This window comes from Thalassobacillus sp. CUG 92003, from assembly GCF_013618635.1.
Taxonomy (GTDB): Bacteria; Bacillota; Bacilli; order Bacillales; family Halobacillaceae; genus CUG-92003.
In genome coordinates, this window is the sequence record NZ_JABLSJ010000011.1 from 1 (window position 1) to 114267 (window position 114267).

124 protein-coding genes, 1 tRNA gene, 2 riboswitches and 2 other annotated features (1 of these 129 only partly in view) are annotated in these 114267 nt (G+C 44.3%); of the genes, 38 read left to right on the forward strand and 87 right to left on the reverse strand.

Annotation, left to right across the window (positions count from 1 at the left end; all coding sequences use genetic code 11):
- Positions 1-126: 126 nt before the first annotated feature.
- The gene (locus HOP45_RS15545) at positions 127-552 is read right to left on the reverse strand and encodes an ester cyclase (protein ID WP_255437698.1); all 426 of its coding nucleotides are present in this window, start codon (positions 550-552) and stop codon (positions 127-129) included.
- Positions 553-651: 99 nt separating this feature from the next.
- On the reverse strand, positions 652-1629 hold the full coding sequence (locus tag HOP45_RS15550; RefSeq protein WP_181350302.1) for a quinone oxidoreductase family protein: 978 nt from the start codon (positions 1627-1629) through the stop codon (positions 652-654).
- A gap of 528 nt (positions 1630-2157) precedes the next feature.
- Here HOP45_RS15550 and HOP45_RS15555 point away from each other — a divergent pair.
- Together HOP45_RS15555 and HOP45_RS15560 are read left to right on the forward strand one after the other, a co-directional pair.
- On the forward strand, positions 2158-2577 hold the full coding sequence (locus HOP45_RS15555) for a hypothetical protein (RefSeq protein WP_181350303.1): 420 nt from the start codon (positions 2158-2160) through the stop codon (positions 2575-2577).
- A 54-nt stretch (positions 2578-2631) separates the two neighbouring features.
- Positions 2632-3240: a class I SAM-dependent methyltransferase gene (locus HOP45_RS15560; RefSeq protein ID WP_370458052.1), complete on the forward strand. Its 609-nt coding sequence runs from the start codon at positions 2632-2634 to the stop codon at positions 3238-3240.
- A gap of 6 nt (positions 3241-3246) precedes the next feature.
- On the opposite strand, the gene HOP45_RS15565 is transcribed toward HOP45_RS15560, so the two are convergent.
- A complete protein-coding gene (locus HOP45_RS15565; protein ID WP_181350305.1) occupies positions 3247-3726 on the reverse strand; it encodes a YobA family protein in 480 nt (159 codons plus the stop codon).
- Between the two features lie 83 nt (positions 3727-3809).
- Positions 3810-4718, reverse strand: coding sequence for a DUF1002 domain-containing protein (locus HOP45_RS15570; RefSeq protein WP_181350306.1), 909 nt, complete (start codon positions 4716-4718; stop codon positions 3810-3812).
- A 240-nt stretch (positions 4719-4958) separates the two neighbouring features.
- Between HOP45_RS15570 and HOP45_RS15575 the strand changes: the two genes are divergently transcribed.
- Positions 4959-5483, forward strand: coding sequence for a type 1 glutamine amidotransferase domain-containing protein (locus HOP45_RS15575; protein WP_181350307.1), 525 nt, complete (start codon positions 4959-4961; stop codon positions 5481-5483).
- Between the two features lie 138 nt (positions 5484-5621).
- On the opposite strand, the gene HOP45_RS15580 is transcribed toward HOP45_RS15575, so the two are convergent.
- Positions 5622-6782, reverse strand: coding sequence for an acyl-CoA dehydrogenase family protein (locus HOP45_RS15580; protein WP_181350308.1), 1161 nt, complete (start codon positions 6780-6782; stop codon positions 5622-5624).
- A 156-nt stretch (positions 6783-6938) separates the two neighbouring features.
- On the opposite strand from HOP45_RS15580, the gene HOP45_RS15585 reads away from it, so the two are divergent.
- The 3 genes from HOP45_RS15585 (at position 6939) to HOP45_RS15595 (ending at position 8674) form a co-directional block, all read left to right on the forward strand.
- Positions 6939-7463, forward strand: coding sequence for a sigma-70 family RNA polymerase sigma factor (locus tag HOP45_RS15585; RefSeq protein WP_181350309.1), 525 nt, complete (start codon positions 6939-6941; stop codon positions 7461-7463).
- Positions 7460-8449, forward strand: a complete 990-nt coding sequence (locus tag HOP45_RS15590) for an anti-sigma factor (protein WP_181350310.1) — start codon at positions 7460-7462, stop codon at positions 8447-8449. The genes HOP45_RS15585 and HOP45_RS15590 overlap by 4 nt, the downstream gene beginning before the upstream one ends.
- A gap of 150 nt (positions 8450-8599) precedes the next feature.
- Positions 8600-8674, forward strand: a complete 75-nt coding sequence (locus HOP45_RS15595; protein ID WP_255437711.1) for a putative holin-like toxin — start codon at positions 8600-8602, stop codon at positions 8672-8674.
- A gap of 176 nt (positions 8675-8850) precedes the next feature.
- On the opposite strand, the gene HOP45_RS15600 is transcribed toward HOP45_RS15595, so the two are convergent.
- The 6 genes from HOP45_RS15600 to HOP45_RS15620 form a co-directional block, all read right to left on the reverse strand.
- Positions 8851-9273 carry an NUDIX hydrolase gene (locus HOP45_RS15600; protein WP_181350312.1) on the reverse strand — a complete coding sequence of 141 codons (423 nt, stop codon included), beginning with the start codon at positions 9271-9273 and terminating at the stop codon, positions 8851-8853.
- Between the two features lie 21 nt (positions 9274-9294).
- Positions 9295-9675, reverse strand: coding sequence for an STAS domain-containing protein (locus tag HOP45_RS20780; RefSeq protein ID WP_255437699.1), 381 nt, complete (start codon positions 9673-9675; stop codon positions 9295-9297).
- Positions 9618-10088, reverse strand: coding sequence for a PAS domain-containing protein (locus tag HOP45_RS20785; protein ID WP_255437700.1), 471 nt, complete (start codon positions 10086-10088; stop codon positions 9618-9620). Before HOP45_RS20785 ends, HOP45_RS20780 begins: the two co-directional genes overlap by 58 nt.
- Before the next feature lie 75 nt (positions 10089-10163).
- Positions 10164-11021 carry a LysR family transcriptional regulator gene (locus HOP45_RS15610; protein WP_181350313.1) on the reverse strand — a complete coding sequence of 286 codons (858 nt, stop codon included), beginning with the start codon at positions 11019-11021 and terminating at the stop codon, positions 10164-10166.
- Positions 11022-11882: 861 nt separating this feature from the next.
- Positions 11883-12350: a GNAT family N-acetyltransferase gene (locus HOP45_RS15615; RefSeq protein ID WP_181350314.1), complete on the reverse strand. Its 468-nt coding sequence runs from the start codon at positions 12348-12350 to the stop codon at positions 11883-11885.
- 119 nt (positions 12351-12469) lie between these two features.
- A complete protein-coding gene (locus HOP45_RS15620) occupies positions 12470-13366 on the reverse strand; it encodes a LysR family transcriptional regulator (protein WP_181350315.1) in 897 nt (298 codons plus the stop codon).
- A gap of 117 nt (positions 13367-13483) precedes the next feature.
- Between HOP45_RS15620 and HOP45_RS15625 the strand changes: the two genes are divergently transcribed.
- Complete coding sequence (locus HOP45_RS15625; protein WP_181350316.1) at positions 13484-14482, forward strand: YeiH family protein; 999 nt, start codon at positions 13484-13486, stop codon at positions 14480-14482.
- A 207-nt stretch (positions 14483-14689) separates the two neighbouring features.
- Here HOP45_RS15625 and HOP45_RS15630 read toward each other — a convergent pair whose 3' ends face one another.
- The 4 genes from HOP45_RS15630 to HOP45_RS15645 form a co-directional block, all read right to left on the reverse strand.
- Positions 14690-15163 (reverse strand): DUF1648 domain-containing protein, encoded by a 474-nt coding sequence (locus tag HOP45_RS15630; protein ID WP_181350317.1) that lies wholly within the window; start codon positions 15161-15163, stop codon positions 14690-14692.
- A gap of 42 nt (positions 15164-15205) precedes the next feature.
- The gene (locus tag HOP45_RS15635) at positions 15206-16360 is read right to left on the reverse strand and encodes an AI-2E family transporter (RefSeq protein ID WP_181350318.1); all 1155 of its coding nucleotides are present in this window, start codon (positions 16358-16360) and stop codon (positions 15206-15208) included.
- Positions 16361-16691: 331 nt separating this feature from the next.
- The gene (gene ileS / locus HOP45_RS15640; protein WP_181350319.1) at positions 16692-19787 is read right to left on the reverse strand and encodes an isoleucine--tRNA ligase; all 3096 of its coding nucleotides are present in this window, start codon (positions 19785-19787) and stop codon (positions 16692-16694) included.
- Positions 19788-19846: 59 nt separating this feature from the next.
- Positions 19847-20073, reverse strand: a binding site (T-box leader).
- 72 nt (positions 20074-20145) lie between these two features.
- Entirely contained in the window at positions 20146-20613 is a 468-nt protein-coding gene (locus HOP45_RS15645; protein ID WP_181350320.1) for a hypothetical protein, read from the reverse strand.
- A gap of 186 nt (positions 20614-20799) precedes the next feature.
- Here HOP45_RS15645 and HOP45_RS15650 point away from each other — a divergent pair, with 186 nt between their 5' ends.
- Complete coding sequence (locus HOP45_RS15650; protein WP_181350321.1) at positions 20800-22068, forward strand: MFS transporter; 1269 nt, start codon at positions 20800-20802, stop codon at positions 22066-22068.
- 38 nt (positions 22069-22106) lie between these two features.
- Here the strand turns inward: HOP45_RS15650 and HOP45_RS15655 are convergent, their stop codons facing one another.
- The 6 genes from HOP45_RS15655 to HOP45_RS15680 form a co-directional block, all read right to left on the reverse strand.
- Positions 22107-22439, reverse strand: a complete 333-nt coding sequence (locus tag HOP45_RS15655; protein ID WP_181350322.1) for a hypothetical protein — start codon at positions 22437-22439, stop codon at positions 22107-22109.
- An 82-nt stretch (positions 22440-22521) separates the two neighbouring features.
- Complete coding sequence (locus HOP45_RS15660) at positions 22522-23535, reverse strand: MoeB/ThiF family adenylyltransferase (RefSeq protein ID WP_181350323.1); 1014 nt, start codon at positions 23533-23535, stop codon at positions 22522-22524.
- Between the two features lie 5 nt (positions 23536-23540).
- Entirely contained in the window at positions 23541-23744 is a 204-nt protein-coding gene (gene thiS / locus HOP45_RS15665) for a sulfur carrier protein ThiS (RefSeq protein WP_181350324.1), read from the reverse strand.
- Positions 23741-24340 carry a thiazole tautomerase TenI gene (tenI, locus tag HOP45_RS15670; protein WP_181350325.1) on the reverse strand — a complete coding sequence of 200 codons (600 nt, stop codon included), beginning with the start codon at positions 24338-24340 and terminating at the stop codon, positions 23741-23743. The genes thiS and tenI overlap by 4 nt, the downstream gene beginning before the upstream one ends.
- Positions 24337-25446 (reverse strand): 2-iminoacetate synthase ThiH, encoded by a 1110-nt coding sequence (gene thiH, locus HOP45_RS15675; RefSeq protein WP_255437701.1) that lies wholly within the window; start codon positions 25444-25446, stop codon positions 24337-24339. Before thiH ends, tenI begins: the two co-directional genes overlap by 4 nt.
- The gene (locus HOP45_RS15680; protein WP_181350326.1) at positions 25443-26228 is read right to left on the reverse strand and encodes a thiazole synthase; all 786 of its coding nucleotides are present in this window, start codon (positions 26226-26228) and stop codon (positions 25443-25445) included. The genes thiH and HOP45_RS15680 overlap by 4 nt, the downstream gene beginning before the upstream one ends.
- Before the next feature lie 79 nt (positions 26229-26307).
- Positions 26308-26416, reverse strand: a riboswitch (TPP riboswitch).
- 623 nt (positions 26417-27039) lie between these two features.
- On the opposite strand from HOP45_RS15680, the gene HOP45_RS15685 reads away from it, so the two are divergent.
- The 5 genes from HOP45_RS15685 (at position 27040) to HOP45_RS15705 (ending at position 30079) form a co-directional block, all read left to right on the forward strand.
- Complete coding sequence (locus tag HOP45_RS15685; RefSeq protein ID WP_181350327.1) at positions 27040-27474, forward strand: RDD family protein; 435 nt, start codon at positions 27040-27042, stop codon at positions 27472-27474.
- Between the two features lie 181 nt (positions 27475-27655).
- Positions 27656-27976: a DUF3243 domain-containing protein gene (locus HOP45_RS15690; RefSeq protein WP_181350328.1), complete on the forward strand. Its 321-nt coding sequence runs from the start codon at positions 27656-27658 to the stop codon at positions 27974-27976.
- Positions 27977-28106: 130 nt separating this feature from the next.
- Positions 28107-29000, forward strand: a complete 894-nt coding sequence (cidR, locus tag HOP45_RS15695) for a cidABC operon transcriptional activator CidR (protein WP_181350329.1) — start codon at positions 28107-28109, stop codon at positions 28998-29000.
- A 168-nt stretch (positions 29001-29168) separates the two neighbouring features.
- Positions 29169-29702: an acyl-CoA thioesterase gene (locus HOP45_RS15700; RefSeq protein WP_181350330.1), complete on the forward strand. Its 534-nt coding sequence runs from the start codon at positions 29169-29171 to the stop codon at positions 29700-29702.
- Complete coding sequence (locus HOP45_RS15705; RefSeq protein WP_181350331.1) at positions 29702-30079, forward strand: hypothetical protein; 378 nt, start codon at positions 29702-29704, stop codon at positions 30077-30079. The genes HOP45_RS15700 and HOP45_RS15705 overlap by 1 nt, the downstream gene beginning before the upstream one ends.
- A gap of 186 nt (positions 30080-30265) precedes the next feature.
- Here HOP45_RS15705 and HOP45_RS15710 read toward each other — a convergent pair whose 3' ends face one another.
- The 6 genes from HOP45_RS15710 to dcuS all read right to left on the reverse strand — a co-directional run bounded on the left by HOP45_RS15710 (position 30266) and on the right by dcuS (position 37256).
- A complete protein-coding gene (locus tag HOP45_RS15710) occupies positions 30266-30844 on the reverse strand; it encodes a hypothetical protein (RefSeq protein WP_181350332.1) in 579 nt (192 codons plus the stop codon).
- A 174-nt stretch (positions 30845-31018) separates the two neighbouring features.
- A complete protein-coding gene (locus tag HOP45_RS15715) occupies positions 31019-31444 on the reverse strand; it encodes a hypothetical protein (RefSeq protein WP_181350333.1) in 426 nt (141 codons plus the stop codon).
- 758 nt (positions 31445-32202) lie between these two features.
- A complete protein-coding gene (locus tag HOP45_RS15720) occupies positions 32203-33117 on the reverse strand; it encodes an AEC family transporter (protein WP_181350334.1) in 915 nt (304 codons plus the stop codon).
- Between the two features lie 295 nt (positions 33118-33412).
- Positions 33413-34741, reverse strand: a complete 1329-nt coding sequence (locus HOP45_RS15725; protein ID WP_181350335.1) for a 2-hydroxycarboxylate transporter family protein — start codon at positions 34739-34741, stop codon at positions 33413-33415.
- 198 nt (positions 34742-34939) lie between these two features.
- Entirely contained in the window at positions 34940-35653 is a 714-nt protein-coding gene (locus HOP45_RS15730; protein ID WP_181350336.1) for a response regulator, read from the reverse strand.
- Positions 35646-37256, reverse strand: coding sequence for a DcuS/MalK family sensor histidine kinase (dcuS, locus tag HOP45_RS15735; RefSeq protein ID WP_181350337.1), 1611 nt, complete (start codon positions 37254-37256; stop codon positions 35646-35648). Before dcuS ends, HOP45_RS15730 begins: the two co-directional genes overlap by 8 nt.
- Positions 37257-37442: 186 nt before the next feature.
- On the opposite strand from dcuS, the gene HOP45_RS15740 reads away from it, so the two are divergent.
- The gene (locus tag HOP45_RS15740; RefSeq protein ID WP_181350338.1) at positions 37443-37898 is read left to right on the forward strand and encodes a GNAT family N-acetyltransferase; all 456 of its coding nucleotides are present in this window, start codon (positions 37443-37445) and stop codon (positions 37896-37898) included.
- A gap of 27 nt (positions 37899-37925) precedes the next feature.
- The gene (locus tag HOP45_RS15745; protein ID WP_181350339.1) at positions 37926-38375 is read left to right on the forward strand and encodes an SgcJ/EcaC family oxidoreductase; all 450 of its coding nucleotides are present in this window, start codon (positions 37926-37928) and stop codon (positions 38373-38375) included.
- A gap of 39 nt (positions 38376-38414) precedes the next feature.
- On the opposite strand, the gene HOP45_RS15750 is transcribed toward HOP45_RS15745, so the two are convergent.
- The 5 genes from HOP45_RS15750 to HOP45_RS15770 form a co-directional block, all read right to left on the reverse strand.
- Positions 38415-39023 (reverse strand): SGNH/GDSL hydrolase family protein, encoded by a 609-nt coding sequence (locus tag HOP45_RS15750; RefSeq protein ID WP_181350340.1) that lies wholly within the window; start codon positions 39021-39023, stop codon positions 38415-38417.
- Between the two features lie 199 nt (positions 39024-39222).
- Positions 39223-40521, reverse strand: a complete 1299-nt coding sequence (locus tag HOP45_RS15755; RefSeq protein WP_181350341.1) for a (Fe-S)-binding protein — start codon at positions 40519-40521, stop codon at positions 39223-39225.
- Positions 40514-41953 (reverse strand): FAD-binding oxidoreductase, encoded by a 1440-nt coding sequence (locus HOP45_RS15760; protein WP_181350342.1) that lies wholly within the window; start codon positions 41951-41953, stop codon positions 40514-40516. The genes HOP45_RS15755 and HOP45_RS15760 overlap by 8 nt, the downstream gene beginning before the upstream one ends.
- A 133-nt stretch (positions 41954-42086) precedes the next feature.
- Complete coding sequence (locus HOP45_RS15765; protein ID WP_219914655.1) at positions 42087-42716, reverse strand: flavodoxin family protein; 630 nt, start codon at positions 42714-42716, stop codon at positions 42087-42089.
- A gap of 94 nt (positions 42717-42810) precedes the next feature.
- Entirely contained in the window at positions 42811-43224 is a 414-nt protein-coding gene (locus HOP45_RS15770) for an immunoglobulin-like domain-containing protein (protein WP_181350343.1), read from the reverse strand.
- Between the two features lie 198 nt (positions 43225-43422).
- Here HOP45_RS15770 and HOP45_RS15775 point away from each other — a divergent pair, with 198 nt between their 5' ends.
- On the forward strand, positions 43423-44478 hold the full coding sequence (locus HOP45_RS15775; RefSeq protein WP_255437703.1) for a class I SAM-dependent methyltransferase: 1056 nt from the start codon (positions 43423-43425) through the stop codon (positions 44476-44478).
- 83 nt (positions 44479-44561) lie between these two features.
- Here HOP45_RS15775 and HOP45_RS15780 read toward each other — a convergent pair whose 3' ends face one another.
- Positions 44562-45737, reverse strand: coding sequence for an MFS transporter (locus HOP45_RS15780; RefSeq protein WP_181350344.1), 1176 nt, complete (start codon positions 45735-45737; stop codon positions 44562-44564).
- A 360-nt stretch (positions 45738-46097) separates the two neighbouring features.
- Positions 46098-46658 carry an NADPH-dependent FMN reductase gene (locus tag HOP45_RS15785; protein ID WP_181350345.1) on the reverse strand — a complete coding sequence of 187 codons (561 nt, stop codon included), beginning with the start codon at positions 46656-46658 and terminating at the stop codon, positions 46098-46100.
- 273 nt (positions 46659-46931) lie between these two features.
- Here HOP45_RS15785 and HOP45_RS15790 point away from each other — a divergent pair, with 273 nt between their 5' ends.
- Complete coding sequence (locus HOP45_RS15790; RefSeq protein ID WP_181350346.1) at positions 46932-48353, forward strand: sodium/glutamate symporter; 1422 nt, start codon at positions 46932-46934, stop codon at positions 48351-48353.
- Between the two features lie 256 nt (positions 48354-48609).
- On the forward strand, positions 48610-49614 hold the full coding sequence (locus HOP45_RS15795) for an NAD(P)/FAD-dependent oxidoreductase (RefSeq protein WP_181350347.1): 1005 nt from the start codon (positions 48610-48612) through the stop codon (positions 49612-49614).
- A gap of 129 nt (positions 49615-49743) precedes the next feature.
- On the opposite strand, the gene HOP45_RS15800 is transcribed toward HOP45_RS15795, so the two are convergent.
- Positions 49744-50160, reverse strand: a complete 417-nt coding sequence (locus tag HOP45_RS15800; protein ID WP_181350348.1) for a hypothetical protein — start codon at positions 50158-50160, stop codon at positions 49744-49746.
- A 246-nt stretch (positions 50161-50406) separates the two neighbouring features.
- Between HOP45_RS15800 and HOP45_RS15805 the strand changes: the two genes are divergently transcribed.
- Positions 50407-50574, forward strand: coding sequence for a hypothetical protein (locus tag HOP45_RS15805; protein ID WP_181350349.1), 168 nt, complete (start codon positions 50407-50409; stop codon positions 50572-50574).
- 135 nt (positions 50575-50709) lie between these two features.
- Positions 50710-51645, forward strand: a complete 936-nt coding sequence (gene coaA, locus HOP45_RS15810) for a type I pantothenate kinase (protein ID WP_181350350.1) — start codon at positions 50710-50712, stop codon at positions 51643-51645.
- Positions 51646-51695: 50 nt separating this feature from the next.
- Here the strand turns inward: coaA and HOP45_RS15815 are convergent, their stop codons facing one another.
- On the reverse strand, positions 51696-52604 hold the full coding sequence (locus HOP45_RS15815; protein WP_370458053.1) for a formate/nitrite transporter family protein: 909 nt from the start codon (positions 52602-52604) through the stop codon (positions 51696-51698).
- A gap of 280 nt (positions 52605-52884) precedes the next feature.
- Entirely contained in the window at positions 52885-54036 is a 1152-nt protein-coding gene (locus HOP45_RS15820; protein ID WP_181350351.1) for a lactate 2-monooxygenase, read from the reverse strand.
- Between the two features lie 210 nt (positions 54037-54246).
- On the opposite strand from HOP45_RS15820, the gene HOP45_RS15825 reads away from it, so the two are divergent.
- Positions 54247-54579: a hypothetical protein gene (locus HOP45_RS15825; RefSeq protein ID WP_181350352.1), complete on the forward strand. Its 333-nt coding sequence runs from the start codon at positions 54247-54249 to the stop codon at positions 54577-54579.
- A 62-nt stretch (positions 54580-54641) separates the two neighbouring features.
- Here the strand turns inward: HOP45_RS15825 and HOP45_RS15830 are convergent, their stop codons facing one another.
- The 9 genes from HOP45_RS15830 to mscL form a co-directional block, all read right to left on the reverse strand.
- Positions 54642-55088, reverse strand: coding sequence for a DUF4064 domain-containing protein (locus tag HOP45_RS15830; protein WP_181350353.1), 447 nt, complete (start codon positions 55086-55088; stop codon positions 54642-54644).
- A 21-nt stretch (positions 55089-55109) separates the two neighbouring features.
- Positions 55110-56069: an ABC transporter permease gene (locus HOP45_RS15835; protein WP_181350354.1), complete on the reverse strand. Its 960-nt coding sequence runs from the start codon at positions 56067-56069 to the stop codon at positions 55110-55112.
- Positions 56062-56982, reverse strand: a complete 921-nt coding sequence (locus HOP45_RS15840; RefSeq protein ID WP_181350355.1) for an ABC transporter ATP-binding protein — start codon at positions 56980-56982, stop codon at positions 56062-56064. Before HOP45_RS15840 ends, HOP45_RS15835 begins: the two co-directional genes overlap by 8 nt.
- Before the next feature lie 322 nt (positions 56983-57304).
- Positions 57305-57466 carry a hypothetical protein gene (locus HOP45_RS15845; protein WP_181350356.1) on the reverse strand — a complete coding sequence of 54 codons (162 nt, stop codon included), beginning with the start codon at positions 57464-57466 and terminating at the stop codon, positions 57305-57307.
- On the reverse strand, positions 57463-58689 hold the full coding sequence (locus HOP45_RS15850) for a tetratricopeptide repeat protein (protein ID WP_181350357.1): 1227 nt from the start codon (positions 58687-58689) through the stop codon (positions 57463-57465). Before HOP45_RS15850 ends, HOP45_RS15845 begins: the two co-directional genes overlap by 4 nt.
- Positions 58690-58829: 140 nt before the next feature.
- Entirely contained in the window at positions 58830-59456 is a 627-nt protein-coding gene (locus tag HOP45_RS15855; protein ID WP_181350358.1) for an ATP-binding cassette domain-containing protein, read from the reverse strand.
- Between the two features lie 23 nt (positions 59457-59479).
- Complete coding sequence (gene modB / locus HOP45_RS15860) at positions 59480-60145, reverse strand: molybdate ABC transporter permease subunit (protein WP_181350359.1); 666 nt, start codon at positions 60143-60145, stop codon at positions 59480-59482.
- A gap of 17 nt (positions 60146-60162) precedes the next feature.
- Entirely contained in the window at positions 60163-60963 is an 801-nt protein-coding gene (modA, locus tag HOP45_RS15865) for a molybdate ABC transporter substrate-binding protein (protein ID WP_255437708.1), read from the reverse strand.
- Positions 60964-61104: 141 nt separating this feature from the next.
- Positions 61105-61605, reverse strand: coding sequence for a large conductance mechanosensitive channel protein MscL (gene mscL, locus HOP45_RS15870; protein WP_181350429.1), 501 nt, complete (start codon positions 61603-61605; stop codon positions 61105-61107).
- Between the two features lie 167 nt (positions 61606-61772).
- On the opposite strand from mscL, the gene HOP45_RS20545 reads away from it, so the two are divergent.
- From HOP45_RS20545 to HOP45_RS15880, 3 genes are all read left to right on the forward strand, one after another.
- Positions 61773-62066 carry a phospholipase gene (locus HOP45_RS20545; RefSeq protein WP_219914656.1) on the forward strand — a complete coding sequence of 98 codons (294 nt, stop codon included), beginning with the start codon at positions 61773-61775 and terminating at the stop codon, positions 62064-62066.
- A gap of 109 nt (positions 62067-62175) precedes the next feature.
- Positions 62176-62289 carry a YjcZ family sporulation protein gene (locus HOP45_RS15875; RefSeq protein ID WP_181350361.1) on the forward strand — a complete coding sequence of 38 codons (114 nt, stop codon included), beginning with the start codon at positions 62176-62178 and terminating at the stop codon, positions 62287-62289.
- Positions 62290-62665: 376 nt separating this feature from the next.
- A complete protein-coding gene (locus HOP45_RS15880; protein WP_181350362.1) occupies positions 62666-63259 on the forward strand; it encodes an SCO family protein in 594 nt (197 codons plus the stop codon).
- Positions 63260-63334: 75 nt separating this feature from the next.
- Here the strand turns inward: HOP45_RS15880 and HOP45_RS15885 are convergent, their stop codons facing one another.
- From HOP45_RS15885 to HOP45_RS15905, 5 genes are all read right to left on the reverse strand, one after another.
- Complete coding sequence (locus HOP45_RS15885) at positions 63335-63997, reverse strand: class D sortase (RefSeq protein ID WP_181350363.1); 663 nt, start codon at positions 63995-63997, stop codon at positions 63335-63337.
- Between the two features lie 13 nt (positions 63998-64010).
- Positions 64011-64592 carry a hypothetical protein gene (locus HOP45_RS15890; RefSeq protein WP_181350364.1) on the reverse strand — a complete coding sequence of 194 codons (582 nt, stop codon included), beginning with the start codon at positions 64590-64592 and terminating at the stop codon, positions 64011-64013.
- A 101-nt stretch (positions 64593-64693) separates the two neighbouring features.
- A complete protein-coding gene (locus HOP45_RS15895) occupies positions 64694-66175 on the reverse strand; it encodes a flavin monoamine oxidase family protein (protein WP_181350365.1) in 1482 nt (493 codons plus the stop codon).
- Between the two features lie 94 nt (positions 66176-66269).
- Positions 66270-66737: a hypothetical protein gene (locus HOP45_RS15900; RefSeq protein ID WP_181350366.1), complete on the reverse strand. Its 468-nt coding sequence runs from the start codon at positions 66735-66737 to the stop codon at positions 66270-66272.
- Positions 66721-66948 (reverse strand): helix-turn-helix transcriptional regulator, encoded by a 228-nt coding sequence (locus HOP45_RS15905; protein ID WP_181350367.1) that lies wholly within the window; start codon positions 66946-66948, stop codon positions 66721-66723. Before HOP45_RS15905 ends, HOP45_RS15900 begins: the two co-directional genes overlap by 17 nt.
- A gap of 229 nt (positions 66949-67177) precedes the next feature.
- On the opposite strand from HOP45_RS15905, the gene HOP45_RS15910 reads away from it, so the two are divergent.
- Positions 67178-69094 (forward strand): LTA synthase family protein, encoded by a 1917-nt coding sequence (locus HOP45_RS15910; RefSeq protein WP_181350368.1) that lies wholly within the window; start codon positions 67178-67180, stop codon positions 69092-69094.
- Positions 69095-69363: 269 nt separating this feature from the next.
- On the opposite strand, the gene HOP45_RS15915 is transcribed toward HOP45_RS15910, so the two are convergent.
- The 15 genes from HOP45_RS15915 to HOP45_RS15985 all read right to left on the reverse strand — a co-directional run bounded on the left by HOP45_RS15915 (position 69364) and on the right by HOP45_RS15985 (position 85503).
- Entirely contained in the window at positions 69364-70743 is a 1380-nt protein-coding gene (locus HOP45_RS15915; protein WP_181350369.1) for a Glu/Leu/Phe/Val family dehydrogenase, read from the reverse strand.
- 108 nt (positions 70744-70851) lie between these two features.
- On the reverse strand, positions 70852-71457 hold the full coding sequence (locus tag HOP45_RS15920; protein WP_181350370.1) for a flavin reductase family protein: 606 nt from the start codon (positions 71455-71457) through the stop codon (positions 70852-70854).
- 2 nt (positions 71458-71459) lie between these two features.
- The gene (locus tag HOP45_RS15925; RefSeq protein WP_181350371.1) at positions 71460-71963 is read right to left on the reverse strand and encodes a DinB family protein; all 504 of its coding nucleotides are present in this window, start codon (positions 71961-71963) and stop codon (positions 71460-71462) included.
- 62 nt (positions 71964-72025) lie between these two features.
- Positions 72026-72760, reverse strand: a complete 735-nt coding sequence (locus tag HOP45_RS15930) for an MFS transporter (RefSeq protein ID WP_181350372.1) — start codon at positions 72758-72760, stop codon at positions 72026-72028.
- A 26-nt stretch (positions 72761-72786) separates the two neighbouring features.
- Positions 72787-73173 carry an MFS transporter gene (locus HOP45_RS15935; protein ID WP_181350373.1) on the reverse strand — a complete coding sequence of 129 codons (387 nt, stop codon included), beginning with the start codon at positions 73171-73173 and terminating at the stop codon, positions 72787-72789.
- Positions 73174-73458: 285 nt separating this feature from the next.
- Positions 73459-73626, reverse strand: coding sequence for a hypothetical protein (locus HOP45_RS15940; RefSeq protein WP_181350374.1), 168 nt, complete (start codon positions 73624-73626; stop codon positions 73459-73461).
- A gap of 3 nt (positions 73627-73629) precedes the next feature.
- Complete coding sequence (locus HOP45_RS15945) at positions 73630-74481, reverse strand: class F sortase (RefSeq protein WP_181350375.1); 852 nt, start codon at positions 74479-74481, stop codon at positions 73630-73632.
- A gap of 146 nt (positions 74482-74627) precedes the next feature.
- Positions 74628-75872, reverse strand: coding sequence for a copper amine oxidase (locus HOP45_RS15950; RefSeq protein ID WP_255437709.1), 1245 nt, complete (start codon positions 75870-75872; stop codon positions 74628-74630).
- Positions 75873-76156: 284 nt separating this feature from the next.
- Complete coding sequence (locus HOP45_RS15955) at positions 76157-78754, reverse strand: YfhO family protein (RefSeq protein ID WP_181350376.1); 2598 nt, start codon at positions 78752-78754, stop codon at positions 76157-76159.
- An 11-nt stretch (positions 78755-78765) separates the two neighbouring features.
- Complete coding sequence (locus HOP45_RS15960; protein ID WP_181350377.1) at positions 78766-79140, reverse strand: GtrA family protein; 375 nt, start codon at positions 79138-79140, stop codon at positions 78766-78768.
- Entirely contained in the window at positions 79137-80078 is a 942-nt protein-coding gene (locus tag HOP45_RS15965; protein ID WP_181350378.1) for a glycosyltransferase family 2 protein, read from the reverse strand. The genes HOP45_RS15960 and HOP45_RS15965 overlap by 4 nt, the downstream gene beginning before the upstream one ends.
- Positions 80079-80196: 118 nt before the next feature.
- Positions 80197-81342 carry a mannitol-1-phosphate 5-dehydrogenase gene (locus HOP45_RS15970; protein ID WP_181350379.1) on the reverse strand — a complete coding sequence of 382 codons (1146 nt, stop codon included), beginning with the start codon at positions 81340-81342 and terminating at the stop codon, positions 80197-80199.
- Positions 81343-81780, reverse strand: a complete 438-nt coding sequence (locus tag HOP45_RS15975; protein WP_181350380.1) for a PTS mannitol transporter subunit IIA — start codon at positions 81778-81780, stop codon at positions 81343-81345. It abuts the gene before it with no gap.
- A 15-nt stretch (positions 81781-81795) separates the two neighbouring features.
- Positions 81796-83898 (reverse strand): BglG family transcription antiterminator, encoded by a 2103-nt coding sequence (locus HOP45_RS15980; protein ID WP_181350381.1) that lies wholly within the window; start codon positions 83896-83898, stop codon positions 81796-81798.
- 183 nt (positions 83899-84081) lie between these two features.
- A complete protein-coding gene (locus HOP45_RS15985) occupies positions 84082-85503 on the reverse strand; it encodes a PTS mannitol transporter subunit IIBC (RefSeq protein WP_370458055.1) in 1422 nt (473 codons plus the stop codon).
- A 382-nt stretch (positions 85504-85885) separates the two neighbouring features.
- Here HOP45_RS15985 and HOP45_RS15990 point away from each other — a divergent pair, with 382 nt between their 5' ends.
- Together HOP45_RS15990 and HOP45_RS15995 are read left to right on the forward strand one after the other, a co-directional pair.
- Positions 85886-86425 (forward strand): DUF4269 domain-containing protein, encoded by a 540-nt coding sequence (locus tag HOP45_RS15990; RefSeq protein ID WP_370458054.1) that lies wholly within the window; start codon positions 85886-85888, stop codon positions 86423-86425.
- A gap of 16 nt (positions 86426-86441) precedes the next feature.
- Positions 86442-87311 carry an alpha/beta fold hydrolase gene (locus HOP45_RS15995; protein ID WP_181350383.1) on the forward strand — a complete coding sequence of 290 codons (870 nt, stop codon included), beginning with the start codon at positions 86442-86444 and terminating at the stop codon, positions 87309-87311.
- Between the two features lie 82 nt (positions 87312-87393).
- On the opposite strand, the gene HOP45_RS16000 is transcribed toward HOP45_RS15995, so the two are convergent.
- From HOP45_RS16000 to queC, 4 genes are all read right to left on the reverse strand, one after another.
- Complete coding sequence (locus HOP45_RS16000) at positions 87394-88290, reverse strand: AEC family transporter (RefSeq protein WP_181350384.1); 897 nt, start codon at positions 88288-88290, stop codon at positions 87394-87396.
- 279 nt (positions 88291-88569) lie between these two features.
- Complete coding sequence (gene queE, locus HOP45_RS16005) at positions 88570-89298, reverse strand: 7-carboxy-7-deazaguanine synthase QueE (protein WP_181350385.1); 729 nt, start codon at positions 89296-89298, stop codon at positions 88570-88572.
- The gene (gene queD, locus HOP45_RS16010) at positions 89291-89767 is read right to left on the reverse strand and encodes a 6-carboxytetrahydropterin synthase QueD (protein ID WP_181350386.1); all 477 of its coding nucleotides are present in this window, start codon (positions 89765-89767) and stop codon (positions 89291-89293) included. The genes queE and queD overlap by 8 nt, the downstream gene beginning before the upstream one ends.
- Entirely contained in the window at positions 89767-90432 is a 666-nt protein-coding gene (gene queC / locus HOP45_RS16015) for a 7-cyano-7-deazaguanine synthase QueC (protein WP_181350387.1), read from the reverse strand. The genes queD and queC overlap by 1 nt, the downstream gene beginning before the upstream one ends.
- An 87-nt stretch (positions 90433-90519) precedes the next feature.
- Positions 90520-90564: riboswitch (PreQ1 riboswitch) on the reverse strand.
- A gap of 138 nt (positions 90565-90702) precedes the next feature.
- Here queC and HOP45_RS16020 point away from each other — a divergent pair.
- Entirely contained in the window at positions 90703-90897 is a 195-nt protein-coding gene (locus HOP45_RS16020; RefSeq protein ID WP_181350388.1) for a CsbD family protein, read from the forward strand.
- Positions 90898-91053: 156 nt separating this feature from the next.
- Here HOP45_RS16020 and HOP45_RS16025 read toward each other — a convergent pair whose 3' ends face one another.
- The 4 genes from HOP45_RS16025 to HOP45_RS16040 all read right to left on the reverse strand — a co-directional run bounded on the left by HOP45_RS16025 (position 91054) and on the right by HOP45_RS16040 (position 95035).
- A complete protein-coding gene (locus HOP45_RS16025; RefSeq protein WP_181350389.1) occupies positions 91054-91701 on the reverse strand; it encodes a peroxiredoxin in 648 nt (215 codons plus the stop codon).
- A 144-nt stretch (positions 91702-91845) separates the two neighbouring features.
- On the reverse strand, positions 91846-92397 hold the full coding sequence (locus tag HOP45_RS16030) for a GNAT family N-acetyltransferase (protein WP_181350390.1): 552 nt from the start codon (positions 92395-92397) through the stop codon (positions 91846-91848).
- Positions 92398-92430: 33 nt separating this feature from the next.
- Positions 92431-94155 carry a nitrilase-related carbon-nitrogen hydrolase gene (locus HOP45_RS16035; RefSeq protein ID WP_181350391.1) on the reverse strand — a complete coding sequence of 575 codons (1725 nt, stop codon included), beginning with the start codon at positions 94153-94155 and terminating at the stop codon, positions 92431-92433.
- 55 nt (positions 94156-94210) lie between these two features.
- The gene (locus tag HOP45_RS16040; protein WP_181350392.1) at positions 94211-95035 is read right to left on the reverse strand and encodes an aldo/keto reductase; all 825 of its coding nucleotides are present in this window, start codon (positions 95033-95035) and stop codon (positions 94211-94213) included.
- A gap of 168 nt (positions 95036-95203) precedes the next feature.
- On the opposite strand from HOP45_RS16040, the gene HOP45_RS16045 reads away from it, so the two are divergent.
- Positions 95204-95293 (forward strand) — tRNA-Ser (locus HOP45_RS16045).
- Positions 95294-95443: 150 nt separating this feature from the next.
- Here the strand turns inward: HOP45_RS16045 and HOP45_RS16050 are convergent.
- From HOP45_RS16050 to HOP45_RS16085, 8 genes are all read right to left on the reverse strand, one after another.
- Complete coding sequence (locus HOP45_RS16050; protein ID WP_181350393.1) at positions 95444-96487, reverse strand: galactitol-1-phosphate 5-dehydrogenase; 1044 nt, start codon at positions 96485-96487, stop codon at positions 95444-95446.
- 12 nt (positions 96488-96499) lie between these two features.
- Positions 96500-96652, reverse strand: a complete 153-nt coding sequence (locus tag HOP45_RS16055) for a hypothetical protein (RefSeq protein ID WP_181350394.1) — start codon at positions 96650-96652, stop codon at positions 96500-96502.
- 29 nt (positions 96653-96681) lie between these two features.
- Positions 96682-97713 carry a zinc-binding dehydrogenase gene (locus HOP45_RS16060; protein ID WP_181350395.1) on the reverse strand — a complete coding sequence of 344 codons (1032 nt, stop codon included), beginning with the start codon at positions 97711-97713 and terminating at the stop codon, positions 96682-96684.
- A gap of 36 nt (positions 97714-97749) precedes the next feature.
- A complete protein-coding gene (locus tag HOP45_RS16065; RefSeq protein WP_181350396.1) occupies positions 97750-99012 on the reverse strand; it encodes a PTS galactitol transporter subunit IIC in 1263 nt (420 codons plus the stop codon).
- Positions 99013-99130: 118 nt separating this feature from the next.
- Positions 99131-99412, reverse strand: coding sequence for a PTS sugar transporter subunit IIB (locus tag HOP45_RS16070; protein ID WP_181350397.1), 282 nt, complete (start codon positions 99410-99412; stop codon positions 99131-99133).
- On the reverse strand, positions 99412-99885 hold the full coding sequence (locus HOP45_RS16075; protein ID WP_219914658.1) for a PTS sugar transporter subunit IIA: 474 nt from the start codon (positions 99883-99885) through the stop codon (positions 99412-99414). The genes HOP45_RS16070 and HOP45_RS16075 overlap by 1 nt, the downstream gene beginning before the upstream one ends.
- A gap of 42 nt (positions 99886-99927) precedes the next feature.
- Positions 99928-101973 carry a BglG family transcription antiterminator gene (locus tag HOP45_RS16080; RefSeq protein WP_181350398.1) on the reverse strand — a complete coding sequence of 682 codons (2046 nt, stop codon included), beginning with the start codon at positions 101971-101973 and terminating at the stop codon, positions 99928-99930.
- A 378-nt stretch (positions 101974-102351) separates the two neighbouring features.
- Positions 102352-102801 carry an NUDIX hydrolase gene (locus HOP45_RS16085; protein WP_181350399.1) on the reverse strand — a complete coding sequence of 150 codons (450 nt, stop codon included), beginning with the start codon at positions 102799-102801 and terminating at the stop codon, positions 102352-102354.
- Between the two features lie 181 nt (positions 102802-102982).
- Here HOP45_RS16085 and HOP45_RS16090 point away from each other — a divergent pair, with 181 nt between their 5' ends.
- Together HOP45_RS16090 and HOP45_RS16095 are read left to right on the forward strand one after the other, a co-directional pair.
- Positions 102983-103300, forward strand: a complete 318-nt coding sequence (locus HOP45_RS16090; protein WP_181350400.1) for an ArsR/SmtB family transcription factor — start codon at positions 102983-102985, stop codon at positions 103298-103300.
- A 486-nt stretch (positions 103301-103786) separates the two neighbouring features.
- Positions 103787-104653, forward strand: a complete 867-nt coding sequence (locus tag HOP45_RS16095) for a permease (protein ID WP_181350401.1) — start codon at positions 103787-103789, stop codon at positions 104651-104653.
- Positions 104654-104816: 163 nt separating this feature from the next.
- Here the strand turns inward: HOP45_RS16095 and HOP45_RS16100 are convergent, their stop codons facing one another.
- Both HOP45_RS16100 and HOP45_RS16105 read right to left on the reverse strand, forming a co-directional pair.
- Positions 104817-105353: a DNA topology modulation protein gene (locus HOP45_RS16100; protein ID WP_181350402.1), complete on the reverse strand. Its 537-nt coding sequence runs from the start codon at positions 105351-105353 to the stop codon at positions 104817-104819.
- 16 nt (positions 105354-105369) lie between these two features.
- Positions 105370-106224: an MBL fold metallo-hydrolase gene (locus tag HOP45_RS16105; RefSeq protein ID WP_181350403.1), complete on the reverse strand. Its 855-nt coding sequence runs from the start codon at positions 106222-106224 to the stop codon at positions 105370-105372.
- An 85-nt stretch (positions 106225-106309) separates the two neighbouring features.
- Here HOP45_RS16105 and HOP45_RS16110 point away from each other — a divergent pair, with 85 nt between their 5' ends.
- The 7 genes from HOP45_RS16110 to HOP45_RS16140 all read left to right on the forward strand — a co-directional run bounded on the left by HOP45_RS16110 (position 106310) and on the right by HOP45_RS16140 (position 111633).
- Positions 106310-106777: a hypothetical protein gene (locus HOP45_RS16110; protein ID WP_181350404.1), complete on the forward strand. Its 468-nt coding sequence runs from the start codon at positions 106310-106312 to the stop codon at positions 106775-106777.
- Positions 106778-106784: 7 nt separating this feature from the next.
- Positions 106785-106958: a hypothetical protein gene (locus HOP45_RS16115; RefSeq protein WP_181350405.1), complete on the forward strand. Its 174-nt coding sequence runs from the start codon at positions 106785-106787 to the stop codon at positions 106956-106958.
- Positions 106959-107235: 277 nt separating this feature from the next.
- A complete protein-coding gene (locus tag HOP45_RS16120) occupies positions 107236-107973 on the forward strand; it encodes a MerR family transcriptional regulator (protein ID WP_181350406.1) in 738 nt (245 codons plus the stop codon).
- Between the two features lie 387 nt (positions 107974-108360).
- Positions 108361-109812 (forward strand): MDR family MFS transporter, encoded by a 1452-nt coding sequence (locus HOP45_RS16125; RefSeq protein ID WP_181350407.1) that lies wholly within the window; start codon positions 108361-108363, stop codon positions 109810-109812.
- A gap of 116 nt (positions 109813-109928) precedes the next feature.
- The gene (locus HOP45_RS16130) at positions 109929-110264 is read left to right on the forward strand and encodes a DUF3889 domain-containing protein (RefSeq protein WP_181350408.1); all 336 of its coding nucleotides are present in this window, start codon (positions 109929-109931) and stop codon (positions 110262-110264) included.
- Positions 110265-110334: 70 nt separating this feature from the next.
- Positions 110335-111327, forward strand: a complete 993-nt coding sequence (locus tag HOP45_RS16135) for a DUF4003 family protein (protein ID WP_181350409.1) — start codon at positions 110335-110337, stop codon at positions 111325-111327.
- An 84-nt stretch (positions 111328-111411) separates the two neighbouring features.
- Complete coding sequence (locus HOP45_RS16140; RefSeq protein ID WP_181350410.1) at positions 111412-111633, forward strand: DUF3892 domain-containing protein; 222 nt, start codon at positions 111412-111414, stop codon at positions 111631-111633.
- A 57-nt stretch (positions 111634-111690) separates the two neighbouring features.
- On the opposite strand, the gene HOP45_RS16145 is transcribed toward HOP45_RS16140, so the two are convergent.
- The 3 genes from HOP45_RS16145 to HOP45_RS16155 all read right to left on the reverse strand — a co-directional run bounded on the left by HOP45_RS16145 (position 111691) and on the right by HOP45_RS16155 (position 113972).
- Entirely contained in the window at positions 111691-112560 is an 870-nt protein-coding gene (locus HOP45_RS16145) for an NAD(P)-dependent oxidoreductase (protein WP_181350411.1), read from the reverse strand.
- An 85-nt stretch (positions 112561-112645) separates the two neighbouring features.
- Positions 112646-113011, reverse strand: coding sequence for a VOC family protein (locus HOP45_RS16150; protein WP_181350412.1), 366 nt, complete (start codon positions 113009-113011; stop codon positions 112646-112648).
- A 118-nt stretch (positions 113012-113129) separates the two neighbouring features.
- A complete protein-coding gene (locus HOP45_RS16155) occupies positions 113130-113972 on the reverse strand; it encodes an SAM hydrolase/SAM-dependent halogenase family protein (protein ID WP_181350413.1) in 843 nt (280 codons plus the stop codon).
- Between the two features lie 55 nt (positions 113973-114027).
- Positions 114028-114267, reverse strand: a binding site (T-box leader); it runs 27 nt beyond the window's last position.

The following is a 114267-nucleotide window of genomic DNA, read 5'->3' on the forward strand; positions in this document are numbered from 1 at the left end:
GACGTTCAATCATCCGAATCCCTCACTTTTATGTATTGGGTTCAGTGTACAAGAACACCGCAAACTTTTCTCGGGTTAGAGAAAAATTCGCGATTTTAGAATAAGAGGGACTTTTTCAGTGGCCTCTTAAAACATCCGTAGTTGCTCCATTAGATATATGCCATCTGAGGAAACCCAATAGTCCATAATTTTTCCGTCCTTCACAAAGAAAATATCCATTCCATTAAAACTCATTTTTTCTCCAATATCTGCCTGAGCTCCCTCAATACCACCTATATAAAAACCTGTAAATATCCAACGTGCTGAAACATATGGTCCATCTACAATAGGCCCTACCTCGATTGCCATGTTTACATGATCAAAAAACTTGCACCCCTCTGCAATGATTCCATTTAAAGCTGCTGGCCCTTTCCTTTCATTCGAAGATTTCCCATCCATCCTTGCCTGATGAACCACACAATCAGAGGATGTTATTTCCTCAAGAACAGAAATATCCTCATTCCAAGCTTTAACCCACATATTATAAATTTGTGCCCCATGAGTAAACGGCAAGTTAATCGCCCTCCAAACTTTGGATGATTTATGTTATATAGTTCAGTTTGACGAGAATCGGTCTTTTTCCTGCTTCTATTACACAAGAATAGTCTTCACTCATGGCGTGATGATTATTTTTCCTATGTTATGTCGATCAGCCATCAATTGAAACCCTGTATTGACTTCAACCATACTTAGTTTGCGGCTAATTTTAGTAGAAAGATCTTCGGTTGATAATAAATCCAGAACCTTTTCAGCGCTCGCTCTGAGTGATGAAGGACATTCATGTTGTCGTTGACCAGAACTATAACCGACGATCGATCTCGATGTAGAATGAAGATCAGTTGATAATAGTCTCCCGGGTTGTCCGGAAGCGTGGCCATACGTAATTAATTTACCGTAAGGGGCTAAACACTTTAAACTCTTTTCAAATACTTGACCACCGACAGAGTCAAAGACAATATCGACGCCGGTGCCGCCGGTCGAATGAACGATCTCTGTCTCAAAGTCTTCACTTCGATACAATATAGCTTTAGTGGCTCCATACTGCTCAATCAACCTTTTTTTCTGTTCGTTCCCTACAGTCCCAAAGATTTTGGCTTGTTTTCTTTTAAGCAGTTGCAGCAATGTTAAACCCACTCCCCCAGCAGCAGCATGAACTAAGACGCGCTCTGATTCTTTCACACCTGCTGCCTTGTGAGCTAATTCGTAAGCAGTCACACCAATACTTAATATGGAGGCAGCGGAATCAAAGGAAACATTTTCAGGAAGACGATAAGTAAGATGGGAATTTACACTTACATACTCTGCCAGGGCTCCTCCATTGGGAAATCCAGCAACTCTGTCCCCTTGTGAAAACCCTTCGACATTCTCTCCTACGTCCATTACAACGCCAGCACAATCAAAGCCCGGTATAAAGACCTCTTCTCTCAAAGCATGATAGTCTCCTTTAATGGCAGACACATCTGCAAAATTCAAACTGGCCGTTACAACTTTAATTAATACTTCTTTTTGCCCTAGAGAAGGGCGCGACACCTCATCTAGACGTACATACTGGTTATTTTTTTTACAGTAATCACTTATGACAGCTTTCATCATCCACCCCCCCTAAACGTAAGGCAAGTTTTCAATGTGGTCATTCAACGTTGCGCAATATTTCGTCTTGTAAGCATTATTGTATCATTTCACGGTCGTAGCGGCTTGAACCAGGGGTGAATAGGACTATATTAGTTTCTGCCTGGATCATAAATCTGGGGTGGCATATAGGAAGCGCAATTTGGCCTAAAACATTTAAGATACAGCATGGTGGAGCACGGATTTGGAACGGTGCGGAGCTGATCTGGAACGAATTGGTTTGAAATCAGCATATAAGCTGTGGTGCTGAGGTGGCCAGGCATGAATTAATATCTTCCAGGCTTGTAACGCTATCGTTTTGGATCGCAATTTATATTTTTTGGCTTGCAAGCATGCTTCATCCAAGTGGAATATCATTTTGTTACTAATATTGAAATTATTAATGAATATCCCTTATCGTAAATACAAGAGCAATAGTGAAAAGATGAAAAACAATAGCGAATGTGGAGATGGAGACAAAGTACGTCTAACAACGGGAGCAGTTTATAATTGAGAAAGAAAGTTATCATATTTATTTCATTGGCTTTATTTATCATCGTATTAGCAGCCTTCACGTTAGCCGGTAAATTCCCCCTTCGTTCAGGGCCAGGCAACCCAACAGCACACGAGATATTAAATAATAATCCAAATGCGGACATTCTCAAATTAGACGGAGTTGTCTATTCCAATGTTTCCGATCGAGACTGGGTTGAACGTCATGACTACAATAAGAATGAGCTTATTGGTGAAGTCAAAAAACAAACAAATAACACGTGGTGGTTTCGGAATTATTATGCTTCAAAACTTCCAAAAGGGACAAAAATTTATTCGACGAATGAGGGAACATACACGAAAGGTGATGCTCCAGCATTCATCATCATCGAATATGATAACGCGTTGCTCATTTATCAATCCTTAGTTGAAGGGTAATTCCTTTTTATGAACCATCAAAAACTGCTGAACAACAAAAAAGGAGGGCGTAAGGTGGACATTCAGAAACAGCGGCAATTATTTGATCGACAGGCAGACAAATACGAAGTGCGCGCTACTAAGCAAGGTCCTGACCATAAATGGCGGAAGCACCTGCTAGCATCAGCAAAAGGAAACGTGTTGGAAGTCTCCGTCGGGGCAGGGACCAACTTTCCGTATTATCCCAAGGATGCAGCGATTACGGCGGTTGATTTCAGCCCCGCTATGCTGGACAAAGCTAAAGAGCGTGCCCACGCGGAGCAAAGGCAGGTCGAGTTCATGTTAGGCAATGTAGAAGCACTGGAACTTCCCGAGCATTCATTCGATACCGTTGTTTCCACTTTGTCCATTTGTGCGTATCCGAATCCCGATGAAGTGCTTCGACGTTTAGCCAAATGGTGCAGAAAAGATGGTCAGATTTTGCTTCTTGAACATGGGTTGAGTTCAAATCGTTTTTTGGCCGCCCTTCAGAACGTTTTCGATCCACTCGTTAAGAGGAGAGTGGGGTGTCATATGAACAGGGATTTTATGGGACTGGTCGATGATGCTCCATTAGTGGTGCAACGGCAGGAAGATGCTGTTTTTGGCGCGGTTCATCTCATCTGGGCTGAACCGAAACGTTAAATTAAGCTACTGCTTATCGTTTACTCGAACCATGTACTCATCATCATGAATCGTGTTTTTCAGCTTTATAGACCATTCGTCTTGGTCAGCCTCATATGAAATGGATCGGACCGTTAAAGTTCCATTTTCGGGACGTTGTTGCGTTAAGGCTTTATTTAAGGCTTCAGCGTCAGATAGTGTTGCACCTTCTAGAATAGAACTCGGTATAACGTCTACTCTTCCAGCAGATGTTTGACCTGGATAGGATTCAGCTATAGGTCCGTCATACCAAACATCTACTTGTTCCCCGATTTTAACATCACCAGGAGCATCCCTAGCCCAGACAGCGTCGTAAAATTCTTTTGTTTCCCCTGTATCTTCAGATTCGGTAGCGACAACCAATATTTCATTATTTTTCTTATCCATAATATAACCTGTGATATCTGGGCTGGTGCATCCAACTAAAATGAGTAGAATGCCAATAGAAAAAACAAACTTCTTAGTCATTCTGTGGCTCCTTTCAATAAACGTTCGAGCTTCCGCTACGTAAAAAAAGACACAAAGCCAACCACAGCCTTGTGTCTTTTCTATTAACTGAACAAAGAACGGATAAAATTAGTTAACGACGTGAAGAAGCTTTCAATTGCTGAAGATACTTTGTTCCAAAAACCCTCGTCACCCACTAAATCCTGGATGGTATTGGTTAAATCGTCCAATTGGTTGCGAACCTGGTCAAAATCGATATTCAAATCTTTCATTTGATTAAACAAGTCCGTCAATCGTTTGCGGTCTTCTTCACTCAACTCAATATTAAGGGCTTGGAGCTGCTCCTGCACAATTTGTTCAACTTCTTCGCGTGTAGCCGGGTCCTGGTCAGCAATCGCTTTTTTAATTTCTGTCATCAGCTCACTGACTTGGTCGCGATCCAATCCTTCTTTCTCAGCCAACGATGTCGATACATTCAACTCTTCATTGGCAACTTCCATACGGCCTTCATCTAGTTTCGCGCCTTTTTGATCGTACGCTTTATATATGCCTGTCAGCGCGGAATGCCCTGATACTTTTACAGACGACGCCACTTTCACATCAGCATCCTCGACGCCTGCAGTCAATAACGCGTTCGCATACATTTCTTTTGTTACGTCGGTAATATTGTCAGGTGATACGATTTCTATATTCAGCCCTTCTCCTTGGTCCTTTTGAATAATCTTTACGGATGAGAACATTCTGGAGTTAGGGTTTCCGCCGATATAGCTCGCTATATCCTGTCCGTCTACTGTAAACACATCCACTTCGTTGTGTTGATCGACTTCCAGCAGTTCCTGGACATCTGACTTTTGCTGCTCTGTTAACGATCCGCCATAGACAACGATAGGCAGCCCTAATTTTTCGTTGATTGATTCGCTTTGATCCGTTGATGCAAATACTTTACTATTCTGTTGGCTGATACCGACGATCAGGCAGAGGGCAATTAACATAAGACTTAAACGTTTAAGCATACATTCTACTCCTTATCAATTTAATGGAAATCGCTGGCTAATGACTGAGCACGTCCATCCCTATTTATTATACCTTATTCTTTCCTTTGGATAATAGATAATGTGCTCGTTGTTTATTGACGTTTCTCGACCCGAAAACGTTTCACTTCAGCTGACATTCAATCGTCAACAGTCGATAAACTGTGATGCGTTTGATACACTGAGCATGTTTCAGGATATAAAAGAAGGAGGCATTACGACATGCGTTTACATCATAAGAAAGTCATTGCACTCGTCAGTAAAGATTTTGAAGATTTAGAGCTTTGGTATCCTTTACTGAGATTACAGGAAGAAGGCGCCACTGTGCACCTGGTCGGGGAAAAAGCCAATGCGGAATACCCTGGTAAATACGGAGTTCCAGCCACGTCTGATTATACTTTCTCCGATATTGATCCTGCTGATTACGATGGAATCCTCGTGCCGGGAGGATGGTCTCCTGATAAGCTGAGACGCTATCCGGAAGTCCTGCACATGGTGCAGCATATGGATCAGAATAATAAGCCAATCGGTGAAATTTGTCATGCCGGCTGGGTCCTCATTTCAGCAGACATCCTTAAAGGCCGCAATGTGACCAGTACGCCTGGCATCAAGGACGATATGACAAACGCCGGCGCTAATTGGGTCGATGAAGCTGTGGTCGTGGACAACCATATCGTGTCTGCGCGCAGACCGCCTGACCTGCCGCCTTATGCAAAGGCCTTTGCTGATTTACTGGCAGATAATTAAAAAAACGAGGTAAAACTAAATGATACAATACACATGCCGAACTGATTTCGCTGAATTCAGTTCGGCATGTGTATTGCTAAGGAACAACGCAGATTCGTAGTAACACTTCTGATTTACTTAGTATTCCAGTCTCGACTTTTATCCATCCAGCGCGTTCCCGGCCAATATTTGCAGAACGGCATCATCCATAGGGGGGTTATGAAGTCCTGCCCGTACATCACGGTAATATTTTTCAAATTGATACTGTTTCGACAATCCGCGGCCGCCCGCTACTCTCATCGCTAAATCGACTATTTCTTGTGCTTTGTTCGTGACAGATACTTTGACCGCAGCTAAATCACCGGCCATTTCAGTCCGTTTCACTGGTTGTTCGTCCCATTTTTGTGCTACGGAATAAAGAAAGTGATGAGCCTCAATCAACTTGAGATCCATCTCTCCTATTTTCTCACGAATGTGAGATACTTCTGAAATCGTTGTGTTTAAACTGTTCGGCTGAAAATTTTGGGCAAACGTAATGGCTTTATTGCGTGCTGCTAGGGCGATTCCAAGATAGCAAGCGGGTATGTGAAGCAGCCAACCTTTGGGAGAGGGTTTTTGACTGCCTTTCATTTCGACCAAGTCACGCTCGGGGAGCTTCACATTCTCTAACACGAGATCATCACTTCCTGTTCCACGCATTCCAAGCGTGTCCCACGTTTTTTCAACTTTAACGCCAGACAAATCACGATGTATTAAAAACCACCCTACTGTGTCGAGTTCTTCTACATAAGCCGATACAATAAAATAGTCTAACTGCTCAGCCATAGACGTAAAGGTTTTTCGTCCATTCAACACGTAACCTTCCCCCTGGCGCACAGCTTTAGTTTCGGGTATGCCGCCGCGGGTGGGGCTTCCGGTTGCAGGTTCTGAAGCAGCTCGATTAACAATCACTTGATTAGCTTTTATTTCATTGGCTAATCGTACAAAGTCAGTATCCTCCCAAGGCTGGTCATCCTTCAGTTCCATGACTACACCTAAATGCCAGCCGATGGAAAGTGCTGCTGAACCATCACCTTCAGCCAGCTTTTCTTGCAGTAACAAAAACGTATATAAGGATATATTCTCTCCACCATAGTTCGCTGGTAACGTGAGTGAAGGGTATTTTTCCTTCTTCATTTCATGCAGCAATTCAAACGAAAAGGAAGCTTCCTTATCAGATTGAGCCGCGACCTCTCCTGCCTTTTCTGCTAATCGTTCGGCTTTGCTGAACAGTCGCTGCTGGTCTTCGGTCTTCACCCATTTCTTAAGTAGGTCTGTCACCCTTACACCTCCGATTTTCTATCCATCTTTCCTTAAATCATACAAAAACAGTCAGGATTATGCCAATTGTGAGTTTGAATTTTTCTGTATAATAGGTGTAACATTCCTTACTCCCACACGTTGTAAGTGTGAAGTTAATAGTGATGGAGGTCCATTGTGAATGAACAACAAAAGCAGCGTTTAGAAGATGTTTACGCTCACCACGCCAAATCACTCTATTTCTATTTATTAAAGATGACAGGATCCCCTCAGATTGCAGAGGATTTAGTCCAGGAAACCTTCGTACGCGCTACTGTGTCTTTGTCATTTTATAAACAAGAGCAAGTCAAAGCCTGGTTGTTCAAAGTTGCTCGCCATGCTTACCTTGATCTGTGGCGTAAACGTCAAAAATGGAAATGGGTCCCGTTTTATGACGTGCTGAATCAGCACCCGATCACCAACCCTAACGGTGAACCCGAAGCCGCGTTATTGAAACAGGAAGCGAGAATCGAGATTGATCAATTAATGGATGCTCTCCCCGAAACGTATCGCACAGCCCTGTATTTACGTGAAACCTTAGAACTCTCCTACAAGGAGATTGGTGAAACAATGGACCAGAATGAAAACCAAGTGAAAGTTACGCTCCACCGGGCCCGGCAACGAATGAAACAGCTCAATGATGAAAGGAATGTAGAACGATGACCGAATGGACTGAAGCAAAAGAAAAAAGAATCCTGTGGAAGTATCGCTTTTCACTTACGTTTCGGGTAATCCGGATTTTACTTGGGATTTTCCTCTTATATGTCCTCTACAATGCCAGCATCCACCTGTTTTATGATTACAGCAACTCAGGGGAGAAAAATGCGTATTACGCTAAACTCGCTATTGAATGGAAATATCCTGCTTTGCAAACCGATTTTCACAATCCGCCTGCTGATATAACGCCTTTATTGACTCAGTCGTTGGAAATCCCTGTTTCGCGTAAAGTTGGAGCCGAAGCTGAAAACGTCGGGATGGCTGACATTCATAAAACAATCTTCCCTTGGTTCTCGAGCCAGTCAATGGAATTTTTTGAACATAATCAACAGGGACCATTCACTTTTTATTTACCTGAAAACCCACGTAACGGGGAACCCGCAACATTCATTGACTCCGACCAGGTTTGGGAACGCCTGGATAAAGTTCATGAAGGTACTGTAGCCGACTTGGCCTTCTCCACCAAATCGTTCCACACGCCGGAAGAAATGAGTGAGTTGTTAGCGGGATACGATGTGGATATTGAATGGATGGCCCTTTATACAGGGGAATTATCCGACTTTGAGATCGGGTACAGCCAGAGCGGAGGAGCACTGATGGTGAATGGAATTGGGTTAAGTGCAGGTAGGGAAATCGATAAACAAACCTATCAATCCGGCGCCACCTATCCGCTATCCCAAAAAAATATCGGGCAAAGCAAAGACCTCATGTTAGCTAACATGAAAAATATACTAGACAAAGGAATGCCTTACTATAAACATTTCCTTGAGCTACCGCATCTGCAAGAAAGGTATACCTATATGAATGAACACGGGTTTGACGTGTATGGCGCTGTCGTAACTGGGCCTGTCGAGGAATTATTAAAGCTCCGAGAGGAAAGTCAACTTCACGGGGTGAGCCTGGGCGAATTGGAATATTGGAATTGGGATTGAGTGAGAGAATTCTCATAAAAACTACGACGTATGATTCAATACGCCCACCTGTTCCTGTGATATAATCGGAAAAGATAAGCATTCTTTTAGGGTGGTCGGCTAACCCCACTACGAGAGGGGGTGATGCCTATCTGCATGCACGAAATCCTGATGGTGTTATTTGCATTTGGAACTTTCTTGACTGCATTGCTTACGTTGGTCTTAAATATGATCAATAAAAAATAGACCTCCCTATTAACTCAGCCAAAAGTTGAATCGGGAGAGGTCTATTCTTCAAAGGATAGCTGATCCCCTGAGGGATGCTTATCACGAGGGGACTCAGTAGCTGCTGGGTCCCTTTTTTTATTCTACGTCTACCTATGTATGATGATACCATGAATCTGTAAAAAATGCCAACCGGACTAAACAGATTTGAGGCCTTCGTTATAATAGACCGCGGAAGCATTGGACATTTTTTGCAAGCCGTAGGGATAATGGGGCAATAATTCTTCCGCTTCTTGCCGCGGCGCCCATTTCACTTCGGAAATCTCTTCAGGATACTGAATGGAGACTTCACCGCTTACAACCCGCCCTCTAAACGTAATAAACAGGGCATGATGTTGAGAGAACGACATAAACGCTTCGTTTATGGATAAAATATCTTCCGGTTGAATCGTGACACCCGCTTCTTCATAAGTCTCGCGGATCACCGCTTCATCTAATGTCTCTCCATTTTCCACAGCCCCTCCCGGAAGTGACCATGTATTTCTCCCAACATTCTTCACAATCAGAACGTCGTCCCTTTCATTCGTAATGAAAGCATAAACAACATCGATCCTCTTCATCAACTCATCTCTCCTTCTTCCCTATTGAATAAACTGCAGGGCTTGCTTGACAGACGTATAACTCTGTAACGATAACTCGTTAAAATCAACATGTGGGGCGCTTTCCATCGCAAAGTGAGGTTTCACGCCCGTGAGGATAAGTGTAGTCCCCATCAAATCAAGCAGCTGGTTCAATTGATAAATCCCTCTGTGCAAATCAGTACTGTAGGAATGGATGCCAGATAAATCCACGATTAAATAGTCTTCTTTAGCTTCATTAACATGAAGGCTCACGACATCCAGTATCTTATGTAGGCGCTCTTCGTCCACCGTGCCGACTAAGGGTAAAACCGAGATGTTTTCGGCTACTGGTACGATCGGAGTGGACAATCGATTGACTTCGCTAAAGTAATGATCGACCATTTCCTCGTCCGCTTTCTTTTTGAGACATCCCTTTGGACACCAACAAAATAAGTTTGCTCCATCGTCTCCATGTACACAGGATAAATTTGCAGCTCATTCCAAAATGACGACCCGTCTTTTCGATAATTCTTCAATTCTACATTGACCTGTTCCTGCTTTTCCAACGCATTACGCAATGTGGTCACAGCAGCAGACTCTGTTTCCTCACCTTGCAAAAAACGGCAGTTTCGACCAAGCACTTCCTGAGCTTGATAACCTGTCATTTCTTCAAATCCCCGATTCACGTAAATAATCGGGTTGTCTTCTTTGCTAGGATCTGTAATCACCACACCTGCACCCACGTAATCAATGGACGCTTTAATGAATTCGTTCCGTTTGATTTGTTCCAGTTTAGTTTGAGATGCCTCGCTCATATGTAATATCCCCTTTAAAACAAATCTTCCTGTTCTATGGTACCACAAACGTTCAATACGGATGAATGCCTTAAATTAACCTGTGAAAAACTGCTGATCTTCAATTAGTTCAAGAAAAGCCCGTACTTGAGGAAGTTGTTGAAATGGCTCTTGATAACACGCCCACGTTTCCCTCGCCAAAGGGCGATTGTTCATCTCCAACGCGAGGTGAGGATATTCGCGAAGGGACGAGTCAGCCATACTTTCCGGGAGCACCGTCATCCCCAGCCCTTTCTTCATAAATTGTTTGCCTGTTTCAAACTGGTCGACTTTTATGGTCGTCCGGGGGCGAATGTTTGCCTGATTATAAAACCATTCCTCCACCAAACTGCCAAAATCAGGATCGCTCTTGAACTCAATAAAGGGCCGATCAACCACGCCCTCAAAGGGTTGGGTATCAAATAAATACAAAGCGTCGCTAAACAGATGCCTGGCTTCCATCCGTTCCATTTTATCACCGCGGATGATGCGGATATGGAACGGGTGGTTGGCAATTTTTATTTCCTCACTGACTCCTGTTACGAGGTCGATGCTCACATGAGGGTATGCTTGCGTATAAGCTTGCAGTATAGCCGGCAGATAACGTTGACTGACGAGTGAAGAGGCACCGATCGACAATGTGCCCGCAACCCCCTCCCTCGTTTGATCGAGCCTGTCGTTAAGCTCTCGTTCATGCTCAAGCACCTGTTTCGCATGGGCAATAATCATTTCACCTGGTGGTGTCGCGAGCAATTGCTTAGAAGTGCGAATGAAAATGTGCTGATTAAAATAATCTTCGATGTATTTCAGCCGTTGCGTGACTGCAGGCTGCGAAATTAATATTTTCTTTGCCGTCATTCGGATGGTTCCATATTGATCTAATGCTTCTAACAGACGGTAATCCTCTATTTTCATGCCACCCTTCCTTTCCTGTTTGCTCTGTAAAACCTCTCTGATGAATGTTCATAAAGTCTTGTCGAGATTGCGTTTGCAGCGATTTTTAGCTCCTACTGCGACCATCTCACGATTGTTTACCATCAAGAGACTGAATGAATAACAGTCCCGAAAAGGCCGTAAGAAGAATTTGCGTTTCTGGTAATAGAAACATTTCGATAAAGAACGGAATGTCCCGACTAAACCAGACCAACCAATAAACTCTAGGAATAAAACTTATTATCGCTAAGATAACCGCTGGCACCAGTAGCCAATTAACTTTAATTCGCTTATCAAAAATTATAGTGTATAACGATTTCCACCCCATCAAAACACCAAATAAAAACGCCCATAAAGACATTGTCATTAGAAGCCTAAATTGATTTTCTGTTGATCGCTGCATAGCTATTTGAACGTCATGATAGTTGCCCACCATCAAATAAAGCAAAACCATCATACCTAATATTACTGCGATGCTTTTATCATTTTTTTAAGAATAGTAAATCCCCCATTACCTCGAAATCGACCACCAGCGTTAACAGTGTAATCATTAAAAAGGTACGCTCAGGGTCTTTAACCCGAACGTACCTTCCGTGATGCAGAATCATGAATGTTGGCTTGGTTCAGCGAGCTTCTTCTTTTGGTGATTTATACACCTTTTCCACTTTTACTCCCAGGCTGCGCAGATAATGGACAATCTGGTCAAGGCTTTTCATGATTTCACCTCAATATAATATAAAAAGATAGTTAACTAAAAACAGGCGTCACAACTGCCTACTCTATATACGATCATAGGCTGGGAACGTTTCATCATTTAATAATTATCTTTTCCCTGATTCACACTCAATTATTCACGTTTTTTTTCATTACATAATTGGTGAATTCGGTATCCTTGATAATGACATTCTTCTTCTCAATCTCTTCGTAGCCACGAGCTGCAAAGAAATCTTTGGCTGTAATACTGGCTTCTGTGGAAATCATGGTAATGCCATACTCACTCGCTTCTTCTTCCATATGCTGCAATAACGTTGAGGCAACGCCTTGATTTTGGAAATCTTTTTGCGTAAACAACAAATCGAGATGACCATCCTTCGTCATGCTGCCAAAACCAATTAAGAAGCTGTCTTGTTCAGCCACCCATGTTAACTGCTGGTTCAAACGCGGTTCCCATTCTTCTACTGCATGAGCGCTGGAAGCCCACGTTTCCACCTGCTTGGAGGTATAATCCTTACGATTGACCTTCAAAACAGTACCTTGAAATAAAGCCAATATATTCTGGAGATCTTGGGATCGGAATTTACGTATATACATAAAACTCTCCTTAACCTTTATTATTTAAAATAATTGCTCTGTTAAAACTATGTATTGTTTAACAAAGCAAACATAAAAGGAATACGCTTTCTTAAATCATCATCAATCTTAACACTAGTTTATGTTAAATTATCAAAATGGTAAAGCGTTCGGATAATTTCTACGAAAACATCTGCATTTTTGGAGTGATTACCATCCGCTGTCAAAACATAAGAAAAAAAACGCTTTGCCGGATTCATGAACGTCACATCCCTGATCAAGTAGTCAGCAAAGGTGTTTTCCACGACCGTTTTTGAAATGAATGAGAGACCCAGCCCTTGCTTGACCCCCTGCACAACGCCGTGGTTACTTCCAATCGTCATCGTTCGGGATGGCCTGATGTTATACGCTTCAAACATACTGTCCATTAAAGCACGCGTACCTGACCCTGACTCGCGGCTTATCCATGTCTGGTCCTGCACATCTTTGAATTCCAATGTTTGCTTAGCATAAAGCGGATGATCCTCTGGAACAATCACCACCAATTCATCCTGCAAAAACGGAACAGTCTGCAATTCCTTGAAATTAACCTGCCCTTCCACGAGACCAATATCAACGTCATGAAGCAACACCCCACGGTTAACTTGCTCAGTGTTATCGATGGTGACTTCCATATGAATATCAGGGTGTAGCGAGCTGAACGCTTTCATAATCCCTGGTAGAACATACTCTCCTACGGTATAACTTGCACCGATATGTAAGCTCCCGCGCAGCTGTTGATGATAGTCCGCAATATCTGATTTGGCTCTTTCAATGATGCCGTGTATCTGTTTTGCCCGTTCATAGACCATCTCACCTGTATGAGTCAGATGGAATCGTTTCGGCGATCGATCAATTAAATTAGTGTGAAAAAATGTTTCCAAACTCTTAATATGAAAGCTGACTGTCGGCTGAGACAGCATAAGCTTCTGGGAAGCCCTAGTGAAACTTTTTTCTTCTACTACCGTGACGAACGTGTTCAATGCTTCTAGATCCATTGGCAGCTCCAATCATTAATATTATTAATCATAACGATCACAAAGTTTTATTTTACTAATCATTATACGGGACATATAGTGAACTTAACAACATTTTTGTGTAATGAGGGAAAACACATGACTCAACCTATCACGTCTAACCGTTTCTTCTTTTACGGAATCGGCCTTACCTCCCTATTTGCTGCCGCAGGATTTCTATTAGCCTATGTACCTTATCTGGCCACAATCGGCCCATTAGCTATAGCGATCCTGCTCGCTGTCGGGTACAGACAATTCAAAGGGTACCCGACTCAGCTGAACGCAGGGATTATTTTTTCCAGCAAAAAACTGCTGCGTCTTGCTATCATCCTATTCGGTTTAAAATTGAACATAAACGTCATTTTTGCAGAAGGGCTTCCTTTAATTGGGAGAGATGCGGCTGTGGTCGTATTCGCCATTGGGTTGACTATGTTATTTGCGAAGTGGTTTAAAGCCGATCGCTCGTTGTCCTTATTACTTGGAATCGGAACGGGGGTATGCGGAGCATCTGCCATCGCAGCAGTATCCCCCATCCTGAAAGCCAAAGAAGAAGATACAGCGATCAGCGCGGGGATTATTTCGATCATAGGAACCTTGTTCGCCGTCAGTTATACAGTCATACGTCCGTTTCTTCCCATTGAAATGGAGGCTTACGGCATGTGGGCGGGGCTAAGCCTGCATGAAGTGGCCCATGTCGCCCTGGCCGGTGCTCCAGCAGGAGAATCTGGTTTGGCCATGGCCTTGTTGGCTAAATTAGGGCGCGTATTTTTACTCGTCCCGCTCACATTTTTTCTCATATGGCTCATGCAGCGTAAAAATGCTGGGCATCAAGAAGCTAAGCCCGCCTTTCCATGGTTCCTGCTCGGATTTATTGGGATGAGCCTATTCGGAAGCTATATTCTCGGAATTTATGTGCCAGCTCCACAAGCAGTAATGGACGCAGTCTCCTTCGTCACCACCTTTATATTGACGATGGCCATGGTCGGTTTAGGTTTGAGTGTGAGCCTAACTGATTTAAAAGCACGCGCCATAAAACCCTTACTAGCAATGGCCCTTGCCTCCGTCGTCTTATCTGTTGCAACGTATTTCATTTTATAGTTACTATTTTTTCGGTCTCGTTTACGATATATCAGTCTTCATGTGGATTTATCAGTCTGCAACATTTTTTATCGGTCTAACTCTACAATTTTTTCGGTCTAATACCCCTTTTATCGGTCTAGCCACTATTTATCGGTCTAATCTGCCGGAATATCGGTCTTCATCTGAATATATCAGTCTAACTCACGTTTTATCAGTTAGTCTCATTCATTGTTTCGTCGTTTTCCAGATCCGTACCAGGAAAAAGCTTAAAACGCAGAATATAGCTCCTAAAAAAATCGGTAAATACCAGAGACCTAGCCCGCTCGATTCGCCCATCGCAACCAGAATGGTCTGCCAATGACAGTAGGCAAAGCCCGCCGCCAACAGGACTTGCAGCCAAGCTACGAGCTTTTGTGATTCGAGGATATACTCCTCTCGATTTCTTTCTTCTCGTTTAATAGGAATATTGATGAGGCTTGGAAAATGCATGGCCAAGCCCATTAACGTAGTCAAAAATAGACCGATGGCTGGCAAGAAAAAGATAAAACCTTTAGAGGCGTAGGCATCAGGTTCTCCCGATGCGTTAAAGTGGCGGGGTACTTCGGCGGGAAGTTCAGCCCACACCATCATACACGTGCCAAACAAGAGCAGCATCACCAATAGACTTAGAAATGTTGTCACTTTTCCGAAACGCGGCACAACCTTCACCCCTCTTCACATTGGATCATTAGCGGTCTCTAGCTATTCCGGTATATGGTACTGCTCGTTTTCTTCAGCAAAGCGGTTGTATCTTCTTTGGAATAAGTAGAACAGATGACCGACAATCACTTTCAAGATAGCATATGCGGGAATGGCTACAATCACCCCGATTAAGCCGAATAAATGGCCGGCAGTCAGCAGGACGAAGATAATGGTGACAGGGTGGACATGTAGGCGATTGCCCATAATTTGTGGTGAAATGAACTTCCCTTCCAGCAACTGCACCACGGTCCACACGATCGCTAATTTTATCAACATAAACGGCGATGTGACGATCGCAATGATAAGCGCAGGCGTGATGGCAATCGTCGGGCCCAGATACGGCACGACACTAGTCACGCTGGCAATAGCTGCGAGTAGTAATGCATAGTCGAGTCCAATAATGACAAACCCGATGTACATCATCACGCCGATACAGAAACTGACCAGGATCTGCCCTTGAATATAGGCGCTCAATTGATGATCGATCCCTTTGAATACAAGTTCCAGATCCGTTCGCATTTTGGGAGGGAAAATTCGCATAACCCTTTTCGGGAAGCTTTCTCCATCTTTTAATAAATAGAACAAAATGAACGGCAGCGTAACGAGAGCGATCAAAACATTCGTAACAGTTGAAATAAAGGTGGTGATCCCCTCAAGCGTTTGCCCAATATAAGAGGAAAGATTTTCAGGAAGCTGGTTAAGTAAGCCCTCGATGTTACTCGACAGCTGATTATAGTAATCCGCAAATATCGAATTGCGCAGCCATAAATCGGTACTGTTCCCGAGCTGTTTCATATACTGAGGAAACTCGTTGGTCAAGCTTATGAACTGCTTTTCCAAAAACGGAACGAGTAAGAAGATGAGTAAGGTAATGAGACCCGAGACCAATACGAGAATCATTAAAATGCCCCACACTCGTTTTATACCGGTTTTTTCAATAAGGATCAGGAGCGGGCGCAGCACATAATAAGCAACGACCGCAAAAATAACGGGGAGAGCGATGGTCTCAATGAAGACAGCTACAGGTTCAAATATAAACGCTACTTGCGTGTAAACAAGAACATTTAACCCAAGCATTAATAAAATTCCTAATATGTAGATAATATTTCTGCCGCCAAAAAACTTGATGAACGAGCTTGTTTCCCATTTACCCATTAACGTTACCCCCTTGCCGCCTGCTTAGAATGTCCATCTTAATGTTTTCATTCTACCATACGTACGCTCTACTCTGATAAAAGTTCCTTGAAAGAGAAAAAAATCGTGCCTGAATAAGACACGACTCTTAGTACCGTTTCGCCTTGCGTTTATTCATAAATTTTCTAATAAGCGGGTATAGCATTGGTCCATATTTAATCAAACGTTTGATTAACCGCCCCATCTTATCACTCCTTTTCGAAGTCTCAGTTAAAGGCTTCCCGGAGATCACCTGATTTAAACCCTATGACAAAAGCCCCTGCAACTTTGTGCAAGGACTTTTGAAGATACATCACTCGTAATGGAAGGCCAGTTTCAGCGTTTGGTCGCCAATGGTAAATTCACTCATCTCATCTTGTTCATTATAGCTTAAGTTACGAACAAGTACGTTTTCTCTGATAAGCGATTCATTGTTCTTTATCGCCTGTACTAAGTCAGGATCTCCAGCTAATGACATATCGACGCGAAGATCAATTGGCAGATCGAGCTGTTTCCGATGATCTTGGATGACCCGGATCACTTCTCTTGCCAGCCCTTCTAAACGTAAGTCTTCCGTGATCGTCGTGTTCAACATGACTTGGAAATCTTTTTCAGACGCCATGGCCATGCCTTGATCCGCCTTCGTCTCCACCACAATCAGATCCAGCGGAATGGTTACTGCCTCTCCATCATCACCGGTGAATTCAGCAGCGCCTTGTTCAACGACTTCTTTAGCCTGGGCGTCGGTTAAATTGGCGAGATGTTTTTTAGCGGAACCCGTGTGCTTCCCTAATTTTGGTCCTGCTTCTCTGAAGTTCAATTTCAATTCATAGCGAATCAAATCTTCTGAGGAGAACTGGACAGTCACGGACTTCACATTGATTTCGTCTTTAATAATGGCTTCGTACTTTTTCAATGCTTCGCCCCTTGACGCTTCAGCCGGCAGAATAATCAGTTCAGACAATGGCTGCTTCGTTTTAATGGCTTCACTGTTACGGACGTTCCGCGCCAGTTCTACGACTTGAAGCACTCCATCCATGTCTTTTTCTAATTGTTCATCCACCAATTGCTCATCACGTTGCGGGAATAGTGCCAAATGGACGCTCTCGCCTGTCAGATTGTGATAGATATCTTCTGCCAGAAACGGAGCAAACGGCGCCATCAGCTTACTGAGAGTTTTCAAGACTTGATGAAGCGTTTGGTAGGCTGCTTGCTTGCCTGGTGACATACCTTCTTCCCAGAAACGATCACGGGAGCGACGGATATACCAGTTACTCATTTCATCCACGAATGTTTCAATCGCTTTAGCCGCTTTGGTGAAGTCATATTGATCCAACGACACTTGAACCTCTTGTGATACGCTCTGCAAACGTGAAAGGATCCAACGGTCCATCAACGTCTGTTCAGATTCAGTGTGCGTCTCAGGATCGAATTTATCGATGTTAGCGTAAATCGTGTAGAACGCATGGGTATTGACCACCGTATCGATGACCTTCGATTTGGCTTCCGATACCACACGTTTGGAAAATCGTTTATTATTCCATGGATTACTATCCGCAAGCAAGGCCCAGCGCAGAGCGTCCGCACCGAATTCTTCCACTAACGCTACTGGACTTAACGCATTCCCTTTACTCTTAGACATTTTCCGTCCATGTTCATCTAGAATGTGGCCGGTAGACAAAACCCGACGGTATGGCGGCTGCCCGGTAAAGAGCGTGGAGACCGCAAGCAAGCTGTAGAACCAGCCACGGGTCTGGTCAACACCTTCACACACCACATCAGCAGGATATTGTTTTTTGAACAATTCTTTGTTTTCAAATGGATAATGGTATTGGGCAAACGGCATCGCCCCGCTATCGAACCATACATCGATCACTTCGGCAGCACGGTTCATGGTACCACCGCATTCACCGCACTCTAGCTGCACAGCATCCACATACGGTTTGTGAAGCTCAATATCATCCGCAACGTCACCCAACGCATGCTTCTGTAAATCTTTTACGCTTTCCGGCGCATATTGATGCTGGCAGGATTCGCATTCCCACACATTCAAAGGGGTACCCCAGAAGCGGTTCCGTCCGATATTCCAATCCACCATATTTTCAAGGAAGTTCCCGAAACGCCCATGCTTGATATGATCCGGATACCATTCCACCATGTCATTATTCTTCAGGAACTGATCCTTCAATGCCGTCGTTTTAATGAACCAGCTTTCGATTGCATAATAGAGGAGCGGCGAATCACAACGCCAGCAATGCGGATAGCTGTGTTCATATTTTTCTTTATGGAACAACAGGCCGGCGTCCGCTAAATATTTAACGATATCCACGTCACAATCTTTGACAAATCGGCCCGCAAACGGCTTAATTTCGCTTGTAAATTGGCCTTGTTTGTCGACGACGTTAAAGAAGGACAAGTTATTATCCAGCACAACCTGATAGTCATCTTCACCATACGCCGGTGCAACATGAACCAGCCCAGTCCCGCTTTCATCATTGACAAAATCAGCTTCTACGACGAGATGACCGCGCTCTGGTTTAATGAATTGGAAAGGCGCTTCGTAATGAAGACCAGTAAATTCATTCCCTTTATGCGTGGAGAGAACACGATGATCTTCCCCAAGCACTTTCTCGGCCAGTGTCTCAGCCACGATATACGTCTCGCCATCTTTTTCAGCCTTCACGTAGGTCATTTGCGGATACACCGCAAGGGCCACGTTAGCCGGCAGCGTCCAAGGTGTCGTCGTCCATCCCAGGAAGTATTCATCTTTCCCGGCTACTTTGAATTTGGCTGTAACCGATAGATCCTTGACATCTTCATAACCCTGGGCCACTTCATGAGAACTTAGCGTCGTCTGGCAGCTAGGGCAATAAGGCGTGACGCGATGACCTTTATCGAGTAGGCCGCGTTTGTGAATGTCACTCAGGATATACCAGATACTTTCAATATAATTGTTCTCAAGGGTAACGTAAGGATCATCCATATCAAGCCAGTAGCCGATAGATTCCGTGAATTCCCGCCACTGCCTTTCGTATTCAAAGACGCTTTCCTTACATTTCTCAATAAAGGCTTCAATCCCATATTCTTCAACCTCCTGCTTGCCTGAAAGACCGAGCTGCTTTTCTACTTCAAGCTCAACAGGAAGGCCATGAGTGTCCCATCCGCCTTTACGAAGGACCTGATAGCCTTGCATGGTTTTGTAACGTGCCACAAAATCCTTGATCACACGGCCCAGAACGTGTCCCGCGTGAGGAAGACCGTTCGCTGTTGGCGGGCCTTCATAAAACACAAACGTTTCTTTCCCTTCACGTTCGTCCATAGAACGTTGAAACACATTGTCTTCTTTCCAAACCGATTTCACCCGATTCTCGCGTTGAAGCGGGTGTTCCTTAGCATTCACTTCGCGCATATCCATTTCTCCTTTGGTTGGTTGATTATAGCCATAAAAAAATCCGCCCCTGCTCAAATCACAGGGACGGATTTATACATCCGCGGTACCACCCAGTTTCCGCACAACTATCACCACGTGCGGCACTTCGTCAATCTACGAGTAACGGTCGTTCCCGTTCAAGCCTACTTCAGTTCAGCCTGACTTCTCCGAGATGATCTTCAGCTCAGGGACAGCCACCGGATTCCAGCGCAACCGGCTCTCTTTGGACTCTCACCTAACTTACTGTTCTCTTCACAGAATTTCCCTTTCAACAAAGATACCCGATTCCATTCATTTTGTCAAAGCTTTCACCTCTTATCATGGTCTTGCCCCTCATTTAAGGAGAACTGGAATTTGACAAAAACTTTCCGTAAAGGTAACCGGCTGAAAATAAGACTCCGGAAATGACATAAGCGAGCGCATGGATTCCTTCTGAAGGGGGGATGGTAGAGAAAAAAGAAAGAATCCGGGAAGCAACAGGTATGACATAGAGAATAGCCGCTTGCGCCAACCCTCCTATCGCAAGAATCCCTGTTTCACCGCTCATCATGATGAACTGCCAGGCAAACACAGCGAACGATGCTAAAACGACACTGTTGCCTAACCACCATCCTTTCCAACGGGGTAGGTAGAGTTTAGCAAACAATGCCCCGATGCCAACCCAATAAACAGAAAAACAGACTACCCAGATCCATAGGGTTTGAATATAGAGTGAAAGCAATGGGCCCCAGTGGCTGATGACCACTCCGACCAAAAACGGAAGCATGACTAAGCCAGCAGCTATGCGGTATTTTAACGTTTTCATGGCTACCCCTTCTTTCCTCTCATTCTTTAGTCTGAGACGAATCTCGCACTTTTCGTCGAACATACTAAACAGCCATCGCCTTCTCCCCATCCTCTTGATACGATAATCATGTTGCAACACTACATAAGCTCGATTACATGGTTAACAGCCAGGACGCTCATGCATAATCATAAAGGAGGTTCGATGTTGGGGACATATATGAAGCTATTTACTAATCTATACTTTGCGATGTTCATCGGCGCCTTAACTTTGCTGAATATTGGCAGAAAATTGTCCTGGGTCGCTCTAGGCTGGTTCGTTTATGAAACGACAGGAGCGGCCTCGGCGATTGGGATTGTCCTCTCAGCTGCCACGATTGCGCCGTTGATATCGAGTATCCTCGTGGGCGGCATCCTCGATCAGTATGACCGCAAAAAAACGATGGCCATTGAAAATGCCGTAAGAGGCTTGTTAATTCTCCTCATCCCATTGTTCCATTGGTCCGGCGTCTTGACATTGGGCGTCCTTATTACAGTAATGTTCATCGACGGGTTTTTGTCCTCTTTTACGAAAGTAGGTGCTTCCTCTATCCTGCCTGCTTTCGTAGAGTCTGAGGAGCTTGAAGCGGGAAACGCCGTCATTTCGATGGTTTCCCAAATCGGCACGCTGTTAGGACCTGCCTTAGGAGGTTTTTTGACAGCCTGGATAGGCGCACCCGGAACGCTGCTCGTCAACGTCGTGCTCTTTTTTTCAGCCACGATCATATATATAGGAATCCCTCGTCATCACTACCATCAAGGGATGGAGCATGACCCTTCTGGACCATCTTCAGGATGGATGAGCCGGTTACATGCTTACGGAAGAGACACGAAAGCAGGAATACAGTTCATCATGCAATACCGCATCCTTATCTTTATCGCCTGCGTCACGTTATTGTTCAACTTTACCTATGCTCCATTTGAAGCCGTCCTTCCGGCTTTCGTAAACGATGCGCTTCAGGCAGAAGCAAGCGTCCTAGGTATGATGTGGTCCACCTTTTCAGTGGGAGCACTTACGGGAGCTGCCCTTTGGATACGCTTGTCTATGAAACTACCTTATTCATATGTACTGGGAGTGGTCATTATTCTATGGGGGCTCGCACCTTTCACAGTAGCTTTTCTCAACGAACCGTGGCTCATTTATATCGTCATGTTTCTTGGGGGTGTGTTCTACGCTCCGTATAACATCGTTGCCCCGACCCTTAAGCAGCGCCTCGTCCCCAATGCGTTACGCGGACGGGTATTTGGCGTTTACAATTTGATTGCGGGGCTAGGCTTACCGATCGGCATGTACCTTGGAGGGCTTTCTGGAGATTTAATCGGTTTAACTGAAACCGTCGCTTTATCTGGGGTAGCAACTGTACTGCTTGGATTACTCGTGATGATCGCCAAACCATTACGGATACGTCATGTCTCGCATTTACAGCAACCTTCCTGAGTCAGAGTTGTCAGTTGCGAATAAATATGAAAAGTTGATCAAAAACCGAGATAAGTCGAATAAAAATTACCCCCTCTTGCTTGGAACCAAGCGAAGTTGCAAAGGAATTCTGGAAAGTCGATAAATGCTCGTGCGACGATAATAGCGTAGAGACCGACGATAAACAGGCTGGAAGTGATGATAACAGCGCGGGGAACGATGATAAATGCTCGTGCGACGATAACGGCGTGAGGACCGACGATAAACGCGCTGGATGCGATGATAAGGCGCCAGGTAACGACGATAAATACTAGAGTGACGATAATGGCGTCGGGAACGACGATAAACAGACTAGAAACGACGGTAAAGCGCGCGGAAACGTCGATAAACATCGCCGAAGCTTGCAAACAAACTGGCATGAGACCCAAAAAAAAGGACTCAGCAGTCGCTGAGTCCTAAGGTGTGTAATCTAATTTATCCGACAATTTTATAGTAAAGACGTCGTGCTTCTGTCACATCTTTCGTACCGTGAATCAGAACGCGCCCGTCTTTGAAGAAAACGAGACGCTGCGTCCCGAGCGTATACGCTAACAAAAACGGATTCTGTTCAACTTCACCTTCATGAAGCCGTTCGCGCAATTGATCCAAGTCACGCTCCATTTTATGTGGCGGGCGTATTTGTACCGTATCCCGGCCGCATAATACCGCGGTCTTTGTCTGATTACCTGGTGCGAGGAATGGATACTGGCGCTCCTTTCCGCAAGAAGGGCATGCATCTTTACGAACATTGGATACTTTGATGCCTGTGTACTGGTTTTTCCACATATCAAACGAGATCAATTTCCCGTGCAGCGCTTCAACGTCCTCGACCAAAATTTTCAAAGCTTCTGCGGATTGATGGGCGACCACCATTTGGACAGCTGGCCCAATGATCCCTTCCGTATCACAGGTGGCCCCTCCGAGCGGGACTGTTTCGAGCAAGCAATTCAAACAGGGCGTGACACCAGGAATGATGGTATAACTAAGGCCGTAACTCCCGACACACCCGCCGTATATCCACGGCACGTTGTACTTTTGTGCTATATCATTTAATATCAGACGGGTTTCAAAGTTGTCCGTCGCATCTATAATCAAGTCCACTCCCACGATTAACTGCTCAAATTCTTCCGCCTGAACATCTTGCACATATGCGCGCACATCAACGAGAGAGTTGACTTCCTGCAAGCGGTTCTTGGCAGCAATCGCTTTAGGCACTCGCTCGTACGCATCCTGTTCGGAAAACAACTGTTGTCTTTGTAAATTGCTGTATTCGACATAATCGCGATCGGCAACCGACAACTTTCCGACGCCAGCACGAGCGAGTTGTTCGGCGTTCCCTGTACCGAGTGCCCCAGCGCCGATTAACAGGACGTGTTTTTCTTTAAGTTTCTCCTGACCTTGGACCCCTATGGGCGTAAATAAAGTTTGGCGTGAATACCGATCTTGCATAGCGGTCATCCCCCTCCAACAAAATGGACCAGTTCAAGTTGGTCCCCTGAACACAAACGCGTTGTTGCATAGGCGGTGCGGTCAACGATGGTTTGATTATACTCTACAATTACCATTTGACCATTCAATTCATGATATTGCAAGAGATCACTGATTGTCGCCACTTCCTCAGGATATGCGCTCATTTCACCGTTAACGTGCAACGTCATATTTCCCACCCTTTCTTGTATTCGAGTAAAGCTTTTCTGGGGTTCTCGGCCTCAAGTACACCGGACATAACGGCTATCCCCGCTGCGCCTGTTTCCCGGACTGAACTAACTTTATCAGGCGTGATGCCCCCAATGGCTATTACCGGCAGGGCGATGTCATCGACGAGGTCCTGCAACGCTTTTAACCCTTTAGGGGGGAGGTCCGGTTTAGAGGTGCTCGAAAAAACGTGACCAAACACTATATAATCAGCGCCTGCTTCTTCAGCTTGTTTAGCTTCCTCTCTGGAATGGACGGATTTACCGATTCGCAGACGAGGGAAGTGCTTTCGGACCTCCGCAACATCGAGACTATGATAGGCCAGTTGGACACCTCTTACCCCGAGACTTTCAGCCACATCAACACGATCGTTTACAATAATTTTTTCTCCCGGTACACCGCCTTGCTTCAGACCTTTAACCCCATCGTAAATCTCGCGCGCCGACCTCCGTTTTTCCCGGATGTGCACATGGGAAACGTGAGGGTGGAGCGGGCTGATCATGCTCACAAAGTCCGGGAGTGCCCACTTGCCATTGGACATGACATGCAGCTCCATCATGACATGATCTGCCAATCCTTCATGACGGGCTGGTATCCTTTTTGGAACAACAATTGCCGTATTTCCTCTACCGAGCGTTCATCGGAAATTTCAAATTGACTCTGCGTATCTTCCGGCTGGGCGTAGCCCCCCACTTTCGTCGAAGAAGCAGCCGACATCTTCGTAACGCCTAACGGGATGAGCTGATCGCGTAAAGCTGCTTTCTCACGAGTGGATAACGTAATTCCCGCACGAGGCAGAAACAACCGTAACGCAAGCATTGCCTGGACCATGTTTTTATCGGTTACGTGCACATTGGGTTCATAGCTGCCGGCATTGGGCTGAATTCTTGGAAATGAAACGCCGACTTCAGTGTCAAGGTACCGATTTTGTAGATATTGGCCATGAAGCCCCGTAATAAAGCTTTCTCTCCGCCAATCATCAAGACCGAGCAACCCTCCGATATTGACTGCCCGCATGCCGGCCAAGCAGCCTCGTTCCGGCGTATCCAGCCGATAACGATAATCACGTTTCGGCCCCTTGGTGTGGAGCTCACGGTAAATCGTCTCATCATACGTTTCCTGATAGACCGTTAAGTTGTCTATCCCACTCGCTGTCAGTGCCTCATAATCCGCCTGGTCCATCGGTTGGATTTCAATGCCCACCGAGGAAAAATAGCGTTTAAGAACGGTCATGATCTCTGTTAAATACTCAACAGAGGAATGTTTCATAGACTCGCCTGATAGAATAATAATTTGTTCGATTCCCATCTCTGCTATTGCCTGGGCTTCTTCTTCAACTTCCTCAAGAGTTAAACGTCTCCTCGGAAAGACGTTATCAACGCTGAAACTACAGTACTTGCATGTGTTGACACAGTAGTCTGATACATAGAGCGGCAGGAACAATTGCATCGTATGACCAAAATGCTGAAGCGTAAGCTTGTGAGCTTTCTGAGCCATGGCTTCAAGATAAGGTTCAGCTGCCGGGGCTAATAATTTGAAATAATCGTCCTGTGTAAGGGCATCTTTCTGCAGAACAGATTCGACATCAGCCCCCGATACCTCATGAAACATGTCGCTTAAAGGTTGGTTCTTCACCTGTTCATAAACGTGATAAAAACTCATCATGCGTCACCTCCTGAAGGCGTTAAAAAGCCTGTAAGCGGCGATGAGGCTTCGGCATGGAGAGACGTTGGGCCAAGTCCATTCATATAAGCCGTCCGGCCAGCCTGAACAGCCTTATCAAACGCTTCAGCCATGGCAACAGGATTGGCAGCTGTGGCAATCGCCGTATTTACTAATACAGCGTCGGCCCCCGTCTCCATAGCCTCAGCCGCTTCCGACGGTTTCCCAATCCCGGCATCCACCACAATAGGAACATCGATTTCATCAATCAAAATACGGATGATCTCCTTCATGCGAATACCACGGTTCGAGCCGATCGGGGACCCCAATGGCATGACAGCGGCTGCTCCGGCCTCTTCCATTCGCTTGGCTGCCATTAAATCAGGACTCATGTAAGGCAGGACCACAAAACCTTCATCGACTAACATCCGGGTCGCTTTGATGGTTTCTTCATTGTCTGGTAGCAAATATTTCTGATCCGAAATCACTTCTATTTTCACCCAATTTCCCATACCACTAGCTTGGGAAAGCCGTGCAATCCGTACCGCCTCTTCAGCAGTGCGAGCGCCGGATGTATTGGGCATCAGCGTGACCCGCTCAGGGATATCGTTAAGGATATGCTTACCTGACCCACTTAAATCCACACGACGCAGCGCCACTGTTACCACCTCAGAATTCGAACGCTCAATCGCTTCTTTCATTTGCTGATGATCTGCAAACTTCCCTGTTCCCGTGAATAATCGGCTTTCAAGCTGACGACCGGCAATCACTAATGGATCGTTCATTTAGTCAACTCCTCCTTCTAATTAAAAAAAGCTCACCCAAAAAGGGTGAGCTTCGATTCACTTATTCCATACACGTCACATTAAGCATCGATAGCTTCCCTTCGTTGGTTCTAACCAAGATCAGGTTCAAAGGGTCAGAAAAATTAGCTTTCCTCTCAGCCATCTAGATGGCACCCCTAGCTCGTGATTGATTTAATTGTCAAAACATCTAACGTTTTCTTAATCATAGCAAAACTTTTCCAATTTGTGAACCGTGCGTATGTTTTCCTCACTCATGTGAACTTCGTCCATTAAAAAATTCGTTATCTCAAAAAAGGTTTCCTTTGTATGGTAATAGGTCACATTACCTAAAATTGTCATTGTTTTTTTGGAGCTCCGGCATTAATTGATGACCTATTAATAACTATATGGTAGGAGGAGCTGAGAAAAGTTCATATTAATAGAAAAATTTTCGTCATTCTTTTCTTCAGTGTTGTTGCATCTTGGGCTATTTTACAAAGATGGATAATTGATTCTATCAACATTTATTTTACAGACGATTTTGTATGGGCAGGCATAATTTACTGTGTGGCGGGAGGTCTGCTTGCGGGTGTTGTAATATATATTTATGAAAAATATCCATGCGTAAGACATAAAGATATTATTCTACATTCACCTCACTTTTTTGGAGAGTGAGGTTTTTAAGATGTGCTGTATCTTTCTGCTGTACATTACGGTATTCCTAATGTGTTTGTGGACTACGTTGGCGAAATCTTGAAGATATCATGAAAGACTTCTATAATTGGCGATGCAAATGTAAAGGAGAGATTAGATGTATCGTTCAGTAGGCTTCTTAAAGCGTTTAGGAGCGGGGCTCTTAGACGGACTGATCATAGGGCTGCCGTTGAGCATTTTGACCGGGCTCGTGTTTGGCTTTGGTAATGATCGGATCTACAGCCCATTTGATCTCATTTCATTGCTTTATGGTCTGTCTGTTCCGGTTTTATGGCAGGGGTATATGATTGGCAAACGAATTGTCGGCATCCGCATTGTTAAAACGGATGGAAGCAACGTCACCTTTCTGACCATGGTGATGCGCCTCATCGTCGGGTCACTTGCATATATGGCAACGTTAGGAATCGGAATCATCGTCAGTGCTTTCATGGTTGGGTTTCGCCACGATAACCGCGCAATCCATGACTTCATCGCCGGCACCTATGTTACAGAAGCCACACCTAGGGAAATGGATGAGAAACTGAGAGAATAAAAGACGCTTTTTCTAACGTGAATTTTATCTGCAGATGCATTAAATTTCCGTATAGATATTCCGTCTCTTCTATAGAAAATCCCTTATATCAATGCTTCTCCAATAGTTCCACCTCAACGTTTGGACTATAGCATTATCTGGGAATAGTATTGTGAACCAATGATGAAGGAGGCACAACCCTATGAGTGACAAGCAAGAAATGAATAAAATGGAACAAAAAGCCGCAGACATGAGTGAAGAGAAAAAAGAAGACATTTTGCAGAACTTTGACAAGTTCGCTGACTTTTTAGGAAGCAAAGTGAGTAAAGCTGAGAAAATCGGCATGAGTGAAGAAGCGTTGGCTCAAAGTGCTGAAAAAATCGCAAATTACCTGGCTAAGCATGAGGAGCCACGAAATCGTGAAGAGCATTTACTGCAGCAGCTCTGGAAAAATGGGACAGAACAAGAACAGCACGCCCTCTCCCATATGTTAGTTCGTATGACCGAAGATTATTACAAATAAACGGTTGCAAGCCTGAGCCGATTCCTCACTTAATTATTTTAGGTGAGGACATTTTTATGGATTAAGGCGTTATGGTGTATGCTAGAGGAAGTTACGCATTATTTGTCATGAGATAGGACAGGTGAGTGTCATGGATATCAGACATCTTCAATATTTTATCGAAGTTTCGCGTTTCAATAGCTTCACCCGAGCAGCTGACCATCTATTTGTTACCCAGCCGACCATTAGCAAAATGATCAAGAATTTAGAATCAGAGCTTGGCGTGGAGCTCTTTGATCGCTCTAGAAAACAACTCGTACTAACCGATGCAGGGCGAGTGATTTTGAATCAGGCACAGAGCATCGATAAAGCTTTTAATAATCTGCAGACAGAGCTTGATGACCTGTTAGGCTTGCAAACAGGCCATATTCGCATTGGGCTGCCTCCTATCATGGATGCCGATCAATTTATCCGAATACTAGGCGAGTTCCATCAACTGTACCCTCGCATCACGTTTCAACTCCTGGAAAATGGGACGAAAAGGATTGAGGAAGATATCAAGGCTGACCATTTGGACGTAGGGGTGACCGTTTTACCGACAGAGGAAGAGGAATTTCACTACTTTTCGTTTATGAAAGAAGCGTTGAGAGTGGTCGTCCCCCCTTCTCATCCTCTCGCTGCTCGGAAGCAAATCAAACTCGAAGAACTGAAAGATGAACAGTTTATTTTGTTCAACAAAGATTTTGCCTTAAACGACCGGATTAAGGGTGCCTGTAAGGAAGCTGGCTTCTTGCCGGAGGTTGTATCAGAGAGTTCCCAATGGAACTTTATCGGAAAAATGATTGCTTCAAACTTAGGTATTTCCATTTTGCCTTACAGCGTCTCGATGCTGTTAAAAGAAGACGTAAACGCCATCAAAGTGGTGAAGCCGATGCTTGAATGGGATCTTGCCCTCATTTGGCGAAAACATCACTATCTGTCCTACGCGACGAAAGAATGGCTGACATTCACGCAAGAGCGATTGATGACGAGCATCTCTGAATAGAGGTGCATTTTTTAGAGGCGACTAACGCTCCAACTATGCCTTAAACGCATGGATGTAAGCATTTACATGGACTGTGTCTATCGTTCAGATGAACATTAACCATTTCCCTTTTCCCGTTTACCAGGCTTACACTAAGGATGTCATTCTATTAAAGAAAGGAATCCTCTTATGAGCGAGACAAAACATCCGAGAGAAAGTCTGATTGTCAATACTGATCAAGTGATGATCAATGATTTAAATAATTATAATACCCTATTTGGCGGCGTGTTGATGAAAAAGCTCGACAACAATGCCACCTTGTCCGCACGTCGTCACGCCAGAGCCAAGGAATGCGTGACGGCCTCCACGGACTCTATAGACTTCTTACATCCCATCCAGCAGAGCGATTCTGTCTGCGTGGAGTCATTCGTGTCTTACACCGGGAGAAAGTCTATGGAGATATTTTGTAAAGTGATTGCAGAAGACATGATAACCGGGGAACGGCGTATGGCAGCGACCGCGTTTCTCACCTTTGTCGCATTAGATGAAAATAAGCAGCCTATGCACGTCCCCGATATCATTCCAGAAACGGAAGAAGAGACCTTCCTCTATGAATCAGGAAAAGATCGGGCAGAAACGCGTCGCATTCGCAGACAACACAGTAAAGAGCTGACAGATCTTATCAGTTTAGAAAAACCGTGGGAAAAAGGAGTAGAGGTATAATGGCGGCCGCAATTGCAAGTTTAAAAGAGTTATATCAGGCTAAAGAAGACCTCGAGCATTTAAAAAAGCATCATGAGGACCTGTACGAACAGTTACTCCATGTGGTAAGCCTGACACGCCAGCTGCAAATCAAGTATGGGTATATGGCGTCTATCGTGATGGATGAAGAGGATCTACCTGGGTATCGCCCGCAATTTGTGAGAGACTCCATCCTCACCCTTTATCAGCAGGAAGTCGAAGCCTTGAAAAATCATCAGGATATTAACGAAGTCAAAGCCATCATGCACAAGCATCGCAATATTAGTGATTCAAAGTTGTTTTTATTGATTTTAGGCATGAAACCGGAACTGCTGCAAGGATCAACGATTATTAAGTAACGTTGCACGTATTTAGAGAATTGCCATCCATGAATTGTGTCTCTCACCCACGTGCTGTTACTTTCTTAGTTCTGGAAAACAACTAAGGGGACAAGCTTTATTTGAAAAAATATGACGAATTCATGCCCAAAAAAACCAGTAGAACAGATTAATTCTGAGCTACTGTTTTTTTGATTGTTGGATATATTATCCCATGGCACTTCTAAGGTCTTCGGCGTTTTTATAATTGATGCTTGTTAGCATGCCGTCTTCGTTTGTTTGTATATGGCCTTCTACGTCCATAGTTTCCGTTTCGTCGCTTTCGGTATTCGTGTAAGCTACCGTAACAATAAAGCTGTAATCTCCCTCATCTTCTCCAAGGTTGATTTCGTCCACTTCCATTATGTAATCAGGGTGGGCAGACTGTAAGAAAATCAACGCACCATTCGTGTTTATGAAGCTATCAAAGAAATTTTCGCTCATATATGGCTCGAAATTTTCTTTATTGTACTCGGTGATTTTTTCCGCTTTGGTTTCAAAGTCATCTGAAAACAATTCTTCGTGGCTTTCATTTGGACCAGTAAACACATGTTCTAGAACAGTTCGAACGTTCTCTTCGGTTTTGCCCTCAGCCTCAGTACCATTTTCCCCTTCGTTCTCCTGTTCAGTGGTGTTTTCCTCTCCATCTGAACTATTTCCTGTCTCTTCGGAGTCCGAGCAACCTGCAGCTATTAGCAAAAATCCCACCAACATCAAAGGCTTCAAGTATTTCGTTAGTTTTTCCATTAATTAACTCCCACCAATTTTCCAATAATTCTAACATATTTGGAAGACTAACTATACTTTTAGTGATAAACGAGGTCGGCCATCATGATGACCACAGGACAGCCGTACTTAAATATATTACATATTAATATCACCTATCACGTAACATTATTGATGTTAAAATCACCCATATAATTACTTATTATTAATAGGGATTGGCACACTTTGGTCTCCATGAACAAGTGTAACAGTTGACACATTCTTAGACTTACTTTTGTCAATACCAATTATAAAGGTTCTTGGACTTGCGTCGGATGTGCAATTACTATTTATATCGGTAAAGTCAACCAGTATCTCTTGCTTTTCGTAATTAGAACGAATATCGTTTATTTCATAAGGACAAGAGCTCGATTCGTGAAGTCCTACAAATAAAACATCTTTATTTTTCATATCAACGTCAATTAAATCGACTTGCATTTGGAACTTATTCCACATTTCTTTATAGTCTTCTTTATTGTTAACTCTTTCAACTAGATAGTCTTTCCCGTCATGCTCTGTGGCCATTTGTTCGAACGAAAGTGGCAGACGTTTTCCGGAAGTAATTAAATTTGGTTCTTGCACCTCAGCCCCCTCCTTTTTATTACAAGCTGAGATGGCTAATAGCAGAAAGCAAATAGCAAGTAGAACATATTTATGTATAGTATCCCTCCTTTATTTAGTTGGACGTTGTAATTTTCAAAAAGTTACAAAAAGGTATTTAAGTGATATTTTTCCATTAATTCAAGAAAAAACATCAAGTAGAGCAATACGTATGACTTGATTTCGAGATGTTTGTGGGAGAGTAGGGTCGTTGGGGAAGGATTCGCTTTCCTGCGGGGGAACTGCCAAGCCTCCTCAGGCTTCGCCTTCCGGGGTCTTGCCTCGCTCCTTCTCCCGCGGGAGTCTCACCCTTACCCAACGGCCCTTGCCCTATAGGCTTCTCGACATCACTTGGTTGCGCATCTGCCTATAGGGAACCGATAGCACTTACAATCACGCGTATGAAAGCTTTTTCAGTCAAAGGTTCCTGTTACGGAAGCTCGTTTCGAGCACCTTATGATTGTATGGTGGATGGGAAAACGGTGAGACTCCTGTGGGAATAACATGAGCGGTGAGATCCCGCAAGGCGTAGCCTGAGGAAGCCCCCCCCATGCTTTTCCCAGCCAGCATCCGCATACACAAAAGTCTCGAAACTGAGCATTCAAGTAAAGGGGGGGGTCTTTAGTTGAATTAGCCCAATATATAAAATTTGAATAACTTCCATAAAATTGGATATTTTTAATTGAGCGCTGCGATATTAACATATCCAAGCGCTCATTTTTTCTCCACGGTGCCAGAACTTAAGAAACTGCGCCGACCAGCCACAGCATGAGAGGAACGGTCACCATGCTGGCCAACGTTGTAACGAGCGTGCTATAAGAGACGAGCTGAGGCTCGGTATTGAATTGGAGCGAATACATGGTAGTATTCGCAGCTGTCGGCATTGAAGCGAGTAAAATTAAAATGCTTGCAAGCATCGGGTTTAGCCCTAATAAGAGTGTAATGCCTACAGCTATAATTGGCGAGACGATCATGCGGACTGTGAAAATGGTGGTAATATCTTTCCATTGCACCGCTCCTTTACTCAGTGACGCCAGCTGCATGCCTAAAACAAGCATGATCGTCGGAATTGTCGCTTCTGCTACGAGGTTCACGGCCTCCATGATAAACGCCGGAACGTTGACATGGAACGTCTGGACGAGCAGGCCAAGTACAACAGCATGATTGATCGGCATGCGTGCGATTGTAACCAGTGATTCTTTTAACGTGTGATCAGCATTACTGCTTCCTTTTGCGGCATAGTATAATCCCACCGTATTCATTAAGAGGGACTGGACCACCATCATGATGATGGCATAATCCACCCCTGCTTCTCCGTAGGCAAACAATATGATAGGAACGCCATAATTTCCACTGTTCATGAACACACTCGACAGCACAAGAGCCGAGGATTTGGCCCTCGGCTGAGCTTGGAAGTAAGCGATAATGTTGACGAGTAAAATCAAAATAAGCATGAGAGATGCGCAGAACAACAAAATATAGAGATAATCCAGGGTTACCTCATTCGAGTAGAATGTTCGAAATGCTAGAAAGGGATACATCAAATACAAACTCGCCGTGGAGATCGATTTTCGATCAAACCCAATTTTTTTCTCGCCTAGATAACCGATTGCAAAGATAATAAAAGCAGGCAACACAATCAAAATAACGTCCATAACACTCACCACATTCGCAAAAGTTAGATTATACGTTGGTGTTCCTTTTTCATAATACCGGGAATAACGGAAAGACTTGAATGCGTGACCGAGTCTGTAACAAAAAGGGGATTGGAATCGCTCGCCTAGCCGACTTTTCCCCTTTTTTCAAACAGACCATGGCTTCAAATCAAGTCTTTCAAATAACGTACATATATGAATGGTCAACACCGGGATTTAACGAGTCTTTACAAAAGATAATCCCATCATACCTAGACGACTTGGCAGCAGTCCACTAGAACGCATCGAATTGAACTCATGTTAACAGAGGAATGATAATGCCCGCTAGCAGCAAGATAAGCGCTCCCCCTAATCGGGAAGAAATTTGAGCAAACGGCATTAGCTCCATTCTTCTAGAAGCAGAAAGTACAGCAACGTCGCCAGTTCCACCCATATTGGCCATGCATAAGCCTGCTGTGATGGCTGACTCAATGGGATAAAATCCTACGAGTTTCCCAAGCAGTCCGGCCCCTATGATGGCTCCTAACACGACACCGAACACGGTCAATATATAAGGCACTGTTAATGCTTCCAGCACCGTGTTCAAATCGGTGTACGCTACGCCGATTCCAAATAATAAGGCAAGCGTCCAATTGTTGGCGACAAATTTGTACCACTGACTTGCTCCTTCAACGATTGATTTAGGAATGACATCAGCGATTTTGGCCATTGCGACGACGATAATCATTAAAGCATAAGGATGAAGCGGGATAAGGTCACCGAGCAGACCGCCGACAGCAAAAAAGGTGATCGCGGCGAGTAAACCGATGCCCATTTTTTGAATATCATATGTTTGCTTCTCTTCTTGGTAGTGAAAACCCTGGATCAACTGTCCTTCCCCTGTAAGCGATGGTACTTTTTTGCCGAGGAGATTAAGCATGCTGGCTAATACGATAGCAAAGACATTACCCAAGGCGAGAGCAGGAACGAGCATTGATATATAATAGCTGGGATCATTACCCATCATTTCAGAGTAGACTTGACTCATCGGCACGGCTCCAGCACCCATACCGCCACCCATGATCGGCATCGTGATGACAAGCACAGCATCTCGCAAAGAGAACCCAGCAATGGCACCTAATAAACTAGCAAACGCAATGGCACCCACAACCGCGCCGAATATAGGTAAAAAGTAACGCAAACCCACTTTCACAAGGATTTGCTTATTCATTCCCAGAATACTCCCGGTAATCAAGGCTGCAATATAAAAATTAAGAAAGCCGCCTCCCTTCATGAATTCAGTCATGGAGGTCACGGGTTGATCCGGAAGCCACCCAGCGTACACCATAAAGGCCGCTCCGAAAATGGCCACAATAGCTCCGCCCCCAAGGAATGTTTTCACGACCGGCGTGTGATCGCCCATCCATCCTAACAATTCACCAAATACAATCATTAAGAGTAAGCTTCCAATCATCCCACCAGGTAAATTACCCGTATATAAACTAATGACAGTGATTATACCAAATATTCCAAACCACAAGATCGGCATTTCAAAAATCGTAATCGGCTTCTTTTCACTTTTCAACTCCGTGACTTCAGCGTTTTGTTGCTTTTCATACGTTAGCTCTTGAGCAGGTTGAACCATCTGTCAGCACTCCTTTTTATGTTTGGTAACCGCTTTCATTAGGCTGGTTTCTATCATAAATAAGTTCACAGAATATTCACACATTGTGAAACTATTGATAGTAATGTAATTAAAAAAAGCAACAAAAAATGCCCCCTGCCTGGAAATGAACATCCCAAGCAGACGGCTCGCAAAAACCGGGTCCCCTGTACAACTAACCTACAAATAAGGATCTATTCTGTTTCGATTAGCCTCTTTCAAACTGTATTGATAGATTGGCCTTCCTACCCCATAGATTAACGTTTCTTCAAGATACCCAATCTCGCTCAAAAATTTCAGGTACTTCCTTACCGATACGCGCGAGATGTTAACTGCAGCTGCAACGTCTTCAGTGGAAAAAGCGGTGCGATTTGAAAGAATGACAGTGTTGATAATATGCAATGTATTACGTGTCAAGCCTTTAGGTAAAGCGTGTTCTCCCGTTCCAGCTGCTTCATTCCCGTTCTCTTTTTTGAATAATTGGTCAAGTTCATGTTGATTAACCTGCTGTTTTTGAGCCAACGTATGATAATTATCTTTGTAATAGAGCAGGGCTTGTTGGAATCGTTCAAATTCGAATGGCTTAATTAAATAATCAACTGCTCCAAGTCTCAACGATTGTTGAATTTTCTCCACATCAGAGGCAGCAGTTATTAAGATAACATCGATATCCTGATTCTGCTCCCGGATCCGTCCAAGAAATTCAATCCCATTTAGACCTGGCATATAAACATCAAGCAGAATCAAATCAATTGCCGTATGAGCGATACATTCAAGTGCTTCATCCGTATTTTCGGCTATTCCACTAATATTAAACTCATGCATTTTTTCAACATATCGCTGATTTAACTGAGCGACCATCGGGTCATCTTCCACAATTAGTACGTTAATCATCCATCTCACCTCCTGCTTGATAAGGAATAATCATAACGATCGTTGTGCCTTGCGCAGATGTTGATTTGATTTCGAGCGAACCATCGAGTTGGTCGATGCTCCGTTTGGCTAAATACAGCCCGAACCCGCGATGCTCCCCTTCTTTAGTTGAAATGCCTTTGGTGTAAATGTCCTCCTGAATTTCTTCAGGGATTCCTTTTCCTGTATCGCTTATGGTTACGCTCAGTAATTCATCTATATAGGAAAACGTTAGATGAACGCGCTTTTGTTGTCGTTCACCTACACTGTCAATAGCATTATCAATTACATTTCCTAAAATCGTAATCAGTTCATGGGTAACCTCAGGGTTGGCTGGTTGGGGAACTTCCGTTTCACAATCAAGCGTCAGTTCTACATTCGCTTCCCGTGCAAAGCTCAATTTTCCGATAATAAAACCAGCAAAGGCCGGGTCTTTTATCTGCCTTGTGACTGTCCCGACTTCATGAGCCTGGTGGTTCACAAGCTTACTGATAAACTGATGCACGTGATCATAGTCCTCCATTTTGACCAAGCCCTGAAGGACATGTAATTGGTTCATAAATTCATGGGACTGGGCACGCAGCGTATCGGCATACATTTGCACACCCGTCAATTGTTCAGCCAGCTGATTCACTTCGGTTTTATCTCTGAATGTCGCAATAGCTCCCACAACTTCCTCGTTCACAACGAGGGGCACACGGTTCGTGATAATAGATACCCCATTAATCGTCTGCTCCTCATCTAAGTCAGATTCCTTTTTGCTTAAGACCTGGTCAAGCATGGTTCCGGGTAAAAAATCATTGATTTTCATCCCGATAGGTTCCTGGCCATGGAGCCCCGCCTTACGGAAAATCTCCCGAGCCGACTTATTTACGAGGACAATGAAACCATTGCTGTCAATGGCTATAATCCCTTCACGCACGGAATGAAGCATCTGATTCCGTTCTTCATGGATACGAGCGATAGCATGCGGTTCCAAACCGAATAAGCTCCTTTTTATATAGTTCGCTAATAAAAATGCACCCACAATGCCAACCAACACACCGATGAGCGAACCAATGATGATCCGACGGTGATTTTGCTGAATAGAGGACTCCACCGCTTGCAAGGAAATCCCGACGGACACAGCACCAATTTGGTTGTCCTCTTCATCATATACCGGTGCAAACGCACGCAATGACTTTCCCAATGTTCCAGTAGACCGAGATGTATACGTTTCCCCCTGAAGGGCCCGGCTTTCATCGCCTCCGACAAAATGACGGCCAATCCTGCTGGGATCGGGGTGCGAATGCCGAATGCCCTGCATGTCCATGACGACAACGAACAAGACATCAGCGGAGTCTTGAATCGTCATGGCGTATTCCTGGATACGGCCATTTTTCCCATCAGTCTGCAAACCTTGTTTGACCGTTTGAGATTCCGCAACAGTCCGTGAGACGATCAAGGCCTTTTCTTCTAATTGGTTTTCTATGTTTTCGCTCGTTGTATCCGTAATTAATAGATCAGTTGTCAGCAATGAAATTAAGACGACAAGACAGACAAATAATATAATAATCGTGCTCAGTTTCAATCGGCGCTTCGGCAAACTCATTCACCCCCAATCAACAAAAAGTCAGTTCATCCTTGAATAAAAGCGTAATTCAAATAGCGGGCTGATTGATAGAAATGGTTACTCGTATGTTAATTATGTATTTTATATTGTGAGAGCCTATAAATAAAGGAAATGTATCCTATTTCCTAGAATAAAAACGCTAGGAGGGATAGTGAACACATGAACCAACCACGTATAAAACAAGCACGCCCCCAGGACGCCCACGGGCTTAGTGAATTGGCTCACCGGTCGAAGGGTCATTGGGGCTATGATCATGCGTTTCTAGCAGCTTGCAAAGAAAATTTGACGATCACCCATGCCTATATTAAACAAAACCCGGTCTATGTGATGAATTATGGAGAGGAAGTATATGGTTTCTATAGTTTATTGCTTGAGGACGAGAAACTGGACTTCTTATACGTAAACCCTGACCATATAGGTGAGGGGATCGGTCGCTCTTTATGGCAGCATATAATCGAGACAGCAGCTAAATACGGTTTACAGCACTTCACGATAGATAGCGACCCCTATGCTGAATCTTTCTACCTTAAAATGGGAGCCCGACGAATTGGCGAGATCCCCTCCACAGTTTTTCAGTATCGAAAATTACCGTTGCTGCATGTCAGCGTATCATAGAACCCGAATGTTGAAAGGAGAAAAACTATGAGTAGAAATACGGATGAAGTGATTCAATCTCTTTATCATCAGCTTATAAAGGCCTGGAATGAGCGAGACGCTGCTGGCATGGCTAGCCATTTTTCGGATGAAGGCGTTCAGATCGGCTTTGACGGCAGTACACTGACAGGAAAAAACGAAATCCATTCACATTTGGAGGCTATCTTTTCCAATAATGCTACCCCTCCCTTTTTGACTAAAATTACGAAAGTCCGCAAGCTAGGAGATGACGCAGCGATTTTGCATGCGATAGCAGGGATGGTACCGCCCGGTTCTTCAGATATTAACCCCGAGCTAAATGCCCATCAAACCCTTGTTGCCGTGCTAAGAAACAACAATTGGGAGATCGAACTTTTCCAAAACACACCCGCCCAATATCACGGGAGACCTGAATTAGTAGAACAAATGACCGAAGACCTTAAACGCGCACAAAAATAGATGCTTATCAACATTGCCTTTCTGTCGATTATAGCACCTTTACGAACCACTCTCCGAAAAGAAATGATGATTATTCAGAAGCTCTCTAATCAGTTTACTCATGAGTATATGACCCGCTTTATTAAAATGCTGATCATCAGGCAGAAGATATTTATTTGGTGCGTTACTGTGGATATACGTTGACATATCTATAAAGAAAATTTTATTTTGATCGGCGTCTTTCTTAAGCACACGATTAAAAAGAGTGATCTGTTTCAGCACGTTTGGATGCTTTCGATTCATTTTTTTAGAAGTGGGAGAAATGCCTACAATAATTAAGGGTATATCACTGGCTTGAATCAATTTGATGATTTTTTCATAGTAGTCAGTGAAACTTGCCACGTCGAGTCTAGATTTTCCATTAAATTTCTCTCGCGGCCAACAGTCTGCTAAACCTACGTGCATAATGACGATATCAGGCTGATATGATGACAACTGGGAAGGCAGCGTTTGATAGATCCTTTTGATTGATTGAGAATACTTGGCGGTATTTGTCACCTTGATATGAGGAAGCGTTTTTTGTAACAAAGCAGGGTACGTAGATGCGACCTTTATTGCCGGCCTGGGGAGGGGCATAGAGGCTCCCATAATTAATATCTTCTTGGTCATTCCATTTGACCTCTTCACCCTGCTCACTTCCCTTCTGCACCATAGCAAGGTTTATAGTTCACTATATGAATAAGCAGGAAGTTTTGATTGGTTATCTTCCTTAAAAAAGAGGATTCGGCTATTCATTGATAGAAGGTAAGGCTTCATTTTTATTAATAAATAAGAAAAAGCTGCCTCTCAATTAAGGCAGCTTTCAGCGTTATTTCGGCGCAGGACCTGCTTCGGCCAACAAATCGACAAGGTGGACCGCTTCCATTCTATCACTGTCGCCGTCTCGTTCTATGCCCAACTTCATTTGTAGTAAACAACCGGGATTCGTAGTGACGATCACGTGCGGATTCACCTTGCGGACATCTCTCATTTTGATATCGAGTACCTCCATGGAATCTTCATAGTTCACGATATTATAGATGCCAGCTGATCCGCAGCAAAAGCTGGGACGGTCCAATTCCTGCAGCGTCATGCCCGGAATTCGGTTCATGAGCTCGCGAGGCGGCTCCGTGACCCGCTGCACATTCGTCATGTGACACGACGGTTGATACGTTACGGTTTTGTTAACAGGTGTAGTGAATGTTAATCCGTCGAGCTCTACTAAAACCTCCGATATATCCTTCACCTTGGCGACGAATTGTTTCGCACGGTTGTGCCATTCTGACCCTTCCTCAAAGAAATGGTCGTATTCAACCAGTTTCGCACCGCATCCTCCTGCGTTATTCACAATATAATCGGCCTGGATACGTTCAAAAGCCTGAATGTTTTGTTTCGCTAACTCGCGAGCCATATCGGCTTTGCCATCATGAGCGTGCAATGCTCCGCAACATGTTTGTTCTTCTTCGATCATGACCTCTGCTCCTGATAGCCGTAATAATTCCAAGGTACGCTCATTGGTGTCAAAAAACATGCTGTCCATCACACAGCCTTTAAAAAAGGCGATGGTCGCCTTGGGTGATTCCGCTGGCTTTATGTGTGTTTTGCGATGCTTACGCTGCTTGGGACGCGGCATCGCTGGCAGTACTTGTTCAAACTGATCCAAATTGAGCGGTGCCATTGACGTCAGGTGCATTTTTCGGGCTGCCCGTTGAAGCCCAGACGCCTGATAGAGCCATGTCGCATTCCCGAGGCGATCCATCCAGCGCGAGGAAGGAAAAAACGAGCCAAACAAAAACTGTTCCACTTTCTCCTGACGTTTCGTCTTCACTTCATCATCTTCAATAGCTTCTTTGGCGCCCTCAAGGATTTGGCCGTATTGAACATTGGTCGGACAAACGGTAACACATGCCATGCAGCCTAAGCATTTTTCGATCGGCTCCTTCAAATCACTTATCGCCGCTTTACCTTCTGCAACCATTTTGACGAGATTAATCCGCCCCCGCGGCGAGTGGGTTTCAGTTTCCATCGTTTCATAAGTGGGACAAGCCGGTAAACAGTAGCCACATTGCACACAGTCAAACGTTTTGTCATAATTCACTTTCTTTTGAAGCGCTTGCAAATCACTCATTACGTAACACCAGCTTCTGCCCTTTTTCCGGAAAGACTTTGCCAGGATTCATAATACCATTCGGGTCCCAGCTGTCTTTGATCCGCTTCATCAAATCAAGACCGACTTCGCCCAGTTCCATTTCCATAAACGGCGCTTTCATCGTCCCGATTCCATGTTCACCAGACAGCGTCCCACCCAACTCGATGGCCGCTTCAAACATGTCTTCAACAGCAAGCTCCACCCTGCGCATTTCTTCCTGATCACGTTTATCGCAAAGGACGTTGGGGTGTAAATTGCCATCGCCTGCGTGTCCGAATACGACAATCTCAACGTTGTGCTTTTCCTTGATCACATCGAGGCGGTCCATCAGATCAGGGATTTTACTGCGTGGAACCGTCGCATCCTCGGAAACCTTAGTCGGTTTGATTTTTGCTATAGCAGGAGATACTTGTTTGCGGGCGTGCCAAATCTTAGCCGCTTCAGCTTCGGTCTCAGGAATGGTAGATTTCACCGCTCCGATGTTTTCCATAATATCCTGTACCCGTTCTGTTTCGATTGCGATTGTTTCGGGATGGCCATCTAATTCAATGATGACAATCGCATCTGCATCTACCGGCAAGCCAGCAGGCTGAAAATTTTCCACCGCCTGGATGCACGCTTGATCCATAAATTCCATTTTTGAAGGTAAGATCCCTGACGTTAACGTCTTGGATATGGCCGCTCCGGCCGTTCGAACGTCATCAAACACGACCATCAGCGTTTGCACAGCAGGCGGTTTCGGTAATAACTTGAGCGTGGCTTCCGTAATGACGCCCAGCGTCCCTTCAGACCCAACCACCAGCTTCGTTAAATCAAAACCTGTTACATTTTTAATCGTCCTGCCGCCTGTCCGAATGATTTCCCCTTCCGGCGTAACCAACTCAAGACCGATAACAAAATCCTTCGTCACGCCATACTTCAAACCTCGGGGCCCGCCCGAGTTTTCAGCCAGATTCCCTCCAATTGTAGCAACGTGAGCACTGCTCGGATCAGGGGGGTACATTAAACCATAAGCCTCTGCAGCTTCATTGATTTTTCCGGTACGCGTGCTTGGCGATGTCACCGCAATTAAATCATCAGGGAAAACCTCGACGTGTTGTGGCCATTGAGATAAATCAAGTGAGATCCCGCCATGGACAGGAAGTGGCCCCCCGCTTAAACACGTAGCCTGTCCCCTCGGATTAACGGGGATATGATACATATTCGCTAGCTTTAATACTGCTGCGACTTCTTCTTTTTGTTTGACTTGGACGACAGCATCAGGCAAATATTCCCCAAATGAACCGTCGTAGCTGTAACTGTGACGATCAGCTAACGTCGTCTTTATTTGCTCTTCCGGGATAAACGATTTCAATTCTTCTATCCATTCCAAGATGTCAGCCTCCTTTCTAAGTTGAAAAACAACAGACATTGGTATAGACCATATCATTCTATTTCGCTATTGAAAGGGTTTCTTCCTGTTATTATAACAAGAATGTCGAAATTTTTCGTATTATTTACGGCTGCACAATAAAACCGGGAGCTCTTTCAAAGCCCCCGGTCTCTTAATCTTCTATGAAGTTACCTTCTGCTGGAATAGGATTTTCTTTCAATCGTTTCGCAAGATGAATCAAGTTATAGGCCTGCATCGTCACATGGTGACGGGTAAAGTCATTTTCTATTCCATTCGCTTCAATAAAGGACGGCCCAGGGCCAGCTTCTCCAACCCAGTAGGTATCCACATTCGGCGGGATAACAAAGCCAAGATGGGATAAGGCATATAAAATGGAACGTGCTGCATTTTTGGCCCCATCTTCGTTCCCGGTCACAACAACCCCGCCTACTTTATTGTAATAAACAGACTGCCCTTTATCATTGGTCAGGCTCGCGCCTCCATACAATCGTTCAATCGCTAAAGCTGTTACGCTGCTTTTTTCGCCAAGCCAAACGGGCGTGCCGATCATCACGATATCGGCTTCCTTCACCTTTTCAAATATGCTTGGCCATTCATCACCTTCACCAAGGTCAGCGCTAATCCCAAACTTCAGATGGTAATCAGCCAAGCGAATTGTTTCATGCTTTACACCTTCATGATCAAATAGATTTGTAATTTCACGGGTTAACGCGTCTGTATTAGACGTTTCATCGCTCGTTTTCAATGAACCATTCAGAATGACCGCTTTTATAGGTGCCATGCTACGTCCTCCTTTTTTGCGTCAGGCTTTATGATGTTCATTTCACACTCTAGTGCTCATGAAACCTCATCAAGCCATACGGGAGGACATGTTTTTAATGTTCGGTTGTAATATAGAACCGAGCAGCGACCATGACCTCTTTTGAGGAGTGGGAACGTTCCGTACTAATCCGTTTCATAACACGATAAGTCCCTTCATCAAAAGGATGATCAAGTATATGCAAATCTATTGTCTGCCTGCAGCTCTCGCCTTCAGGGACCGATACCTCACGTTTCGTTAATTCTACATCTCGATAAAACGGGATCTTGTACCAGGTACCATAAACATATTTTTCGAGACGGTACTTTTGATCAAAATACAGATAAGGCGAACCTAAGTTTTTTATTTTAATTTCAATTTGGTTAATAAACGGTTGATAACTCGAATGTGTTGTATGCATCGTCACATGATAGTCCTTGGTTTTGACTGTGCTGAGGACGCCGCCATATCTCGATTTGTTCATCAACATAGTGGTCTCTCCTTGTTCGATAAATTGGGCTTCAATTTAGTATTATGTTTTAAACTACCTTATACAATTTATTGGTCGAAACTCGATTTAAGAAGGTTACACGGAGGAATTTTTTTAGCGAGAGATGAACTATTTTTTGTAAACGGTTGCATGTTTCGGTATAATTATAGGAAAATTCAGACAATAGGGGTGGTAAGCTTGTTACGTGAACAAACGATGCGCACGCCCAGCGAAAAACCTTACACCGAAGAGGACATCGGTACCTCAGATCAATTAAAGCACTATCGTGTAGATTTGCGCCAACTCTCCGAAAAAAATTACAACAAATTTGTCACGTTGAATACCGTACGTGATTGGTCTCAGCTCAGTTGGGAGGATATCGGCAAGCCTTATGAAGTAAAAACATATTCAAAAGATCGCTTGAATTGGGAGAAACAGAATCAAACTGAAATGGATCCTCATACCTCCTGGACATATTTTAATCAAGCCTTTCATGAGTGGTTTTCAAAAGACGTACCGTTGGAACAACAAGTTGCCAAGCAGAACTTTTTAACCAGCATCAAACGCTTTAAACCCGGCCAGATTAAAGAAGCCCTTCATGATGTCGTACAAATCCAGCTATGGAATTATGTCCACCGCATTCAAGACGGCATTTGGGACCCGAGAGGCAAGCGCGCCCTCTTTGAAGGACTTGATATCAACAAGCCGCGTATTTTATTTCTTGGGGCAGCGGAAGGTTATGAAGCGATGCAACTGGCTGCCATGTACCCTGGCGCTGAAGTCGTGCTCGTCGACTATGATGCCTATTGCAAAACTACCCGTTTCCAGGAGTTTCCGGAAAGCTACCCGTTCTTAGGCGAGAACCCGAGCACAGGTCAGCCCAAAGTCTATTATAAAGATGACTTTGACATAGAGTACGTAGTGGATGACATTCGCAATCTGGATTACGGTCCCACGTTTGATATTGTGCTTTCGGTCGGGCTGCTCGAGCATTTTCCTGACGAGTACAAACATGAAGTAGCCGATTGGCACCGACGTTTTTTGAAGCCAGGCGGTTATGTGGTCATGACGACTCCGCGCGCTCAAATGAAGTCGAAACTGTATTACCACATCATGGCCGACGTCATGAATCATACGTATCGTGAGTTAATGACCGTGGAACAGATGGGCAAATATATGTACGATAACGGCTTTGACATATTACGTCACGGGTATATTAAAGTGCACAATGGATTAGTGGCGCAACCCCGGTGAGCCATATAAAAAGCAGTAACTTTCTTATAAAGTGCGAAAGTTACTGCTTTATTTTTCACAAGGCCATCGTGCACATTAGTGTTCTATTTTCGGTAAAACCATAAAAGGCTTCCAGACAGCGTTAGAAAAATAACCAAAAGGCCTAGAAAACCGTGATAAAAGCCAACCTTTTCAATCGCAAACCCAAACAACGGAAAACCAATCATGATCGCAAAGCTTTCAGTCAGGCTGACCATGGAAAAGAATGTGGAACGGACGTGACTCGTCAAAAGATTCTGGACAAAGTTAGAAAAGATAGGCTCAAAGATGCTTAAGAGTTGCGCCAGAATAAGAAACGATAGCAAGATCGCCCAATCGAACGCGAAAATGAACAATATAAAGAACAGCACATATAACGCAAACCCGTAATACAGCATTCGAAAGAATTTAAATTTGGCTTCTAGTCTATAAGCAAGTTTGGCCATGAGAGCCCCCAGCAGGCCTTCGATCGTGAAAATAGCCCCGACCGTCACCTGAGAATAGCCTAACTGAACGAAATATTCCTGCCCGTAAAAAGTAATAATCACCATAACGGCGCCCGCTAACACAAACAGCGTAACGGGGATGTGAATAACAGGATTAGACGTCCAAATAGCCAACCCTTGTTTGAACTGGGTCACCCATTGATGATACCAGCGCCCTTGTAACGTTTGATCAGGCTCACGGTGAGGTTCTTTGATAAGGAAAAGCGGTACTAACGCAAGGACATGAGTAAGGATCATCGAACCATAAACCCACACCCAGCTGATTTCAGCCATCATTCCCCCGAGAAACTTGGCCAGGCTAAGGGATAATAGCCCGATCGCGGTCATGCTGCCAAAAATACGTGTGAAATCCTTCTCTCGTTTCTCCTCTTTCAACGTATCGTAAGCCAGTGCTTGTTCAGCCCCGGATTGGAAAGTAATAATCAGTCCCATCGACATAAAGGCCAGCGTAAACATGGAGAAAGCATCACTTACCAGCATGAAGGTGCCATAAGCGATACTGAAAATATTCCCTAACAGCAAGCTCACTTTTCGTCCATATAAATCAGCAATCATACCCGTCGGCACTTCAAATAAGACAATCGCCAAATGAAGAACCGCTTCAAGAAGACCGATTTCCCCAAAGCTCAGCCCCTTATCCCCGAGGTAAATAACCCACAAGGCCCGGTCAAAAAATAGCTGGGCAAAAAAGACATAGATATAGATCATTGTTATATTCCGTTTATTCAAAACCATCGTTTCCGTCCTCCTTATACATAAAAAAAGACACAGGTAACGTGTTATCCCTGTGCTCCATGACGTCATGTTCGTTATTCAGGAAATAGCCACGCTGCGTTCATTATCATTGAAATTTTAGTTAAAAAAGGACATACGTGTCCCGAGGACGGCTAAAATTCCAATAATAGACATCATTAATACGATATATCGCTTTTCACCTATGATGTCTTCAACGAACGTAAGCATGGTTTCCCTCCTTTTATGTATAAGTTATTTTTTATTATAGGGGGTGGGCCCAGCGCTTACAATGCCCAATATTCCACGTTATACTTTAAAAAACGTACAGACCTGTTAGTCTGTACGTTTGAAAAGGCTATGTTATTGATGAGAAAATTCTAACTCTTTATCAGCCCAAACGACAAATTGGTTCACAACTGAATCAATGAATTCAATGGTTTTTGGATCGGTCAATTTATTCTCTTCATTGATTTTCCCTTGGACAGCCCCGACAAGGATTTCATTTCCCGGCATCACTTTAGCACCCATACCCGGTGCGTTCAAAATTTGGCGCAAATGCATTTGAGCGCGTACCGTTCCAAGCATCCCCATCGTTGCTCCAGCAATCATAACGGGTTTACCGGCCATTTCACGCTCTCCTCTAGAAAGCCAATCCAAAGCATTTTTCAAGACACCTGGAATGGAATGATTGAATTCCGGCGTCACCAACAGGAAAGCGTCAACATCATGCACCTGTTGTTTGAATGTTTGCACCTGGACAGGGAGGTCGTGTTCAATATCTTGATCATAATGGGGCAAATCGCGGATATTGATGATTTCGATGTTCAACTGGCTATTGTACCGTTCCTGCATAAATTGGGTCAATTTCATATTATACGAATCTTGGCGGATACTCCCCACCAAAGCAGCTACCTTTAACACACTATCTCTCCTTCACCATAGATGTTGTAACCCTCATTATAAAAACACCCTCACCCAACATCCACTATTCTGCTCGCACACACCCTCTTAGCGTACCTGGTACAAAATCCAATTTTCTAAAAGAGCCGGGTGTTTCATATACGTACATGGAACACCCGGCTCTTTTTAAATCAACCAATTTGTACCAGGTACGCTCAGGGGCGCTCTCTCTGAGTTTACGTATTGGGGATGGTGGGAAAATCGAAGTAACGAGTTTAAAGGAGGTTCGGCACTGTGTCTGCGGAAGCAATCGGTTTTAGTTTACTTGCTATGGGCGTCTTCCTGATTATAGGGAAATTGATTCGTGTCAAAGTAAAGCTATTTCAATCACTATTTTTACCAAGCTCCATAATTGGCGGCTTTGCGGCATTACTTTTGGGCCCACAAGTTCTTGGTAATGCATTAACCCCTATAACGGGCGAAAATTCTTTTTGGGCGACTGGACTGGTAACGGATGATATTACCTCCGTATGGGAAACGCTACCTGGACTTATGATCAATGTTATTTTCGCTTCGCTTTTCCTAGGAAAAACCACTCCATCACCAAAAAAGATATGGAATAACGGCGGTCCTCAACTTGCATTCGGGTGGACCCTTGGCTGGGGGCAATATGTTATTGGTATTTTAATTGCTTTATTAATTCTCACCCCTATCTATGACATACCACCCATGGCTGGTGCGTTAATTGAGATTGGCTTTGAAGGTGGTCATGGAACAGCTGCAGGGATGCAAGGCACATTTGAAGAACTCGGGTTTCCAGAGGCATATGACCTGGCAATTGCCCTTGCCACAATAGGTGTATTGTCTGGAGTTATCTTCGGTATCGTATTAATAAATATCGCCATTCGTAAAAACGAAACGGCTATTGAACAAAGCCAAAGCAAATTTACTGATTTACAAAAACTTGGCATCCGTGAATTTGAAAACCGCGAAACCGCCGGGACCATGACCCTCCGGCAAGAATCCATTGAACCCCTGTCCTTTCATTTTGCCATGATCGGCGTCGCCATCCTTATTGGTTACGCCATCCAGCAAGGACTGATGGGGATCGAAGCCATTACGTGGGGAACATGGACTGATACCTATATCATGAGGTACATCCCTTTGTTTCCACTTGCAATGGTGGGGGGTATACTCCTTCAACTAGTACTGGATAAATTCGATCGGTTCAATACCATCGACCGGCAAATGATTATGCGCGTTCAAGGCCTCTCCCTTGATATACTAATCGTCACAGCAATAGCAACCATTTCACTGGCTGTCATCGGCGAATACTTTGTTCCATTTCTCCTGCTTGCAGCAGGCGGCGTATTATGGAACTTGTTAGGATTCAAACTCTTCGCCAAAAAAATGATACCGAGATATTGGTTTGAACGGGGCATTGCTGATTTTGGCCAATCCATGGGAATTACCGCAACAGGACTGTTGCTCATGAGGATTGTAGACCCTGAGTCTGAAACTCCAGCACTCGAATCCTTCGGGTACAAACAATTAATTTACGAGCCATTTTTAGGAGGAGGGTTAGTAACCGCCCTATCAGTGCCGCTTATTCATACATTCGGACCTGTCCCATTCCTGATTTTCTCCTTCATCATGGTAATACTAGGACTTCTCCTAGGACTCCTATACTTTGGCAAGCAAACCAGCAACGATTAGTTTATTGGTTTTTGTACCTAGTACAAAAACCAACATCTCAAAAGAGCCGGGTGTTCCTTGTACGAACAAGGAACACCCGGCTCTTTTCATTCTTATCATTTCGTACCAGGTACGCATAAAAAGGTACGCACAAAAGTCACTTGAATTATTTAGGCTCATCCTATATAATTGCTTTGTTGATAATGATTATCATTTTTAATTAAATGCTATATATTGATAACGTTCTCAGGTACTTATATGCAAAGGAGCTTCAGGTATGGATAATGAGCAAGATTTATATGACTTGACGATTATCGGCGGCGGAACGACGGGGTTGTTCGGTGCTTATTACGCCGGCATGCGAGATATGAAGACCAAAATATTGGAATACCATTCAGACATAGGAGGCAAAGTCTCCTTCTTTTATCCGGAGAAAATGATTTATGACGTAGGTGGCATCCCAGGCGTGATGGGCGAAGAGCTCGTTGAACAAATGAAAGACCAGGCTCTCAGTGTCCACCCTGAACTTGTAACCGGCGTTTACGTCACATCTCTTCAAAAGCAGGCGGATGGAACGTTTGCAATTCGAACTTCTGATAATCAGACTCACTACTCCAAGACTGTGCTGCTAGCCACTGGCTTTGGAACCTTCGACATGGTACCGTTAAATGTTGAAGAACGTACGGAATATGAAAACCACTCCATTCACTACACCATCAATCACATGGATCAATTTTCTAACAAAACCGTCATGGTCGTTTCTAGCGGTCGAATAGGCATAGATTGGGCGTTAGCGTTAGAAAGCCGAGCCGAAAAAGTGTATCTCATCAACAAAGGAGATACGTTTCAACACGTCTCAGATGCAGATCTAACAGCCCTCCAACAATCTACTGTTGAAGTGTCAACGCAATCCTCTGTAACAAGCTTAACCGGAAGCGGACAGCAGCTAACACAGGCGGAGGTGTATCACCAGCAAGAAGACACTTCAAGAAGTCTTAAAATCGATCATATCCTTGTTTACGAAGGACTGAAGATGGAAAAAGCCCCGTTTGAAGACTGGGGATTAGACACAGATAAAAATAGACTTACCGTCAAAAACAACATGGAGACGAGTGAGGAAGGTGTCTTCGCAGCTGGGGATGCCGTAAATTATCCCAATAAAACTACACTAATCGCCTCAGGTTACTCGGAGGCTATGACCGCTGTTAATAGCGCAAAAACGCACATCGAACCTACTGCAAGCAAACAAGTCTACAGCACCGTCGTCTACCGAAAAAAATAAGCGTACCTGGTACAAAACACGCTATTTCAAAAGAGCCTGGTGTTTCTTGTTCGAACAAGAAACACCAGGCTCTTTTTGTTTTCATGCTTTTGTACCAGGTACGTCATTAGGTACGTCATTGGAAGTAGGTCAATCAGGTACGTTAATCGGCTCATGGGTTTCTGGCAAGGAGGTTTCGGTGTAGTTGCGGATAAGTTGCCATTTATCGGTTGACTTGTCTTTGTGAAAAGTCTGAACGAATAACTGAGTTGAGTCGGATTTTTGACCTTCTATCAACATTGTGAGCCAAAACACACTCATGACTTCATCTTGACGAAGGGATATATGCTTCTCAACCTCGAATTCCCATTCTACATTTTTATCTGCAAAAAAGTTGAAAATATAATCCCAGCTTGCAATCATATGCCCAAATCCGTGATCATACACGTGAGAGTTATAAACTTCTCTAGAAACTAAATCGGTGGATACGATGTCCTTCATGGTCAATACATCGCCATTGTGCCAAATATCCTGATACATATCAAAAAAACGTGTAAACGTGTTCATGTGGCACCTCTCTTTCACAGAAAGAAAAACATTTCCGTCACCATAAACATTAGTTTAATATAATAATGATTTCAAACAACATAACTGAATTCAATCTAAATCACATCGATTTTCCTACATCTGGAGTACATTTTTCTCACTCCCTAATATCACGAGTTTCAAGTCCAACATGTTTTTCTTTACATATAAGTATCATCACCTATCCATACTAACGATAAAACAGTACGAGTGAGGATGGTGACAGCTATGGTCGATCGGACGAAAGTGTGTAAAGCCTGTGACGGATTCGGGATGCTAAGGGATGATGAGGAATGGTTTTATATGTGCAGAATTTGTGGGGGGAGCGGTATAATGGGAGAAGAACAATTCTCCACGGTGTTAGAAGTAGACGAAAACAACCGGTTATTGGACTAATTTTTTAAGGACAGACTAAATGTTCTGTCCTTGGCTTTTCCATTCCTGCTTCGACCGAAAACGACTTTCTTTGAATGCGTTTTAATACGTGCTACAATCAAAGGGATTGAATTCTGCGAAGGTATGTGATGTCAGATGAGCCAATACGTTCCGTACATAAATTTCAACAAAAGTGAGTGGTCCCAGCTTAAGTTCAACGTCCCCATGACCCTGTCTGAAAAACAGATCGAGAGGTTGAAGGGGATTAATGAAAACTTGACGATCGAGGAAGTGGCGGATGTCTACCTTCCTTTAAGTCGCTTGCTGAACTTATACACCTCAGCTACCCAACAACTGCATAATGTTACGGATACATTTATGGGCAAAAGCACGCGTAAAGTTCCTTTTATTATCGGGATAGCGGGAAGTGTAGCCGTTGGAAAAAGCACCATCTCCCGGATTCTGCAGGCCTTGTTATCTCAATGGCTCAACCATCCCAGAGTCGAGATCTTAACTACAGACGGTTTTTTATACCCGAATGCCGTTTTAGAAGAAAAAGGGCTCATGAACAGAAAGGGATTTCCTGAAAGCTTTGACACCAAGCACTTGATTGACGTACTCTACCGCCTTAAGTCCGGAGAACCGGAAGTTACCGCTCCCGTATATTCTCACTTGCACTATGACATTATGCCAGATGAGACCCAGGTCATTGAACAACCGGATGTCGTCATCGTGGAAGGGATCAACGTTTTGCAGATACCGAAAACGAACGATTATGATCCAAGTGTTTATGTGTCGGACTTTTTTGATGTCAGCATTTACATTGATGCCTATGAAGATTACCTGAAAACATGGTACATTGAACGATTCAAGAAACTGCGCGACACCGCCTTTCAGGACCCTCGTTCCTATTTTAATAAATACGCCAACCTCTCCGATCAAGAAGCCAATGAAATCGCAGAGGATATTTGGGAGCGCATCAACCTGGCCAATCTAAGAAAAAACATCGCCCACACGAAAAACCGGGCCGATATCGTGCTGGAAAAAGGCGAAAACCACTACGTATCGAATATCCATTTAAAAAAAATTTAGGTGGAATGTTAAAACCAGAGGGATCTTCCTCTGGTTTTTTCGATGTTTACTTAATTTTTATTCAATGCTGTTTGGATGTCATCCTTATAAGCATAGGAGAACAGCAAGGAGACGAGCAATGCCCCTCCAATTAAATTACCAATACTGGCGGGAATCAGGTTGAATAAAATGTATTCGTACCATGAATACTGCGTTTCTGATAAAACACCGATTGAAAAATACCCCATATTCGCAGCACTGTGCTGGAAGTTACCAGCCACAAACAAAACGACCGGTAATGTCGTTCCAAGGATTTTTCCTGTGATATCCCGGGCAGCAGTCGTCAAGAAGGCAGCCATCCCGATCAACCAATTAGCCAATATGCCTGAGACCAAGACTTCGAACCATCCCTTGACGCCATGCTCCATAAATTTCATCTTATGCTCTAAATAAATCGATAATTCAGAATAGAAGAGTTCCGTTAAAGACGATGAAGATTGTATAAGCAACCCGACAAATAAGGCTCCGATTATATTGCCAATATAGGCTGACAACCAGAACTTCAGGATATTACGTTGCATCAACCCGGTTATATTAAACAAGTAAGTCGGGAGAAGCACATTGATTTCAGTAAACAGGACAGCTCCTGAAATGAACACCATGGCATAGCCAGCTGCGAACCCTATCCCTGAAAGCAAGTAATAAATACCCTTTGCATCGATGCCTGTTGCAAGAAGAATAGAAAATACCGCCCCAAATGTCATAAAGGATCCTGCTGTCAGGGCGAGCAGAAATTGGGAACGGAAGGATTGATTTAAATGATCGCGTCCCTTTTCTCCGAATTCACTGACAATTTGAGACGGAATGTAAAATTGTCTGCCCGGCTGTTCTACATCGCCTGCACTCATCTTCGTATCCGCTGCATTTTCCGCTTTATTTTTATTAGATGGATTATTATTATTGTTATGATCTTCTGCCATATATCCGTTCCTCCAATCTTTAGTGCATTCCCGTTGTGCTCACGTTCTAACCTCTATATTCAGCAAACTATCCCTCAGACTATTAAAATCAAGCTTCAGAGACAACTAAGAGCGCTTACTATTTAGGATGTGCTTTAAAAAACGTGAATCTGACGCTTGCTCAGTGGTCTTTTGAACTCTTCTCACAATAAAAACAGACCAAATCGCCTACGATCTGGTCTGCTCATTTGATTGGTATACATTTATAGACTACTCTCTCAGCTTACTAAACGCCCCATTCCTAGCTCGTCGTCAACAACCCTCTGTGAATCCCTTCAACGGAGGATTGCCCCGACAGTGCCATCGTTAGATCAAAGTCGGCGATGAGATTACGAAGCACTTGCTGGACCCCTTCTTCTCCTGCTAAAGCCAACCCGTACATATAAGGGCGGCCGATGCAAACTGCCCGAGCCCCAAGTGCTAAAGCCTTCATGATATCCGAACCGCGACGGATACCGCTATCCATCAGCAATGGGACATCGTCCTGGACAACATCCGCAATGTGCGGGAGCGCTTCAATGGAAGCGATAGCGCCATCGACTTGCCGACCTCCATGATTGCTGACTATAATGCCATCCACGCCATGCTCTACCGCGAGCTTGGCATCTTCAGGATGTAAGACCCCTTTTAATAAAATCGGAAGGGATGTCTGGGACTTTATGAATGCCAAGTCATCCCAAGTAAGAGAAGGATCACCGAATATTTGAACCCACAACATGATCGCCGCTCTCATGTCCTCTTCAGGAGCATGTCCCAGTCTAGCGCAAAACACGGGGTCTGCTAAGTAATTTCCCATTCCCTCGGCTTGTAAAAAAGGAAGATAGGCATGTTCTATATCTTTCTCACGCCATCCCATCATAGAGGTATCGAGCGTAACCACAATGGCTTGATAGCCTGCTCTTTCAGCACGTTTCACCATACTGCCTGCAATCTCACGGTCGTTGCTCCAATACAATTGAAACCATTTGTCTCCCTGACCCATCTCCTTGGCTGTCTTCTCCAAGCTGTAAGTCGATGCGGTGCTCGATATAAAAGGTACCCCCATCGCGGAAGCTGCTCTGGCTGAAGCTAACTCACCTTCTTCGTGAACCACCGATTGGACTCCTACAGGTGCGCACATAATGGGGTAGTTCAATTTGGTGCCAAATAACTCTACACTCAAATCACGCTCTGACGTGTCACGCAGCATTCGGGGAATGATCTTCCACTTGTCAAATGCGCGTTGATTATCCCCAGCTGTAACCTCACGTCCAGCTGATGCTGCTACATAGTCATATGGTTTTGCATCTAAACGCTGTTTTGCTTCTGCTTCTAATTGTTCAAAATTGACTGGCACCATATTGACTTCCTGACGTTGATACACTTTCATCTGCACATCATTTCCAAATCCCATTTCACTCGCCTCCTTATATAAAGCGCTTTCACGAAAAATTATACTATAATATACAGAATAATGAAATTTTTTATGTCATTTATTGAAATCCTTTGCAGCTTCCGTAGGGCATAACCCCTATTCCTACATTGACACAAACAAGGGTCAAACATAGAATAATGCTAACCCGACAAAATAGATCGGAATAGTACGCGTGAAGGGGTTGGGCACGTGAAGAAATTCCCGTTGACACTCATAACTGTCTTTTTGATAATCTCCTGGTTTGTGGGCCTCTATTCCCTCTCAGTAATAGATGCCTCAACAATAGTCATTCCCCTGCTTGGTGAATTTCTTTGGATGCGTAATACTCAAGGTCTTCTCGGTTTGACCGCAATATTCACTTTATTAACCTTGCCCGTTCTAACATTTATGGTCACAAACCGCGTGACATTAAAGCGATTGAAAGTCTGGTACACTCTGTCAGGAGCAACCAACCTTGCCTGGGTGATGATCATTTTCCTGCAAATAAAGATTGCAGCCTATAATTTAGGCATCTGCCATTAATCCTCCAAAATAAAGAGCTGACCTCGATGGGCAGGTCAGCTCTTTTCTCTAGTTCGTCTCGTTTATACAGTTCCTTCAGGTGGTGTCTTCGATTTTCTTACGAGCGCTGTAATACCCGCAATAAGATAGGCAGCCCCTGCTAAGAAACCGAGAAACGCAGTGGCTATCGTACCGACAACAGCTGTAATGATCAAGATAATTCCTGCCGCTTTCGGTTTTTTGTTTCCTTTTAAGAATACCCACGACAGTATGCCAAGCACAACCGCTATGATCGATACCACGAGGAAAAAGGTAGCCCCGCTTCCGATCATGTCGATAAATTGATCTACATTAATATTCGCCTCACTGCCTTCAGCTCCTTCAGGCACACCTTGTTCCATCCCTTGTTGAATTTCCTCTCTGAGCTCCGGATTATCTTTAACGTTCAGAACGAATATGCTAAGACCGATAATGGCCGCAAATAATAAAATTCCAATCCAAGTGAAAATCATTTCAGCTGTCCGCTTCATAGCTTTTCCTCCTTTTCATCGTTAAGCACTGGCTACATCCCGTTTGGTGAACACAGCCCAGGCTAAGCATAAGAATATAACAAAATAGACGGCTAACACACCGAGTGAAAATCCGAGTGACGTGCCCTCAAACATTGGGTTTCCGCTAAGATGCTGATTCAAATCTGTATTGGCAAATAGAATGTACTTTGCCCAATCGAATCGGCTAAGGAACGCAACGATCGAATTTCCAGCAAACATTAAGAAAATCGCTACTCCTATCGCCAAAGCACTGTTTCGGAAAACCGCCGAAATCATAAATGCAAACGTCGCCATCATAACTAAATTAACAGAACCTAGCAAGTACTGTAGTAATGTATGCTGCAGGATAGACGTTTCATGTACAGAACCGTCTTTAAAATATAAATACGGTTCACTGGCGCTTTCAATGCCGAAAAATGCCGAACCGGTCAAAAAGGCTAACACCATTAAAAATACGAGCATCGTCAACGCAAAAACAAGGACAGACGCATATTTGGCAAATAAGATCTTCGTCCGTGAAATCGGGCGGATCAACAGCAGTTTAATCGTGCCCCATTTAAACTCATTTGCTAATATACCCGCTGCAACAATAATGGTAAACAAACTGATGACTGCTGTGTTCGTACGATTTTCTTGCAGGAAACTCCACACATCATATCCCCGCGGTTCAATGTCGTTATCAAGGCGGTATTGATTCATGGCTATCTGCTCCTCATTACTCGCAGCAAAGCTAGGCGCCTCTTCTGCCTGTTGTTCTAATTGTTCATTTTCAGCCTGCAGCTCCTGTCGCCAATCCCCGCCTTCTCCAGTCTCGGACCCGTCAGTCATTTGACCCTCTATTTTAATAAACACAGCCATCGCAATAACTAACAAAGCGAGTATGCCATATAAAATCCAGTTGGAGATTTGGGAATAACTCTTCATTTGCTCGTTTCTGATTAATTGCAAAAAATTACTCAATAGCTCCCTCTCCAATCAAATCTAAGAATTTATCTTCCAGTGTAGAACGATGAATACTCACACTGAAGACTTCAATATCGTTTTCAACCAGCTTACGCACAAGGACGGGGATATTCTCCCGAGTAAGCGTCACGTATAACCCATTTTGATCGCTTTTTACTTCGGATTCGGTAAACTCCTGCAAAAGAGGTTTGGCCTGCTCCTGAGGCGTAGCGTCAACGAACACTTCTTTCAGGTTTGACTCCTGCAACGCTTCATTAACGGTCTGAATGGTAATCAACTCACCATTTTTAATAATACCGATGCGATCACACATCATTTCCATTTCCGATAAGATGTGACTGGATACGATCACAGCGACTTGCTCTTCTTCTGCCATCCTTCTTATGTATGATCTAATTTCACGAATTCCAGATGGGTCCAGCCCGTTTGTCGGTTCATCTAATATTAGAACCGAAGGCCTGTGCAAAAGAGCCTGGGCGATGCCGAGCCGTTGCCGCATGCCAAGCGAATATTTCCCTACTTTCTGCTTGATTCGATTTTCTAAACCGACAAGCTTTACGACCTCCTCAATCCGTTCTTTAGACACCCCCGGCATCATCCTGGAGTAATGAAGCAGGTTTTTCCATCCGCTCATAAAGGGATACATCTCCGGGTTTTCAACAATTCCCCCGACATGGCGTATCGCCGATTTAAAGTCCTGACTGACGCTTTTTCCTTCTATAAAAACATCGCCTTCACTCATTTTCATCAATCCGACCATCATGCGAATCGTGGTCGTTTTACCAGCGCCGTTAGGCCCTAGAAAGCCGAACACTTCACCAGGATAGATATCAAAGTCCAACCCTTTGATGATCGGCTTGCTGCCAATTGTTTTTTTCACGTTCTGTAACTGCATGGCTGGCTGTGTCATAGGTCGCAACCTCCCTTTCATTTAATTAAATTTGCCACTAATAGGTACGATAAACGTTAAAAAAAGTTTCAAACTTTTTCTAGTTCATTCCTACCCCCATACTCTACCATGTTTTAACAGAAAAAAGAATAGAATTCGACAACAAATGAATCCTTTCTGCCATTTATTGACGATTCATCTGCAAATTTTACTTGAGTACCCAAGCTTTATCCAAAAAAAAGAGCCTTATAAAAACAGCTCTAGTAAAGGCTATGGTTGATTGCTCATAAAAACGCTGCCGGGCAAACGCTTCAGGCTTACAAAATTTATGTTATACCACTATTTACGCCGCTTCTTCAGGGTCATGCGAATCAGGGTAATCGCCGTCATCTTGAGCCTGATCTACCGTTGAACTGCCTCCGCCATCCTTTGTCATTTGCCCCGGGTGAAAGGTGGTTGCGGCCAAACATGCAATCAGAAGTAAGCAAACCCACCACTTTTTCATTTCATCTCCTCCTCATGTACCCCATGATAATAAACTGCTGCCTTTTGGTAATTGCCTAATCGGTAATAATATTTTCCTAACAGCACTAAAATCTCCTTAAAATCTTCCTTCTCTCCATGAGTCCTCACTTCATCCAACGCCGATTCCAGGTAGCGAGTGATGGCCCGGGTGCTCTGTTGACCGCCTTCGCTAATGGAAAAGGTCAAAATTGTAAATTTATATGAAAGGGAGAGGTCTCCCTCCGCTAACTCCAATCCTTGCTTTACAAAATCAGCAACTTTCAATTTGTCTCCCAATTGAAATGCCGCTTTTGCCATTAAGTTCAAGGTACGGAGTTTCAAAGCACGTTCATTCGTTTGTAAACATTCATTCAAACATTCAATGCAAGAGTCATAATCTTTCATTAAGAAATACGTGTAACCCATATGATAAAGCGCTTGTTGATAGATATGGCGTAACTTGTGGTTATCTTTTGATATGAGAAGAATGCCGTTAAAATGTTCCATGGACTGCTCGTATTCCTGCCCCTGGATATTGATCATCCCGAGTAACAGATTACAATTCAGAACATTTTTGTAACTCGACCGCTTGGCATAGGAGTGGAGAGCGCGTTCCGTATACGTAAGGGCCTTCATAAGCCGGTCTTTTTTGAGGTGCGTTAATCCGAGATAATACCATAATTCAGGTTCCTCAATGCTTAAGTAAACATCCATACCTTCCGCTTCTCGAAATGAAGTGGATGCGCTGTTGTAGTCACATGTTTTATAGTAATATATCCCTTCAAACAAAAATAAATAATAGAGCAAGCGCTCTGGAAGTGAGGCCAAAGAGGAACGCAATTCTTTTATTTTTTCAAGGGCGGTAGAGAGCTTGTCTAATTCTAAGTCATAGCGGATGAGGAATAATTTGTATGTTTGGGTGAGGACAGGGTCAGATTGCTCAAGTAAGCGAAGTGAAAGATCATCACTCAATTGTTTAATTTCCGAAGGGGCTTTGTCCGATTTGATGTCCTCGTAAAGTTTATATATATCGGTCAGGATCATTTTGCGCATACGCAGGCGTTCCTGGTTTAAATGAGGCGACCTGCCAGAACCCATTTGGTTTTCGACAGAACTGAAGTTAACCTTGCCTAAGAATGGATCAACGGAATGAATATAATCCTCCGAGAAACGAGCATCAGGTGTCATTAATTGCGAAGGTTGAATAAATTCATTCTTTGTCATTTTACGTTCTACCCTTCATTTTAAAAGTTACATTAATTATAGTTAATTATCTGTATATTTCCACACTTTCGACAAAAATAGTGAAAATAAAACCGTACATCTGTTTGTATCACTAACAGAAACCGCTGTATTATGCCTCATTACCAGCCTGTGCTATTCATCTTTCCATCCTTTATTTCAAGGATTCGATCCCCTAACTTAACGGCTTCCTGATAATCATGGGTTACGAGAACAATGGGAATCTCCCAGATTTGGTAGAGTCGCAAAAGTTCCTGATGGCACTGTTCGCGAGTCGCTTCATCCAATGCGGAGAAAGGTTCGTCCAATAAGAGCACAGAAGGTTGAGTAGCCAGCGCCCTTGCTAAAGCAACCCGCTGTTTTTCACCTCCTGAAATCTGCTTTGGATAATGGCTTAAAATAGGTTCAATGCCCATGACGTTAACAAGCTGATCAACAAGTCGGCTATCCTTTCTTCCATAGTTGATGTTTTTTTCAATAGTCATGTGAGGGAATAAAGCGTAATCCTGAAAGAGATAACCAATGTGTCTATTTTGGACAGGGGTAGGCTTTTGGTCGTTGCCGTATAATGCGCTGCCATTCAGCATAATCGTCCCGCTATCAGGATGTGTTAAACCAGCGATACAGTTTAAAATTGTGGTTTTCCCTGCTCCTGAAGGGCCGAATAATATTACAATTTCATTATTCACTACAAATTGGACATCTATTGAGATCATAGGTAGTCTTTTTTTTATATCCAAATGAAGCATACATACGCCTCCCGCATCAACCGTTATACTTTCATAATGGTACGTTTGCTCCACCAATTCAGCCACATTATAGCGCTGAACCCGAGCACGACAATAATGATGACCCAGACGATTGCCGTCTCACGCCTGCCTGATTCCACGGCAAAGTAAATCGCGAGTGGAATGGTTTCCGTTTTGTTCGGAATGTAGCCGGCTACCATCAACGTTGCACCAAACTCTCCGAGCGCCCGGGCAAACGTTAGCACAAGACCCGCCAGCAAGCCTGGCCAAGCTAACGGAAAGGAAATCGTCCAAAACACTTTGAATTTTGAAGCCCCCATGGTAAGGGCTGCATTCTCAAGATTACCGTCATAATTTTGGAAAGCAGCTGAAGCGCTTTGGTACATTAATGGAAAGGAAACGACTGTTGCAGCGAGGACGGCGCCCATCCACGTAAACACCACTTGAAGATCGAACCAATTCAGCAGGACCTTTCCGATTATTCCATTTTGTCCAAACACATACAGTAAACCGAAGCCGACAACTGTCGGAGGGAGCACTAAAGGCAACATGATCAGAGACTCTAAAATCCCTTTTCCCCGAAAGTTTTTTCGCGCCAGTACCCTCGCGAGTACGACACCCACTGTAAACACAAAGATGGTGGCGATGCCTGCTATTTTCAATGATAAGTAAAACGGAGTAAAATTCATGACCTTGTACGACCACCTTATCCTTGCCCTGATGTGAACCCGTAATCAGAGAAAATCTGTTGAGCTTCGGTTGATTGCAGATAATTGATAAACGTTTCAGCGTGTTCAGGAGCGTCACTACTTGCCGTAACCGCTCCAGGATATACAATAGGAGAATGCCAATCGGGGTTCGCATTATCAAGAACCGTCACTTTATCCGATTGGAGGGCATCACTTGAATAGACGAAACCTAACTGAACATTGCCTGATTCAACATACGTCACGACTTGACGCACATCTTTTCCGGATACAAACATTCCTTCAACATGCTGCCACTGCTCTAGTGTTTGCAAGCTTTCCTTCGTGTACTGACCAACTGGAACACTCTCGGGATTTCCGATGGCTAACTGCACATCTTTCATTGATTCCAGGTTTTCAAATGTGGCACCTGTTGCCTCTCCAGCAGGCGCTATTAAAACAAGTCCGTTGTGAGCGAAATTGATACGCGTTTGTGGTGAAATAAGGTCATTTTCCTCCAAATTATTCATCCACTTCTGGTCCGCAGATAAAAAGACATCCGCTGGTGCACCCTGCTGGATCTGTCTAGATAAATTGCCTGAACCTCCAAAGTTAAATGTGAGGTCAATATGAGGGTGCTGGTCTTCGAAGTTCGTTTCCAGCTCATCCATTACATCGGTGAGACTGGCTGCGGCTGAAACCACTAATTCAGTTTCTTGTTCATTCGCCGGGGAATCTTTGGGCTCCTCAGCAAAGGGGATGCTCAGGCCGCATCCACTTAGAACGAGCAGTATAGCCAATATAAAACCTAATCCTCTCATGATGGAGCCCTCCATTGTATGACTGTGCTTATCGGATGTATGATGTAACTCAATTATAAGGAGCAGCTTCACGTTAGTAAATGGATACGGCTGCCTGGGCACAAAAAAGCCGAGCCTGCGTCAGCAGTTTCTCGGCATTGATCATTTAATATTAGTCCGCATTTTTAAGCTAGCGGCTTTCCGTTTTTGGGGTTCAATTTCCTCTTCGATCAAGCGTGATGAACAGTTTGGGCAAATAACGGCTCGCGTAGGAATGGGCGTACAGCAATAGGGACACTCTTTTTTGGTCATCGCTATAAGCGGGTCCTGGTCAGGCTTTTTCCACCGGTTCATTTGACGAACTACGATAAACACTGCAAACAAGATGAGGACAAAGCGAATTGCGGACGTTATAAACAATCCGTAATTGATTGTAGCTGCCCCCGCATCTTTAGCTGCAGCTAATGATGCGTATTTTTCACTTCCAAGAATAATGTATAAATCAGAAAAATTCATCTTGGCTAGCAATAACCCTACCGGAGGCAGCAATATATCAGAGACAAGAGAATCAATTAAACCGCTGAAAGCAGCACCTAACACCATCCCTATCCCCATATCTGCTGCGCTTCCTTTGACAGCAAACAATCTGAATTCCTTGAGCAGCCCCATGAGGACCTCCTCTCATAACTTACTGTTAATCTACTCTATGAGAACGACCAAGTGGGCATGTCTAAAATCTACCATATTTTCATGACCTACACGGGTTTCGGCAAATCACATAGTATGACTATACAGACTTTGTCTGACGAATAATAGAGAGGTAGCTGATCATGAGAAGAAACCCTTATAACCAGAGGTGGTGCGTCTTCCCGGGTTATAATTGGTGCGGTCCAGGCTGCAGCGGTCCAGGGGCCCCCATAAACCGCTTAGACGCCTGCTGCCAAGCCCATGATGAATGTTATAGAGTTTATGGTGATTATTGTTATTGTGATCGCATGATGTTACGTGCTGTAGCTCCCCTTATCACCCCCGAAACAAAAGAAGGACGTCATGCCAAAAAAGTTTATGACTACATGAGACTGCAATCCAAATTTACTTGCGCCTTCAGACGTCCACCTAATTGAGAAGATTCCCAAAAACCGGGCGAATAACCAATCAATTATGACTCCCTGACATATACCATGGTGTAAGGGTATTTTCCCTTCTATCATATACAACAAGGAGATGAATGCAATGTCTGGAGGATATGGATACGGTGGCGGCTTCGCCTTAATCGTCGTATTGTTCGTATTATTGATCATCGTTGGTGCTGGAGCGTTCGGTGGCAGAGGCTACGGTGGCTACTAAGTAAATCACATTAAAATAAGCAGGCCACCTGAATGATGTTCAGGTGGCCTGCTTTGTCATGTCTTTATATAAGCGGGTAATATGACGACCGCTGGCTTGCAGCGTTTATAACATTGAAAGGATTGCCCCAATTACCACAATCGCTCCTATAATCATTAAAATAGTCCGAATCACAATACTTCACCCTTTCTCCACTTGATTTTAGTTATTGAATTCCTTTTTTCAATGAACGCTAAACATGCCCGCCAAAAGAAAAATAAATTGGGGGGGGACTACCCTTTAATTTTGAATTTTTTATGAAACCTATTATGAAGTGCCCAACTTTAATGAAGACATGTTACGATTGGCATACATATTCATTAAGAGAGGGTTTCCTATGCACAAAAAAAAACGATTTCTATTTACTATCTTACCCATCTTCAGTTTACTTATTATACTGTCCGCCTGTGGGCAGCAAGAACTTGAAGACCCGTTAGGCTGGGAAGTGAATGCGTTTGAGTATACCACTCAATCAAATGAACAGCTTTCCTTAGCGGATATGGAGGGGGAAGTTTGGCTTGCCGATTTCATTTTCACCTCGTGCAATACAGTCTGTCCGCCTATGACACGTAATATGGCCAAGCTGCAAAAGCAACTTGAAGAGGAAGGTCTTGATGTTAAAATCGTCTCCTTCAGCGTTGATCCAGAAGTCGATACACCAGAAAAACTTCAGTCGTTCGCTGAAAAGCATGGTGCAGATTTATCTAATTGGTCATTTTTGACAGGCTATGAGATGGAAGACATTAAAACGTTTGCTGAGGACAGCTTCAAAACCCCCGTATCCAAACCTGAGGGTGAAGATCAAGTCACTCATGGGACGTCTTTCTACCTTATTGACCAAAATGGTGTCGTTCAAAAGCGATATAACGGAAATAAGGATGTCCCTTATGAACAAATCGTAGAAGGTGCCAAGATTACCGCCAATCAATAAACACTTAAAACCCGAGCCGTTCACTGCGGCTCGGGCTTTTAGCGGGTTAACACTTTATTATTATTAGGGGGATTTTCATTTTTCTTTCTTGGACACTAACTCCGATTCCACAATATAGCGATCCGGGGCAGGACCGATAAAGTCAAAAGGATAACATGTCGTCAACGTTAAAGTCGGTTTATTTTTACTCACAATGACCGAACGATCTTTGCGGTCAGTAATCCAAATTTTTCTGATTTGGTATTCATAAACAGTTCCATCATAAGTGACATAGAGGTAATCGCCTTCAGTTACATCGCGGAGTTTATTAAACACCGTATCCCGATGCCCTGAAAGGACTACATGTCCTTGACGATCCGGCGTGACTGTCCATTTGCTATCATGAAGACCCACGCCCTGCTTCAGCGTATCTTCACCCGTCCCCCAGAAGATATCATATTGATAGCCGATCCGGGGGATAGCGAGCTGTCCTACCTTCTCGCCCACGTCAGGCGCCTTTTCGGGCTCCTTCTTTGGAGTGTGTTTCTGTTTTTCTTGCGGTTTTTGTACTTTGACGGCATCCCCATTTGTTTCAAGGTTTATAGATGCCTGCTTCTCTTGATTATCCCACCCTGTGTGATCTTGCCTTGTTTGCTCGGGCTCGTAATCAGCGGACTCGCTCTGAGCCATTATTGAATACCCGCTCCAGCCAAGTGTGATACCACCCAGGAGGATAAGGAATAATCCAATACGTTTCATACACGCATCTCCATTAGGCTGCTGAGCGTTTTCTAAAGAAAGTCAACCCAAAGCCCATCACGATCATCAAAGCACCAAGGCTCATGACAAGCGGCAATGATGTTGCGGTATCCGGCATTTCGCCGCCCTCACTGCCAATTTTATCGTTACGGTCTTCCATCATCCATTGGCCATCTTCGTATTTATACTCGACGGTTAACGTGTAATCATCGCGCAATTGGTTGCTGCCGGATTGTGTCAACATATAGTGGTTATCACTTTTTGCTTCCAATTCATAATCCTGATCGGTCTGAACCATAAGAGGTCCGTCTTTTTCTTCAATGTAAAGATTTCCATCTTCTTCATAATAATAATTTTCCACGTAATAGTTGGCTAGAGAATCCGTCATGATCTCAGCTAATTTGTTTTTCAAGCCTGCTTTGGAATCAAAATTCTTAACTTGCAGGTTAGAATCTGTCTCTTGAATGACCCAATTTTCAAATTTCTGTTCGAGCTCATCTACGGGCGGCTCTCCATGATTGTCTGCAAAAACTTGGCTGGAAAAGCTGAAAGCCAGCAGCACCCCTAGGGTAATTGACATGAACTTCTTTAACATACTATAACCTCCTTAAAATGTGATGTACCCATTTGACGATCACATTGAAGGAAGGTCCCAAAAATCGTGCAATTTTTTCTCATTTTTTCATAATCTTCCTGTTATTTCGACCTCATCTGGACTTCATAAGCGGCACGAATCCCCGACTCCACGGCTCCTTCGATCCAGCCGTGAAATTCGGACGTGTGCTCACCTGCAAAATGGACACGTCCTTCAGGCTGGTGTACGGCCTCCGCTAAATCAGTCTCTTGATTCGGCGTATACAAAGTGAAGCAACCAGCGGAAAAGGGATTTTGGCTCCAATTAAATGATGCGCCCTGTAAAAACGAGGCATAAACCTGATTGCCATACATTTTGGCTAGGCTGTTTAACACCTCACGAATTTGTTCCTCTACAGGTAAACTGTTCCAAAGTAAAGCGTTCTGTCCCCAGCTATAGCTCGCGAGCAGCACCCCGGGACCTTTTTCTCCTATACCGTGGCTGGGCGGATATATGAACCGTATCGGCTCGTCAGACGTAATGTTCCCGATAGCCGCCTTTTCCCAAAATTTATCACGAAATTCAATCCCTATTTTGACGGAGGGGACGTAATTCAACTCGCGGATGGCTTTCCATTTTTTAAATGAAAAAGAATCAAACGGCACGACATCGACGTATTGGAACACTGAATAGGGAAGCGTAACAATGGCCGCATCAGCTTCAAAAGCATAATTCTTCCCTGTTCCTGTTTCGCGAGTGTACATGGTTACGCTATCTTTTGCCTGTTCCAACCTCGTTACCTTTTGGCCGCATAAAATATTCTCTTTCAATAGGGGCAAAAAAGATAACGGCAATTGATCGTTGCCGCCTGTTATTTCATAAAATTTCAATTCTTCATTAAATATGGTGCTGACGATATCCAATAAAATATCAACGAATGAAAATTCTGGGAACCCTTCTATGCCAAGAATAACTTTGATCATACGAATCGCATTGGGAGATAGGGAAGGACCTATGGGGTTAAACCTCAAGAAATTATCAAACGAATACCTATCAAAATTCTTCCTTAATAATGCTTTTTGTTCTTCTGAGGAGTTATTATAAAGATCGATGAACGGCTGGACCGCAGCCAGGAAAAGCTCACTCGCCGTCTTGCCTTGTTCTTCGGGCGGGAGAGGGTAATCAAGTAAATCAGGGTTCTCTTCATACTGTGATACATAAGCCTGAATACCGTTAACGACCAACATATCTTCCGGGGTCGTGTTTCGAAATACGTTAGTCGGGAGATTGAACTTTTTAATGTATTCAAATACGAGTTTGTGCGTATCTGGAATACGCATCGCCCCCATATCAAGATAATTACCTGCTGTGAATGGCTGGCGCAACGTGAAAATGCGCCCGCCTATACGTTGGTTCCCTTCTAATAGTGTGACGTGGTGCCCGGCTTCCTTAAGCAGCGAGCCGGCGATCAGACCTGCCATCCCTGCCCCTGCGATGACGATGCGTTTGGGTCCAGTTCCGGGTGGCAAACCGTTTCGGATTATAGCCAGTTTGTCATCCGGATACGAAAGTTCGGCATACTCCGTTTCGCGTGTGTCATACATCACGCCACCTCCCTTTACCATAATACGTAAAAGGGAAATCCGGTATTCAATGTTATAGTAGCCTGCCCCTTATTAAACGTCTTTTAGTGTCAGCTTAAGCTGTTTTCCAGGAGATAAAGAAAACCAAAGATTGAATAAGCGGCAACAATAGCAACACCATAATCGGATAATAAGGGATTAATTCTGAGACAAACGGGTAAACAAACATTAGTACTGTAACCAGGGGAAAACCATACCACATGGCAATATAAGCGTTCCGGCACGCTTCCCCTGTAATGTGGCGTTCTCGTTCATCAGCTTCTTCCAACTCTGGAGGCAGAAAGAAAGCTTTCGTCCAAGAGTGATGCGTTTTTCGTTTTTTCAGGAAGGTCATCGTGCTGAGCACTCCAATTACGACTAACGCTGCTAAGATAGGCGTTACTGTAATTGTAATGCCCAATGATGACTGAGGATTATGAAACGCATCGGCAAGCTGTACAAATCCGTCGAACATCGCAATCATAGACCAGCCGAAGAGCACAATAAACGTAGTGGAAGCAAACGCTTTAAACCCGATTTTCATAGTTTTCCTCCCGAGTAAATATTTTTTCAATACGACATTCAAATACATCTGAAATATTCATCGCCAGCAGTAATGACGGCACATAGTCCCCTTTTTCCAAGGCGGCAATCGTCTGTCGTGTTACACCTACAGCTTTGGCTAGATCGGCTTGTGATAAATTATGTTTAGCTCTTAATTCTTTTACACGATTAATCAGCATAGGGGAAATCATCACTTTCTAAAATTTACTATATTGTATAGTCAACTTAACATTTTGTCAACTTAACTTAACATCAATTTTAGATTAAATCCATATCTTACCTGAATAATTACGTGTCACCGTGCCGTAATGTGAACTTAATGTGAACAACCCCCTTTTTATATTGACCAAATGTAAATTTTTTGTTAAATTTATAACCTGATTCAAACCTCGGGATAGGACAAACCAGAGGAGGAAAAGAATGAATAATAGACTCAAAGATTTAATGAACAATGGCTTGTTCTTTTTTGCCATTGCCACGCTAATGTTATGGATTAAATCGTATTTTACCTTTCGTTTTGCATTTACACTTGATATTGAAAATACAATGCAGGAAATTATCCTGGTTATTGCACCACTAGGCTCAATCATCGTTTTCTTAGGATTGAGTTTCATGTTTGCAAAAAAACACCGAATGAAAGCATTTTTGACACTGTACTTTATTCTGTCGTTTGTTTTATTCGCGAACGTCGTTTATTTCCGGTTCTTTAACGATTTCATCACGGTACCGGTCTTGATGCAGTATCAGAACTTCGGTGAACTTGGTGGAAGCGCAGCAGAATTAATGCACCTATCAGACATCATGCTATGGATCGACTTTATTGCAGTATGTGTGTGGGTAAAAATGCAGGACAGCCAATACTTTTTGGCATTGCGCAAACGCACAATCGGCCTTATCTTTTCGACAGCTGTCATGGCAATGGCCGTCAACTTAGCAATGGCTGAAACAGAACGTCCTGAACTACTGACACGAACATTCGACCGCGCCATGTTAGTTAAACTGCTCGGTGTCTACAATTTTCACGTTTATGATGGAGTTATGACAGCTAAATCAACGACACACCGCGCTTTCGCAGAGAGCAGTGAACTATCCGAGGTGCAACACTACGTCAATGCTCAAAAAGGAAAGCCGGGAGAATACTTTGGGAAAGCAGAAGGCAAAAACGTTGTCTTGGTTTCAATGGAATCCTTGCAAAACTTCGTCATAAATTACAAGGTCAATGGCCAGGAAGTCACGCCATTCCTGAACGACTTGATCGGGGACAGCCTGTATTTCAAAAATTTCTATCATAATACAGCACAAGGTAAAACCTCTGATTCTGAGTTTCTATTAGATAACTCGATGTATGGTCTGCCAAGAGGTGCTGTATTCACCACGAATTCCGGGAATGAATTCAATGCGACCCCGGAAATTCTAAAAAAAGAAAAGGGCTACACGTCAGCGGCCTTCCACGGCAACAATGACAGTTTCTGGAACCGCGATATTATGTACAAATCACTTGGCTATGATAAGTTCTTTTCTGAAGAACAATATGATGTAACCGAAGAAAATTCCGTTAACTATGGCCTGAAGGATATCCCTTTCTTCAAGCAGTCCATTCCAAAAATCAAAAGTTTAGAGGAACCTTACTATTCTAAATTTATTACACTGACACACCACTATCCTTATATTCTTGAAGATGAGAAAAATAAGATGATAGAACCTGCCAACACAGGCGATGGGTCAGTTGACCGTTATTTCCAAACGGCACGATATATGGACGAAGCCTTGAAGAAGTTCATGCAGGATATGAAGGATGCCGGGGAATATAAAGATACCGTATTCGTATTCTATGGTGATCACTACGGTATTTCTGAGAACCACAACAGAGCTATGAGTGAACTCCTTGGTAAAGAGATTCGACCATTTGAGCACGCTCAACTCCAAAAAGTACCATTGATCATTCACTCCCCTGGTCTAGAAGGTAAAACCATGGAGACCGTGGGAAGTCAAGTTGACTTAAAACCTACTATCCTTCATTTACTAGGTGTAGGAACAGAACAAGATATTCAATTCGGTACCGACCTACTAGCCAAAAACCGCGAAGAACTAGCTATCTTCCGTAACGGCAGTGCGGTGTCAGAAGATAGACTCTATTCAGCTAAAGAAAATATTTGCTATGACAAAAGCTCAGGTGAAGAAATCGAAGCAGCTAAGTGTGACCCGATTAAAGAAAAAGCACAGACTGAATTAGAAATGTCAGATAAAGTCGTATACGGCGATTTACTGCGTTTCTTGGATGAAGTTCAGCCGATTAGTGAAAAAAGTAAACCAGGCCAACCTGAAAAACAAAATTAATAAGGCGGATGTTGACTCGCCTAACCTTTGAAACGCTTGGATAATCAAAATCCAAGCGTTTCTTTGTGTTCCTTTTATGTTTATAAGCGGCATCATACGGAACGCTAAACCCTTAGAAAACGGTCCTATTTCTAAGGGGAATTGGTATGGAATTCGGTCAAAAAAGCCCTTCAGCATAAAGTGCGTTAGACACCGATGCTGAAGGGCATTTTATATATCAAACAAATAGTGCTATCTCATGGGTAGAATCTCTGGGGATCCCGGCATTATTAATACAGTTTCCCTTGACGATATAAAACCGTCGATAACTTCATGACCGAGTGAATATAGCAGTTTTGCCTAAGCGGAAATGGATCGCCGAAGAATTGCGGATAAATCGTTTCGACCGTTGATTTCATTTTGTCGAATAGCAGTTTATAAATTTGGTCTTCGTCATAAAACTGAGTTTCCCGACCTTGCATCCATTCTAAATAGGAAACAATAACCCCGCCGGCGTTAGCAAGAATATCAGGCACAATCACAACGCCCTTGTCTGCCAGATACTCGTCAGCTTCTTCCGTTATAGGCGCGTTGGCCCCTTCCACAAGAATATCAGCCTTAATGTCGGCCATATTTCCCTCGTGAATCTGATCTTCCAATGCAGCCAGAATAAGCACATCGACATCCAACGACAAAATATCATCCCGGTTAAGCACGTCCGCTTTTATACCTGCCTCGGAAAGTTCATGCTTGCTGGTTGGCAGATCCTCTTCGTGTTTATTCTTGAATTCTATTAAAGACGGGATGTCCAATCCTTCTGAATTATATAACACCACATTGCGGTCACTGACTGCCACCACTTTGTTCCTTAGATGATCACAGTGATAGGCTTCCAAGCTGGCAACCGAACCGACGTTACCAAACCCTTGCACAGCAATTTCCAGCTGTTGGTCATAGTAACTCAAAGCTGTTTTGGCAAATCTGTTGTCAATTTTATTAAACCATTGCTTATTTTCTTTAATAAAATCATGTATCATATAACGAAACGTAAAATAAACCCCTTTACCAGTAGCTTCCCTGCGGCCAAGTGAGCCGCCATTCATGATACTCTTCCCTGTAAAACTTCCCCGGTAAGTTTTGCCTGGGTGAATGGTTTTATATTCAGCCATCATCCAATCCATTTCTCGTTCTCCCGTTCCCATATCCGGAGCAGGAATATCTTTTTCCGTCCCTAACGTTGAACTGAAATTTTGTACATACTTCTTACAAATCAAGTTCAATTCTTTCGGACTGAAGTCTTTGGGATCTATTTCGACCCCGCCTTTTCCTCCGCCGAACGGCACCTCATGAAGTGCGTTTTTCAGGGTCATCAAGGCAGCCAAATTAATGGTTTCATCTTCATTCACCGATTCATGGAAACGGATCCCCCCTTTGTAAGGTCCCATAATATCATTATGCTGGACACGATAAGCCGGGATCCTGATCACTTGTTGGTCTTCTAAGGGGACCCTTAAAAAAGATTTATGTACATGATTAGGGGTGGAGAGTAACGAAACCAATGATTTGAAAGCTTTTTCTCTTTCTTTGTCCTTCAAATCTGGCAAAAAGGTTGCGTCTTCCGCCAAAGCGTCTAATGACTCTCTAATGATGCTTGCTCGTTTGCTTTCCATGATTCAACCTCCGTTTATTGATTTCTGCAAATCTTGTATGCGCTCTATTTCCTTTGTACACCAAAATGGAAGAAACTAAACCTTTTCACGCCCTTCCATTTTCCTACGTTAGTCCTTTAGGTCTGGGTTAGGAAGTTTATAAAAATCACGCACATACGTATAATCGCCTGCCATTCGACCGACTGGCTTCAATTTATGCGGGTCAACTTTGTCTGAATCCATCTCAATCTCGTCCTTGAGATGGTAGCAGATAACCCGGCCAAGTATAAGCCTGCTTGCTCCTACTTCAACAATTCGATCCAATGTACACTCCATGTTGACTGGCGAATCTGATACACGTGGCGCGCGAACAAGTTCACTAGGTGCTGAGGCGATATCTGCACGTGCAAACTCATCCTCTTCTGGATCATAATTTTTGCTGCTTTCATACATTTTATTAGCCATATCCTCCGAAACAATATTCACGACAAATTCGCCTGTTTCTTTGATATTAGCAACGGTATCTTTAAATCCTGATTCATTGTTTCCCGGACCTGCAGAAAAACAGAGAGTAATCGGATCCATCGAGGCCACTGTAAAAAAACTGAACGGCGCCAGGTTCGGCATTCCATCCTTATCTATTGATGAAACCCAGGCAATTGCACGCGGCACAACAGCTCCTTTGATTAATTTTGCCATATTATGCTCAGGAAATTCGTCTTCGTTCAAAATCATGATTAATCCCTCCTGTCGTACAAATAGAAAATATAGTCTGTTGATACCCCTTTAAATCCTAATTGTCTTAACATGGCCGTCACATTACCCCTATGATAGGTGCCATGGTTGACCACATGGTGAAGCAACTCCAAATACGTGGTATGTAACGTTCCTAACTGAGGATGATGGATCGTCGTCTCAGCTTGCAAATCCTCTTGATTATTAAGGAATGCTTCAAGCTCTCTATTATTCAGTTTGAACTTCTCTTCTAATTGGGTCAACGTATCGGGCCTCTGGTCATCATGAACAAAGGACGCATCCAATAAAGCAGCCACGTCGCATCCTGCGATCACATGACGCCAGATATAATCCACCTGGTACATGTGATATAACAGATCAGATAACGAAGGAAATACACTCTTAACTTCTTGAAACAATACCGCTTCAGGTAACGTTTTTAAGTGATCCAGCACTTTCTCGTTAGCCCAGCAATGATACCCGAATAGATTCATTCCATGACTCATGTTACCGCCTCCTTTGCAGACACTATTTCTACTTCGTGAAGGAGCACGCTTTTCCCTCCCTTTTACCGCGGAGGTTTCACGCTTTCTTGTAGTCCTTGAACGGAATTATAGGTATGGTTAAATTTGGAACAGTTAATGACGACAAGCAAACTCACCCCTATTAATGAGACAAACACTATAAAAACAGGAAAGATGGAAGTGCGGTGAATCACTTCAGTGAATAATCCGATGAGAATTATCCGGATGCCAAGCCCTATCACACGCAGAACGGCATGGACCCTGCCGATTCGATTCTTCGGCACCCACTTCATTAAGAGCGTATTTCTTAGTACGCGTGACCCGGCGTTACCGAACCCCAATAAAATGGCCACTCCGAGGAAAACAGGGGTATTCGGTAAGCCTAGCATGATGATGCTACCCGCTAAAAAGACCCCCATCGTGATACAAATCAATTTCACTTCCTGAAAACGTTTAACTAACAATGGAATGAGCCATCCGGCAGTCATTGCCCCCATAGCTAAAAGCAACTCACTCATTCCGTAAACATCACCTGCAGCTTCCAACACTTGATTCACATAGATCGGGAATACATAATTCGTTACCATGATGATAATGAACGGCATTAACGTGGCCAGGAGAAACCAAAATCGCCACGGATGCTTACGGAAATAAATGGCCCCTGCAGCCATGTTCGCCATAAATGGTTCCTTAGCTTTTTCAATATCCAATGACTTTTCATACCGTAGTGAGCTTAAAATGAAGCATGACAAGAGATAAGAGCCAGCGTCAATCCACAATATCGCACTTAAATTAACGCGTGTGATTAAAAAAGCGCTACAGCTCCGGCTAGTACAGTTGAAATTTGACCTTGGATTTCTAAAATGCCGTTGATCTTTTGATAATAGTGAGAAGCAAACAATTCTTGCCTTAACGCGAGCATCGCCGGATAAAAGAAATTGAAATAAAAGCATACCTGAAGCATGGTTGCAAATGAACGAAAGAATACGTTCCTCCCCATAAAGCCCATTATTGCGGCCCTCAAGCCTTGTACAATGATCAGAAGATTTTTGCGTGAAAAACAATCAATGATCAGGCCTATATAAGACGTCACCATTTGAATCACAAACGTTGTCACCAACGTGACATGACCCAACACTCTCTCCCCATTGTTCATGGTGACAAAGATCCAGGGGACGGCAATCATTGTCATGATGCAATTCGTGTTCTCCCCTCCTGTCGCAAAGATCCATTAATCACCACAATATTCATTCTCAAACTCCTCCTCTTCACTGTTTTTTAGTATAGCGAGGAGAGAGAAACCAAACATCAGCTTGAGGAAGGGAAAACACCTCCACAAAACGGACGACCCCAACCTACCATAACCTAAGACCAAAGCACGACCCCCGCGCGACACACCCGGCTCATTTGAAAAACCACATTTTGTACCAGGTACGCAAAAAAAGAGACTCCCTTCTAGAGGGTGCCTCTTTCATGGTTAGTTGGTGGTGGTTTTGGATGATGGTTGGGATTCTTGGCCATTTTCGCTCACGGTGGTGACGTAATAAGTGTGCTTGTCAGCTTGTTCATCGGTGTAGCTTTTACGTTCATGGGCTGAAATACTGGCCACATGCTCAAATTCGCCATCCTCTTTACTGCGATACACCCGTTACCCTACGACACGTTCATCGCGAACAGCATGCCATTCCACAAACGAGCCGTTCACTTCCACGTTCTCAGGTGCCGGTAAAGGGTCGGGTTCAGGTTCTTCCTGTTCAATTTGGCCTTCTTTCAATTCCGAGAAAACAACTAAACGTTCTAAGTGATTGCTCGTTTCCTGGTCAAAGGTTCCGGTACAGGTTATAAGGTTCAACATGCGTTTGTCCGTTTCGCCGAAAATATCTTCAATTGGCGCATCATCATAAGGGTAGCTTTTCAGCTTTCGGACCACGAACGTCAATTCTTTTCCATCGGCATTCGTTACCTTTATTTCATCGCCCTTTTTTAAGTCCTTCAGATCAAAAAATACCGCAGGTCCTTCATAACTGTCCACGTGCCCAGCTAATACAGAATTGCCCACATTGCCTGCTTTTGTGCCCGGTTCAAACCACCCTACACGTTCTGTGCTATCAGGGACGCCCATCTCGCCATTATCCAGTAATCCTACCTTTTCCACCTTTGCATCAACACCTATGGCAGGTACATTGACCTTGACAGGCTCTATCCCCTGATCGTTGGTCGCAGCCTCATCATCCTCTGATACAGCATTGGATTCTTTTAATGATTCTGAATTCAACACTGTAAATTCCTCCTGAAGTTCGTTCGCTTCACTGCGTGTCTCTTTTTCTCTATTCTGTTTTTCAGAAGGCTGGTAGTAAGAGGTATTTTGCATGTCTTCTTGCTGTGTTGATTGATCGCCTAGTCCAGGAAGTGCCCCATTTGAAAACACATGCGTGCTAAAGCTGACAGCCAGCAAGGTCACCGCAGCACTGAATAATATTGAAATGAGCCATTTCATCATCCATCACCTTCTCTTATACTCAAATCTAAAAAGCGTCCTCTACTTTTTCACATGATTACTGAAATACTTTCTTACGGAACAAGACCGCACCTGAAGCTGTAGCTAACAAGCCTAATGATACCCACAACCAGGCCGTGGTGCTTGAATCAGCCGCCTGACTGGTGCCTACCCATGCCCGTATCTGGCATCGCTTCCGGCATATCATCTTGGCCGTAAGTGTCTGGCATTTGTTTTACAATAGCCTCACTTAACGTCTCACCGACGCCGAACATGTAACCGAATCCGCCACGGAACGACTCGTAGCTTGCCTCATAATCTCCAGCCACGTATTGGTCGAACGTTTTCAGGACACTCTCTTCTTGCTTCCAAACAGCATCTGTAGCTGCATCAGCTGGAAGATTCCCTTCAGTTGCCTTACCTAGGAAGTTGCCAAATTCATCAGCAAACATGTGTAGACGCTCTTCTGCCTTCATTCTAGCCTCTTCATCTTCCTCAAGAGCGGCGCTTACCACATCACCCTGGGCATCAAGGTGATCCTGCTGCCATACTTTTTCAAATTGTGATGCGCTATCTTTTCCATAAACGGATTGAATGGCCGCAGTAAAGTCCTCAGTATGCTGGCCTTCAGCCCATGTGGTAAAATCGAAATCCTCAGCGTTATTAAACCCTTTTTGCACAGCCAAGGCAAAGTGCTCGGATGCAAAACGATTAAGGGTCGATCGCAAATCTGCTGAAGCCGTATCGGCCTTTGTGTTGTTAAACTCGTCTGGCATTTGCGTTACAATTGCGCCAAAAAGGCCCTTACTCACATCATACATGCGTTTAAATCCTTCACGAAACGTTTGATACGCTTTTTGATACTCACCATTTACATAATGATCAAATGTATTGATGACATCCATTTCGTGAGCACGCACTAATTCCTCAGCATCTTCTGCCGGAAGATTTCCTTCTGTTGCTTGATCAAGAAAACTGGAGAACTCCGTAACGAACGCCTCCATCTCCTGTTCAGCTTCTGTTCGCGCTGCTTCATCGCCTTCTTTTGCTGCTGTAACAAGCTTGTCTGTGTAATCATTATGTTCCCGGAAAATGTCTTCAAATTGCTTGGCCGCTTCCTCTCCATATACAGAGGCGATAGCCGGCGTCATATCTGCTGCATTTTGATCCAAGGCAGCTCGCGACGCTTCAGCATCTTCGACTTCATCATACTGTTTCATCATCGTCATCACCGCTAACGTAAAATGCTCGGATAACAACTGATCAAGATCTGCTCTTAAATCCGAAGCCGGGGTCTTTGAAGCAGCATGTGATTCGCCATTGTGTGCTGAAGTCAGCGAGGGAACCAACAGCATGGCCGCCATCATCATAACGAGTATGCGTTTGATTGTCATTCTTTCCACTCTCCTTCATATTTTTTAGACGACTTATCATTCTCATAAAGCTATCAGACCAAGATTCGGATTGGGTCACTCCAGCCGATCATTTTTTGGAGAATGCGCATAATGAACGAAAAGTTGCTTGCAAATGGCAGATAGTTGCATGGAAACGCTGCAAACATGAACGCAAAGTGTCCAACTCCGTATATAAATTGCACAATCTTACTTATAAATCACAAAAAAGCTCCTGCATCGTCTCTAATTAGTAGAGTGCATGCAGGAGCTGTTATTCATCATCATCAACGTTTATCAGGCTTCAGTTTAAATAGCCAGAACAGGGCCAGCACTGCTGAAATCAATGCCAGGAGCGCGCTCCATTTCAAATAGGGAGGGAAATAGGTGAATTCCACTCGGTTGTGCCCCTCTTCTATCTTTGTCGCAACGAAAGCGTAATTCGCCTTCTTGACTTCTTGTTCTTCACCGTTCACTTTAACACGCCATCCCTTTTCATACGGCACGGGGATGGTTACAAAATCCTCGTTTTCTGTATTATTAAAATCTAGGGTTATAGAGTGGCCGCCCCATTCCACGTCAGCCTTCGGTTCTTTGTCTTCAGCTGAGACACGTTCCAGTGTTTGATAGGATTCACCATATACCGCTAATTCGTCTAGCGTATAACTGCCTTCTGGCACGCGAATCGAAATCGTTTCATCTTTTGGTATGCGTATGGTCAAATCGTTCACTCCCGTGCGATAGAGCGACTGAAACGATTTACGTGACGTTTCAAAATCATTGACGTGTAAGGGAAACCAGGGAGCCTCCTTATTATTGTTAGTCAGATGAAAGGAAACATAGAAATCAACGACATCTTCAGGCGGATTATTGACGTTTATATCGATTCCGCCTGTTTCCCCTGTGACATTAAGCTGGCCGTCTTTATATCCAGCATTGACAGGTTCAATGCTTGCACCTTCCATTAAATCTTCTTGTCGGTCTGATTGAGCTGATGATTGGACAGGGTCTTCTAAAACGAGGCCATCAAGCATCGCATGCTCTCGTGTGACAAACGAGTGATCCTCTAGAGCTTGCTCGCTGTACACCTCACTCTGGGTCCGCACAAATGGCAGTTTATTCGTATTTTGGTAAACTTCATAATGGTCACTCTCCATCATTGGCTCAAACCCATACGGCACGTTACGATCCTCACCTTTTTCATACATGATGTAACGCGTATTCGTAAAGCTGTACAAATTGGCCCGGTCGCCAAACCCTGAATAACGGCTGGTACTTTCTTGTTTCATATCAATTTCTAAATCATGATAGTAAAAGAAGAGCATGTTTTCATTAATCAAACTCGAAAATAAGCTGATACCGCGAAAATCTTGCACAAGCGGTGTATTATTACGATCATTGGCGACCCATTCCATTCTTGGAAGCGGCGACTCATACGACGATTGAACACGCCGAACCAACTCGGTTTGTTCGGCGTTCATATAATTTTCGTCTTCCATATAATCTTTGGTAACTTTTGCAATATAGCCTTCACGGTTCAGCGTTTTCTCATGATAATGGTTCATCACAGCAGTGTTCCCAGCAATCACCAATAATACGAGCCCCACCAGCATGTTGCGTCCCGGAAAGTAAACAAGGAGCAAAACACCGGCAAATATCGCGACTGCCTGGATCAGAATAAGCATATCTCGCCAATGCGTGAGGTCATACGTCGGATCACCTACCACATACACCGTGTAGGCAAGAGCTGTACATAGCGCGGCTACCCAGAGCTGTCTTGCCTTGACTTGCTTTAAGAGGGGGAGACCGACAGCTACCGCCCCGCCAATCAGAAACGCTATCGTATTCTCAAAGCGATAACGCGGGGCTGAAAACCCATTAAATACACTGGCCATCTTAGGGCTATAGTGAAACAAGACAAACAATAAAGCCATCCCAGCAAATAAACGGAAGGCACGATGCTTATACATCCCCCTCATGAACAAAAATAAGAGTGCAATGGTCGGGATCAGTAAGTAATGGCTGTCCAATAAAATGTTATCCGACAAATCGAAGAAAGGAATCGGTACCTGGTACGGCGGTCGATAGTTATTGAAGTATGCAAACAGTGCTGGAATAAAGCTTAACGAGCCAATGCCAAAACCTAAGCCCCCGCCGATGCTGTACTGTTTAAGTTGTTGCAGTTTGCCTGCCTCATTTTTCTCGAATGGTATGAACCAGCGGAAAAGGATATATATACCGATGAAAATAAAGTGGATGTAGGCAAAATAAAAGTTATTGAACAACATCGCAGCCACCGCAAAGATAAACCATCCGGGTTTTCGCTCGCGGATAATTTTCTCCACGCCTACTACGAGGAGCGGCAGCCACACGTAGGCGTCTGAAAAGAATTCCCAATGTGCAACATGGCGAAAATAAATCGCCGAAGCCCCGAACAAGACCGCCCCTAAGAACGAGGAGAGTTTGTGCAGATTCATGTACCAAAATACACAGGTGGTAACCGTAATAAGCAACGCGAGTCGGAAGATACTGACCCAAACGATGCTTTCTGCCCAAAACAAGGCGTCTGGAGAATCAACGATGCCGGCTAACTCCAGGAGGTAAACGAACGGAATCGTTGCTAAGAATAAGATGTTCGTCGAGTAATAGTAGCTGAGTTGGCTATACGTATCGCCACCCAGCCCTAAATGAAAAGAGTAAAAGAAATTGCCGTTTGTATATTGCTCATACAGGAGCTGCTTGAAAGGCAGCACCTGGTTCATGCCATCGTATGTATCGACCATATAATTATTTTGCAAGGTTTCGATAATGAAATACAAATGGGATAAGACAGAAACGAGCAAGCTTGCTGCTATGAGAAGGAGTATGGTTTGTTTTTTACGCATCAGGACCACCATTAATTCTTTAGTATTTTACTCGTTACGATAAAGGTGACAGGCACCGTGAAAAACACAGCCACGATCGGTGCCAGGTTACTATTTAAATGAACCCACTCCACAAACATATAGACGAGCATGGATGACATCGATACATTGACGAGTTGACTGAGCGGAAACTTCAGGAATTTCCCCAATGTCGGCTTAACTCGGTAGGTAAAATAAGCATTCAAGAAGAATGAGATAACCAAACTGACGACAAAGCCCGTCACGTGCGCAATCATATAATGCATGGAAAAAAGGTTGTGAAGGATGAGATAAACGATATAATAATTTAATGTATTCATGCCGCCCACGAGGACGAATCGTGTAAATTCGTTATTCAGTCGTTTCATGCCTGGCTCCTTGATGTATTAGATTCTTGCACTAAATAGTGTGGTCTCTGTTTTGACTCATAATAAATCCGCCCGATGTATTCCCCGATTACACCTAAACTCAACAATTGCACACCACCGAGAAATAACACAGCTGATATAGTCGTGAAATAGCCCGGAACATCAATGCCATGCTGTAAAATTTGAATAAACGTAATGGTAATATAAAAAATTGAAAGCAATAATACAAGTAGTCCTGTATATAAACAGATACGCAACGGTTTATGGTTGAAGGAAACCAGGCCTTCAATCCCGTAATTCAAGAGTTTGGCGAACGACCACTTGGATTCCCCTTCCTGACGTTCGACATTTTCGTAAAACACGACCTTATGTTGAAAGCCGATCCATGAGAATATGCCTTTTGAAAAACGGTTTCCTTCGCTCAAACTCAAGACGGCCTGCACGGCGCGTCGGCTCAACAAACGAAAGTCTCCCACCCCGTTTTGCAAATCCACATCCGCCAGTTTGTTCATAATGGAATAATAAAGATCCGAAAAAGCCGCTCGCATCCGAGATTCCCCTTTACGATCGCGTTGAGCGAGCACTTGATCGTACCCTTCCTCATATCCTTTAATCATCTCAGGCAGCAGCATGCTGGGGTGCTGGAGATCAGCGTCGATGATAATGGTTGCTTCTCCTTTTGCATGCTGAAGGCCGGCAAGAATGGCGGATTCTTTTCCGAAATTCCGCGTAAACGAGACGTATTTAACTTGCTCATGCTGGGCTGCTAAGTGTTGAATATTTTTCAACGTTTCGTCTGCACTGCCATCATCTATATATAAAAGTTCATACTTATATCCCGTGTCATTTAATTGCTCGCTTAGGGCGTTATAAATGAGAGCAATATTATCTGCTTCGTTAAATGCTGGAATGATAATAGAAAGTAGCGATTGTGTCATGTACAGACCTCCTCTTCGGTCCAATCTAACCTTTATGTACCCTGTTTCTCAAAGAATTATGCTCACTCCCATTAAAAAAACGAGGCAAACACTGCGTGCCTGCCTCGTTTGGATTTAACTATTTGATGGTTGCAAGCTTTTGTTCGACTAAAGGTAATAGAGGATGATCATCTGCCAGTTCGGCAACCTGCTTTAACGTCGCAATTGCACCTGACGCGCTGACAGACTCAGCCAATTCAACAGCTTCACTATCATTGGCATCACGATAAACGAGAGCTGCCGCAATCACTTCTGCCAAGTGTTCTGGTTGTTTACCGATCCATTCCATGTATTCCGTTGCCGGACGAATCAATCGGTCTTGCGGTCCCAGTTTCCGTTTAGGCGCTCGAGCCACTCGGGTGATCTCGTCAGACAAGCTGGGATTCAGGAACCTTTCAATAATTTTCTCAATATAAGCTTGATGATCGTCGGCTTTAAAACCATACTTTTCAATCAGCACATCCCCTGATTCCTGCAGTGCTCCCTTAACTTTACCACGGACATGGTCATCGTCCATCGCTTGTTTAATCGTCGTATGCCCGTGGACATCACCGAGGTAGGCAGCTGCAGCATGGCCGGTGTTTACCGTAAACAGCTTCCGTTCTATATATGGGGTCAGATCCTCGACAAATGTAATGCCTGTGACCTCAGGACGCGGTCCTTTTAGGTCTGTTGTTTCCACGACCCATTCATAGAAAGGTTCCACTTCAACCGTTAAAGGATCTTGATGGGTTTGGTCCGGCACAATGCGATCAACCGCAGCATCAGGAAAGCCGAACTGTTGGTCAAACGACTGCTTCGACGCATCGTCCAATTTTTCAGTTATATAGGCTTTCAACTTCGAACTGCCACCGATCATATTTTCACAGGCAATGATATTCAACGGGCCGCCATTGACTTCGATACGCTGCTTTAATCCCTCTAACAAAAGAGGAGCAATGACCGGCAGGATCTGGGGGCCGACAGCAGTCGTAACGAGATCTGCCTCCGCTATGGCTTGAATGACCTTAAATTGTTGCTGCTTGCTATTCAACCCTGACACATGTTGTACCGTCAAGGTCTCTCCGCTACCAGCCAGGAGGACATTATAGGCTTGGCGTTGATTCAATGTTTCAATCAAGTCATCATTCACATCGACGAACACCGTTTCATAGCCGGATTGATCGAGCAGTGCACCGATGAATCCCCGCCCGATATTGCCAGCACCAAAATGAACAGCTTTCATTTAGTTCACCTCGCTAAAAATGGACAGGACATCTTCCTTCGATTTGGCAGCTAAAATGGTATCGATGTTTTCTTCTTCTGAACAGACGAGGGCAATTTGCGACAGCACTTCAAGATGCTCATTCCCTTTACCGGCAATGCCGATGAGCAGTTTCACGATGTTACCATCACCAAAGTCGACACCTTCAGGCACAGTCACAACAGAAATGCCGGTTTCTAAAACAGACTTCTTAGCGTCTTCAGTCCCGTGCGGAATCGCTACATAATTTCCCATATACGTGGACGTTATCTCCTCACGCTTGAGCATCTCGTCAATGTACGCTTCATTTACATAGCCCTGGTCTCTAAGAATAGCCCCCACATAACGCACGGCTTCCTCTTTTCCTTGAAGGTCTACGTTCAACTCAATATTTTTGGCTGTCAGAATGTTATCGGACATCATCATTCTCCTTTATCATGTTATTTGTTTTCGTAAAAATTGATGTAGCTGGTTTGATACATAACGGGTGATGAGCGCCTCATCCTGAGATTCAAGCGTCTTTGCGCCATTCGGATCTTCCACAAGCAGTGAACTTAGAAAGCTGAGGACCTCAAGCCCTTCTTTGTGCATATCAAGCGGGGCAAGCATCAGCAGAATGGTCGACACCTCAACCTCTGTTTGATCCATTCCCGGTACTGCAACTTGCTTATCCAGTGTATAGACCGTAAACGAAGGTGCATGCACATCCTCGGTTCTGGCGTGATACAGCGCCAATTGTGTTCCGGGAATGCCAAGACCGCCTAACTCTTCCCGTTCCACCAAAGCCTGAAAGATACGCTCTTCATTTTCAAGACTCCCTGTTTCGGCTAAGCTTTTACTGGCCACCCTCAACACATCACGACTGGTCGCGTCAGGAATATGAGCAACTTGCAAGGCATGTAAGAGTTGATGAACGACTGACGCGTAGCGTTCAATCGTACGAACAGAATCCTGGATCGTTTCCAGCGTTTCATCCTGACGCGTTAAAGATTCCTGTTTCTTAGGCTCTTTTTTCGTTTGCTTCGTCACTTTCACTCTTCTTAAAGCATGCTCGATTTTCTGCACATCGCGTGATGGCAACATCGGGCTCACATGAACATAATCTTTGATATCCACTAAACCGACAGTGGACACGACCAGATCATAGTCATCCCGATCGAGCGCTTGCAGTTCAAACAAAGATTGGTGCTCAACTTCCTCGATTTCATTGAATTGTCTGCCCAATTTAGCTGCTAATATCTTGGCCGTTCCGATTCCACTCGAGCACACGACCAACACTTTCAAGCCTTGAACGTGCTCCAGATTCAACAAAGCTGAAGCAAAATGCATCACGATGAACGCCGTTTCTTCTTTTGGAAAATGAAAATGCGGAAACACTGCTTGCGCCGCTTCCTCCACTACAGAGAAAAGGTCATGGTAATCCGCTTCAATTTGTTCCATCAACGGATTTTGAATATCCATATTTTGTTGGATACGATACACACTCGGCTTCAAGTGAACAACTAAGTCATTTAATAAATGAGCCGAAGCATGAAGATTAACACCTAATTGAGTGGAGACAAAATCGATCAGCTGCTTCGCTTTATACGCAATGCTCAAGCTCGTCGATTCTAATAGCGAGTCTTGGTTATATCGCACTTTAGCTCCCATCAGGTGCATGGTAATGTACCCGGTTTCAGCTACAGGAATCGTCAGGTCGAACGCACTCTCAAGCTGCGTGATTAATTGGGTGGCCATCTCAAATTCATTTGTACCACGCAGTTCATCTAAATACTCATCTTTTATTTCAATCAATTCCCCTTGTTGGATCCGTTCAATCGCAAGCGCTAAGTGAACAACGAGACCAATGTAAGCACTATCCGCTAAATGATAGGTTAGCTGGGAGCGGATCGCTTCAACATTTCGTTCGATCAGCATCAGTTTATCTTTATTTACCAAGCCTAAGAGTTGATCAGACACTGTGTTAACAGTAGGAGAAGCGGATTGATTTATGTTGTCGCGCAAAATGTTGAGAAAATCAAGTTCATCCATATGGCGCAAGACCAAATACCCCGCAGCTTCTCTGATTCGAGCTTCGTCACCTTGAATTTCGACCCCATAGCCGCGTCTCCTTACCAGGGTCAGGTGAAAGCCGGCCAATTCATGCTCGATTTTATCCAAATCATTGCTGATAGTGGCCACAGTCACGCCTAACTCATGTGCGAGCGAGACCAGCTTGATGGGATCACGTGCTTCCAGCAGTCGTGATAAAACGAGCACATGCCGTTCTTCAGGTGTATAATCCAAGCCCGTTTGCTGATTCACCTCAACCGCCAGGCGAGAACGATCCTGCTCATTTCCGCGAACAACCAAACCGCTTCCCGCTTTTTTCTCCAGCTCTAATTGATACGTCTCCAGGGTGTCTTCCACACTTTTCAAATCCCGGTGAATCGTTCGCGTGCTGACGTCCAATTCCTGCGCGATCTCCTTAACCGTGACCTCTTGGTGAGAAGCAAGCAATATTTCGAGGATCTTCCGTTCTCTTGCTGTCATGTACATCCGGCTTCCACCTCCCTTCCACGTTCGACAACATTTTAGTTATACCTATTCCTTACCCTTTCATCATAAAGCCTGAAAGCCTATTATTCCAACTAAAAGAAAAGGAATTTCAGTCTCTGGGATTGTTGACAAAATTTAATAACTTTCAAAAAAGAGCCTGACCGAAGTCAGACCCTTTCAAGCTTATGATTGATCAGATTTTAGTTCTTCCACAAGTTCATCATACTTCGGACTATTCAAGAAATTATCAACCGAGATATGATAAGCGTTCGGAACTTTTTGCATAGCACGATCAGTCAAATCCTTATGGGTGATTACGACATCCACATCAGAAGGGAGGTCGTTAATCGCCATATTGGTTACATCTATATCGAGTGACGCTTTTTTAAACTTGTTTTTCAATAGAGAGGACCCCATCGCGCTTGAGCCCATCCCAGCATCGCAGGCAAAGATGATTTTATCGACATGTTCACGGTTGAGCGCCGGAACGCTGTCAGGATCCTGGGTTGTCTGTTCAGGTGAGGCAGTCGTTGTCTGCTCCTCTTTCTGTTCGCCTGAAAGTTGATCAGAAACACTGCTCTTCTTACCTTTCATGGATTCCATCTGAGCCGTAGCTTGAGACAAATCAGCCTCTTCTTCTTGATTGCTTGCTTTAAGAATGATCGATGCAACAAAGAACGAAACGGCTGTCGCTATGAGCACCCCTAAAGCAACACCTACAAAATCACCTCTAGCGGTCAAGCCCATTACCGCAAATATACTGCCGGGTGAAGGCGTTGATGTAAGGCCGACATCAAATGCTGCAAATGTAGCCGTACCACTGACCCCACCTGCAATAGCTGCAAGAATCAGGGCTGGTTTTGATAAGATATATGGGAAATAAATCTCGTGAATACCGCCCAGGAACTGAATGATGGCAGCGCCTGGCGCAGTTGAGCGTGAGACACCTTTACCAAACACCATGAAGGCAATCAAAATGCCCAGTCCCGGACCCGGGTTCGGCTCGAGCAGGAAGAGAATTGATTTGCCGGCTTCTTCCGTCTGGCTCGCCCCAATCGGACTGAGAATACCGTGGTTAATGGCATTATTAAGGAATAAAATTTTCGCAGGCTCAATGAATATATTAACGAGCGGAAGCAGCCCAGCGTTGATTAAGAATTCTACCCCTGTCGAAAGTGCAACAGTTATGGCATTAATGATCGGACCAATAATGTAATAGGCAAAAACAGTTAAAATAAATCCTAGAATCCCTGCTGAAAAGTTGTTAACCAGCATTTCAAACCCTTGACGGATTCGATTTTCGAATAGCTTATCGACTTGCTTGGTAAGATAACCACCAATAGGACCCATGACCATCGCACCAAGGAACATCGGCGTGCCGGCAGCCCCCACAATCACACCCATTGTGGCCGTCGCACCGACAACTCCTCCTCTTAATCCATGTACAAGTCGGCCGCCTGTAAAACCGATTAGTAACGGCAGCAAGTAGTTGATCATCGGACCAACGAGTTCAGCAAGATCTGCATTCGGCGTCCAGCCTGTTTCAATGAATAAAGCAGTGATAATACCCCAGGCAATGAAGGCTGCGATATTCGGCATGATCATTCCGCTTAAGAAGCTGCCAAACTTTTGAACCTTGGCTCTAACGCCTGATTTTTGACTTTGTTCAGCCACTGTTAACATCTCCTTCGTTTGAAATTTTTCTTGTACCTTAATAATAAAGCGTTTCCAACCTTAGACTCAATACAATCTAAACCCATGTTTGGCACAAAGACTGTTGACATCATTAAACAAACAAGGAAAGAAGCGTACCTGGTACCAAATGACCACAATGAAAAGAGCCGGGTGTTCCATATACGAACATGGAACACCCGGCTCTTTTGGAATTGAGGATTTTGTACCAGGTACGATATAGGAGGTACGATATAGGGTGTAATGACGTGACGTCTGCTATACTTATGATGACTAGTTTACAAGGAGGGATTGAGTGATTAGTAGACTCGGTTCATTAAGAGCGGGTGATGTAAAGCAAGTAGATGCATGGCATACTATTCAACGTCTTAACATCATGAATGATTTGGCTGAACACTCGCCTGTACTGTGTGGGACGATTCCCCTTGGTATTTACACGGAGCATTCTGACCTTGACATCATCTTAGAGGTTCATGATTTCCCTGCATTTACGAATAAAGTCCGTCATTTATATCAGCATCTTCAGCAATTCAATTTGAAAGAGAAATGGATACGAAATGAACGTGTCATTAAAGTGAATTTCACGGTGGAAGGATGGATGGTTGAACTATTTGGCCAAAATAAAGCGGTCTCTCACCAGTATGCCTTTTTACATATGATCGTCGAAGAAGAATTGTTGACACGGTACCCTCATATAAAAGAAACCATCATACATCTGAAGCAACAAGGGCATACAACAGAAGCGGCATTTTGTGAAGTACTTGGATTGCGTGGAGATCCTTATGAGGCCCTATTAAAATTTGGTAAGGATGATGGAATCATACATGTGCCTTAATGAAGGAGAATGCTTAATGAGCAATTGGGAAAGGAAAATGATTGCAACAAACCGAGGAGATTTCGAAGTGTTTTGTGCCGGAAGCGGCCCTTCAATCTGTGTGACACACCACTATTCTGCATTTAATGAAACGGGAGATTTATTCGCCCAAGCATTGTTAGAGAATCATAGCGTTTTTCTTGTGAATTTACGAGAAGCAGGCTATTCGGATAAAGCTTCAGAACCCTATCAATTAAGTATGATTGAAGCCGTTTTTGATTTAGAAGCGATCAGATCAGCATTACATATCCCGAAATGGTCCTTCGCCGGCCATTCAACAGGAGGCATGATCGGCCTGCTATACGGCATCCATTATTCTCGTTCTTTGCACAGCGTCATTCTCGTAGGCACCGCAGCGCGGAAATATAATTCCAGTCCATCCTGTATCTATCACGAGGATCATCCGAATTTTGGATACATGCAAGAACTGATTGAACAATTGAAGTCCCCTTCCCTAACCAGTGAACAACGATATACACTCACAAAGGCGAGGACCCAGCTTTCTTTACATAGTCCAGAAAAATACGATGATTACTTTTCCCCCACCGTCCATAAAACAATGTCACGCATTCGGATGGATTTTTTCGTACGAGAATTATTCACCTATGATGTGACAAACCAACTAGAGAACATTACGGTACCCACGTTGATCGCTTGCGGCAGGCATGATGTGCAATGTCCGGTAGCGTATTCATATGAGATGCACCAACACATCCCGCATTCAAAGCTATACATCTTTGAAAACAGCAATCACTACCCCTTCCTCGAAGAATCCGACACATTCCACCAAATGCTTAATGATTTTACTCCTGCTCTCCACGTACCTGGTACAAAAACGCCTGAATGAAAAGAGCCGGGTGTTCCATGTACGAACATGGAACACCCGGCTCTTTTGGAATTGATGATTTTGTACCAGGTACGCACTTTATTCAGCCTAAGACAATTAGGAGGATGGGGATGGTGACGACGCTGATCAGTGTGGTCACCAGGGTGATGCTTGAGACGAGATCCGGTTTGGCGTCAAACTGTACGGCATACATGGTCGTTGTAGCGGCTGACGGACAAGCTGCAGCTACAATCAACACGTTCGCTAACATTGAATTCATCGGCAAAACGAGTGTTAACAAATAGGCAATCAGTGGTGAAACAAACAAACGGACGACTGAGGCGTAGCTGACTTTCCCCCATTCCATCTGCTTCACCGTTATTTCAGCCAACTGCATACCCAAAATAAGCATCACTGTCGGGATCGTCGCGTCTCCTACCAGAGTAATGACAGACATAAGATTTTCCGAAACGGGGAAGGACCCCAAATTCATAACTAACGCAAGCAACACCGCGTAAGTTGGAGGCATTTTCATGACTGTTTTCAACGCAAGCTTAATCCCAGCCCCACCGCGGGCTGCATAATAAACACCGAAGAAATTCATGATGATCGCCTGAAGGACAAGAAATGAAACCGCGTAGGTAAACCCTTCCTGACCAAAAGCAAATAAGATAATCGGTGCCCCGTAGTTTCCTGAATTCATGAAGGCCGTCGAGAGAATCATTCCGCTTTCCAAAGATTGATTAAATTGTTTAATGGTGGCTGTCACTTTATTAATAATTAAAATCGCCGCCAAAAGTAAGGCAGCAAATATGACCATCATAATATATTCTTCGTTTAAATCAGCTTCATAAAATGTTTTGAACACAAGATTAGGGAGCATCACGTACAGAGCAACAGTCGATATTGATTTAATATCAAGATGCGCAATCTTTTGAATGACGTACCCCGCTCCAAATACAAGCAATACAGGTAAAACAACTTGAAAGAAAACACTCATAACAGCGTCCCCTCACTTATGACCAAAGCATGGATCGTATGTAGACCTTTCAATCACGACACCCCTCTTGCTGACATTTCCAATTAAAAAATCAATGTAATCATCATATCCCTCCGTCCCCCTAGACGACAAGCAGTCTGCTCGTAATTGAAATGTTTGTGTACCTGGTACCAAATGGGAATCTTGAAAAGAGCCGGGTGTTTCATGTCCGAACATGAAACACCCGGCTCTTTCGGAATTACTCTTTTGGTACCAGGTACGCTAATAATGGTACGCTAATCAGACGCCGCGTTTGTTTCCCCAGAGGAGGGCGTGGACTTGGGGGAGGACGCGGACGTGGTTCAGGGCGGGGGAGTCCATGACTTGGTCGACGAGCCACTCGTATTTTTGCAGCAGCAGGTCAGCTAAACGACTTGAGTCATCTTCCTCTAAATCGTCATTACCGACTTGAAGATAGAAAGCGATCCCAGGATAACGCTCATGTACAGTTTCGGCATAACGCAAATCCGTGTGATCAAAGACGACCACTTTCAGACTCGTGTGCAGCGCTCGCCCCCCGTCAACCAACCGGGCTATAATGTCATCAAGCTTTTCCCAGTCGGTTGCCATACCCGAACTGGGCGGTTTAGGAGAAATCGTTAAATCATCAATGGACATAAACCAATCCTGCCATTTACTCCCTTGGGTTTCTAAAGCCACTTCATGCCCCCGCTGATGCAGCTGGTCAATCAGTTCATTTAAGTTTCCGAGCAGGGCTGGGTTGCCACCCGAGATGGTGACGTGGTCGAAATGACGCCCGCCTGTCTCATGCAGCTGATCCACAACTTCCGCAGCAGTCAGGCGCTGGATCTCGTCCTTTGCACTTCCGTCCCACGTAAAAGCAGAGTCACACCAGGCACAGCTGTAATCACAGCCGGCGGTGCGCACGAACATCGTTTTGCGCCCCACGACCATCCCCTCGCCTTGGATGGTTGGACCGAATATTTCGAGAACCGGGAATTTATGCATCGGCCATCCACTCCCGTCTCATCTCAGCAAAACTCGTCGGGGTTTCAAACAACCTGACAAACTCAACACGCAGCCCCTGATTTTCATACGCGACTAATGCATCACGCATTTTCTCAAACAACCACACAACCATATTTTCAGCAGTCGTATTCATGGCCGGCAGCGTATCGTTCAGGTAACGATGATCGAGGTGGACCTCAATCTGCTCTTTCCATATCGTTTTGATATCTCCAAAATCCATCACGATCCCGATCTCATTTACATAACCACTAATCCCAAACACAACCGTGTACGTGTGGCCGTGAAGATTTTTACATTTTCCTTCATAACAATGCAGGTGATGTGCGGCATCAAAGGAAAACTCCTTGCTTACCAGCACACGTTTATGATGATATTTCAATTCGTGCTTTTGAATATCTTCGTTAATCTTTTGCAAATTCTCAACAATCGTAAACCCGTACTGTTCCATCACTCAACCGCTCCTTCCCGCGTCGCTAAATAGGAGGCGAGACCATTTTGGCGCAGGACACAGGCCGGACACTCGCCGCAGCCATCTCCCTTTACGCCGTGGTAACAGGTGAGCGTTTTTTCTCGGATAAAATTGAACGCGCCAAGCTGGTCAGCAAAGGCCCAGGTTTCAGCTTTATTTTGCCACATCAACGGTGTATGCAGCACAAATTGATCATCCATCGACAAGTTCAACGTCACATTGAGCGATTTAACAAATACATCCCGGCAGTCCGGATAGCCGCTGAAATCCGTTTCACACACGCCTGTGACAACGTGTTTCGCCCCTACCTGATTGGCCAAAATCGTTGCAAACGATAAAAAAAGCAGATTACGGCCTGGTACAAAGGTGGACGGCAGATCCCCATCCTCGCTTTCTTTCACTTCGATGTCATCACGGGTTAAAGCATTGGGTGCCAACTGGCTGAGCAATGACATATCCAAAACGTGGTGTCGCACGTTTAACTCAGCGGCAATCTTCTCTGCAACAGCAATTTCCTGATCATGACGCTGATTATAATCAAATGTCACCGTTTCAACGTCATCGAATGTTTGCAATGCCCAAAATAAACACGTCGTACTATCCTGACCGCCACTAAAAACGACAATCGCTTTATTATTTTCCATAAAAAAATTCCCCTTTCAATTAAGAAAAAGAGAATTCTATCCACCCAAAACTATTAAAAAAACCATACCTAAGGTAACGTACAGTCTCAATCCTTAGTTTTTTATAGAGGGTGTAGCTAGAACCTCTCCTGTGTTGAAACACAGATTTATTATTCATTTATAGACTTCTTTATTGTAACACACTCGACCGGGATTGAAACCCTTCTATCAGTTTAACACGGCTTGCCGACGGGAACATTTACACCAAAGTCCACGAAAGGGTGATCAACGATGAGTAAAGATCTCAACAAAAAAGGGCTAAGTGAAAAAGTGAAAGGCGCCGTTTCTAAAGTGAAAGGCGAAGCCAAAGAACAAGCTGGCAATGCCGCGGACCGCCCAGATTTAGAACAAAAAGGGAAACAAGATAAACACAAAGGTGACATTCAGGAGAAAACCGGAGAAATGAAACAAGACAAACGAGATTAATTATAAGCAAGAGCATGCCTCCATCGGTAAGCTCTTCGGGCTGTCGGGAATAACTCGGCAGCCTATTTGATTACTCCTGAAATGCTTCACACAAATAAGCCGAACAGATTTCATCGAAATCTTTGTTCGGCTTTTTGTGTTTCATTCAGATTTGTTTTAGACATCCTTTTTCGATATATACCAGTCAATATATTCAATGCCCTCTTCCTGGGCTCTTTGAGCGGCTTCTTCCTGTGATTTAGGCGGGGATAGAACAGCCTTATCACCCTCCTGCCAGTTCGCAGGGGTGGCGACGCCGTGTTCATCTGTTGTTTGCAAGGCTTTTACCAGTCTTAGAATTTCATCCATATTCCTTCCGGTTGTGAGAGGATAATAGATGATCGAGCGGATTATTTTCTTATCATCGATTACGAAGACCGCCCTGCTCGTTTCTACCTGACTTTCGCCCGGCATAATCATGCCGAATTTCGTAGCCACAGATTTATCCAGGTCTGCAATGACAGGGAATTCAATATTCGTATTAAAATTCTCTTCAATGCTGCGGATCCAAGCGATGTGAGAAGGTACGCTATCAACACTTAAGCCGAGAAGTTCTGTGTTCAGGCTTTTCAATTCAGGATAAATTTCCTGAAACCCGACGAACTCAGTGGTACAAACGGGTGTGAAATCTGATGGATGTGAAAATAAGACGACCCATTTCCCTTCATAATCATGCAAGCTGATATTTCCTTGGCTCGTAGCTGCTTCAAAGTCTGGCGCCTCATCCCCTATGCGAGGCATGGTGGTTTTCTTTTCTTCTTCCATTTTCACTACCTCCTATTGAATATACGTACACAGGTATATGTACCACGCCATCTGAACACCGAATCTATTAATCTGTGGAATGAATAGAAAGTCACAAAAAAAGATGAAGTCGTTTTACTGACGCTTCACCTTTTTCCAAAACGATCACGTATTAAATTCCGGGCTTAACACCGAGAAAACAGCTGCATCATGGCAGGCGTTCCCTTGATAGATATAACCGCGCAACAACCCTTCCTCCTGAAAGCCCAGTCCAGAAAGCAGCGCTTTGGATGCTATATTCTCAGGAAACGTGACCGCTCCGATTCGATATAACTGAAGTTCGTCAAACGCAAAGCGCAACACCGCTGTTACCGCCTCCGATGTATATCCCTTCCGCCATTCCCTGGGATGAAGTTCAAATCCTATTTCCGCTTTTTTGCTCCACAATTTAAGGTTGTTCAGTCCCACTGTTCCGATAAACGTTTCGTCTGATTTTTTGACCATACCCCAATGCACAGCCGTCGATTGGGAAAAATTTCGACTGAACGAGTCAATGATCTCGGATGCTTGATCAATGGACGTCAATTTGTCCATTCCATAGTATTGTGTGACCTCAGGCCGGGACATCACATTAAATACAGCACTTTGGTGCTCCTGCGTCACTTCTATCAGTCTTAAGCGATCTGTTTCCAAAATGGGAAATCCGTCCATTACCATTGCACCACTTCCTTTACTGACATTAATACGATCTTATAATATAGAGGGCGTTCGCATGACCAGTGGTTTGTAATGATTCGTTCTGCGCGTTAAAATCAGTTTTTCCTGATCGAGCCACCAGTCGGTTTTCATCGTTTGAAAATCGTTCATGAGAACCTTTTCCGTATCATCCGCAATAACCGTCCGATCATGGACATAATTTTGATCTAAATTGTAGATTGCACTACGGCCTTTAAAGCGATGATCGGTCCCGGTAAAGTTGGCTACAATCGTAAATGCCTGCGCACCCTTCGCAATCGCATCCCACGTTGAAACAGAACCTGGCGGATAAGGCTGAGGGAAAATAGCTTGATTCATCGTCAACTCGACACCGTACTCCCCACTCCAGCTTGAAGGGACACAAATCATGTCGGCTCGCTTCACTGCTAGCACGCCGGCCACCTCAGGAAACGCTGCATCATATCCAATCATCATGCCCACCCGGCCAAATCCATCTACCGGGGTTACCGTTATGGTGCTGCCTGGTGTGGCCCATTTCTCGTCCCAATCACTTAAGTGCATTTTGCGATGTTTTCCGAGCACTTCTCCTTTAGGACTGATCAAAATGGACGCATTATAATAATGAGGCGCTTCCTTCTCCACAAACCCAAATACGATATGAGCTTCGACTTCTTGGGCAAGCTGCTTCATCGCCTGTACACTCGCGCCATCATCCGTTTCGGCATAGGGATCGATATCATTCTTCTTTTGCGTCGAGACAGGTCCCACAAAAGATAATTCAGGCAGCACGATGAGGTTAACATCATGTTCCACCTGGTTCCGAATCAGCGTTTTAACGTTCTCTATATTCGCATCTTTATTTCCGATATCAGGCTGATATTGAACCGCGGTTGCTTTGATGAAACGCGGCTCTGTATTTTTTACATAATCCCACGGACCAAGAAATAGCATCAATTCTTTATAGGAGTCCATCCGTCGCTCCAGCATGCGATCTTTAGCCGGGTTTTCATAAGTACGCGGGTCAATCTGGCCGTAGAGAATAAAGGACTCATCCCCTTCTTCCACTCCACTATAAGGTGCCTCGGCAATTTTTTCCCCGTAAGGCGACCACACGGCACTCAACCCGACCATTTCAAAATCTTCTTCCTTATTCGAGCGGTTGGCGCTCACCACATACAAACCATTCAATTCCGCCCACTGCTGCAACATGGAGATTGATGTTCCTGAAGAATTGGTCGGAAAGCATAAAATATCGGCGCCATTTACCGCCGCCAGTCTGGCCGATTCAAAATAGGTCGCATCCTGGCAGATGATCATGGAGATCTTGCCAAGCGCCGTGTCAAAAGCAGGGCAACCGAGGTCTCCCCAAACGGACCAATAATTCTCGACGACCCATTGATGGATTTTGCGATACTTTCCAATATACCCATCCGGTCCCACTAAAGCGGCAGAATTATAGTAAAGGCCACTTTCCAAATCAACCTCGGCCATACCGATGACAATGTAAACGCCATACTCTTTTGCAATCGGCGCAAACTGAGCTGTCGTTAAGCCTGGAATGGTATCCACATACGGAGAAACAGCCATCCGGTCTAAATAATGATAGCCTGTTGTCGCCATTTCCGGGGTCACAATCAGTTTCGCTCCCCCTTCTGCAGCCTGGCTGACCACTTTTTTTAATTCTCGAATGTTGATATTGCGTCTGTTCAATTTAGGGTTGAATTGAATGGCAGCTGCTGTGAATGATTGCGGCGCCATGGACAGCCCCTCCTTTAGTACTGAAAAAGGACGCTGTCAGGCGTCCTTTTTCAGGTTATCTTTTATTCATTTCACTAGGCTTAGGCCCTTTACGTTCGTTGCGATCGAGCAGATCAATTTCGTTCATTTCTTCTGGACTTAATTCGAAATCAAACACATCAAAGTTTTCTTCAATACGCTGCGGTGTCACAGATTTCGGAATCACGATGGCGTCACTTTGCAAATGCCAACGGATGATGATCTGGGCGGGCGTTTTACTATGCTTGTTAGCAAATGAGCGGATCACATCATTTTCCAAAACCTCCCCACCTTGCATCAACGGACTCCAGGCTTCTACATAAATACCATGTTCACGGGCAAATGTCTTCAAATCATTTTGTGCCAAATACGGATGGCATTCTACCTGGTTCAAGACGGGTTTAACCTCACATTCATCCAATAAACGTTGGAGATGGTCCTGATCAAAATTACAAACCCCGATCGCTTTGACGCGTCCGTCATGATAGAGCTTCTCCATAGCCTTATATGTGTCGACATAGTCATCGTAATCAGGTGTCGGCCAGTGAATTAAATATAAATCAACATAATCCAGGCCTAATTTTTCTAGACTTTCATCAAATGCTTTCAACGTATTCTCATAACCTTGGTCTGCGTTCCAAACCTTGGTTGTAATGAACAGATCCTCTCGCGGAACTTCACTTTGTTTTATCGCTTCGCCAACACCGCGCTCATTTCCATAAATCGCGGCCGTATCGATGGAACGATACCCAACCTCAAGTGCTTTTTTGACAGCAGGGACAGCTTCCTCTTCCTCGACCTGCCAAACTCCAAATCCAAGCTGAGGCATGCTAACACCATTATTAAGTGTTACAACGTGCATCTTCATCGCTCCTTTTCATAATAAAAGATTACGTGTAGTTTACCATACTATATTTTCCTATTTCCTTTTTAACGACTTATTAATCTTGCAAAGGAAATTGATTAAAATATAAGCATACCTAGTGAAAAATCTATAAATATATGATAGTCTAACCAATGGATTCAATATGGAGGAGTACCCAAGAGGTCATAAGGGGGCGCACTCGAAATGCGCTAGGACGGGTCAACCGTTGCGTGAGTTCGAATCTCACCTTCTCCGCTAAAAAACCGTTCCGCGTCTTGATTTGAGTCAAGACGCGGAACGGTTTTTTTAACGCCACACATGAAACACCCGGCTCTTTTCAAATTCCTCGATGTGTACCAGGTACGCCGGTACCACCGGCGTACCTGGTACACACAATCACTGATTCTACGGGTGGAGCAGGACTTTGCCGTAGGTTTCTTGTTTGGCGAGGATGGCGTCGAATAGATCCGGGCCTTCTTCGAGGGGACGGCGATGGGTGATCATGGGTTCGACGTTCAACTTACCGCATTTCATCATCTGAAGCGTGGTATGCCATTCCTTACCCGGGAAAGGTGCGGAAACAGCGTTCCAAGCCCCGAGGACCTCCAACTCATTGCGGACAATCCGCTCGAAGTAAAACCGCTCAATGGCAATATCGCCGTAAGGAATGCCCATAAACACCACCTGGCCGCCTTTTTTCGCTAACGAGAAGACCTCTGCCGATGTCACAGGTGAACCGGCAGATTCAACGGCTACATCCACCCCCTCCCCTGAAGAAGCATCCATAAAGGCCTCATATAACGAGGAAGTCTGAGGATTCACCATGACATCAGCCCCCATCGTTTGAGCGATCGCTAATTTTTGATCGTCTATATCAATCGCATAGACCGTCTCCGCCCCAAAGATTTTAGCCCATTGTACAGTTAATAGCCCAATATTGCCGCAGCCCAGAACCGCTACACGAGAACCCGGCTCGAGTCGCGTGCGGTACAAGCCATGAAGCGCCACAGACGACGGCTCGACGAGAGCGGCGTGGTCGTCATCGACTTCGTCTGGAACCAAGACGACATTTTCAGCCGGGAGTTTGACGTATTCAGCATAAGAGCCAGGTTGTTTGGCTCCGATTACCGTTAAGGCTTCACATTGTGCCGGTTTTCCTTTACGACAACTTTCACACATCCCGCAGTAAAGGGCGGGGCAACCAACGACCCGATCACCCGGCTTAACGTGTGACACGCCCCCGCCTGTACTTTCGACTTCTCCGGCAAATTCATGTCCAAAGATCATTCCTTCGACATACGGACCGAGTTTGGCATAACGCGATAAATCAGATCCACAAATTCCCGCTGCCTTGACTTTGATTATGACGTCATCTTCATCTGTAAGGTGAGGAGGATCGGCCTGCTCGTGCCTGAGAACCTTAATATCATAGAGCTTTAACGATTTCATAGCCGGCCTCCTCTAGTTATTCACCTGTTGCGAGCGGTTTTTGAATAGACTGATAACAGCGATGATGACGACGATGGTATTCACAATAAATTGATTTTCCAAATACAGTTCGCTTAACATATTTCCAAACGGACCTAGCATGTAATCTACCATTGCTTCGACCATGACATTCGGCCTCCTTTAATGAATCATCTTTAGTCTTGCGGCGTCAGCGCTACTTTAATCGCAGCACCGCTCTTAATCGCTTCATAGGCAGCATCCCATTCGTGGATGGTGAACTGATGGGTGACAAGCGCCTTGGCATTAATGCGTCCCGTGTCCATCAAGTGTAAGGACGGCTCCCAATCGGCCGGTTTTTGACTTCTGCTGCCTGTAACGGTGATTTCCTTTTGAATAATCTGTTTGAAATCAATCTCGACTTTTTCACTAGGAAAAATTCCGACTTGCACATAGTGCGTTTTCTTGGCCAACAACTTTAAGCCTAAGTTGGCAGCTGGCACCGCTCCGGAACACTCAAACATGACGTCTGCTCCATAGCCCTCCGTCATGTCTGAAACGACGGTTTCTACATCCTGTTCCTCAATGTTCACAACAGCATCGATGCCGAGCTCCTTAGCTTTTTCCAATCGAACATGGTCTTGCCCGAGACCTGTTATGACAACGCGAGCGCCGTAGGTTTTCGCCAATTGGGCCGTTAAAAGCCCGATCGGCCCCGGCCCTAATACAACGACGACATCCCCTTTGTTGATCGTCGCTTTTGACACAGCATGATGGGCACAAGCGAGCGGCTCAGTTAACGATGCTGATAAATAGTCGAGATTGTCAGGCAGGCGATGGACGCTGTCTTTTCTGGCGATCACGTACTTAGCGTAGCCTCCGTTCTTCTGCGTGCCCAGCCCTTTACGATATTGGCATAGATTATAATCCCCTTGCTTGCAATAGTGACATTCACCGCAAATGTAAAAGGTCGTTTCAGACGTCACCCGTTCCCCTACCTCAAAATCTTGAACATTCGCTCCAAGAGCAACAATTTCTCCGGAAAATTCATGCCCTAATGTAACGGGAACGTTTACGTTGTAATGCCCTTCATACGTGTGCAGGTCTGAACCGCACACGCCTGCATATTTGACTAAAATCTTCACTTCATCGGCGCCAACTTCTGGCTCTTCGACATCCAACACATTCAAATGCCCAAAACCGGATGCTTCTTTAACTAGTGCCTTCATTTCATCTAGCCTCCATATAAAAGGTAATCAGTTCAGTCAATTGAATAGCGAAAAGAATTTATAGATGACATAGTTGATCATATTCCCGCCCTGGTCGATACTCGAGATCAAGCTCGCATCCTCAGGCATATCGAATTGGGCGTCTTTTGCCATTTCGGTATGCAACACAGCGATATCAGTCGCCATGTAAAGAGACAAGGCAATGAGCACGGATCCAACAATGACCGAGTGAATAATGTTTCCACGTGCCGCCCCGACGATGAACGCCACAATAAACGGTATCGTCGCCAAGTCGCCAAATGGCAGCAAGCTATTGCCGGGCAGGATAATGGCTAAGACAACGGTGATCGGAACAAGAATAAGCGCTGTAGCGATGACGGAAGGATGCCCAATAGCAACAGCAGCATCAAGTCCGATATAAATATCTTTGTTGCCGAACCGTTTCTGTAAAAATTCCCGCGCTGACTCTGAAACCGGCATGAGGCCTTCCATCAATATTTTGACCATACGCGGCATAAGCACCATGACAGCAGCCATCGACATACCGATATTGATGGTCTCTCCGGCTGAATAGCCTGCTAATACACCAAGCACAAGGCCTAGCACAAGGCCGATAAATATCGATTCACCGAATACGCCAAAACGCTTCTGAATCGTTTCAGGATCCGCATTCAAGTTTTTCAGCCCCGGAATTCGTTGCACGAGCCAAACCAACGGAATGCCGAGCGGTGCATAAGACGCTGTACTTCCTGTCGCGACTGATACACCCGGCAGCTCGAAATAATCTTCAAGCATCGGCGCCGTCCAATCGGCAATCTTCAAACAGATAATCTGAAAAATGATCGCCGCAATCAGCCCCTGGACAATACTGTCTGACAGGGCGTAAACGATCGCTCCCATAAAGGAGAAGTGCCAGAAGTTCCATATATCAACGTTCATTGTTTTCGTGGTTTTCGTTAACAGCATGATAATATTAACAACTAAGCCGACTGGAATCACAAATGCTGCAATCGGTGTAGCCCAAGATATCGTAGCGGCAGCGGGCCACCCGACATCGACCACATTCAATTCAACGCCAAGTCGCTCGACCATCGCCTGAGCGGCTGGCCCCAAATTGTTCACCAGTAAATCAACGACTAAAAAGATACCGACAAAGGCTACCCCGATCGTAATACCGGAACGCAAAGCCTTCCCGACCTTCTGCCGAAACAGCAGACCAAGTAAAAATATCGCAACCGGTAAAATGACCGTCGGACCTAAATCTAAAAACGCCTGCAAACCATCTATAAACCCTTGCATGTGATGTACTCCTCCTTAAAATTGTTCAAAAATGAATGATGGAAGTGGTAGTAAGTTGAGAGGTAGTGTTTATAAAGGAACTCTCCGTTTAATAGAATGATAGAGAGTTCCAGCGTTTTTATTTTTTTAATGCGTCCAGAATCTCTTGTTTCGTTTCATCTAATCCCATCCCAGTCAAAAACGAACGTGCGGTTATGACAGGAAAAGGGTAATCTTTCTTGACAATGGTAGTCGTCACCAGTAAATCAGCTGTCTCTTCATAAGACGGGATATCAGATACTTTGCACTGGATGACATTGGCATCGATATTATTTTCCTTGCACATCGTTTCAATTGCATCGTTGACCACCGTTGATGTCGCAATACCTGTCCCACACGCGACTAATACTTGCTTTGCCATTATGAATCATCTCCTTGTAAATAAGTGTTAAGTGCTTCGACTAGTTTTACTTTTGACGGTTCACTATTGAAAAAATTCAACTTTTCTTCATCCTGAAAAATCGCCATCAGCTCTTGTAACAACGACAACTGGGAATCCTCGGAATCCATCGCCAGCATGAACACCACCTCTACAGGGGTAGTGGCCTCGGCTTCCCCCATCACACCAAAATCTACTGGTTGCTCAAGAATACCGAGGCTAAGCGTTTTGCGATGCACATGCTCTTTGTCAGTATGGGGAATGGCGACTGACGGCCCTTTTGTCGGCAGCCCGGTAGCATGAATGTGCTCTCGGTCAATTACCGCTTGAATATAACTTTTCTTGACGAATCCCTGGTCATATAAATTTTGCGCCATTTGGTTCAATACATCTTCTTTGGATTCTGCTTTCATATTTTGCATAATTAATGATTCAGCGATATAAATTGCACTCAAAGGTTCAGCACCTCTTTTTCCATTAAATATTGAGAAAAATTGTTATTCTTCAGCGTACTTGTTCAAAATGGTTTGCACGCCTTCTGTTGTTTCAGATGATACGAGAGCGTCTACATCGTCCGCTTCCCCCGATAACTTCATCAGCTGCCGTAATGCTTTCAAATGGTGATATTTATCTACCGCGGCGATGATTACAATAAGATTGACCTCATGTTCCGCAAAGGTGACGCTTTGGTCCAGTGTCAGCAGGCTCATCGCCACCTCGTTCACACCGTCCTCCGGGCTCGCATGCGGAATAGCGATATTGTTGCCTAGGATAATATAAGGATCTTCCTGGTCCTGGTTCAGCATGGCCTCAACATATGTTTCGGAAATTTTCCCTTCGGCCACCAAAAGCTGCGCCCCTTCTCTCACGGCAGCTTCCCAAGTCTCTACTTGACTTCCCAATGTGATAAAAGGCTCTGAGAGAAAGTCCTTTAAATGGGGTGTCCATCCATTTTGCACATGTGCGTTTGATCCCTGACCAGGATGCATGTAATGTTGCAGCTCTTGCAGTAAAGAATGCTTCTTTTCAATGGAGGCGTATTTTTCGATAATTTCCACTAAATGTTCAACATCCATATCTGGGGGAATGGAGCCGTGCAGCTCTGACATGACTTGTTTTCGAAGACGGTACTTCTCTTCTTGCTCCAACACGGCATTGACGAAAAATAGCTTCTTATCTGTCTCCAAATACACAGGTGAAAAAATGATATCGTAATCCAGACCATACTCTTGAAAATCGCGAATAGACAAAGCATCAAGGAATACAAATTCCGGAAACAATTCGCGTAAGTCGCTAAGCAAGAGGCGGGAAACGGATATGCCTTTTGGACAAACGACTAAAGCTTTAACCTTTTCTTGCAGACTATCGCCTTGTTTCGTCAGCCAGCCTCCGATCAACATTGTTAAATACGCTACTTCACTTTCAGGAATATCTTCGCCAATCAAACGAGCTAAGGGGGCTGTTGATTTTCTGACAATGTGGTGCAGCTCCTGAAATTCCTGACTGACCCGATCTTCTAGACCATAAATACCTGTCAACTTATATTTGATGCGATAATAGGCGGGTTTCACATGAAGCAGCAGTCTATTTAACAACTGTTCTTTGTCCTGTAAAACAATACAGGAACGCCTTTCAAATAAAGTCAGCATCTCGTCTAACGCCTGTAACAGTTCGGGAATCGATTCTTCTGTTAAATCCTGAGACCAATAGACGTTTGACGTCAGTAAATGAAGGGTGATGAACAATCTTTCCGGCATGGGAATCTGCTCATAATCGTAAAGAATTTCTTCGGTCGCTTTACACTCTTTCGTGTCAAACAGTTCCTCGTATTGAATATAGAAGGGTTCGATCAGCTGGCCTTGCTTCACTCGACGCAGTACTAATGAGAGAACATAAGGCATGGCTTGGATTTTCTCATCGGTAAATTGCAAATTCAGCTTCTCCTCTACCCTTTCGACCCGCTCTTTCAGTGTCGCGATGGCATCCTCTGTGAGCCCGGCCAGTTCTTCAAGTCGTTGACTCCCTCGATGCATATCCAGCATGCGCGAGGTCGTGGCAATCAATAATTTGCGAACAGAGAATTCTTTCCCCTCAATCTCATAACCCTGCTTACGCGAATAATGGATCGCTAATTCGAATTGCTCCACATAATGCTGGGCTTTCTTCAAATCGCTGAGCACAGTATTTTTACTTACATCCAATTCGCTGGTGAAATGAACGAGGGACAACTCCTCCTCATGGCTTAATAACATCACGAGAATCATATCCACACGTTCGCTTTCCGAGGGAATGTTCGCATCAGATGGCTGTTCATCCTCTTTTAACAACGTAGAAAACAGCATCGGATCGACGACAAACAACCCCTGGCGCGTGCGTTCGATGGTAGGTAAGTTTTTCGACGCCAGCCACCCGTTGATTTTTTCAAAACTGTATTTGAGCTGACGGCGATTTAACCCGTATTTCTTCTCAAGATCCTTGCTTGTTACACTGGGATTGGTAATAACTTCTTTCAGTAATTCGCTGCCCCGATTGTCAAGCTGCACGGTCTTCCCCCCTTTCGCGTTTTTATTGTATCATCGTTAAAATGCCTATTGTATGCGTTTTCATCCCACTTTCTGGGTGCTTTTATTGTCTCACGTTGTGATGATGTCAGAATAATTCCAATCTTTTCTATAAATGGGAACAAAGGCGTAAGCGCCTCGGGAGCTCCGACACGCATAAGCAAAACACCAGGAGGAAGGTGGTCTTTCCTTCCGCAGGGTGGGTTGCTTATGTCGCGAGGAGCTGGGCGCTGAAGCCGGACGTGGCTTATGAGGTATGTGTTGTCCACTGGGCCCAAATTTTATCGTTTCCTAAGCAATAAAAAAAGCCTAAGTCAATGCAGGTACCATTGACTCAGGCTTTTGATGTAAATGAATCCATTATAACGCAAGGTAATCATCGATCACAGTCCGGTGACTTTGGACAAGATTGGCAGGCAGGTTATTAGGGTGAACGTAAGCACATCTGATCGATTCTGATGGATCAACGGCCATCTTACCCGTTATCTGCGTAGTCATATAGGCCACTGTTACCGAATAGAATTCATCACCGTTTTCAGCGACGGTATAATGATTGGGACCAGAATAGACGTTGATCAATGTCAGATCGGATATTTTTAATCCCGTTTCTTCCCACACCTCACGCTTGGCCGTGGCTTCCGCCGATTCGCCAAGTTCCATTAAACCACCAGGCAGACCCCACTTCCCTTTTGGATAGGTCCGTTCCTGTAAGAGTATGCTCCCGATACCGTCAACCATTACAACTACCGCTCCCACTAAAATTAACGGTCGCGTCCCAACTATTTTTCGCAAATCCTCTACGTAACCCATACATACCTCCATTAAGTATTCCACTCTCTTATCATTCTGCTTGTAATGGTCATTCCCCTGCTACCTCTCAGACAAAATTAATAAATCAACTTTTTTTGATTAATGTCTTGACATTTTGTTTCTCTGGTGTAACATATTAATTAATCAAATATAATTGATTTATTTAAAAGGAGGGAAGTTTATGAACAAAGAAACAGTAACCCACAGCGAAGCCATTGATTATCCCCTATACGTGCAAAAATTCAAGGCGTTAGCCGATGAAAATCGCCTCCACATCATGAATATTTTGACCCGCAACGGAAAAACGTGTGTGTGTGATCTCGTGGAGGACATTGATTTATCCCAGTCTAAAATTTCCTACCACTTGAAGATTCTTTTACAAGCTGGCTTCATTGAAAAAGAAACCAGGGGCACGTGGAGCTACTATTGGATTAATGACGAAGAAGTAAATGCAATCCTTTCTGAAGAGCTGTGCTGTATGTTCCGTCCTCCGCAGTAACATCCTTCTTTGGATTACTGCGCTCAATAAATCAAATATTTTTGATTTATTATTCGTTAAGAGTTGCTGGTTCTATACGTGGTTGCGAAATTCGGGGTGTGTCTCTTTACTCGGAAGGTGGTGAGCCTCTTAAGCTAACGTCTTTGAAGTAAGAGGGAAATGTCTGCTCTATGCAGGCAAGTAATCCTCCTAGTAACTTACTTCAAAGGGCTTCGGAAATAATTTGGGGCAGGGTGCATACCTTTCCCCACCCATAGAGGGGCCTGCACGCCAAATAAACATGGGTTGGCTGGGAAATGGCGAGACTCCCGCGGGAGAAGGGGCTCGGCGAGACCCCGCAGGGAGCGAAGCGAACGAGGAGACTTGGCGGTCCCCCGCAGGAAAGCGAGTTATTTCCCAGCCAACCAAAGCTCATATATCTAAAAGGGCCCAAACATGGGAGCTTTGAAAATTTAAAGAGCAAAGATTGAAAGGAAGTGAATTTAGATGCTGATAGACACTTTAATCAGCTTCGGGAAAATTGCTGCGGAGCTAACCTTATTATTTGTGGTCGTATCCTTTGTCATTAGTTGGATCCAGGGCTATATCCCTTACGAGAAGATTGAACGAATCCTGACAGGTCGAAATAAACTGATCGGGGCGTTGGCAGCGGTCCTATTCGCCTTTATAACGCCGTTTTGTTCCTGTTCCACCATACCCATTGTGGTCAACATGCTGCAAAAACATTTGAATTTCGGAATCGTCATGATCTTCCTGTTTGCCTCCCCTCTTTTAGATCCAACGATTCTGACAGTGATGGGCGTTATCCTCGGATGGAAAGTCACGATGATTTACACGGTCGTTACAGCGCTGTTCGCTATCGTGATCGGCTTTACCTTGGAAGCTTTCGGGATGGAGAAATTAGTCAAAAACGTCGTCATGTCAGGTTATGAACACCAATCCGATACACCTTCTTTGAAAAAAGCCTGGCACGAAACAATGGTTCTGATGAAGACCGTTTTCCCTTATTTAATACTTGGCGCATTGATTGGTGCTGTTATACATGGTTTAATTCCGACCGAACTCGTAGGCAGCCTGTTAGGCCATGAAAAATGGTGGCTGGTGCCCATTGCAGCTATTGTAGGCATCCCGCTGTATATTCGCTTATCCAGCATGGTTCCTATTTCGCACGTCCTCATTTCGAAAGGCGTGGCATTAGGTCCGATCATGGCGATGATGATCAGCTCTGCAGGAGCCAGTTTACCCGAAGTCGTCTTATTGAAATCCATATTCAAAACCGAGCTTGTCGTCATCTTTGTAGCTTCCGTGATCACCATGTCGACAGTGTCCGGGTTTGTCTTCTATTTAGTTTGATCCATTAATCAAATTATTTTGATTTAAAGGAGGTGAAAACATGCTTAAGCTGCTTCAAAAACTGTTCGGCAACCAAAAACGCACAGCAAAAAAAGACTGTTGCCAAGTGGAAATAAAAGAAAAATAATGAGGCAATAAGGGAACCGGGAAGACGTGCAATCCATCAACCCTCAGCGAGGCGCGGGGTGTTTCCGTTCGCTTCAATCGTTGCAAGTAAGTGCCTGGCGCCTCGCGGGGATTGGATGACGATGACCTGTTGTTCCTGCGAGGATGCCATAAGGCTGCTCAGAATTTTCGGCCGCCTCGTCTCCCGGTATTGTACCCATTTAATGAACGCCCAACCTACTTTCTCTTTACACCCTTCCCCCATATCTGGACGTGACTTATTGTGATACATCCAACGCCTTTTCAGCACACGAAACAGACAAAGCAGCCTCGGCATATCAAGAAAAATAATGGTATCGGCTTCCTGCAGTCTGATATCCATCGTCCCTCCATAATTGCCATCGATAATCCAACTCTGTTTCCGCACCAGCTCATGCTGGACATCTTTTTGCTCCGTCCTGGGCGAGCCCACCCATCCCGGTTTCAAAAACAAAGCATCCAAATGGTAGACATCAATATCAAGCCTGGCACCTAATTGCCTGGCAAACGTCGACTTCCCAGCACCGCCCGAACCGATAATCATAATTTTCCGCATTCGTATCCCCTCCTCATCAAACGTCGATCACTTGAGTGTCGTACGCAAATTCGATGTGCCACCCTTGTTCCTGCAACGAAGCTTCAACGCGTTTCAGCTCATCATAGCTCAAGCCATCAGGCTCTTCTATATGCGTCAGCATGGCCTTTTTAGGCTGAAGCATCCAGATGATGTCCAACGTTTCAGCGAACGTTGCTTCAGCTTCTAATAACGGGTGGTCCTCTGATATCTGCCTTTCACCGGTTAAGGGGTGATGTTCAGCAATGCCCATGGGCAATATCGCCAAATCAACTCCCCTCAAACTTTCATCTGGCTGCCAGTTATTCAACTCGTCTGGCGCAATCAACACACGGCTTTCGTCCGTTTCCAACAAAAAAGCATATACAAATGATTCCGCCAGTCGAAACGGGGTGATGCGTGTATCACCAAACATGACATGGTCACCGTCTTGGAGTTTGTGCTCGTTAATATAACCCTGGTCCAAGAAGAACTGAAAATGTTCCCCGCTTCCCAGCCAATGGTTAAAGTCAATGCCGACCTGCTCAGGCAGATAAACCTCCGTTTGCGTAGGCCGGGGAGGGTGATTCACCCAGTCGGCATTTAAGGACTCCAATACCCTTCTTCCCATCACATGGTCCGGGTGCCAATGGGAATAAAACACACCTGCAATCCGTTCTATTTCGGAACGATTGAGCTGCATATAAGTATCTTCCGGGGTGTCAATTAAAATATCTGGTCCATGGATAAACAGGCTTGGACCGGAGCGGCTGTAAGGTACACCTTTTTGCCTGGCTTCTCTACATTTCCGGCAGGTACATAATGGACGAGGGATCCGCATGGCTCCTCCTGTGCCGAGAAACTCGATTTTCATGGCAGCTTCACTCCTTCTTTTAGCACGCGTCTTTCAAATAATTAACATCTAGTCTATCATAATAGTAAGAAAATGAGGTGAGCGAATGAACCAAAAATTCTTAATCGCAGTAATAGGGGTACTGGTACTTGTGTTAGCGGGTACTTTAATGATGGATGAAAAGCAAACTGATCCTACAGAAGAGGAAAATTCTGAACAGGAACAGCCGTCTGGTACAGTAAACGCTGCAAATGAGCCCCCTCAAATAGATCCAGAAGCTTTCAAAGCCTATTTTTCAGACGTGGAACCCATTGAAGTTGAACAAACCAGCACCAGCATCAATACCGACGAGGTACCTGAAGACGACCGGAAAGGGGTAGCAGCAACGCGCATTCTAAAGGCAGCTAAATCCTTAAATGTGCAGGGGGAGATGGCCATCCCCGACGCCGATTCGATTGATGAATTTTTCACGCCAAACGACGAACAACTAAAAGATCTGATGTACAATAACCGATCATTAGAGGCAACTCCAGCAAGATGTTGTCAAAAATTCGGTTCTACTGAGCGATGCTGAAGAGCTTGTGGATAATGAGAATCTAGAAAACCAGTTGGAATATTTAAAAGAGCAGAACTCAGCTGTCAAATCGGGGTACGTCGATAATATGTATGAATTCAGCGTAGCTTACGAAAAATATCGACACGTCTCCATTGACCTGTTTGACATTCATGAAGCCATTCAATCTGCGCTGAAATAGAACCGCTTATCATAAAAGCTATAACACCACTGTTTTCCACTAATAGCAAACGGCCGCTCTTCCTGGTTTTCTCGTGGTAATAGTGGTACTCTTCTTAAATTTTATATGAGTTACGCCTCCTCTTCTTTTAAACCTTTCCGTTAGCCTGCCTTTAATCGAATGATCCTTTTATAAATTAACATAAAACCCCATATTTTTATCGCTAAAACAAACAAATAACCCTTGACTCTCACGTTACGTGATAGCTTAGATTAATACATGAAGGGAGGCCACACCAATGAAAGTAAAGGAAGTTGCCGACTTAGTCGGCATCAGTGTGCGCACACTGCATCATTATGACGAGATTGGTTTGCTGAGTCCGGACACGACGTCATCCGGCTATCGCCAGTATTCCGATCATGATCTGGAAACCCTGCAGCAAATCCTGTTTTATAAAGAATTGGGCTTCCCTTTAAAGAAAATCAAAGAGATTATCACCAACCCTTCATTCGATCGTCAGGAAGCACTCGAGCTGCACCGCAAAATGCTGCTCGAGAAACGCTCCCGACTCGATAACATGATTGCGTCTCTTGATAAAACCATTCTACATGCGAAAGGAGAGATTGAAATGACCAATAGAGAGAAATTTGAAGGCTTTAACTTCAGTCAAAACCCTTACGAGAAAGAAGCGCGGGAACGTTGGGGCGATAAAGCAGTTGATGAGGCCAACACCTCCATCAATAACATGTCGCGAGCCCAACAAGAGGCCTTGCAAGCTGACATGAACGCCATCTATCAACAATTAGCGGATTTAAGGCATCGCTCACCTGGCTCATCAGAAGCTCAAGCAGCTATCGGGGAATGGTATGACATGCTGAACCAGATCGGCACGTATTCCCTTGACGCTTTCAAAGGGTTAGGCCAAATGTACGTGGATGATGAACGTTTCACCCAAAACATCGACCAATTCGGGACCGGGCTAGCCGCTTTCATGCGTGATGCGATGGCGATTTACGCCGATAACAACCAAAACTAGTACCCAAGCTCAGAGCTCTCGTGGCTCTGAGCTTTTTTATGAATCTATACTCATGCACGGCTTTTGAAAATATAAGGCGCTCTTGGGCGATTGGACCTCGTTTGGGCGATTTTCTACCCCGCTTGGGCGATTCTGAATCTTACTTGGGCGATTATCGCCATACTTGGACGGTTTCCCTTCTCACTTGGGCGATTGAGCATCGTTTGGGCGATTTTCTAACACAATTGGGCGTTTATGCTAATGTCGTTAAATCTGAGTGGCCCATTACATTTAATAAACTCTGAATCTTATTATCTATGAAACAGTTCAGTTGCTTATTTGCCTCTTTCAGCGGTATAATCTTGTAATTGGTATTCTGACGTACATACAGGATAGGAGGTGTCCCTTTTGACGTCCCAACCTTACAATAAAGTTATAATCGCAGGATTGTTGCTTGCAGGCTCTTTCATTACGATATTAAATCAAACGCTAATGATTACGGCCATCCCCCCTATTATGGAGGAGATGAACATTACAGCTAATACAGCCCAGTGGCTCACGACTGTATTTATGCTGATTAATGGTATTATGATTCCGATCAGCGCCTTTTTAATTGAACGCTTTACGACACGCCAGCTCTTTATGACGGCCATGAGCGTTTTTGCGTTCGGTACGATTGTTGCTGGCATAGCGCCGAATTTTGAAATACTTTTACTCGGGAGAATGATTCAATCGAGTGGCGCGGGGGTTATGCTGCCCTTGATGCAAACCGTATTTTTGTTGATTTTCCCTGTTAATAAACGCGGGGCCGCCATGGGGTATATCGGATTGGTCATCTCGTTCGCGCCTGCGATCGGGCCATCCTTATCAGGCTGGGTGACCGCCAATTATACGTGGCGCTTATTGTTTTTAATGATTTTGCCTTTGGCCATTATCATGCTGTTTGTAGCTCATTATGTCTTAAAAAATGTGACGGAGCTGAAATATCCTAAGGTCGATATTCCTTCCATCATCTTATCGTCGATTGGGTTCGGCGGACTTTTATACGGATTTACGAGCGCCGGGAATAACGGATGGGACAGTGCGATGACCCTTTCTGTGCTGACCATCGGCAGCATCATCTTAGTCGTCTTCATATTACGCCAGCTTCGTATGAAGCATCCGATGCTGGAATTTAGAGTATTCAAATTAAAAACGTTTACGATTACGACCATTATCGGCATGATCTGTTTTATGGGTCTGATTGGTGCTGAAACGCTCATCCCGCTTTATATGCAGAACATGCGTGATTTCACAGCCTTTGAATCCGGATTGGTGCTTTTACCCGGAGCTGTCATTACAGGGATTATGTCCCCGATTACGGGCAGGATATTTGACCGGATCGGTGCACGTTTACTGGCTATTGTCGGTCTCACGATCATTACAGGCTCGTCGTTGGTCTTTGCGTTTCTGGATACATCAACGACACTAATTTTTCTCATGGTGGTATATGCGATTCGCATGTTCGGTTTTTCTATGGTAATGATGCCGGTCACCACTGCCGGATTGAATGAATTGCCGAGGGATATCATCCCCCACGGTGCTGCGATGAATAACACGATGCGGCAAATAGCAGCGTCAGTCGGAACAGCGATTCTCGTTACTGTGATGACGACTACTGCACTTCGTGCCGAACAACAAGACATAGCGAATCCTAGCATTCACGGGGTCAACACCGCATTCATTGTGGTCACGGTCCTATCCTTTATCGGGATCATTTTATCCATTTTCGTGAAAAGAACCGCTCCGCCTACCGATGCCGAATTAGAAAAGCAAGACAACGAAACAGACGAGGAATACAGTCAGGCAGGAAACGCTTAACTGAGTTTGCCCTACAAGGCAGGCTCAGTTTTTTTATTTTTTACTATTCACATGCATGTCGAATAAAATTCGCTGGCAGACGAATTCTATAAGAAATGGAAAGGGGGCAAAAAAAGATGAGATCCTTACACCTCATGGTACGTGTAACGTTATTATGGAGTTTATTGTTCCTGGTACTTCCCGCTAACAACGGATTAGCTCAGCCTGAGTATGCGAAATGGGGCAAAATTGCCGTTGAGGAAACAGCCAAACAATATCCGGACTTAAAGCTTGTGGAATACGAATATGATGGTAAAGTGTTCATTTCTGATGAACGGGCTCAATTTGATTTTGAATTCCAGTTAGAAGACAATCAGGGTCAAAAGAGTGAAATCCGAACCTACGTTTTAGTTAACCAGAAAACCAATCAATTAATCGATGTCTATTTTGATGAAATTCACCCTTTAAATTGACCGGCTTTACGAAACCTTCCAGGGGGTAAGCTCGTAATAGGAAGTAACAACCCTATAAGGAGCGATTGGAATGGTCCCGGAATCTGTCACAGAAAAAGTTGACCGCTATGAAGACATATTCGAGCAGTTGAAGAAAAAGTTGAAATGGCAGGATAAAAGATCGTTGATGGTCGTTGCATCCATGTATGTTTTGAATGGGAAAACGTTTAATCTCAATCAATTCATCGATTTGAGCGACTATATTAAACGAAAAGCAGGTATGTTTTCGAGTTTAAAATCCGCGCAGCGTTTCACAACTGCCGCGATGCTTGATGTCAGGTTTGAGCAGCCAAAAGAGAAATTTCACGAATTGCTCAGCGTGTACGATAAATTGGTCGAAGGTAAATTTAAGCGTGGCGCCTTTACGTATATTGCAGCACTTGTATTATTAACAGAGGACCAAGACGGAAGTGATCACCAAGAAAGCATCCAACGTGCCTTGACGATCTATAAAGGCATGCAAAAAGAGCACCCGTTCATCACCTCAAAAGGGGACTATCCGCTTGCTGTCATGCTAGCGAACCTGCCAGGGAGCCCGGACGAATTGATGAACAAAATTGAAACGTTTTACGAGAAACTAGATGCGAATCACTTTAGTAAAGGGAACGATCTCCAGTTCCTCAGTCATATTCTTGCTCTGGATGAGCGCAACGAAGCTGAAACACTCGTCAGCCGGTCAATCTCCATATTCGACAGGTTCAAGACTTCAGGGAAAAAACCAAAATCGATGCACTATCCTGAGATTGGAATGCTAGCTCTGTTGGGAGACGCGACAAAGGAGCTCGCCATCATTCATGAAGTGACTGAGACCCTAAATGCGTCGAAACCATTTAAATGGTACAAGGATGAAAACGTACGCATGGCGGTCAACTTTGTCATAAGTGATCAAATGGAGGATGCCGACTTGTTAGAAACGAGCTTGTACACCACGATGGAAACGGTTATCCAAGCCCAACAAGCAGCGATGATTGCGGTCATGGCAGGAGGCGCAGCAGCTGCCTCGTCTTCTAACGGAGGAAGCTGAGTCTCCTTTTCCCTTTTTTCATAATCTTACAGGAATAATAAGACCTGGCAAGGATGAAAATAAGGGGGAAAGGAGGCATGCAGCATGGAGACTTTTACAAATGTTCGAAAAAATCAAGACGGGGATATTACGGCCTTCAAAACCAACTCTGGACGAGAACTGTCATACGAAGAGGCGCTCAGAGAAATTGAATCAGGCCATATTACAGGTGTTAATATCGGTAAGGCTAGAAACGGACGTCCCGTTATCCGAGGCAACGCTGATGGAAACGAAGCAAACAACCTCGATAACTTGAGCACATTTTAACCACGGGCTAATGCACCATTTTAGCTCGTGGTTTTAACAGTGTGCTCGATCAGTGCGTCAGCCTGTGTAATACTTATAAAGTGCTTGAGTTCCGCTGTCTTCTTCACCTTCAGCAGCGATTTTATCGTATAACTGCTTAGCAAGCTGAAGCCCTGGCAGATCGAGGTTCATTTTTTCAGCAGAATCGATCGCAATCTTCATATCCTTGATAAAATGTTTTACATAAAAACCTGGCGAATAATCACCGGCAATCACCCGGGGTGTCAAATTGTTCAGAGACCAGCTTCCAGCGGCTCCTCCACTGATGCTTTCCAATACTGTGTCCGGATCAAGGCCAGCCGCTTCGGCATAGGCTAACGCTTCTGATACCCCCATCATATTGGACGCAATCGCAATTTGATTACACATCTTGGTATATTGACCCGAGCCTGCAGTCCCCTGGTAGACCGTATTACTTCCCATCACATAAAAAATGGGCCGGATTTTTTCAAATGCCTCTTCTTCAGCGCCAACCATAATGGACAAATTACCTTTCTTGGCGCCGATATCGCCACCTGAAACGGGCGCATCTAACGTCGCAATTCCTCTTTTCCGAGCTTCCGTTTCGATCTGAACCGCGAGCTCTGGTGAAGACGTCGTCATATCAACAAGGTAAGAGCCCTCCTTGCTATTTTGCAATAGACCGTCTTCGCCAAAATAAACCTCCTCGACATCATCGGGATAACCGACCATTGTAATAATGACTTGAGAATCTTCAGCTAACTTCTGGACACTGTTCTTCCAAACCGCTCCGCGTTCTATTAACCCTTCAGCTTTTTGAAACGTTCGCGTGTACACGTTCAACGCATAACCTGAATCAAGCAGTCGCTCCGCCATACTTTTACCCATAACACCTGTTCCGATAAAACCGATTGTTGGTTGCGTCATGCATATCCTCCCCTTACCTGTTTGTCCCTCAATATACTAGCAAGTAAGTCTTCTAACAAGAAATCAGCCACAATTCCATCTTCCCTTACTCTTCGCAGACCATCAGCATATTCCCATCTGGATCCTTAAACACAAAGAAATGGTCATGCTCAATCTCGGTTACTAATTCCACACCCTCATCTTTCATGAATTGGTAAGATGCTTTAATATCATCGGTTGCGAACTGAATGGCCGGTACATTGTATGTAGCCAGTACGCCAGTATCCTCACGCCACTTCGGCATCGTATCGAGCAGCATGCCAGCCCCGTCCATTTTAGCCGCAAATAAATGCTCGAAATGCACCTCGCCTTCTTCAAGATTCAACATTCGGGAATACCACGATTTGGCTGAATCGATATCACTTACCGGGATAAACACAGCATTAATTTTGTTCTTAATCGGGCTGCTCATGTGATTGTCTCCTTTCTTTTTTAAAGCCTCCTTTAAACCTTTACGATACCAAACACCAAATTCCTTCAAGCAGACAAAAAAACCTTTCCAAATAAATGGAAAGGCTGCACGAATATGATTAATCTACTTTTGAAATGGCAATGCCCCAGCTGCTCCCTGTACCAATGTTATAAGCTTTGGCAAAAGACCCCTGGTTGATCGCAATACCGAGATTATCTAACGAATTGACGTAAACAAGCGGCTCACCTTTATGCGTATCCGCAAACGATCGCCCAAACGTCATGATATTGTTATACACTTTGCGCCCATCATGTTCGATTGTGACTTCCAGCGCATCACCGTAGCGTACATCCATCTTCCTGAACTGCTCAAGACTAATATTAGTCCATACATTGCCGAAACGGATATCCAGTATATCAATCATACCTTTAACCGTGTTCCCCGCAATATGCGCTTCTTTTACAGGTAAAGAAATCAATGATTCCACCGCAAGTTCAGGTCCCACCCCCTCAAACGAAATTACCCCTGAGGCCAACCTTGCTCCTGTATAAGCATAAATATCACGCCCATGGAACGTATAAGATTCACCAGACTTTGGCAGGCGGTTAACCGATTCATCAATTTCACGAGCCTCCACAATGTCCTCCGTCCGCTGTACATGCGTAAGCGAACCATTGTCCGGCGTAACAATAAAATGGCCCGATCCCGTTTTCACCGCAACACTTCTCCGGGTTGTCCCCACACCAGGGTCCACCACCGATACAAACACCGTATCAGACGTCCAGTAAGAAATCGTCTGCCACAAACGATAAGATGCTTCCCATATATTGTAAGGTGGAATATCATGGGTCAAATCAAAAATCGAAAGGCTGTGCTCCACAGAATGCGCCACCCCATGCATCGCACTCACTGCTCCATCGCTCAAACCAAAATCAGATTGTAAAACCAAAGCTCGACTCATCTTTACTCCAACCTCCATTCAAGTCTATAGATGTCAAAAACCTCGCCCTATCTAAGATAAGGACGAGGTTTATCTTCGCGGTACCACCTTACTTCACTGCCCTCTCATACGACAGTGCGCTTTAAAGTACAGGCACACTCCGCCTTATACTTTGGTCTGGATAACGAGAACCAATCCTCGCTGCCACCTACTCACATCATTACAATGCGTTCAGCACAGGGCTCAGAGTCCATTGTTCAGATTGACGCTTTACCCCGTTTCAGCTAACCGGGGCTCTCTGTGAAAAGCGATTAAC

What these genes read in the sequence shown, in the direction of transcription:
- HOP45_RS15550 (WP_181350302.1), bottom strand. Translation starts at nt 1,629, where the DNA reads ATGAAAGCTGTCATAAGTGATTACTGTAAAAAAAATAACCAGTATGTA.
- HOP45_RS15565 (WP_181350305.1), bottom strand. Translation starts at nt 3,726, where the DNA reads ATGACTAAGAAGTTTGTTTTTTCTATTGGCATTCTACTCATTTTAGTT.
- HOP45_RS15570 (WP_181350306.1), bottom strand. Translation starts at nt 4,718, where the DNA reads ATGCTTAAACGTTTAAGTCTTATGTTAATTGCCCTCTGCCTGATCGTC.
- HOP45_RS15575 (WP_181350307.1), top strand. Translation starts at nt 4,959, where the DNA reads ATGCGTTTACATCATAAGAAAGTCATTGCACTCGTCAGTAAAGATTTT.
- HOP45_RS15590 (WP_181350310.1), top strand. Translation starts at nt 7,460, where the DNA reads ATGACCGAATGGACTGAAGCAAAAGAAAAAAGAATCCTGTGGAAGTAT.
- HOP45_RS15600 (WP_181350312.1), bottom strand. Translation starts at nt 9,273, where the DNA reads ATGAAGAGGATCGATGTTGTTTATGCTTTCATTACGAATGAAAGGGAC.
- HOP45_RS20780 (WP_255437699.1), bottom strand. Translation starts at nt 9,675, where the DNA reads ATGGTCGATCATTACTTTAGCGAAGTCAATCGATTGTCCACTCCGATC.
- HOP45_RS20785 (WP_255437700.1), bottom strand. Translation starts at nt 10,088, where the DNA reads ATGAGCGAGGCATCTCAAACTAAACTGGAACAAATCAAACGGAACGAA.
- HOP45_RS15610 (WP_181350313.1), bottom strand. Translation starts at nt 11,021, where the DNA reads ATGAAAATAGAGGATTACCGTCTGTTAGAAGCATTAGATCAATATGGA.
- HOP45_RS15615 (WP_181350314.1), bottom strand. Translation starts at nt 12,350, where the DNA reads ATGTATATACGTAAATTCCGATCCCAAGATCTCCAGAATATATTGGCT.
- HOP45_RS15620 (WP_181350315.1), bottom strand. Translation starts at nt 13,366, where the DNA reads ATGGATCTAGAAGCATTGAACACGTTCGTCACGGTAGTAGAAGAAAAA.
- HOP45_RS15625 (WP_181350316.1), top strand. Translation starts at nt 13,484, where the DNA reads ATGACTCAACCTATCACGTCTAACCGTTTCTTCTTTTACGGAATCGGC.
- HOP45_RS15635 (WP_181350318.1), bottom strand. Translation starts at nt 16,360, where the DNA reads ATGGGTAAATGGGAAACAAGCTCGTTCATCAAGTTTTTTGGCGGCAGA.
- ileS (WP_181350319.1), bottom strand. Translation starts at nt 19,787, where the DNA reads ATGCGCGAAGTGAATGCTAAGGAACACCCGCTTCAACGCGAGAATCGG.
- HOP45_RS15645 (WP_181350320.1), bottom strand. Translation starts at nt 20,613, where the DNA reads ATGAAAACGTTAAAATACCGCATAGCTGCTGGCTTAGTCATGCTTCCG.
- HOP45_RS15655 (WP_181350322.1), bottom strand. Translation starts at nt 22,439, where the DNA reads ATGTTTATCGACGTTTCCGCGCGCTTTACCGTCGTTTCTAGTCTGTTT.
- HOP45_RS15660 (WP_181350323.1), bottom strand. Translation starts at nt 23,535, where the DNA reads ATGCAAGATCGGTATTCACGCCAAACTTTATTTACGCCCATAGGGGTC.
- thiS (WP_181350324.1), bottom strand. Translation starts at nt 23,744, where the DNA reads ATGACGTTGCACGTTAACGGTGAAATGAGCGCATATCCTGAGGAAGTG.
- tenI (WP_181350325.1), bottom strand. Translation starts at nt 24,340, where the DNA reads ATGATGGAGCTGCATGTCATGTCCAATGGCAAGTGGGCACTCCCGGAC.
- thiH (WP_255437701.1), bottom strand. Translation starts at nt 25,446, where the DNA reads ATGATGAGTTTTTATCACGTTTATGAACAGGTGAAGAACCAACCTTTA.
- HOP45_RS15680 (WP_181350326.1), bottom strand. Translation starts at nt 26,228, where the DNA reads ATGAACGATCCATTAGTGATTGCCGGTCGTCAGCTTGAAAGCCGATTA.
- HOP45_RS15685 (WP_181350327.1), top strand. Translation starts at nt 27,040, where the DNA reads ATGTATCGTTCAGTAGGCTTCTTAAAGCGTTTAGGAGCGGGGCTCTTA.
- HOP45_RS15690 (WP_181350328.1), top strand. Translation starts at nt 27,656, where the DNA reads ATGAGTGACAAGCAAGAAATGAATAAAATGGAACAAAAAGCCGCAGAC.
- cidR (WP_181350329.1), top strand. Translation starts at nt 28,107, where the DNA reads ATGGATATCAGACATCTTCAATATTTTATCGAAGTTTCGCGTTTCAAT.
- HOP45_RS15700 (WP_181350330.1), top strand. Translation starts at nt 29,169, where the DNA reads ATGAGCGAGACAAAACATCCGAGAGAAAGTCTGATTGTCAATACTGAT.
- HOP45_RS15705 (WP_181350331.1), top strand. Translation starts at nt 29,702, where the DNA reads ATGGCGGCCGCAATTGCAAGTTTAAAAGAGTTATATCAGGCTAAAGAA.
- HOP45_RS15710 (WP_181350332.1), bottom strand. Translation starts at nt 30,844, where the DNA reads ATGGAAAAACTAACGAAATACTTGAAGCCTTTGATGTTGGTGGGATTT.
- HOP45_RS15720 (WP_181350334.1), bottom strand. Translation starts at nt 33,117, where the DNA reads ATGGACGTTATTTTGATTGTGTTGCCTGCTTTTATTATCTTTGCAATC.
- HOP45_RS15725 (WP_181350335.1), bottom strand. Translation starts at nt 34,741, where the DNA reads ATGGTTCAACCTGCTCAAGAGCTAACGTATGAAAAGCAACAAAACGCT.
- HOP45_RS15730 (WP_181350336.1), bottom strand. Translation starts at nt 35,653, where the DNA reads ATGATTAACGTACTAATTGTGGAAGATGACCCGATGGTCGCTCAGTTA.
- HOP45_RS15740 (WP_181350338.1), top strand. Translation starts at nt 37,443, where the DNA reads ATGAACCAACCACGTATAAAACAAGCACGCCCCCAGGACGCCCACGGG.
- HOP45_RS15745 (WP_181350339.1), top strand. Translation starts at nt 37,926, where the DNA reads ATGAGTAGAAATACGGATGAAGTGATTCAATCTCTTTATCATCAGCTT.
- HOP45_RS15750 (WP_181350340.1), bottom strand. Translation starts at nt 39,023, where the DNA reads ATGACCAAGAAGATATTAATTATGGGAGCCTCTATGCCCCTCCCCAGG.
- HOP45_RS15755 (WP_181350341.1), bottom strand. Translation starts at nt 40,521, where the DNA reads ATGAGTGATTTGCAAGCGCTTCAAAAGAAAGTGAATTATGACAAAACG.
- HOP45_RS15760 (WP_181350342.1), bottom strand. Translation starts at nt 41,953, where the DNA reads ATGTCTGTTGTTTTTCAACTTAGAAAGGAGGCTGACATCTTGGAATGG.
- HOP45_RS15765 (WP_219914655.1), bottom strand. Translation starts at nt 42,716, where the DNA reads ATGGCACCTATAAAAGCGGTCATTCTGAATGGTTCATTGAAAACGAGC.
- HOP45_RS15770 (WP_181350343.1), bottom strand. Translation starts at nt 43,224, where the DNA reads ATGTTGATGAACAAATCGAGATATGGCGGCGTCCTCAGCACAGTCAAA.
- HOP45_RS15780 (WP_181350344.1), bottom strand. Translation starts at nt 45,737, where the DNA reads ATGGTTTTGAATAAACGGAATATAACAATGATCTATATCTATGTCTTT.
- HOP45_RS15795 (WP_181350347.1), top strand. Translation starts at nt 48,610, where the DNA reads ATGGATAATGAGCAAGATTTATATGACTTGACGATTATCGGCGGCGGA.
- HOP45_RS15800 (WP_181350348.1), bottom strand. Translation starts at nt 50,160, where the DNA reads ATGAACACGTTTACACGTTTTTTTGATATGTATCAGGATATTTGGCAC.
- HOP45_RS15805 (WP_181350349.1), top strand. Translation starts at nt 50,407, where the DNA reads ATGGTCGATCGGACGAAAGTGTGTAAAGCCTGTGACGGATTCGGGATG.
- coaA (WP_181350350.1), top strand. Translation starts at nt 50,710, where the DNA reads ATGAGCCAATACGTTCCGTACATAAATTTCAACAAAAGTGAGTGGTCC.
- HOP45_RS15815 (WP_370458053.1), bottom strand. Translation starts at nt 52,604, where the DNA reads ATGGCAGAAGATCATAACAATAATAATAATCCATCTAATAAAAATAAA.
- HOP45_RS15820 (WP_181350351.1), bottom strand. Translation starts at nt 54,036, where the DNA reads ATGGGATTTGGAAATGATGTGCAGATGAAAGTGTATCAACGTCAGGAA.
- HOP45_RS15830 (WP_181350353.1), bottom strand. Translation starts at nt 55,088, where the DNA reads ATGAAGCGGACAGCTGAAATGATTTTCACTTGGATTGGAATTTTATTA.
- HOP45_RS15840 (WP_181350355.1), bottom strand. Translation starts at nt 56,982, where the DNA reads ATGACACAGCCAGCCATGCAGTTACAGAACGTGAAAAAAACAATTGGC.
- HOP45_RS15845 (WP_181350356.1), bottom strand. Translation starts at nt 57,466, where the DNA reads ATGAAAAAGTGGTGGGTTTGCTTACTTCTGATTGCATGTTTGGCCGCA.
- HOP45_RS15850 (WP_181350357.1), bottom strand. Translation starts at nt 58,689, where the DNA reads ATGACAAAGAATGAATTTATTCAACCTTCGCAATTAATGACACCTGAT.
- HOP45_RS15855 (WP_181350358.1), bottom strand. Translation starts at nt 59,456, where the DNA reads ATGCTTCATTTGGATATAAAAAAAAGACTACCTATGATCTCAATAGAT.
- modB (WP_181350359.1), bottom strand. Translation starts at nt 60,145, where the DNA reads ATGAATTTTACTCCGTTTTACTTATCATTGAAAATAGCAGGCATCGCC.
- modA (WP_255437708.1), bottom strand. Translation starts at nt 60,963, where the DNA reads ATGAGAGGATTAGGTTTTATATTGGCTATACTGCTCGTTCTAAGTGGA.
- HOP45_RS20545 (WP_219914656.1), top strand. Translation starts at nt 61,773, where the DNA reads ATGAGAAGAAACCCTTATAACCAGAGGTGGTGCGTCTTCCCGGGTTAT.
- HOP45_RS15875 (WP_181350361.1), top strand. Translation starts at nt 62,176, where the DNA reads ATGTCTGGAGGATATGGATACGGTGGCGGCTTCGCCTTAATCGTCGTA.
- HOP45_RS15880 (WP_181350362.1), top strand. Translation starts at nt 62,666, where the DNA reads ATGCACAAAAAAAAACGATTTCTATTTACTATCTTACCCATCTTCAGT.
- HOP45_RS15885 (WP_181350363.1), bottom strand. Translation starts at nt 63,997, where the DNA reads ATGAAACGTATTGGATTATTCCTTATCCTCCTGGGTGGTATCACACTT.
- HOP45_RS15890 (WP_181350364.1), bottom strand. Translation starts at nt 64,592, where the DNA reads ATGTTAAAGAAGTTCATGTCAATTACCCTAGGGGTGCTGCTGGCTTTC.
- HOP45_RS15895 (WP_181350365.1), bottom strand. Translation starts at nt 66,175, where the DNA reads ATGTATGACACACGCGAAACGGAGTATGCCGAACTTTCGTATCCGGAT.
- HOP45_RS15900 (WP_181350366.1), bottom strand. Translation starts at nt 66,737, where the DNA reads ATGAAAATCGGGTTTAAAGCGTTTGCTTCCACTACGTTTATTGTGCTC.
- HOP45_RS15905 (WP_181350367.1), bottom strand. Translation starts at nt 66,948, where the DNA reads ATGATTTCCCCTATGCTGATTAATCGTGTAAAAGAATTAAGAGCTAAA.
- HOP45_RS15910 (WP_181350368.1), top strand. Translation starts at nt 67,178, where the DNA reads ATGAATAATAGACTCAAAGATTTAATGAACAATGGCTTGTTCTTTTTT.
- HOP45_RS15915 (WP_181350369.1), bottom strand. Translation starts at nt 70,743, where the DNA reads ATGGAAAGCAAACGAGCAAGCATCATTAGAGAGTCATTAGACGCTTTG.
- HOP45_RS15920 (WP_181350370.1), bottom strand. Translation starts at nt 71,457, where the DNA reads ATGATTTTGAACGAAGACGAATTTCCTGAGCATAATATGGCAAAATTA.
- HOP45_RS15925 (WP_181350371.1), bottom strand. Translation starts at nt 71,963, where the DNA reads ATGAGTCATGGAATGAATCTATTCGGGTATCATTGCTGGGCTAACGAG.
- HOP45_RS15935 (WP_181350373.1), bottom strand. Translation starts at nt 73,173, where the DNA reads ATGACAATGATTGCCGTCCCCTGGATCTTTGTCACCATGAACAATGGG.
- HOP45_RS15945 (WP_181350375.1), bottom strand. Translation starts at nt 74,481, where the DNA reads ATGATGAAATGGCTCATTTCAATATTATTCAGTGCTGCGGTGACCTTG.
- HOP45_RS15950 (WP_255437709.1), bottom strand. Translation starts at nt 75,872, where the DNA reads ATGACAATCAAACGCATACTCGTTATGATGATGGCGGCCATGCTGTTG.
- HOP45_RS15955 (WP_181350376.1), bottom strand. Translation starts at nt 78,754, where the DNA reads ATGCGTAAAAAACAAACCATACTCCTTCTCATAGCAGCAAGCTTGCTC.
- HOP45_RS15960 (WP_181350377.1), bottom strand. Translation starts at nt 79,140, where the DNA reads ATGAAACGACTGAATAACGAATTTACACGATTCGTCCTCGTGGGCGGC.
- HOP45_RS15965 (WP_181350378.1), bottom strand. Translation starts at nt 80,078, where the DNA reads ATGACACAATCGCTACTTTCTATTATCATTCCAGCATTTAACGAAGCA.
- HOP45_RS15970 (WP_181350379.1), bottom strand. Translation starts at nt 81,342, where the DNA reads ATGAAAGCTGTTCATTTTGGTGCTGGCAATATCGGGCGGGGATTCATC.
- HOP45_RS15975 (WP_181350380.1), bottom strand. Translation starts at nt 81,780, where the DNA reads ATGTCCGATAACATTCTGACAGCCAAAAATATTGAGTTGAACGTAGAC.
- HOP45_RS15980 (WP_181350381.1), bottom strand. Translation starts at nt 83,898, where the DNA reads ATGTACATGACAGCAAGAGAACGGAAGATCCTCGAAATATTGCTTGCT.
- HOP45_RS15985 (WP_370458055.1), bottom strand. Translation starts at nt 85,503, where the DNA reads ATGATCATGCCGAATATCGCAGCCTTCATTGCCTGGGGTATTATCACT.
- HOP45_RS15995 (WP_181350383.1), top strand. Translation starts at nt 86,442, where the DNA reads ATGAGCAATTGGGAAAGGAAAATGATTGCAACAAACCGAGGAGATTTC.
- HOP45_RS16000 (WP_181350384.1), bottom strand. Translation starts at nt 88,290, where the DNA reads ATGAGTGTTTTCTTTCAAGTTGTTTTACCTGTATTGCTTGTATTTGGA.
- queE (WP_181350385.1), bottom strand. Translation starts at nt 89,298, where the DNA reads ATGCATAAATTCCCGGTTCTCGAAATATTCGGTCCAACCATCCAAGGC.
- queD (WP_181350386.1), bottom strand. Translation starts at nt 89,767, where the DNA reads ATGGAACAGTACGGGTTTACGATTGTTGAGAATTTGCAAAAGATTAAC.
- queC (WP_181350387.1), bottom strand. Translation starts at nt 90,432, where the DNA reads ATGGAAAATAATAAAGCGATTGTCGTTTTTAGTGGCGGTCAGGATAGT.
- HOP45_RS16020 (WP_181350388.1), top strand. Translation starts at nt 90,703, where the DNA reads ATGAGTAAAGATCTCAACAAAAAAGGGCTAAGTGAAAAAGTGAAAGGC.
- HOP45_RS16025 (WP_181350389.1), bottom strand. Translation starts at nt 91,701, where the DNA reads ATGGAAGAAGAAAAGAAAACCACCATGCCTCGCATAGGGGATGAGGCG.
- HOP45_RS16030 (WP_181350390.1), bottom strand. Translation starts at nt 92,397, where the DNA reads ATGGTAATGGACGGATTTCCCATTTTGGAAACAGATCGCTTAAGACTG.
- HOP45_RS16035 (WP_181350391.1), bottom strand. Translation starts at nt 94,155, where the DNA reads ATGGCGCCGCAATCATTCACAGCAGCTGCCATTCAATTCAACCCTAAA.
- HOP45_RS16040 (WP_181350392.1), bottom strand. Translation starts at nt 95,035, where the DNA reads ATGCACGTTGTAACACTTAATAATGGTGTTAGCATGCCTCAGCTTGGA.
- HOP45_RS16050 (WP_181350393.1), bottom strand. Translation starts at nt 96,487, where the DNA reads ATGAAATCGTTAAAGCTCTATGATATTAAGGTTCTCAGGCACGAGCAG.
- HOP45_RS16055 (WP_181350394.1), bottom strand. Translation starts at nt 96,652, where the DNA reads ATGGTCGAAGCAATGGTAGATTACATGCTAGGTCCGTTTGGAAATATG.
- HOP45_RS16060 (WP_181350395.1), bottom strand. Translation starts at nt 97,713, where the DNA reads ATGAAGGCACTAGTTAAAGAAGCATCCGGTTTTGGGCATTTGAATGTG.
- HOP45_RS16065 (WP_181350396.1), bottom strand. Translation starts at nt 99,012, where the DNA reads ATGCAAGGGTTTATAGATGGTTTGCAGGCGTTTTTAGATTTAGGTCCG.
- HOP45_RS16070 (WP_181350397.1), bottom strand. Translation starts at nt 99,412, where the DNA reads ATGGCAAAGCAAGTATTAGTCGCGTGTGGGACAGGTATTGCGACATCA.
- HOP45_RS16085 (WP_181350399.1), bottom strand. Translation starts at nt 102,801, where the DNA reads ATGGGTTACGTAGAGGATTTGCGAAAAATAGTTGGGACGCGACCGTTA.
- HOP45_RS16090 (WP_181350400.1), top strand. Translation starts at nt 102,983, where the DNA reads ATGAACAAAGAAACAGTAACCCACAGCGAAGCCATTGATTATCCCCTA.
- HOP45_RS16095 (WP_181350401.1), top strand. Translation starts at nt 103,787, where the DNA reads ATGCTGATAGACACTTTAATCAGCTTCGGGAAAATTGCTGCGGAGCTA.
- HOP45_RS16100 (WP_181350402.1), bottom strand. Translation starts at nt 105,353, where the DNA reads ATGCGGAAAATTATGATTATCGGTTCGGGCGGTGCTGGGAAGTCGACG.
- HOP45_RS16105 (WP_181350403.1), bottom strand. Translation starts at nt 106,224, where the DNA reads ATGAAAATCGAGTTTCTCGGCACAGGAGGAGCCATGCGGATCCCTCGT.
- HOP45_RS16110 (WP_181350404.1), top strand. Translation starts at nt 106,310, where the DNA reads ATGAACCAAAAATTCTTAATCGCAGTAATAGGGGTACTGGTACTTGTG.
- HOP45_RS16120 (WP_181350406.1), top strand. Translation starts at nt 107,236, where the DNA reads ATGAAAGTAAAGGAAGTTGCCGACTTAGTCGGCATCAGTGTGCGCACA.
- HOP45_RS16130 (WP_181350408.1), top strand. Translation starts at nt 109,929, where the DNA reads ATGAGATCCTTACACCTCATGGTACGTGTAACGTTATTATGGAGTTTA.
- HOP45_RS16135 (WP_181350409.1), top strand. Translation starts at nt 110,335, where the DNA reads ATGGTCCCGGAATCTGTCACAGAAAAAGTTGACCGCTATGAAGACATA.
- HOP45_RS16140 (WP_181350410.1), top strand. Translation starts at nt 111,412, where the DNA reads ATGGAGACTTTTACAAATGTTCGAAAAAATCAAGACGGGGATATTACG.
- HOP45_RS16145 (WP_181350411.1), bottom strand. Translation starts at nt 112,560, where the DNA reads ATGACGCAACCAACAATCGGTTTTATCGGAACAGGTGTTATGGGTAAA.
- HOP45_RS16150 (WP_181350412.1), bottom strand. Translation starts at nt 113,011, where the DNA reads ATGAGCAGCCCGATTAAGAACAAAATTAATGCTGTGTTTATCCCGGTA.
- HOP45_RS16155 (WP_181350413.1), bottom strand. Translation starts at nt 113,972, where the DNA reads ATGAGTCGAGCTTTGGTTTTACAATCTGATTTTGGTTTGAGCGATGGA.